Genomic DNA, 114,210 nt, shown 5'->3' with positions numbered 1-114,210 from the left:
GCTGTCGTCGCCAATGTACGTATTGCCCTGGATTTCAACAAACGGGCCGATGAACACGCCGTTGCCGAGCACGCAGTCATAAAGATTGGCGGGTTCGTAAAGGGTGACATTTTCACCGCAGGTGACGTTGCGAACCCCGGTAGGTTTACGTTCCATCGGTTACCTCCGTACATAAAACATAATTAAAAAATATAGATCCACGTCACATTTTTGCGTTATACAGGAACCTCGCCCTGGAGTAATGAGGTGCTGTATGACATCCCTGACTCGTCCGCGCGTTGAGTTTATCTCAACAGTCCTCCAGACCGTGCTGAACCTCGGTCTGCTGAGCCTTGGCCTGATACTGGTCGTCTTTTTGGGCAAAGAGACGGTGCATCTGGCGGATGTACTGTTCGCCCCCGAGCAAACCAGCAAATATGCGCTGGTGGAAGGACTGGTGGTCTACTTTCTCTACTTTGAATTTATCGCTCTGATTGTGAAGTATTTTCAGTCAGGCTTTCACTTCCCGCTACGTTATTTTGTCTACATTGGGATCACCGCGATAGTGCGGCTGATCATCGTCGATCATAAATCTCCCCTGGATGTGCTGATCTACTCCGCGGCGATCCTGCTGCTGGTGATCACCCTCTGGCTGTGTAATTCAAAGCGGCTGAAGCGAGAATAAAAAAATGGCGCTCCGGGGAGCGCCTAACAACAGTCACAAGTTGGGTCAATACAATACGTCTAAAGTTGAGGGTTGCAGTGGCATAACAAAATGAAACTTAACCTTTCACACCGCCTGCCGTCAGGCCGTTGACCAGCCAGCGCTGAGCCAGCAGGAACACCACGGTAATCGGGATGGCGGAGAGTACGGCCGCCGCGGCAAAGTCGCCCCACAGGTAGTTTTGCGGGTTGAGGTATTGCTGCATACCGACGGCCAGGGTGTAGCTATTTACATCGCGCAGCAGCAGCGACGCGACCGGCACTTCGGTGATGGCGGCGATAAACGACAGGATAAACACCACCGCCAGGATAGGCACCGACAGCGGCAGCAGAACCAGACGGAACGCCTGCCACGGGGTTGCGCCATCCAGCGCGGCCGCTTCTTCCAGCGAGCCGTCGATGGTTTCGAAATAGCCTTTAATAGTCCACACGTGCAGCGCGATACCGCCAAGGTAGGCGAAGATCACACCGCCGTGGGTGTTCAGGCCGATAAACGGCACGTACTGGCCCAGGCGGTCAAACAGGGCATACAGCGCCACCAGCGACAGCACCGCCGGGAACATCTGGAAAATCAGCATCCCTTTCAGCAGCGTCGCTTTACCCGGGAAGCGCATGCGGGCAAAGGCGTAAGCGCAGGTCGTGGAGAGCGTCACGATGCCGATCGCGGTGATGGTCGCAACCTTCACCGAGTTCCACAGCCAGAGCAGCACCGGGAACGGCGGCGGCGTGACGCGGCCATCCGCGTGCTCCACGCTGAAGCCCAGTGCGAGCTTCCAGTGCTCCCAGGAGATTTCGTCCGGGATCAGGCTCCCGGTGGCGAAGTTGCCCGAACGCAGGGAGATGGCGATAACCATCAGCAGCGGGAACATGATTGCCGCGATGAAAATCAGCAGGCCTAAGTGCGTCGCCAGGAGGCGCAGTTTCTGAGATTTGGGTTGTACCATAGCCATGATCGATGCCCTCCTTAGTCAAATTTCATACGTGTGGCTTTCAGGTTCACAATCGCCAGAGCGCCGACCAGCAGGAAGATCAGGGTGGCAATTGCCGCCGCCAGGCCGAAGTCCTGACCGCCGCCGCCTTCGAAGGCGATACGGTAGGTGTAGCTCACGAGCAGGTCGGTATAGCCTGCTGGCGTCGTGGTCCCAAGGCGGTCCGGGCCGCCGTTGGTCAACAGCTGAATCAGCACGAAGTTGTTAAAGTTAAAGGCGAAGCTGGCTATCATCAGCGGCGTCAGCGGCTTAATGAGCAGCGGCAGCGTAATCTTGAAGAAGTTCTGGAACGGACCCGCGCCGTCCATCGCCGAGGCTTCATACAGATCGTCCGGGATGGCCTTCAGCAGCCCCATGCACAGAATCATCATGTACGGATAACCGAGCCAGGTGTTCACGATGATAATCATCGAGCGGGCGGTGGTCGGGTCGCTGAACCAGGCCGGTTTGATGCCGAACAGCGCGCTCAGCATCATGTTGATTTCACCGAAGCTCTGGTTGAACAGCCCCTTGAAAATCAGAATCGAGATAAACGACGGTACGGCGTAGGGCAGGATCAGCAGCACGCGGTAAATCGCTTTGCCTTTCAGGGATTCCCACTGGACGAGGCAGGCCAGCACCATGCCCACGGCAACGGTCAGGATCACGGTCAGCACCGAGAAGACGACCGTCCAGACGAAGATGGCGAAGAACGGTTTCTGAATGCCTTCATCGGTGAACACGCGGGTAAAGTTATCCCAGCCGATGGTCACGGTGTAGCCCGGGCTGAGTTTATCATCACCCCATTTGCCGTCGGCAGTAATGGACTGATAGAAACCAATGTCGTTGTTCGGACGATATTTCACGCCGCTCTGGTTGTTGGTCAGGGTGCCGTCATCCGCCAGGGTGTAGAGCGGCTGTGTGCCGGAGAACTGGCGCAGCGAGCTCATGGTCACTTTGCTTTCGTCTGGCAGCACGGCGGTGAGCTGGGTCAGCGCCTGACGATTCTGAGTAATCACGCGCAGGTTGGCACGTTCACCTTCCGGCAGCGCTGCGGCCTCTTTTAAGGTCAGCTTCTGCTCGCCGCCAAACTTGAACGCGTCGGAGATATAGTTTTTGCCGCTCTCTCCATCAGTGAGTGCTAACTTCCACTCGTCACCCGCAGGGTACAGGCCGAAGTTGAAGGTTTTACCCGCCTGATAAGAGCGGTCCAGAAGCACCTGCGTTGCGCGTTCTTGCGCGAGCTGGTTAGTGCTGCTGTAGTTGGTGAACGCAATGGCGATGGTACAGATCAGCGGGAAGAGAACAAACAGCCCCATTCCGGCCACGCCAGGGTAGACATAGCGCCAGGCGTAGGCTTTACGGTTGGCGAAAATATACAGGCCAGCAGAGCTTAAAATCAGCGTCATGATGGCAAACAGATACTCCCCTTGTATGTACATTAAAACAACAAGGTAACCCACCAGCAGGCACAGCAGACCGATCGCTGACCACTTCAGCGCGTCGCTTTGCCACCAGTGTTTCTTTTTAATGACATCCATGGGGTTCTTCCTCTACAACGTTTGATCTTTTCTCCCTCTCCAGGGGAGAGGGCCGGGGTGAGGGCGTGCGGATAGCGACAACCCTCACCCTAACCCTCTCCCAGAGGGAGAGGGGACTACGGTATTACTTAGTAATACGGCCCTGAGCATCTTTCAGCGCAGCATCAACGGTCTGACGACCGCTTGCGGCGTTGATGACGGCGGTACGGGTGGCGTACCAGAACGCGGCCATCTGTGGGATGTTCGGCATGATTTCGCCTTTCTGGGCGTTATCCATGGTGGCCGCGATGCGTGGATCTTTCGCCAGCTGATCCTGGAAGGATTTCAGCGCAACGGCGCCCAGCGGTTTGTCCTTGTTCACTTCATCCAGACCCTGATCGGTCAGCAGGTAGTTTTCCAGGAACTCTTTCGCCAGCTCTTTGTTCGGGCTGGCGGCGTTGATGCCCGCGCTCAGCACGCCCACGAACGGTTTAGACGGCTTGCCGTTGAAGGTTGGCAGCAGCGTCACGCCGTAGTTGATTTTGCTCTTGTCGATGTTGGTCCAGGCCCACGGACCGTTGATGGTCATCGCGGTTTCGCCTTTGTTGAACGCCGCTTCCGCGATGGAGTAATCGGTATCCGCGTTCATGTGTTTGTTCTTGATGAGGTCAACCAGGAAGGTCAGGCCTGCTTTCGCACCTGCGTTGTCCACGCCCACGTCTTTCACGTCGTATTTGCCGTTTTCAAACTTGAACGCGTAACCGCCGTCGGCAGCAATCAGCGGCCAGGTGAAGTACGGCTCTTGCAGGTTGAACATCAGCGCCGATTTACCTTTCGCCTTCAGCTCTTTATCCAGTTTCGGGATCTCTTCCCAGGTCTTCGGCGGGTTTGGTACCAGGTCTTTGTTGTAAATCAGGGACAGGGCTTCAACCGCGATTGGGTAAGCAATCAGTTTGCCGTTATAGCGAACGGCATCCCAGGTGAACGGGAACAGTTTGTCCTGGAACGCTTTGTCCGGGGTGACTTCAGCCAGCAGGCCAGACTGCGCGTAACCGCCGAAACGGTCATGTGCCCAGAAGATAATATCCGGGCCGTCACCGGTTGCGGCAACCTGCGGGAATTTCTCTTCCAGCTTGTCCGGGTGCTCTACGGTAACTTTGATACCGGTGTCTTTCTCGAATTTTTTGCCCACTTCGGCCAGGCCGTTATAGCCTTTGTCGCCGTTAATCCAGATAACCAGCTTGCCTTCTTCAATTTTGGCGAGCGCCGGTGCGGAAATCATCATTGCTGCAAGGGCGGACAATGCGAAAACGCGTGCGCCAGTCTTGATATTCATATCTGCCATCCTTTTGGTGATGTCTCGTGGTATGACTTCAGTGGTTCAACGTGACTCAGTCTCCTTATTTGACATCCTCTTTCCATCCTCCCAACCCCTACGCCCCACCCCCGGTTTGTGTGATCTCCGTTGCATAAATTTAAGTTATGAGTGCTGGCGCACATAAAAACACACCCAATTTTGCAGGCCGCTTCACGAATTTCGCCTCAGCCCGCCAGCGGCGGTCGCAGAGCCTGCTCTCTCATCCTCCCGCCTCCTCCCCCATAAAAAAGCCGGGGGGTGGAGGATTCAGGAAAGTAATGGATACCCCATAGTGAACTTATCTTGAATGTTTCTGTCGGTGACAGGTTGTAACGAAGGGAGAAGGGCATGGCGAGCGTACAGCTGCGTAATGTAACGAAAGCCTGGGGTGACGTTGTGGTGTCGAAAGACATCAATCTGGACATCAACGAAGGTGAATTCGTGGTGTTTGTGGGCCCATCAGGCTGTGGTAAATCTACTCTGCTGCGTATGATTGCCGGTCTTGAAACCATCACCAGCGGCGACTTGCTGATCGGTGATACCCGAATGAACGACATCCCACCTGCCGAACGTGGCGTCGGTATGGTGTTCCAGTCTTATGCACTCTATCCCCATCTTTCCGTTGCCGAGAACATGTCCTTTGGCCTAAAGCTGGCTGGCGCGAAGAAGGATGTCATTAACCAGCGCGTCACGCAGGTGGCGGAAGTATTACAGCTGGCGCACCTGCTGGAGCGTAAACCAAAAGCGCTTTCCGGTGGACAGCGTCAGCGCGTGGCGATTGGTCGTACCCTTGTCGCCGAGCCGCGCGTATTCCTGCTCGATGAACCGCTTTCCAACCTGGATGCCGCCCTGCGCGTCCAGATGCGCATTGAAATCTCCCGTCTGCACAAACGCCTTGGCCGCACGATGATTTACGTCACCCACGATCAGGTCGAAGCGATGACCCTGGCGGACAAAATCGTGGTGCTGGATGCCGGTCGCGTGGCGCAGGTGGGTAAACCGCTGGAGCTGTATCACTACCCGGCAGACCGCTTTGTTGCGGGCTTCATTGGCTCGCCAAAGATGAACTTCCTGCCCGTCAAAGTGACCGCGACAGCCATTGAACAGGTACAGGTGGAGCTGCCAAACCGCCAGCAGGTCTGGCTGCCGGTCGACAGCGCCAACGTACAGGTCGGGGCAAACATGTCCCTGGGTATTCGTCCTGAACATTTACTCCCGAGCCACATCGCCGATGTGACCCTGGAAGGTGACGTTCAGGTCGTCGAACAGCTTGGTCACGAAACACAGATTCATATCCAGATCCCCGCCATCCGTCAGAACCTGGTCTACCGCCAGAATGACGTGGTGTTGGTAGAAGAGGGTGCCAAATTCGCTATCGGCTTGCCGCCAGAGCGTTGCCATCTGTTCCGTGAGGATGGCACCGCATGTCGTCGGTTGCACAAAGAGCCAGGCGTTTAAGCAATCCCAAAAGAAGACACGAAACCGACAGGTGAAGTGTTCAAAGAAAAGCAATGATCTCAGGAGATAGAATGATGATTACTCTGCGCAAACAAGTCCCTCTGGCAATCGCCGTTGCGGCAGGCATCCTGTCTGCCCAGGCGGGCGCCGTGGACTTTAAAGGTTATGCTCGTTCCGGCATTGGCTGGACCGGGAGTGGCGGTGAACAACAATGTTTCCAGGCAACAGGTGCTCAAAGTAAATACCGTCTGGGTAACGAATGTGAGACCTATGCTGAACTGAAACTGGGTCAGGAAGTGTGGAAAGAGGGCGATAAGAGCTTCTACTTCGACACCAACGTCGCGTATTCCGTTTCTCAGCAGAACGACTGGGAATCCACCAGCCCGGCCTTCCGCGAAGCAAACGTGCAGGGTAAAAACCTGATTGAATGGCTGCCAGGCTCCACCATTTGGGCCGGTAAGCGCTTCTATCAGCGTCATGACGTTCACATGATCGACTTCTACTACTGGGATATCTCTGGTCCTGGTGCGGGTATCGAAAACATCGATCTGGGCTTCGGTAAGCTCTCTCTGGCCGCAACCCGTTCTTCTGAGTCCGGTGGTTCTGCGACCTTCGCCGACCGTGATGCGAATGGTGACCGCGTTTATGACAACGTCGTGCCAAACGATGTCTTCGACGTCCGTTTAGCCGGTCTGGAAACTAACCCGGGCGGTACGCTGGAGCTGGGTGTTGACTACGGTCACACCAACATTCCAGACGATTACTACCTGCAGCCTGGCGCCTCTAAAGATGGCTGGCTGTTCACCGCTGAACACACCCAGAGCATGATGAAGGGCTTCAACAAGTTCGTGCTGCAGTACGGTACGGACTCTATGACTTCTAACGGCAAAGGCATCCCACAAGGGGGTAGCGTTGATAACGACGGTTCCATGTGGCGCGTGCTGGACCACGGTGCAATCACCCTGGCAGACCGTTGGGACCTGATGTATGTCGGTATGTACCAGAACATCGATCGTGACAACAACAACGGTACCGAGTGGTGGACCGTGGGTGTTCGTCCAATGTTCAAATGGACGCCGATCATGAGCACCCTGCTGGAAGTTGGCTACGACAACGTTAAATCTCAGAAAACTGACGAGAAAAACAGCCAGTACAAAATTACCCTGGCACAACAGTGGCAGGCAGGCGACAGCATCTGGTCTCGTCCGGCTATCCGTGTCTTCGCAACTTACGCGAAGTGGGATGAGAAATGGGGCTATGCGAACAACAGTGACACCGGCTACACCTCTGGCGTGGCATACAGTGACACTTCCGCGAAAACCTTCAGCCGCGGCGATGACGACGAGTGGACCTTCGGTGCCCAGATGGAAATCTGGTGGTAATTCGTTAGACCTGACGTAATGACCTAAAAGAGGGGCGCAAGCCCCTCAATCCTTAGGGTGCTGCGCGCTATTGCCTGGCCACCGCAGTGCTCACGCTATCAGAGGTAATAACAATGAAAATGAAGAAAAGTCTCGTCGCGCTGTGCCTCTCTGCGGGGCTGATGGCCTGTGTTCCGGCGGTCTCCTTTGCAGACGTGAATTTCGTACCACAAAATACCAGCGCTGCGCCGGCTATCCCGGCGGCGGCGCTCCAGCAGCTGACCTGGACGCCAGTTGATCAATCCAAAACGCAGTCGACACAGCTTTCTACGGGCGGCCAGCAGCTGAACGTGCCGGGAATCACCGGGCCGGTTGCCGCCTACAGCGTACCGGCCAACATTGGTGAACTGACCCTGACGTTAACCAGCGAAGTGGACAAGCAGACAAGCGTTTTTGCGCCGAACGTGTTGATTCTGGACCAAAACCTGACGCCTTCTGCTTTCTTCCCGAGCAGCTACTTTAGCTATCAGGAGCCTGGCGTGATGAGTGCAGACCGTCTGCAAGGCGTGATGCGCCTGACGCCTGCTCTGGGACAGCAAAAGATTTACGTGCTGGTCTTCACCACAGAGAAAGATTTGCAGCAGACCACAAAGCTGGTTGACCCGGCGAAAGCCTACGCCAAAGGCACCGGTAACTCTGTTCCGGATATTCCGGACCCGCTTGCCCGTCATACCACTGATGGCCTGGTCAAACTGAAAGTCTCCACCAACAGCGCCTCCAGCGTACTCGTTGGCCCGCTGTTTGGCTCGTCTGGCCCAGGCCCGGTGACCGTGGGGAATACCGCTGCACCGGCCTATGCCGCGCCAGCTGCCACGGCGGCCGCACCGGTAGCGACCGCAGCGCCGGCCCCGGCGAAGAAAGCTGAGCCGGTACTGAACGACACCGAAGACTACTTCAACAACGCCATTAAGCAGGCGGTGAAGCGCGGCGATGTCGATAAAGCGCTGAAACTGCTTGATGAAGCCGAACGTTTAGGTTCAACCACTGCCCGTTCCACCTTTATCAGCAGTGTAAAAGGCAAGGGGTAACCGTTTCCCCGCAGTGCTGATTTGTTAGTCGTTTGGTGCGCCTGAGTGGGCGCACTTTTTTTCGTCCCGGCCAGGTTGTTGCGCCCTTGTTGCAATAGCGATCGTTAAATAACGTTTGGCCCCCCTCAATCCGCGATTCTGCGATACAATGCCATTACGTTATGTATCGGAGAGTCTGGCATGTCACACCCCGCGCTAACGCAACTGCGTGCGCTGCGCTATTTCGACCAAATACCTGCGCTTGATCCGCAGCAGCTTGACTGGCTGTTGCTGGAAGATTCCATGACGAAACGTTTTGAGCAGCAGGGTAAAACGGTTACGGTGACCCTGATTCAGGAAGGGTTTGTCTCCGGCGATGAGATCGCCAGCGAGCTGCCGCTGCTGCCGCAGGAGCCACGCTACTGGCTGCGTGAAATTTTACTCTGTGCTGACGGTGAGCCGTGGCTTGCCGGGCGGACGGTGGTGCCCGAGTCCACCCTTTCCGGACCCGAGCTGGCGCTGCAGCGTCTGGGGAAAACGCCGCTGGGGCGTTACCTCTTCACCTCGTCTGAGCTTACCCGGGATTTTATTGAAATTGGTCGTGATGCCGAACTGTGGGGGCGTCGTTCCCGCCTTCGCCTGAGCGGTAAGCCGTTAATTCTGACGGAGCTGTTTTTACCGGCATCGCCGTTGTACTAAGAGGAAGAAAAAATGGAGTGGAGCCTGACGCAGAGTAAGCTGTTGGCTTATCACCGCTTAATGCGCACCGATAAACCTATTGGCGCGCTACTGTTGCTGTGGCCGACCCTGTGGGCGCTGTGGATCGCAACGCCGGGCGTGCCGCCGCTGTGGATCCTCGGCGTGTTCGTTGCCGGCGTCTGGCTGATGCGTGCGGCGGGCTGCGTGGTCAATGACTATGCTGACCGCAAATTTGACGGCCATGTCAAACGGACTGCCGGTCGTCCGTTGCCCAGCGGGCAGGTCACCGGGAAAGAAGCTCGCGTGCTGTTCATCGTTCTGGTGCTGCTCTCCTTCCTGCTGGTGTTAACCCTGAACACCATGACCATTCTGCTTTCCGTGGCGGCGCTGGCGCTGGCCTGGGTTTATCCGTTTATGAAGCGCTATACCCACCTGCCGCAGGTCGTGTTGGGCGCGGCGTTTGGCTGGTCGATTCCGATGGCGTTTGCCGCGGTCAGCGAGTCGTTACCGCTCAGCTGCTGGCTGATGTTCCTGGCGAACATTCTCTGGGCCGTGGCCTACGACACCCAGTACGCGATGGTTGACCGTGACGACGACCTGAAGATTGGCATCAAATCAACCGCCATCCTCTTTGGCCGTCAGGACAAGCTGATTATCGGTATTCTGCAGGTCGCTGTACTGGCCTTGATGGTCGCGATCGGTCGCCTGAACGGGCTGAACTGGGCGTTTTACTGGTCAGTGCTGGTGGCAGGGCTGCTGTTTGCCTATCAGCAGAAGCTGATCGCTAAGCGTGAACGCGACGCCTGTTTTAAAGCGTTCATGAACAATAACTACGTCGGTCTGGTACTGTTTTTAGGCCTGGCGATGGGCTATTTCTTATAAAAAAGTCGGGTGGCGGCTTCGCCTTACCCGACCTACGCGTTAGCAGAACATGTCGGCCCGGTAGGCGTTAGCGCCACCGGGCTTTTTTTACCGGCGACGCAGCAGCCGGAGCGCGTTCGCCGTGACCAGCACCGTTGCCCCGGTATCCGCCAGCACCGCCAGCCACAGCCCGGTCATGCCCAGCAGCGTGGTCACCAGGAAAATCCCCTTCAGCCCCAGCGCGATGCCGATGTTCTGCCGGATATTGGCCCGCGTCGCGCGCGCAAGCGCGATGGTCTGCGCCAGCCCCGTCAGACGGTTATGCGTCAATGCCGCGTCGGCGGTCTCCAGCGCTACGTCGGTACCGCTGCCCATCGCGATGCCAATGGTTGATGCCTTCATCGCTGGGGCATCGTTAATCCCGTCACCGACCATCGCCAGCGGGGCGTGCCTGTTCAATTCCGTCACCGCGCTGACCTTGTCCACAGGCAACAGTCCAGCTTTAAACGCGAGCCCCAGTTCGCCAGCAATGGCCGCCGCCGCGCGAGGGTTATCCCCGGTCAAAATCACACCCTGCACCCCCAGCTGATGCAGCGCCGCTACGGCGTCTTTTGCATCCTCACGCAGGGTATCGCGCAGCGCCAGAATGCCTTTCATGACGCCGTCCAGCATGACGGCAACGACCGTCTGCCCGGCCTTCTCTAACGCCTCGACCTGTGGATCGGCGGCGTGGCCCGCCGCGACGATCAGCACGTTTTTGCCTTCAACGCTGGCCTCAATTCCTGACCCTACCAGCGCTCGCTGCGCCGTCGCCGCCGGGATCGTTAACCCTCTCGCCTGCGCTTCACGCACTATCGCCTGCGCCAGCGGGTGGGTTGACCCCTGTTCGACGGCGGCGGCAAGCGTCAGCAGTTCGTTTTCACTGATATCCTGCGGATAAATGCCGGTCACCTGCGGCTTGCCGACGGTCAACGTGCCGGTTTTATCGAAGGCGATTTGCTGGACCTGGCTCAGCTGCTCCAGCGCCGCGCCGCCCTTAATCAGCGCACCGCGACGTGCCGCTGCCGCCAGCCCGGACGTAATGGCCGCCGGGGTGGAGATCACCAGCGCGCACGGGCAGCCAATCAGCAGCAGCGTCAGCCCTTTATAAATCCAGCCCTCCCACGGCGCGCCGAAGAACAGCGGTGGCACAACGGTAACCAGCAGGGCAACCAGCATAATGGCGGGCGTGTAGATCCGGCTGAAGCGGTCGATAAAGCGTTCAACCGGCGCGCGGCGCTCTTCGGCCTCTTCAATCAGCTTCAGGATGCGGTCAATGGCGCTGTCGCCCGGCTCGGACAGGACCTTAAGCTGCACCAGACGGTCGACGCTGGTAGCGCCCGCAGGCACTTTTTCGCCCACTGTGCGCTCTACCGGAATGGATTCCCCGGTGAGTGCGCTTTCGTCGAAGCTTGCCGTGGCGGTGAGCAACTCACCGTCCGCGGGCAGACGTCCCCCTGCGGATACTTCAATCACGTAGCCCGGGCGGAGCGTACTGATGGCGACCGTTTCACGCGTGCCGTTTACCACGCGCGTGGCGGTTTCCGGTTTCAGGGCCATTAACGCGCTGACCCCTTTACGCGCGCGGCTGGCAGCCCAGCCCTCGAGGCGTTCACCAATTAAGAACAGCAGCAGCACCATCGCCGCTTCTGCCGTTGCGCCAATAAACAGCGCACCGATGGCGGCTACGCTCATCAGCGTTTCGATGGCAAACCAGCTGCCGCTTTTCATCAGGCGCAGCGCCTGTCGGGCAATCGGGAACAGTCCGACCAGGGTGGTGGCGATAAACGCCAGATTGCCGAACGGGTGGTTAAACTGTTCCAGCCCCCAGCTCAGGGCCATCATAATGATGAGGGTGATAAGCGGCAGATTTTCTTGCAGGGATGACGTTTTTTCCGCGGGCGCGGTTTCGCTGCGAAGGCTGTAGCCCGCCTTGCTCACCGCGGCTTCCACCTGTTTGCTAACGTCGTTATCGGCGCTCACCAGCAGCTTTTCGGTGGCAAACAGCACCTGTACGTGACTGACGCCCGGCACCTGTTTTACCGCATTTTCAACTTTACGGGCGCACGCCGCGCAGTCCATACCGTTGACCACCCAGCTGTAGCGGCTGCCGCTTTCAGGAAGCGGTTGAGTTTGCGTTTCGCACGCGCCTTCGCAGCAGCAGTCTTCTTTAGACGGAACCGGGCTGAGCTTAAGTGCCGAGAATTGAGGAACTTTTTTGGGTGTTTCTGGAGTCGACATGGCAGTCTCCGGTTAATGATAATTTTCTCATTAACTGAAGCATACACTCTGGAGTCGACTCCAGAGTCAAGCGTTATTTAAATATACAGCGAACGCACAATCAGGAAGTGCCCGGCGAAGTAACAGGCTGCGGCGATCGCGTTATCCGCACGGAAACGGCGGCGATAGTGGCTACCCAGCCACACGATATTCCCGATGAGCAACAGCGCAGCACCGAAGAATGCGGACATTGCCGGGGCCGTTGGGCGGAAGAACCACAGTTCACCTGCCAGCCAGACCATCACCAGCGTCATGGCAATAAACGTGCAGACCGGCAACCGCATCTCTTCCAGACGTGACCAGATCACCGCAATCAGCAGGGCGCCAATCACCAGCAGCACCAGCGGCAGCGGCCAGAAGAACGAGAGCGTCATCTGGCTGGCGAAGTAGATCGTATACAGCAGATGCGACAGGAAAAATGCCCCTACGGCATACAGCAGACGCTGGCGCGGCAGCAGGGTCAGGGCATCGCCAATCAGAGATGCGCACAGCCCGGCGAGGACCAGGTAGCTTACGGCGTTAAACATCGGCGCTTGCCAGGCAAGCAGCAGGAGCAGCAACAGCGTGACGGGTTTAAACAGCCAGCGCTGCCAGGTGGGACCACGGTACGACGCATCGACGTAAAGCCATGCGGAAAAACAGACAGCGATAAATGACCAAAGCATATTAACTCCCTGTATCTGTTAAGTCTGAATAATCAGTTTCTGATCCAGTGTAGTGACGCGGGCGGGCGTTTGGCAATGGCGGGGAAGGCAAGGTATCCTGATTTCCGCATAATCTTATGGGATTTTAGAATGAGCAAGATGCCGCTGTTTTTCATTATCGTGGTGGCGATTATCGTCATTGCCGCTTCGTTCCGTTTCGTGCAGCAGCGCCGCGAGAGGGCGGATAACGATGCCGCGCCGCTGATGCAAAAGCGCGTGATAGTGAGCAATAAGCGTGAGAAAGCCCTGAACGACCGACGTTCGCGGCAACAGCAGGTCACGCCTGCGGGGACCGCTATGCGCTATGAAGCGAGCTTTAAGCCGGAAACGGGCGGCCTGGAAATGACCTTCCGCCTCGAGGCGCAGCAGTACCATCAGCTGACGGTGGGGGAGAAAGGGATGCTGAGTTACAAAGGGTCGCGGTTTGAAGGGTTCAGGGCGGAATAATGCGCGATCGATCCCCTCTCCCTGTGGGAGAGGGTTGGGGTGAGGGCATCAGGCACCTTACTTCTTCACCTGCGCCTTAAATTTCTTCATCCACACCAGCAGCTCAAACACGCCGAAAATAAAGACGCGCAGCTGCTGCCATCCGGTCATCTGCGGGCCGTCTTTCGGCAGGCCGTTTTTCAGCATCACCATCTGCAGGGCGTGCATAAACGACGTGAAAATCAGCGCGACGTTAACAAAAATATTCATCGGGCGCGGGAACGGGTGCACGAGGTTGAGAATTAAAAACGCCCAGACGCCCAGCATCAGCAAACGTCCCAGATTAATCAGTACCGGCATCGGATTCTCCTTGAGCCTGACGGTGATACAGACGATAAGCAACCTGGCCGGCGACCTTTTCGCGGTGCAGATCCCAGTGCGCGGGCACCGGCGGCAAACCGTTCTCCACTTCGCTTTCTACATAGATTAGCGCGTCATCCGCCAGCCAGCCGTTTTGCTCCAGCAGGGATAACGTCTCTTCCAGCAGCCCCTTGCGGAACGGTGGGTCGACGAACACCACGTTGTGCGGTGTGCCCTGTTGCGCGAGGAAGCTCAGCGTGTTGGTGTTGACCACTTTGGCGTTGCCCGCCTTCAGCGTCGCCAGATTTTGCTGCAGCGTCTGCGCTACGCCGCGCTCCATCTCCAGCAGGGTGGCGCTGGCGGCATAGCGCGACAGCGCTTCCAGCCCGAGCGCGCCGCTTCCGGCGAAGCAGTCGAGGCAGTGGGCATCTACCATTGACGGGGCCAGCCAGTTAAACAGCGTTTCGCGCACGCGGTCGGTAGTGGGGCGTAAACCGGGGCTGTCCGGCACCGGTAATTTCCGGCCTCGCCACTGACCGCCGATAATACGAATTTGACCGGCCGGGGCGCGGTTGGGTTTCTTCATCTCAGGAAAGCTCTGTTAACAATTGGCCTGCGATTGCGGGCGGTGATGTCAATTAAGTAAAGTGTTAGACTATTTCATCATTTTTTTAGCTTCCATGTATATAGCGCCGCGAGGAGTGTAGTCGCAGATGGCAAAACAAAAAAAACGTGGCTTCTTTTCCTGGCTGGGCTTCGGTGAAAAAGAGCAAGAAACAGAACAGAAAACCGAAGAACAACAAGCCGTTGAAGAGCCGTCGCAGCCTGAAACGCCTGTAGAAACCGCCGCGGTTGTCGACGCGGAAGAGACGGCGCACAGCAAAGAAGAGATTGAATCGTTTGCTGAAGAGGTGGTTGAGATCACTGAACAGGTTCAGGAGAGCGAGAAGCCAGAACCGGTTGTGGTTGAAGAGATCCTCGAAGCGCCGCAGGCCATTATCGAACGTGAAGAGTTGCCGCTGCCGGAAGAGGTAAAAGCCGAAGAGGTTTCTGCTGAAGAGTGGCAGGCCGAAGCGGAAACCGTTGAAATTGTTGAAGCGGTGGAAGAAGAAGCGGCACGCGAGCCAGAGCTGACCGACGAAGAGCTGGAAGCCCAGGCGCTGGCGGCGGAAGCCGCGGAAGAAGCGGTCATCGTTGTGCCGGTAGAAGAGCAAGCCGAAGAAGAGATCGTTCAGGAGCAGGAAAAACCGACCAAAGAAGGTTTCTTCGCGCGCCTGAAGCGTAGCCTGCTCAAAACCAAAGAAAACTTAGGTTCCGGATTTATCAGTCTGTTCCGCGGCAAGAAGATCGACGACGATCTCTTTGAGGAGCTGGAAGAACAGCTGCTGATTGCGGACGTCGGCGTGGAAACCACCCGTAAGATCATCGCCAACCTGACCGAAGGGGCGAGCCGCAAACAGCTGCGCGACGCCGAGGCGCTGTACGGTCTGCTGAAAGACGAGATGGGCGAAATTCTCGCAAAAGTTGACGAACCGCTTAATATTGAAGGCAAAACGCCATTTGTTATTCTGATGGTTGGCGTGAACGGCGTGGGTAAAACCACCACCATCGGCAAGCTGGCGCGTCAGTTCGAGCAGCAGGGCAAATCGGTGATGCTGGCGGCGGGCGATACCTTCCGTGCGGCGGCGGTTGAGCAGCTCCAGGTGTGGGGCCAGCGCAACAACATTCCGGTGATTGCCCAGCATACCGGCGCGGATTCCGCGTCCGTAATCTTCGACGCCATCCAGGCGGCGAAGGCGCGCAACGTGGACGTGCTGATTGCCGATACCGCAGGGCGTTTGCAGAACAAATCGCACCTGATGGAAGAGTTGAAGAAAATCGTTCGCGTCATGAAGAAGCTGGACGAAGACGCGCCGCATGAAATTATGCTGACCATTGATGCCAGCACCGGACAGAACGCCATCAGCCAGGCGAAGCTGTTCACTGAAGCGGTAGGACTGACGGGGATCGCGCTGACCAAACTGGACGGTACCGCGAAAGGCGGGGTGATCTTCTCCGTGGCCGACCAGTTCGGCATTCCTATCCGTTACATCGGTGTGGGCGAGCGTATTGAGGATTTGCGTCCGTTTAAGGCGGACGACTTTATTGAGGCATTATTTGCCCGAGAGGACTAACAATGATTCGCTTTGAACACGTCAGCAAGGCCTATCTCGGTGGGAGACAAGCGCTGCAGGGGGTAACATTTCACCTACAGCCGGGCGAGATGGCATTCCTGACCGGCCATTCCGGCGCGGGGAAAAGTACCCTGCTCAAGCTTATCTGTGGGATTGAGCGGCCAAGCGCCGGGAAAATCTTTTTCGGCGGCCATGAGATCAGCCGCCTGAAAAACCGCGAAGTGCCGTTCCTGCGTCGTCAGATAGGCATGATTTTCCAGGACCACCACCTGCTGATGGATCGCACCGTTTTCGATAACGTGGCCATTCCGCTGATAATTGCCGGCGCCAGCTACGATGATATCCGCCGCCGCGTCTCTGCGGCGCTGGATAAGGTCGGGCTGCTGGACAAAGCGAAGAACTTCCCGATCCAGCTCTCCGGCGGTGAACAGCAGCGCGTGGGCATTGCCCGTGCGGTGGTGAATAAGCCTGCGGTGCTGCTGGCGGATGAACCGACCGGTAACCTGGACGATGCCCTGTCAGAAGGGATTTTGCGTCTGTTTGAGGAGTTTAACCGCGTGGGGGTCACCGTATTGATGGCGACGCACGACATCGGGCTCATTTCCCGTCGTTCGTACCGCATGCTGACCCTGAGCGACGGTCATTTGCACGGAGGCCACGGTGAATAAGCGTGATGCAATAAACCAGATTCGGCAGTTCGGGAACCGGTTTGACCGTTTCCGTAAGCCGCAGGGCGGTGGTGACGGCAATCGTCATGCGCCGAAGCGCCAGAAGGCGGCGCCAAAGCCGGCCTCCCGCAAAACCAATGTGTTTAATGAGCAGGTGCGCTACGCATTCCATGGCGCGCTGCAGGACCTGAAAAGCAAACCGCTGGCGACGTTCCTGACGGTGATGGTGATTGCCATCTCCCTCACGCTGCCAAGCGTCTGCTATATGGTCTATAAAAACGTAAATCAGGCGGCCTCGCAGTATTATCCGTCCCCGCAGATCACGGTCTATCTGGATAAAGCGCTCGACGATAACGCCGCGGCGCAGGTGGTCGGGCAAATTCAGGCCGAGCAGGGCGTGGAGAAGGTTAATTATCTTTCACGTGAAGACGCGCTGGGCGAGTTCCGCAACTGGTCAGGCTTTGGCGGCGCGCTGGATATGCTCGAAGAGAACCCGCTGCCCGCCGTGGCGGTGGTGATCCCGAAGCTGGATTTCCAGGGGACCGATTCGCTTAACACCCTGCGCGATCGCATCACACGCATTAAAGGCATTGATGAAGTGCGCATGGATGACAGCTGGTTCGCGCGCCTTGCTGCCCTGACCGGGCTGGTCGGACGCGTCGCGGCGATGATTGGCGTGCTGATGGTGGCGGCGGTCTTCCTCGTCATCGGTAACAGCGTGCGCCTGAGCATCTTCGCCCGCCGCGATACCATCAACGTGCAGAAGCTGATTGGTGCGACGGATGGCTTCATCCTCCGACCGTTCCTCTACGGCGGTGCACTGCTCGGTTTTTCCGGCGCATTTCTTTCACTGATATTGTCAGAAATTTTGGTGATGCGGCTTTCGTCGGCCGTGACTGAAGTGGCTCAGGTTTTCGGAACGAAGTTTGATATCAGCGGCTTAGGGTTCGATGAGTGCCTGTTACTGCTGCTGGTTTGCTCGATGATTGGGTGGGTGGCAGCCTGGCTGGCAACCGTTCAACATTTACGTCACTTTACTCCCGACTAATAAAAGCGTGATATAATCTTTCCCTGCACCGAGATGTTCGCTCTGCAGGGAAAGCGTCCCTGTGTCTCTTCCCCTGTTATCATCTCCATGTCACAATTTGTGCGTAATTTATTCACCGTTGCACCTGGAACTTGTGGATAAAATCACTGTCTGATAAAAGAGTGAATGCTAATCTCGTTGCTCAAACGCTTTGGCATGGTTGTTGCCTGACGGGGACAGCCTGGACCAGAAGAAACATTGAGAGGAATGAATGACCAAAGAAATGCAAACTTTAGCTTTAGCCCCTGTTGGTAACCTGGAATCTTACATCCGGGCTGCGAACACCTGGCCGATGTTGACGGCCGAGGAAGAAAAGGAGCTTGCTGAAAAGCTGCATTACCAGGGCGATCTGGAAGCAGCTAAGACGCTGATCCTGTCTCACCTGCGCTTTGTTGTTCACGTTGCTCGCAACTACTCGGGCTACGGCCTGCCGCAGGCGGACTTGATTCAGGAAGGTAACATCGGCCTGATGAAAGCTGTGCGTCGCTTTAACCCGGAAGTGGGTGTGCGACTGGTCTCTTTCGCCGTGCACTGGATCAAAGCAGAAATTCACGAATACGTGCTGCGTAACTGGCGTATTGTGAAAGTTGCCACGACAAAAGCGCAACGCAAGCTGTTCTTCAACCTGCGTAAAACCAAGCAGCGCCTGGGCTGGTTCAATCAGGATGAAGTCGAAATGGTGGCGCGCGAGCTGGGCGTAACCAGCAAAGACGTTCGTGAGATGGAATCCCGTATGGCCGCGCAGGACATGACGTTTGACATGTCTTCCGACGACGACGCATCCGACAGCCAGCCGATGGCCCCGGTCCTGTACCTGCAGGATAAGACTTCTAACTTTGCCGACGGCATTGAAGAAGATAACTGGGAAGACCAGGCGGCGAACAAGCTGACCTTTGCGATGGAAGGCCTCGACGAGCGTAGCCAGGACATCATCCGTGCCCGCTGGCTGGACGAAGATAACAAGTCCACGCTGCAGGAGCTGGCCGACCGCTACGGCGTATCCGCGGAACGTGTCCGTCAGCTTGAAAAGAACGCCATGAAAAAACTTCGCGCCGCTATCGAAGCGTAATTTCCGCGAAGTCCCCGATAACCCTCGAATGCAAATTCGGGGGTTTTTGTTTTTTTATCTCCCGCTCTGGCGAATTCCCTCCCCCTGGCAAACACTTACAGATGCGCTAAGCAGGTGAATTTCTCAGGGGGTCAGGGTGAAAAATAACGAACTGCACGACCGGCGTTTGCAGGCGACGCCGCGCGGCATCGGCGTGATGTGTAACTTCTTTGCCGATAAAGCCGAAAACGCTACGGTGTGGGACGTCGAGGGCAACGAGTACATCGACTTCGCCGCGGGGATCGCGGTGCTGAATACCGGCCATCGCCATCCAAAAATCATTTCCGCCATCGAAAAACAACTCCACGCCTTTACCCATACGGCCTACCAGATTGTGCCGTACGAAGGCTATGTGTCGCTTGCGGAACGCCTCAACGCACGCGTGCCAATTGACGGCCCGGCGAAAACGGCGTTCTTCTCTACGGGCGCAGAAGCGGTCGAAAACGCCGTAAAAATTGCCCGCGCCTTTACCAAACGTCCAGGCCTTATCACCTTCGGCGGCGCGTTCCATGGCCGCACCTTTATGACCATGGCGCTGACCGGCAAAGTCGCGCCGTACAAGCTTGGCTTCGGCCCCTTCCCCGGCTCGGTGTATCACGCGCAGTATCCGAATGAACTGCACGGCGTCAGCACGGCGGAAGCGCTAAAGAGCCTGGAGCGCATCTTTAAGGCGGATATTTCGCCTGACCAGGTCGCGGCGATTATTCTCGAACCGATTCAGGGAGAGGGCGGGTTTAACATCGCCCCTGCTGATTTTATGCAGGCACTGCGCGCCCTGTGCGATACACACGGTATTTTGCTGATTGCCGACGAAGTGCAAAGCGGTTTCGCCCGCACCGGCAAGCTATTCTCGATGGAAAACCACTGTGTGAAGCCGGACCTTATCACCATGGCGAAAAGCCTGGCGGGTGGGATGCCGCTTTCGGCGGTCTCTGGTCGGGCGGAGGTGATGGACGCCCCCGCGCCCGGCGGGCTGGGCGGCACCTACGCGGGTAACCCGCTGGCGATTGCGGCAGCGCACGCCGTGCTGGACGTGATTGATGAAGAGGATCTCTGCACGCGCTCGGCGCACCTTGGGCATCACCTGGTGGAAGTACTGAACAAAGCGAAGGAACACTGCCCGTATATCGCTGATATTCGCGCGCAGGGCTCCATGGTGGCGGTGGAGTTTAACGACCCGCAAACGGGGCACCCTTCGCCGGAATTTACCCGCCAGGTGCAGGATCGCGCGTTGCAGGAAGGTCTGCTGCTGCTGAGCTGCGGCGTCTACGGCAACGTTATTCGTTTCCTCTATCCGCTGACTATCCCCGAAGCGCAGTTCCGTAAGGCGCTGGACATTATCTCCGCGTCGCTGACTCGTTAAAGCCACACGCCCGGCGGAAATTCCTGCCGGGCTTATCATATATTCATTTCAAATTAGCTATTCCAAAATCATAAAAATCGGGTATGTTTTAGCAGAGTATGCTGAAAAAGCGCGAACAGCACACCTATAAACGAAATAAAGCGCTGAACAACAACATCACAACAATCGTAATAACCATAATAATGGGGAATCTCAGGATGAACATGAAGGGTAAAGCGTTACTGGCAGGATGTATCGCGTTGGCATTCAGCACCATGGCACAGGCAGACATCAAAGTGGCTGTGGTTGGCGCGATGTCCGGTCCGGTAGCGCAGTACGGCGACCAGGAATTTACCGGCGCAGAACAGGCGGTTGCAGACATTAATGCTAAGGGCGGTATCAAAGGCGAAAAGCTGCAGATCGTGAAATATGATGATGCCTGTGACCCGAAACAAGCGGTCGCGGTCGCGAACAAAGTGGTGAACGACGGAATCAAATACGTTATCGGTCACCTGTGCTCTTCCTCTACTCAGCCAGCATCTGACATCTACGAAGACGAAGGTATTCTGATGATCACCCCGGCTGCAACGGCGCCGGAACTGACCTCGCGCGGTTACAAGCTGACCCTGCGCACCACCGGCCTGGACTCTGACCAGGGCCCAACCGCAGCGAAATACATCGTTGAAAAAGTGAAGCCGAAGCGCATCGCCATCGTTCACGACAAGCAGCAGTACGGGGAAGGTCTGGCGCGTTCCGTCCAGGACAACCTGAAGAAAGCCAATGCTGACGTGGTGTTCTTCGACGGTATTACCGCCGGTGAGAAAGATTTCTCCACGCTGGTGGCGCGTCTGAAGAAAGAGAATATTGATTTCGTTTACTACGGTGGCTACCACCCGGAAATGGGTCAGATTCTGCGCCAGGCGCGCGCTGCCGGTCTGAAAACCCAGTTCATGGGGCCGGAAGGCGTAGCGAACGTCTCTCTGTCTAACATCGCGGGTGAATCAGCCGAAGGCCTGCTGGTGACCAAGCCGAAGAACTACGACCAGGTCCCTGCGAACAAACCTATTGTAGATGCGATCAAGGCGAAGAAACAGGATCCAAGCGGCGCGTTCGTCTGGACCACCTACGCGGCGCTGCAGTCGCTGCAGGCGGGTCTGAACCAGTCAGCCGATCCGGCTGAGATTGCCACCTGGCTGAAAGCGAATACCGTCGAGACCGTCATGGGGCCACTCTCCTGGGACGCGAAGGGCGACCTGAAGGGCTTCGAGTTTGGCGTGTTTGACTGGCATGCCAACGGTACTGCTACTGACGCAAAATAAACGCAAATGGCAACCGTAAGGTTGCCATTTTAGTGTTTGCACCCTCTCCCCGTGGGAGAGGGCCGGGGTGAGGGCATCAGGCCGCACATATCAACTCTGGCGCTTCTCCCACCCGCTCTCCTGCGCCGTAAACCCTAACGCCTGCATAAACGCCGCCATCACGCCGCGGTCTTCCACGCCCACGTCAGCCATCCACCAGGAGGTCACGCTCGGGTTTTCGCGGATCACTTCTTCAATTAAATACTGGCCCACGCCGCGCCGACGGGTGACGTCACGCACGCGCAGCGAGTCCAGTGCACCTTCTGTACCGCTCAGGGTCACGCGAACCGCAGCCAGGAGGCGCTCGTTAAAACGTGCGGCATAAATGCGGTGGGTCTCATCGACGCGAAGCGACGAAGGGGAATATTCCGGCCAGATTTTGCCCAGGTCGATATGATCCTGGTCGCTAAAGGTCACCAGACGCACGATAGTCAGTTTCATTAGCTACTTGTCCAAATCAAATTGAGTAAGGGCAGTGTACTCAATTTATTCACTCAGCGGCTTCCTCTTTTTATCCCCATTCGCCAGGTGATTAGTTTTTTGACAACGCAATGGGCAGTTTGAAAACACACGGATCGAAAAATAAGCAGAATTTTAACCTGAATGGTAGTGATTTATTCGGCGCTTTGTACCGTTATTTTATGCTGCAAACTGCACTTTTATTTGTTTATCTCTGTCTGATTTCAGAATATTATCTTTGCTTAATAGCCTGAAAAATAGAGATTTTAGTCTGGTTTTTGACAAAAAACTGCGCTAAACCATTAAAGGCACTGGTAAAAATAGCGTTGTTCATTAAAAGTACAGAATGCTTTTTAACCATAATAAAACAAAATATAAACACGACATCACGAATGGGGATTCAGAGATGAAAAGGAACGCGAAGACGTTAATCGCGGGGATGGTCGCACTGTCGATCTCGCATGCCGCTATGGCGGAGGACATTAAAGTTGCGGTAGTGGGTGCAATGTCCGGCCCCGTTGCCCAGTGGGGTGACATGGAGTTCAACGGCGCGCGCCAGGCCATCAAAGACATCAATGCCAAAGGCGGCATCAAAGGCGATAAGCTGGTGGGCGTGGAATATGACGACGCCTGCGACCCTAAACAGGCCGTCGCGGTCGCCAACAAAATCGTTAACGATGGCATCCAGTACGTGATCGGCCACCTGTGCTCATCCTCCACCCAGCCCGCGTCTGATATCTACGAAGACGAAGGCATTCTGATGATCACTCCGGGCGCCACCAACCCGGAGCTGACCCAGCGCGGCTACCAGCACATTATGCGTACCGCCGGGCTGGACTCCTCCCAGGGGCCAACCGCGGCGAAATACATCCTCGAGACGGTTAAACCGCAGCGCATTGCTATCATTCATGACAAACAGCAGTACGGCGAAGGCCTGGCGCGCTCCGTTCAGGACGGCCTGAAAAAAGGCGGCGCGAACATCGTCTTCTTCGACGGCATTACCGCCGGTGAGAAAGACTTCTCCGCGCTGATCGCCCGTCTGCAAAAAGAGAATATCGACTTCGTTTACTACGGCGGCTACTACCCGGAAATGGGCCAGATGCTGCGCCAGGCGCGCGCGACCGGCCTGAAAACCCAGTTTATGGGGCCAGAGGGCGTGGGTAACGCCTCCCTGTCAAACATCGCCGGGGATTCTGCCGAAGGCATGCTGGTGACGATGCCAAAACGCTATGACCAGGATCCGGCCAACAAGGCTATCGTTGATGCGCTCAAGGCGCAGAAGAAAGATCCGAGCGGTCCGTACGTCTGGATCACCTACGCGGCCGTGCAGTCTCTGGCCACCGCGCTGGACCGTACCGGCAGCAAAGAACCGCTGGATCTGGTGAAAGATTTAAAAGCACACGGGGCGAACACCGTGATTGGGCCGCTGAACTGGGATGAGAAAGGCGATCTGAAGGGATTTGAGTTTGGTGTCTTTAAGTGGCACGCCGACGGTTCATCCTCGGCCGCCAAATAATTATCCCACCGCCCGGACTGACGGGCGGGTATAAAAAGGTTTGCATATGTCCGAGCAGTTTCTCTATTTCCTGCAGCAGATGTTTAACGGCGTCACGCTGGGAAGCACCTATGCGCTGATTGCCATCGGCTATACGATGGTTTATGGCATTATCGGCATGATCAACTTCGCTCACGGCGAGGTTTACATGATCGGTAGCTACGTCTCCTTTATGATCATCGCCGCGCTGATGATGATGGGCATCGACAGCAGCTGGCTGCTGGTCGCCGCCGGGTTTGTCGGCGCGATTGTGATTGCCAGCGCCTACGGCTGGAGCATCGAGCGCGTGGCCTACCGGCCGGTGCGCAGCTCCAAGCGGCTGATTGCGCTCATCTCCGCGATAGGTATGTCCATCTTCCTGCAAAACTACGTCAGCCTGACCGAAGGCTCGCGCGACGTGGCGCTGCCAAGCCTGTTTAACGGCCAGTGGATAGTGGGGGCCAGCGAAAACTTCTCTGCCTCTATCACCACCATGCAGCTGGTGATCTGGGTGGTGACCTTTATTGCGATGCTCGCCCTGACCCTGTTCATTCGCTACTCCCGCATGGGTCGTGCCTGCCGCGCGTGTGCGGAAGACCTGAAGATGGCGAGCCTGCTCGGTATTAACACCGACCGCGTGATTGCCCTGACCTTCGTGATTGGCGCCGCGATGGCGGCAGTAGCAGGCGTTCTGCTCGGCCAGTTCTACGGCGTGATCAACCCGTATATCGGCTTTATGGCCGGGATGAAAGCCTTCACCGCCGCGGTGCTGGGCGGTATCGGCAGTATTCCGGGGGCGATGATTGGCGGCCTGATCCTGGGCGTGGCGGAAGCGCTCTCTTCGGCGTACCTGAGCACGGAATATAAAGATGTGGTGTCGTTTGCCCTGCTGATTCTGGTTCTGCTGGTAATGCCTACCGGTATTCTGGGCCGTCCGGAGGTAGAGAAAGTATGAAACCGATGCATTTTGCAATGGCGCTGCTCTCTGCCGCCATGTTCTTCGTGCTGGCAGGCGTTTTTATGGGCGTCCAGTTAGGTCTGGACGGCACGAAGCTGGTGGTGGATACCGCCCCCGACATCCGCTGGCAGTGGGTGTTTATCGGCACTGCCGTGGTATTCCTGTTCCAGCTGCTGCGTCCGCTGTTCCAGAAGACGCTGAAAAACGTCTCCGGGCCGAAATTCGTCCTGCCGGCAATCGACGGTTCTACCGTGAAGCAGAAGCTGTTCCTCGTGGCGCTGCTGGTCGCCGCCGTGGCGTGGCCGTTTGTGGTCTCGCGCGGAACCGTTGATATTGCGACCCTGACCATGATCTACGTGATTCTCGGCCTCGGTCTGAACGTGGTAGTGGGGCTCTCCGGCCTGCTGGTGCTGGGCTACGGCGGCTTCTACGCCATCGGCGCCTATACCTTTGCGCTGCTGAACCACTATTACGGCCTCGGCTTCTGGACCTGCCTGCCGCTGGCGGGGCTGGTCTCTGCCGCCGCCGGTTTCCTGCTTGGCTTCCCGGTGCTGCGCCTGCGCGGTGACTACCTGGCGATTGTGACCTTAGGCTTCGGTGAAATCGTCCGTATCCTGCTGCTGAATAACACCGAAGTGACCGGCGGCCCGAACGGCATCAGCCAGATCCCGAAACCGACCTTCTTCGGCCTGGAGTTCAGCCGCACCGCCCGCGAAGGCGGCTGGGACACCTTCAGTAACTTCTTCGGCGTGAAGTATGACCCGTCCGATCGCGTGATCTGGCTCTATCTGGTGGCGCTGCTGCTGGTGGTGATTACCCTGTTCGTGATCAACCGTCTGCTGCGCATGCCGCTGGGCCGCGCGTGGGAAGCGCTGCGTGAAGATGAGATCGCCTGCCGTTCCCTGGGCCTGAACCCGACCCGCATCAAGCTGACCGCGTTCACCATCAGCGCCGCGTTTGCCGGTTTCGCCGGAACGCTGTTTGCCGCGCGTCAGGGCTTCGTCAGCCCGGAATCGTTCACCTTTGCCGAATCCGCCTTCGTGCTGGCGATTGTGGTACTCGGCGGGATGGGCTCGCAGTTCGCCGTTATCCTCGCGGCTATCCTGCTGGTGGTCTCGCGCGAGCTGATGCGCGACTTTAACGAATACAGCATGCTGATGCTGGGTGGTTTGATGGTGCTGATGATGATCTGGCGTCCGCAGGGTCTGCTGCCGATGACCCGTCCGCAGCTGAAGCTGAAGAACGGGCAAGCGAAAGGAGAGCAGGCATGAGCCAGCCATTATTATCCGTTAACGGTCTGATGATGCGTTTTGGCGGCCTGCTGGCGGTCAACAACGTGAATCTGGATCTGCACAAGAAAGAGATTGTCTCCCTGATTGGCCCGAACGGCGCGGGGAAAACCACGGTCTTCAACTGCCTGACCGGCTTCTACAAGCCGACGGGCGGCACCATCATGCTGCGCGACCAGCATCTCGAAGGTTTACCGGGCCAGCAGATTGCCCGCATGGGCGTGGTGCGTACCTTCCAGCACGTGCGTCTGTTCCGCGAGATGACGGTGATTGAGAACCTGCTGGTGGCACAGCATCAGCAGCTGAAAACCGGGCTGTTCTCCGGCCTGCTGAAAACCCCGGCCTTCCGCCGCGCGCAGGATGAAGCGCTTGACCGCGCCGCCACCTGGCTTGATCGAATTGGCCTGCTGCAGCACGCCAACCGTCAGGCGAGCAACCTGGCCTACGGCGATCAGCGTCGCCTGGAGATTGTGCGCTGCATGGTGACGCAGCCGGAGATCCTGATGCTCGATGAACCGGCGGCAGGACTCAACCCGAAAGAAACCAAAGAGCTGGACGAGCTAATTGCCGAGCTGCGTGACCATCACGACACCACCATTTTGCTGATTGAGCATGACATGAAGCTGGTGATGGGCATTTCGGACCGTATCTACGTGGTAAACCAGGGCACGCCGCTGGCGAACGGCACGCCGGAAGAGATCCGCAACAACCCGGACGTGATCCGCGCATACCTGGGTGAGGCATAAGATGGAAAAAGCGATGTTAACGTTCGACAAGGTCAATGCGCACTATGGCAAGATCCAGGCGCTGCACGACGTCAGCCTGCATATCAATCAGGGTGAAATCGTTACCCTGATCGGGGCCAACGGCGCGGGTAAAACCACGCTGCTCGGCACCCTATGCGGCGACCCGCGCGCCACCAGCGGGCGGATTGTGTTCGATGGCAAAGACATTACCGACTGGCAGACGGCCAGAATCATGCGTGAAGCGGTGGCGATTGTCCCGGAAGGGCGTCGCGTGTTTTCCCGCATGACGGTGGAAGAGAACCTGGCAATGGGCGGCTTCTTTGCTTACCGCGATGAATACCAGACCCGCATCAAGTGGGTGTACGAACTCTTCCCACGCCTGTGGGAGCGCCGCATCCAGCGTGCGGGCACCATGTCCGGCGGTGAACAGCAGATGCTGGCGATAGGCCGCGCGCTGATGAGCCAGCCGCGTCTGCTGCTGCTGGACGAACCGTCGCTCGGTCTTGCGCCGATCATCATTCAGCAGATCTTCGACACCATTGAGCAGCTGCGTAAAGAGGGGATGACCATCTTCCTCGTCGAGCAGAACGCCAACCAGGCGCTGAAGCTCGCCGACCGCGGCTACGTGCTGGAGAACGGCCGCGTGGTGCTGGAGGATACCGGCGACGCGCTGCTGGCAAACGAGGCGGTGCGGAGCGCGTATTTGGGCGGTTAATTGCATTTCCCCTCACCCTAACCCTCTCCCTCAAGGGAGAGGGAACCGATCGCTTTTCTCCCTCTCCCTGTGGGAGAGGGCCGGGGTGAGGGCACCAGACCGCACCCAATCCCCTTTCACACAACCATCATCCCCCTGACGCCTGGCTGTCACTTATCTGTAAACAAACAGTTATTTTTCTGTCATTCGAGCATGTCATGTTACCTCGCGAGCATAAAACGCGTGATATCGCGCATCCGGCACAATAAGAGAGATGACAATGACATCGTTACGACACACAGCTTTGGGTCTGGCAATCGGTCTGGCTTTTGCGACGAACGCAATGGCTGTGACCACCATTCCGTTCTGGCATTCCATGGAAGGGGAGTTGGGTAAAGAAGTTGACTCCCTGGCGCAGCGTTTCAACGACACCCATCCGGATTACAAAATTGTGCCGGTGTACAAAGGCAACTACGAGCAGAGCCTGAGCGCGGGCATTGCCGCCTTCCGTACCGGCAATGCACCAGCCTTGTTACAGGTTTATGAAGTGGGCACCGCCACCATGATGGCCTCTAAAGCCATCAAGCCGGTGTATGAAGTGTTCAAAGAGGCGGGTATCAACTTTGACGAATCACAGTTCGTGCCGACCGTTTCCGGTTATTACACCGATTCCAAAACTGGCCACCTGCTGTCTCAGCCGTTTAACAGCTCTACGCCGGTGCTGTACTACAACAAAGATGCCTTCAAAAAAGCCGGTTTAGACCCGGAGCAACCGCCAAAAACCTGGCAGGATCTGGCCGAGTACACCGCGAAGCTGAAAGCGGCGGGGATGAAGTGCGGTTACGCCAGCGGCTGGCAGGGCTGGATCCAGATTGAAAACTTCAGCGCCTGGCACGGCCTGCCGGTTGCCACCAAAAACAACGGCTTCGACGGCACCGACGCGGTGCTGGAGTTCAACAAGCCGGAGCAGGTGAAGCACATCGCGCTGCTGGAAGCACTCAACAAGAAGGGCGACTTCAGCTACTTCGGGCGTAAAGACGAATCCACCGAGAAGTTCTACAACGGCGACTGCGCCATTACCACCGCATCGTCCGGCTCGCTGGCGGATATCCGTCACTACGCCAAATTTAACTACGGCGTGGGCATGATGCCGTACGACGCCGACGTGAAGGGCGCGCCGCAGAACGCCATCATCGGCGGAGCGAGCCTGTGGGTCATGCAGGGCAAAGACAACGGCACCTACAAAGGCGTGGCCGAGTTCCTCGACTTCCTGGCGAAGCCGGAAAATGCGGCCGAATGGCACCAGAAAACCGGCTACCTGCCAATCACCAAAGCCGCGTATGACCTGACCCGCGAACAGGGCTTCTACAGCAAGAACCCAGGGGCGGATATCGCGACGCGTCAGATGCTGAACAAGCCACCGTTGCCGTTCACTAAAGGCCTGCGTCTGGGCAACATGCCACAGATCCGCACCATCGTTGATGAGGAGCTGGAAAGCGTGTGGACCGGGAAGAAAACGCCACAGCAGGCGCTGGATTCAGCGGTAGAGCGCGGGAATCAGCTGCTGCGCCGCTTTGAGCAGTCGACCAAATCGTAAAAAAATGCCCGGTGGCGCTTCGCTTACAGGGCCTACGATGTGCCCCATGTAGGCCGGGTAAGGCGTAGCCGCCACCCGGCATTGTTCAGGAACCAAATCTCCATGTCATCATCCCGTCCGGTGTTCCGTTCCCGCTGGCTGCCGTACCTGCTGGTCGCGCCGCAGCTGGTCATCACCGTTATTTTCTTTATCTGGCCTGCGGGCGAAGCGCTGTGGTACTCGGTACAAAGCGTCGATCCGTTCGGGCTTTCCAGCCAGTTTGTCGGGCTGGACAACTTCACCGCGCTGTTCCATGACAGCTACTACCTGGATTCCTTCTGGACGACGATGAAGTTCAGCGCCCTGGTGACCGTCAGCGGCCTTGTCGCCTCGCTGTTCTTCGCCGCGCTGGTGGACTACGTGGTGCGCGGCAGCCGCCTGTATCAAACGCTGATGCTGCTGCCGTACGCCGTGGCTCCCGCCGTGGCCGCCGTGCTGTGGATCTTCCTGTTTAACCCGGGCCGCGGGTTGATTACCCACTTCCTGGCCGAGCTGGGTTACGACTGGAACCACGCCCAGAACAGCGGCCAGGCGATGTTCCTGGTGGTGTTTGCCTCGGTGTGGAAGCAGATCAGCTACAACTTCCTGTTCTTCTTTGCCGCGCTGCAGTCCATCCCGCGCTCGCTGGTGGAAGCGGCGGCGATTGACGGCGCAGGGCCCATTCGTCGCTTCTTCAGATTATCGCTGCCGCTGATCGCTCCGGTGAGTTTCTTCCTGCTGGTGGTTAACCTCGTGTACGCCTTCTTCGACACCTTCCCGGTGATCGACGCGGCGACCGCAGGCGGACCAGTGCAGGCGACAACGACGCTGATCTACAAGATCTACCGCGAAGGCTTTGCGGGGTTGGATCTCTCCGCTTCTGCCGCGCAGTCGGTGGTGCTGATGTTCCTCGTCATCATCCTCACGGTGGTGCAGTTCCGCTATGTCGAAAGTAAGGTGCGCTACCAATGATTGAGAACCGTCGCGGGCTGACGATTTTCAGCCATACCATGCTGATTTTAGGGATTATCGTCATCCTGTTCCCGCTGTACGTGGCGTTTGTCGCCGCCACGCTGGACACCAAAGCGGTGTTCGACACGCCGATGACGCTGATCCCCGGCGCACATCTGTTCGAGAACATGAAAACCATCTGGACCCAGGGCGTGGGCGCCAACAGCGCGCCGTTCTGGCTGATGATGCTCAACAGCTTCATCATGGCGTTTGGCATCACCGTCGGCAAAATTACGGTGTCGATGCTCTCGGCGTTCGCCATCGTCTGGTTCCGCTTTCCGCTACGTAACCTGTTCTTCTGGATGATTTTCATCACCCTGATGCTGCCGGTGGAGGTGCGTATCTTCCCGACGGTGGAAGTGATCGCCAACCTGAAGATGCTCGACAGCTATGCGGGCTTAACCCTGCCGCTGATGGCCTCGGCGACAGCCACCTTCCTGTTCCGCCAGTTCTTTATGACCCTGCCGGACGAGCTGATTGAAGCTGCGCGCATCGACGGCGCGTCGCCGATGCGCTTTTTCCGCGACATCGTGCTGCCGCTGTCGAAAACCAACCTCGCGGCGCTGTTTGTGATCACCTTTATCTACGGCTGGAACCAGTACCTGTGGCCGCTGCTGATTATTCAGGACGTCAACCTCGGCACCGCCGTGGCGGGTATCAAAGGCATGATTGCCACCGGTGAAGGCACCACCCTCTGGAACCAGGTGATGGCGGCGATGCTGCTCACCCTTATCCCACCCGTAGTCATTGTTTTAGCCATGCAGCGTGCGTTTGTCCGTGGCCTGGTCGATAGCGAGAAATAAGATGGCAGGTTTAAAACTTCAGGCAGTAACCAAAAGCTGGGACGGTAAAACCCAGGTCATTCAGCCGCTGACGCTCGACGTGGCGGACGGGGAATTCATCGTCATGGTCGGCCCGTCCGGCTGCGGCAAATCCACCCTGCTGCGCATGGTGGCGGGGCTGGAACGCGTGACGTCCGGAGATATCTGGATTGACCGCCAGCGCGTTACCGAGATGGAGCCCAAAGACCGCGGCATCGCCATGGTATTCCAGAACTACGCGCTCTATCCGCACATGAGCGTGGAGGAGAACATGGCCTGGGGGCTGAAAATCCGCGGCATGGGCAAAGGCCATATCGAGGAGCGCGTGAAAGAGGCGGCGCGTATTCTCGAGCTGGACGGTCTGCTGAAGCGCCGCCCGCGCGAGCTCTCCGGCGGCCAGCGCCAGCGCGTGGCGATGGGGCGCGCCATCGTGCGCGATCCGGCGGTGTTCCTGTTCGACGAGCCGCTCTCTAACCTCGACGCCAAGCTGCGCGTGCAAATGCGGCTCGAGCTGCAGCAGCTACACCGTCGTCTGAAAACCACCTCCCTGTACGTGACCCACGATCAGGTCGAAGCCATGACCCTCGCCCAGCGCGTGATGGTGATGAACAAAGGCATCGCCGAGCAGATTGGCACCCCGGTAGAAGTCTATGAAAAACCGGCCACCCGCTTTGTGGCGAGCTTTATCGGCAGCCCGGCAATGAACCTGCTGGAGGGGCGCATCAGCAGTGCGGGCACGCACTTTGAGCTTGAAAGCGGGATGGCACTCCCGATCAACTGGTACTATCGTGGCTACGCCGGGCGTAAGATGACGCTCGGTATCCGCCCGGAGCATATTGGTTTAACCTCTCAGGCGGACGGCGGCGTGCCGCTGGTGATGGACACGCTGGAGATGTTGGGTGCAGATAACCTGGCGCACGGACGCTGGGGTGAGCAAAAAATAGTGGTGCGTCTGCCGCATCAGGAGCGCCCTAAAGCAGGCAGCACGCTGTGGCTGCACCTGCCGGAAAATCACCTGCACTTATTTGACGGTGAAACAGGACAACGAGTATGAGTAACTGGCCTTATCCCCACATTGTCGCCCACCGTGGCGGCGGTAAGCTGGCGCCGGAAAATACCCTGGCGGCCATCGACGCGGGCGCGCGCTACGGTCACACGATGATCGAGTTCGACGCCAAGCTGTCGAAAGACGGCGAAATTTTTCTGCTGCACGACGATAACCTGGAGCGCACCAGCAACGGCTGGGGCGTGGCGGGCGCACTCCCGTGGCGCGATCTGCTGAAAGTGGACGCCGGAAGCTGGTACAGCGGCGAATTCAAAGGCGAGCCGCTGCCGCTGCTGGCGGAAGTGGCAGATCGCTGCCGCCAGCACGGCATGATGGCCAATATCGAAATCAAACCGACCACCGGTACCGGGCCGTTAACGGGCAAGGTTATCGCGCTGGCCGCGCGTGAGCTGTGGGAAGGCATGACGCCGCCGCTGCTCTCCTCGTTTGAAATTGACGCCCTGGAAGCGGCGCAGGCGGCCGTGCCGGAACTGCCGCGCGGGCTGCTGCTGGACGAGTGGCGCGAGGACTGGCGCGAGCTGACGACACGCTTAGCGTGTGTCTCTATCCATCTCAATCACAGGCTGCTGGATGAGGCGCGGGTGAAGATGTTGAAAGCGGCGGGTCTGCATATTCTGGTGTATACCGTTAACAAACCCCAGCGCGCGGCCGAGCTGCTGCGCTGGGGCGTGGACAGCATCTGTACCGATGCGATTGACCGCATCGGCCCGAACTTTAGTTCTGCGGATTAAGCATACTGCCGTTCGACTGCGGCGGCAGCATATGCTGCTGTCCGCTGCCTGACGACGTCATGCCGCCTAACATCCCGCCGTTTTTATTGGGCAGCGGCTGTTCACGTATCTGTCCCTGCTGCACGCGCTGCGTGTTGGTATTCATCTGATTTTGCAGGCTCTGCTGCTGCATCTGGGTCTGCGTCTTCAGCTGCTGATTCAGCATCCCTTTCTGCTGTTGCTGCTGGCTCATCATCTCGGTCTGCATGCGCTGCTGGCTCGGGATAACATAACCCTGTTGGTTCGGGTTATTCATGGTGTTCAGTGGCTGTGCGAGCGCGGCAAACGGGATCAGCGCCGTAAGAATCAGTAAGCGTTTCATTGTCATTTCCTCCTTTTGAGGTCTCTCTTAAGTTTACCCTGATTTCACCATGACGATGATTTTTTAGGAGTTGTGAACCAGGCTTAAGCGGGGAATATGGATCCCTTCACCTGGAGAACAATAATGATGAAACCAACGTTTTTGCGCTGGGTAGCGATCGTTGCGCTGATGGCCGGCGGCACATTTAGCGTGGCGGCCAACCCGCCAGCGGCTCCACCTGTTTCTTACGGCGTGGAGGAGGATGTTTTTCATCCCGTGCGGGCAACCCATGGCATGGTGGCGTCGGTGGATGCGCTGGCAACCAAAGTGGGCGTCGATATTCTCAAGCAGGGCGGTAACGCGGTGGATGCAGCGGTCGCCGTCGGCTATGCACTGGCGGTGACGCACCCGCAGGCGGGGAACCTGGGCGGCGGCGGCTTTATGATGCTGCGCACCAAAGACGGCAAAACAACGGCCATCGACTTCCGCGAGATGGCGCCTGCTCAGGCGTCCCGCGATATGTTCCTTGACGATCAGGGTAACCCTGACAGCAAAAAATCCCTGACGTCGCACCTCGCCTCCGGCACGCCGGGCACCGTCGCAGGCTTCTCGCTGGCGCTGGAAAAATACGGCACCCTGCCGCTGAATAAAGTGGTGCAGCCTGCCATCAAGCTGGCGCGTGACGGCTTTGTGGTAAACGATGCGCTGGCGGACGACCTCAAAACCTATGGCAGCGAAGTCATTCCGAATCATGAAAACAGTAAAGCGATCTTCTGGAAAGACGGTGAGCCATTGAAGAAGGGCGACAGGCTGGTGCAGAAGAACCTCGCCAAAAGCCTGGAGCTGATTGCGGAGCACGGTCCGGACGCCTTCTACAAAGGGGCGATTGCTGACCAGATAGCTGAAGAGATGCAAAAGAACGGCGGGCTCATCACCAAAGCGGATCTGGCGGAATACAAGGCGGTAGAGCGCGAGCCGATTAGCGGAACCTACCGTGGCTACGAGGTGTTCTCCATGCCGCCGCCGTCTTCCGGGGGCATTCACATCGTGCAGATCCTCAACATTCTTGAAAACTTCGATATGCACAAGTTCGGTTTCGGCAGTGCGGATGCCATGCAGGTGATGGCGGAAGCGGAAAAACGCGCCTACGCGGACCGGTCAGAATATCTTGGTGACCCGGACTTCGTGAAGGTGCCGTGGCAGGCGCTGACCAACAAGGCGTATGCCAAATCCATTGCCGATCAGATTGATATCAACAAGGCGAAGCCGTCGAGCGAGATCCGCCCAGGCAAGCTGGCGCCGTACGAAAGCAACCAGACCACCCACTTCTCGGTGGTGGATAAAGACGGTAACGCGGTAGCGGTGACCTACACGCTCAACACCACGTTTGGTACCGGGATTGTGGCGGGCAACAGCGGCATTCTGCTGAACAACGAGATGGACGATTTCTCCGCCAAGCCGGGCGTGCCGAACGTCTACGGGCTAGTGGGTGGCGATGCGAACGCGGTCGGGCCGAAGAAACGCCCGCTGTCGTCCATGTCGCCCACTATCGTGGTGAAAGACGGTAAAACCTGGCTGGTGACCGGGAGTCCGGGCGGTAGCCGTATTATCACTACCGTGCTGCAGATGGTGGTGAACAGCATCGACTTTGGGATGAACGTCGCTGAAGCGACCAATGCCCCGCGTTTCCACCACCAGTGGCTGCCGGACGAGCTGCGCGTCGAGAAGGGCTTTAGCCCGGATACGATTAAACTGCTGGAGCAGCGCGGGCAGAAGGTAGCGGTGAAAGAGGCGATGGGCAGCACCCAGAGCATTATGGTGGGTCCAGACGGGGCGTTGTTTGGCGCGTCGGACCCGCGGTCGGTGGATGATTTATCGGCAGGGTATTAACGTTTCTCCTCACCCTAACCCTCTCCCCATAGGGGAGAGGGGATTGCACGGTGCGATCTTTTCTCCCTCGCCCCTATGGGGAGAGGGCCGGGGTGAGGGGAATGTGTCACTTCATTCTCGCCATATAATACGCGTCCACATACTCGCCGTTGCGCAGGGCAAATTTCCTGCCGGTCCCTTCGATTTCAAAGCCAAAATTTTTATAGAGTGCAACTGCCGCCGGATTATCGGCAAAGACCGTCAGTTCGATGCGTTCAATGCGCAGCCAGTTATCGCAGAGGTTAATCATTTCGCTCATGAGCCTGCGGCCAACGCCGCGACCCTGCATATCCGCAGCCACGCTTATGCCGAATGTGGCAACGTGGCTGCGACGCGGGTTTTCCATCACGTCCAGCGCCATATGCCCGATAACGCGCTGTTCCAGACAGGCAACAAGATGGCGTCGGCCTGGTTTTGTCGCAACGCGTTCGTGCCACATTTCCATTGAGGGATGAGGGAGCTGTAGCGTGTCGTGATACACATCAGGATGCGACATGATGTCACGCAAAGCTTCTGCATCGCTGGGTTCGATGTGGCGTATCACTATCTCGCTCATTCCTTATTCCTCAGTTAGTTAAGCGTCCCTTCCAACATCAATGACTTTAAAATTTGAGTCAACCGCTATTTTTTGCAAAAAGAAGTGGACAAGTGCGAATGAGAATGATTATTATTGCTCTGCATTCAGGGAGACCGCTACGGGAACCTGAAAGCACGACATTGCTCACATTGCTTCCAGTATTACTTTAGCCAGCTTCTCGCTGGCTTTTTTTTTGTTATGGTTAGACTCAGTAACCTTAAAAAGGACTGAGCCATGACACTACATTGCGCATTTATTGGATTTGGCAAAAGCACCACGCGTTACCACCTTCCGTATGTTCTCAACCGTAAAGATACCTGGCACGTGGCCCATATCTACCGTCGCCGCGCGAAGCCGGAAGAGCAATCCCCGCAGTATTCCCATATTCATTTCACCAGCGCTCTCGACGAGGTACTGGGCGACCCGCAGGTTAAACTGGTTATCGTCTGCACTCATGCGGACAGCCATTTTGACTATGCGAAACGCGCGCTCGAAGCGGGCAAAAACGTGCTGGTAGAAAAGCCCTTCACCCCGACTATAGCGGAAGCGAAGGAGCTGTTCGCGCTGGCGAAAAGCAAAGGCCTGACCGTCACGCCGTATCAGAACCGTCGCTTTGACAGCTGCTTCCTGACGGCGAAAAAAGCGATTGAAAGCGGCAAGCTGGGCGACATTGTGGAAATTGAAAGTCACTTCGACTATTACCGCCCGGTGGCGGAAACCCAGCCCGGGCTGCCGCAGGATGGCTCCTTCTATGGTTTGGGCGTCCATACCATGGACCAGATCATCTCCCTGTTTGGCCGCCCGGACCACGTGGCGTATGACATCCGCAGCCTGCGCAATAAAGCTAATCCGGACGATACCTTTGAAGCGCAGCTGTTCTACGGCGACCTCAAAGCCATCGTCAAGACCAGCCATCTGGTGAAAATCGACTATCCGAAATTTATCGTTCACGGCACCCGAGGCTCGTTTATTAAGTACGGCATTGACCAGCAGGAGACCAGCCTGAAGGCCAATATCATGCCCGGTGAGCCGGGTTTTGCGGCGGATGATTCGGTTGGCGTGCTGGAGTATGTGAAAGCCGATGGCACAACCGCAAAAGAAGAAATCAAACCCGAAGCGGGTGACTATGGCCGCGTGTACGATGCGCTGTTTGAGACTCTCACCAACGGCACGCCGAATTACGTCAAGGAATCTGACGTTCTGACTAACCTGGAAATCCTGGAGCGGGCCTTCGAACAGGCCTCTCCTGCCACGGTAACCCTCGCGAAATAAGCAAAAAAGGCTCCTCTGCGCTTGTTCATAATTTTTGAACAGAGGAGTCAATTTTCACCCTCTATGATCCCAGACCATTTGCGTCCACACTTACTCCATCGAAACGAACTGAGGGTGAAAACAATGATCTACTTACGCAAAGCAAACGAACGTGGTCACGCGAATCATGGCTGGCTGGACTCATGGCATTCATTCTCGTTTGCCGACTACTACGACCCGAACTTCATGGGCTTCTCCGCACTGCGCGTGATTAATGACGATGTGATTGATGCAGGCCAGGGCTTCGGTACCCACCCGCACAAAGACATGGAAATCCTGACCTATGTGCTGGAAGGCGCGGTTGAGCACCAGGACAGCATGGGCAACAAAGAGCAGGTTCCGGCGGGCGAGTTCCAGATTATGAGCGCGGGTACCGGGGTGCGTCACTCCGAGTACAACCCGAGCAAAACGGAAAAACTGCACCTGTATCAAATCTGGATCATTCCAGAAGAAACCGGCATCACGCCACGCTACGAGCAGCGCCGCTTCGACGCGAAACAGGGCAAACAGCTGGTACTGTCCCCGGACGCGCGTGAAGGCTCCCTGAAAGTGCATCAGGATATGGAGCTGTACCGCTGGGCGCTGGCGAAAGATGAACAGTCTGTGCATCAGATTGCCGCTAACCGCCGCGTCTGGATCCAGGTGGTGAAAGGTGAAGTGTCCATCAACGGCACCAAAGCGACAACCGCCGATGGACTGGCAATCTGGGACGAGCAGGCGCTCTCCGTGCATGCGGACAGCGAAAGTGAAATTCTGCTGTTTGACCTGCCGCCGGTGTAATAAATCATAAATAAATGCCCATCCTTCCCTATGACAGGGGAAGGATGGGCTTTGTCCGTGATAAACTGAGAAAATCTCTCACTTCAAGATTTCTCAGGACGATGAAAAAGAAACGCCCCGTACTTCAGGATGTCGCCGATCGCGTCGGTGTGACCAAAATGACGGTCAGCCGTTTTTTACGTAACCCGGAACAGGTTTCCGTGGCGTTGCGTGGCAAGATTGCCGCTGCCCTTGATGAACTGGGTTATATCCCCAACCGTGCACCCGATATTCTCTCCAATGCGACCAGCCGCGCGGTGGGCGTCCTTCTGCCGTCCTTAACCAACCAGGTGTTCGCTGAAGTCCTGCGCGGCATTGAAAGCGTCACCGATGCTTTTGGTTACCAGACCATGCTCGCCCACTACGGTTACAAGCCGGAACTGGAAGAAGAACGTCTGGAATCCATGCTTTCCTGGAACATTGACGGCCTGATTTTAACCGAACGTACCCACACTGCCCGCACGCTCAAAATGATTGAAGTCGCCGGCATTCCGGTGGTGGAACTGATGGACAGTCAGTCGCCGTGCCTCGACATCGCCGTGGGCTTTGATAACTTCGAAGCGGCGCGTCAGATGACGGCGGCAATTATCGCCCGCGGGCATCGTCATATTGCCTATCTGGGTGCGCGACTTGATGAACGTACTATCATCAAACAGAAGGGATACGAGCAGGCGATGCTCGACGCGAACTTAACCCCGTACAGCGTGATGGTGGAGCAGTCCTCTTCCTATACGTCGGGTATTGAGCTGATGCGTCAGGCGCGACGTGAGTATCCGCAACTGGACGGTATTTTCTGTACCAACGATGACCTTGCGGTCGGCGCGGCGTTTGAGTGTCAGCGTCTGGGGCTGAAGATCCCTGATGATATGGCGATCGCCGGTTTCCACGGCCACGACATCGGCCAGGTGATGGAGCCGCGTCTGGCGAGCGTCCTGACCCCGCGTGAACGTATGGGCCGCATTGGCGCAGAACGCCTGCTGGCGCGCATTCGTGGCGAGACGGTTACCCCAAAAATGTTAGATTTAGGTTTCACCTTGTCACCGGGTGGATCTATTTGAACTGACAAATTTGAAGTAGCTCACACTTATTCACTTCGCGCACGTTTGGATATTGCTTCTCTTTTGCCCCGGCAGGACAATGTTACCGATAACTGTTACCCGTAACAATTGACTGAGGGACACCCTTTGAGCACGACTAATCACGATCACCACGTCTACGTCCTGATGGGCGTTTCCGGTAGCGGGAAATCAGCCGTAGCCAGCGAAGTGGCGCATCAACTCCAGGCTGCATTTCTGGATGGTGACTTCCTCCATCCGCGCAGCAATATCATGAAAATGGCCTCCGGCGAGCCGCTGAACGACGACGACCGCAAACCGTGGTTGCAGGCGCTGAATGACGCCGCGTTCGCCATGCAGCGCACCAACAAAGTTTCCCTGATCGTCTGCTCCGCGCTGAAAAAAACCTACCGCGATCTGCTGCGTGACGGCAACCCGAACCTCTCTTTCATCTACCTGAAAGGGGACTTCGAGGTGATTGAAAGCCGCCTGAAGGCGCGTAAGGGTCACTTCTTCAAAACTCAAATGCTGGTGACGCAGTTCGAAGCGCTGCAGGAGCCGGGTGAAGACGAGAAAGACGTCTTAGTGGTTGATATCGATCAGTCACTGGAAGGTGTTGTTGCCAGCACCATCGAGGTCATTAATAAAAGGCAGTAAGTTTTGAGTACATTAACGCTAGTTTTGACAGCAGTGGGTTCCGTATTGCTGCTGCTGTTTTTGGTGATGAAGGCGCGTATGCACGCCTTTGTTGCTTTGATGGTGGTTTCTATTGGTGCTGGTCTCTTTTCCGGTATGCCGCTCGACAAGATTGCCGCGACGATGGAAAAAGGGATGGGCGGCACGCTGGGCTTCCTGGCGATTGTGGTCGCGCTTGGCGCGATGTTTGGCAAGATTTTGCACGAGACGGGCGCGGTCGACCAGATTGCCGTCAAAATGCTGAAATCCTTTGGCCACAGCCGCGCGCACTACGCGATAGGCCTGGCGGGTCTGATTTGCGCGCTGCCGCTGTTCTTCGAAGTCGCCGTGGTGCTGCTGATTAGCGTGGCGTTCTCCATGGCTCGCCACACCGGCACTAACCTCGTGAAGCTGGTTATTCCGCTGTTTGCGGGCGTGGCGGCGGCCGCAGCGTTTCTGCTGCCTGGACCCGCGCCGATGCTGCTCGCCTCGCAGATGCACGCTGACTTTGGCTGGATGATTCTGATTGGCCTGTGTGCGGCGATCCCGGGGATGATTATTGCCGGCCCGCTGTGGGGCAACTTCATCAGCCGTTACGTTGAGCTGCACATTCCTGACGACATCACCGAGCCGCACCTGGGCGAAGGCAAAATGCCGTCCTTCGGCTTCAGCCTGTCGCTGATTCTGCTGCCGCTGGTTCTCGTGGGTCTGAAAACCATCGCCGCGCGCTTTGTGCCGGTAGGGTCTTCCGCCTACGAGTGGTTCGAGTTTATCGGCCATCCATTTACGGCGATCCTGGTGGCCTGTCTGGTGGCGATTTACGGCCTGGCGATGCGTCAGGGGATGCCGAAAGACCGGGTGATGGAGATCTGTGGTGCTGCGCTGCAGCCTGCAGGTATTATCCTGCTGGTGATCGGTGCAGGCGGCGTGTTCAAGCAGGTGCTGGTGGATTCTGGCGTAGGCCCGGCTCTGGGTGAAGCGCTGACCGGAATGGGCCTGCCGATTGCGGTAACCTGCTTTGTGCTGGCTGCGGCGGTGCGCATCATTCAGGGTTCCGCAACCGTGGCGTGTTTAACCGCCGTCGGTCTGGTGATGCCGGTAATTGAACAGCTGAACTACTCCGGTGCGCAGATGGCCGCGCTGTCTATCTGTATCGCGGGCGGTTCGATTGTGGTCTCCCACGTTAACGACGCAGGCTTCTGGCTGTTCGGTAAGTTCACCGGTGCCACCGAAGCACAGACCCTGAAAACCTGGACGCTGATGGAAACCATCCTCGGCACGACGGGTGCGGTTGTCGGGATGATTGCCTTTACGCTGCTGAGCTAAATGCGGTGATTTAGTAAGGCCGAAAAATAAGGCCCGGTAGCGCTAGCGCTTACCGGGCCTTTTTATTATGCAGAACACCAGGCCGGGAAAGGTGAAACCACCACCCGGCTTTTTCACATCACTCGCCCTGCGTGGCGCTCTCAATCGTCAAACGCACGTCCGAGGTGATCAGCTCTGCCAGCATCTGGTACACCTTCAGGGTCTCTTCCGGCTCGGCGTCGCCCGTATCGCTGATATAGCCTTCGTCACGCAGCGTCAGCACCAGGGAACTGAAGACCGCTTTGTCGAAGAATTCAGGGGCATTAATGCCGTGCAGAACGGACAAGCGCTGTGCCAGCGTCCGGCTCTCTTTTTCCAGCGTACCGCGGTTGATAGACGGGTTCGCACTCAGCAGCCAGAAGGTAATGGCGTAGCGCTGCAGCGTTTCGCGCGCACCGGCCGCCAGCAGCTGAAGGGTACGGGAGCGTGACGGATTAATATGCAGCTCGTCATTCGTGACGGTGATCAGCCCCTGACGACGCAGTTCTTCCGTCAGTTTGTCCAGCTCGCCCGCCAGCTCATCTTTGCTCCAGCGCAGGAACAGCTCCGCTTTCAGCATCGGGTAGAGCGTATCAACGTGACGTAACAGCTCCTGACGCGAGATGCGGCGATGCTGGGTGATGATGGCCGCCATGAGCGACGGCAGCATCAGCATATGGGTGATGTTGTTGCGGTAGTACGTCATCAGCACTGCCTGCTCGCGCGGCAGAATGATGATGTCGCCGATCGTGTCTTTTTCGACTTCAAACTTGTTCATCTGCAGCGCGTGATCGATAAGCTCACTGGCGGTTGCAGAAGGCACGGTTGAATCAACCGAATACGGCACGTTGCGCATCATATCCAGATAGCAATCCAGCTGTTCCGTCAGCTGCTCACGGGTCAGCGAGCGCTGGCGCGAAGCCAGAAGCGCCGTACAGCACAGGTTCATGGCGTTAGCCGCCCCGGCGTTGTTAATGCGCACCATCAGCTCGGACGCAATGCCGTTAACCGTTGGCGTCAGCCAGGCCGGACGGATCGCTTCGATAGGATCGATGGACTCGCGCCACTCCGGAACGTGATGGTTCAGATACGTCATTAGCGGCATCGGCTCGCCAAAGTTCACGTAGCCCTGGCCCAGGTTGCGTAGCTTGCTCAGGCCGCGCAGCATCTGCGGCAGGCTCTCTTTCTCTTTGGTCGCGCCGCGCAGCTCTTTGGCGTAAGTGCCCACCTCCATCACGTGCTCATAACCAATGTAGATTGGCACCAGCGTGATGGGACGGGTTCCCCCGCGCAGCATGGCCTGAATGGTCATCGACAGCGTGCCGGTCTTAGGATCGAGCAGACGTCCGGTACGGGAACGACCGCCCTCCACGAAGTACTCCACGGAATAGCCGCGGCTGAACAGCTCGCCCAGATACTCGCGGAACACGGTGGAGTAGAGCTTGTTGCCCTTGAAGGTACGCCGGATAAAGAAGGCGCCCAGGCGGCGGAAAATCGGGCCTGCTGGCCAGAAATTCAGGTTGATGCCGGCAGCGATGTGCGGCGGTACCAGCCCCTGGTGATAGAGGACATAAGAAAGGAGCAGGTAGTCCATGTGGCTGCGGTGGCAGGGAACATAGACAATTTCATGGCCATCGTGCGCCAGCTGGCGTACGCGCTCGGCGTTATGAACGTTGATGCCCTGATAGAGGCGGTTCCAGGTAAAGCCGAGAATACGATCGGAAAGGCGGATCATCTCGTAAGAGAAGTTCGCTGCAATCTCTTCCATCAGCGCAATGGCGTTCTGCTGGGCTTTCTCATGCGAAATTTTTTTGCTGCGCGCTTCGTCTTCAACGGCGCGGGCAATCGCTTTAGAGGCCAGCAGCTTGTTGAACAAATCCTGACGCGCCGGGAGGCGTGGCCCTACGGCAGCCAGGCGCTGACGGGCGAAGTGCATACGCGCCACGCGCGCCAGTTTTTGCGCGATGATCTTGTCGGTGCCGTGCTCGTCCGCCATTCGGCGCAGCGAAACGGAAGGCGAGAAGCGCACAAAGCTGTCGCGTCCCAGCCAGGAGACCGCGAAGAACTTCTGGATGCCGTTAAGCATGCGCAGCGGTGGATTCTCTTCACCTTTTTCACGGCCCGGACGGCGACCAAACATCACCGACACCGGCACCATCTGCACATCCAGATCAGGATTGCTGCGGTGCAGGTCGAGATAGTCATGGAACAGCTTGATGGACTCTTCTTTTGGCGTGTAATAGGTAAACACGCGAGGTCCACCGTGAATGAACACGTAACGCGGCAGCAGGGTGCCGTCAACTTCCAGCGGTTCAAGCGGGTCAGGTAGGTCATGCGCCAGACACTGGGCGCGAAGCGTCAGTAAGTCTGCCTTCGAGTTATAAGGCAAAACGTACATAATAGGACGCGACGTATCGAGCCCCAATTCCAGCGCGGGTTCCGCTGGGATAGACTTGCTTTTTACCAGGATGCTTAATGGTAAATTAAGTAATTTGTAGTAAATTCGTGGCCAGCCGGACATAAACGATGTAAAGCCTCTGGTTAATAATGCAATTGCGGCGCAAGGATAACAGAAAGCGCGCAAAATTTCTGTTGTTACCCGTCATACTTCAAGCGGCAGCGAAACGCGCTACAGCTATAGTTACTGACGCTATTTCCAATAAAAGGTTCTTTTAATGGCCAATAATACCACTGGGTTAACTCGAATCATCAAAGCCGCCGGCTATTCCTGGAAAGGTTTCCGCGCCGCGTGGATCAATGAAGCCGCTTTTCGACAGGAGGGCGTCGCCGCTATCATCGCGGTGATTATCGCCTGTTTCCTTGATGTTGATGCAATAACACGCGTTCTTCTGATCGGCTCCGTGCTTCTGGTGATGATAGTGGAAATTCTTAATAGCGCTATTGAAGCTGTTGTTGACCGTATCGGATCTGATTTCCACGAACTCTCTGGCCGGGCAAAAGACATGGGCTCTGCTGCCGTGTTGCTGTCAATTATTACTGCCGTTATCACCTGGGTCACGCTGCTTTGGTCACATTTCCGATGAGCCTCGAGGAATAATTAAGTCCCTGGTTTTTTGTGCAGTTTTTGGTTCCAAAATCGCCTTTGACTGTATATACTCACAGCATAACTGTATATACACCCAGGGGGCGGAATGAAAGCGTTAACGACCAGGCAGCAAGAGGTGTTTGATCTCATCCGGGATCATATCGGCCAGACGGGTATGCCACCCACGCGTGCGGAAATCGCGCAGCGTCTGGGCTTCCGTTCGCCGAATGCTGCCGAAGAACACCTGAAAGCCCTGGCACGTAAGGGCGTGATTGAGATTGTTTCGGGCGCGTCACGTGGTATCCGCCTGCTGGTGGAAGAAGAGACGGGCATTCCGCTGGTGGGGCGCGTTGCTGCTGGTGAGCCTTTACTGGCACAGCAGCATATTGAAGGCCACTATCAGGTCGATCCAGCCATGTTCAAACCGAGCGCTGATTTCCTGCTGCGCGTAAGCGGTATGTCGATGAAAGACATCGGTATTCTTGACGGCGATCTGCTTGCGGTTCACAAAACGCAGGATGTGCGCAACGGCCAGGTCGTGGTCGCACGCATTGATGACGAAGTGACCGTTAAGCGCCTTAAAAAGCAGGGTAATACCGTCCAGCTTCTGCCTGAAAACAACGAGTTCTCCCCGATTGTGGTGGATCTCCGTGAACATAACTTCTCTATCGAAGGATTGGCGGTTGGGGTTATTCGCAACGGTGAATGGCTTTAATCTCCTCCTGGCAGGCTACGGCTCCGCTGTAGCCTGATTCATTTCCTGCTCCCGGTATTTTTCATGTCACTGCTGACGGCATCCGATAAGGCATTGTGGCGTCTTGCTCTGCCGATGATTTTCTCCAATATCACCGTGCCCTTGCTGGGTCTGGTCGATACTGCCGTTATTGGTCATCTTGATTCGCCTGTTTATCTTGGCGGCGTGGCGATTGGCGCGACGGCTACCAGCTTCCTGTTTATGCTGCTGCTCTTTTTGCGCATGAGTACCACCGGACTGACCGCACAGGCTTATGGCGCAAAAGATCCGCTGCGTCTGGCTCGCGCGCTGGTGCAGCCGCTGATACTTGCGCTTGGCGCAGGGGCGCTAATCGTTTTACTGCGCGCTCCCCTGATTGAGCTTGCGCTCAATATCGTTGGCGGCAGCGAAGCGGTACTGGAGCAGGCGCGACGTTTCCTTGAAATCCGCTGGCTCAGCGCGCCCGCCTCGCTGGCTAACCTGGTTCTGCTGGGGTGGCTCCTGGGCGTACAGTACGCCCGTGCACCGGTGATTTTGCTGGTGGTGGGTAACCTTCTCAACATTGTGCTGGACGTCTGGCTGGTGATGGGTCTGCATATGAACGTGCAGGGTGCGGCACTGGCAACCGCGATTGCAGAATACGGAACCTTTATTATTGGTTTGTGGATGGTCTGGCGCGTTCTGGCGATGCGCGGGATCTCCCTTACGCTGCTTAAAACTGCCTGGCGCGGGAATATCCGGAAGCTGCTGGCGCTCAACCGTGACATCATGCTCCGCTCGCTGCTTCTCCAGCTCTGTTTCGGCGCGCTGACGGTTTTCGGAGCCCGGCTGGGACCCGAAATCGTCGCCGTCAACGCGGTATTGATGACGCTTCTGACCTTTACCGCCTACGCGCTGGACGGTTTTGCCTATGCGGTTGAAGCGCATTCGGGGCAGGCGTACGGCGCGCGCGAAAGCGGACAGCTGCAGGATGTCTGGCGAGCAGCCTGCCGTCAGTCGGGACTGGTCGCGCTGGCGTTTGGTCTGGTTTACGCCTGTTTAGGCGAGCAGATCGTGTCGTTACTCACCTCTCTTTCTTCACTGCGCGAGCTGGCGAGCCATTACCTTATCTGGCAGGTGATTTTACCGGTGGTCGGCGTCTGGTGTTATCTCCTGGACGGCATGTTTATTGGTGCTACGCGCGGAGCCGAAATGCGTAACAGCATGGCTGTCGCGGCGGCAGGGTTTGGCGTGACGCTGCTGACGCTACCGTGGCTTGGTAACCACGGTTTATGGCTGGCCCTTGCCGTTTTCCTCTCGCTGCGGGGGCTATCGCTGGCTTTTATCTGGCGGCGCCACTGGCGGAACAATACCTGGTTTCCCTCGCGTCACGATATATCGTGACGGTTAAAGATTCCGAATATGAAAACAACAGCCGAATCCTTAACTACAATAATTATCACGTCCAGCAGAAAAGAACGTAACGGACGTTACGACCCGACGCTTAACTAAGAGGACACGATGATGAATAAAGACGAAATCGGCGGCAACTGGAAGCAGTTCAAAGGTAAAGCGAAAGAACAGTGGGGTAAGCTGACTGATGATGATATGACCGTCATTGAAGGTAAGCGCGATCAGCTTGTCGGTAAAATTCAGGAACGTTACGGCTACGCGAAAGATCAGGCGGAAAACGAAGTCAAAGACTGGGAAACCCGTAACGACTACCGCTGGTAACGCTGAAAAAACCACGAGGCGGCTCTAAGCCGCCTTTTCTTTTGTCGCTAACGCGGCTTTTTCTTCACGAGAATAGAGTGGTCGTGCTGGCACGCGTCCTGGTGACGACAGGCTTCCACCTCCACGCACGCTGAACACAGCCCGTGCGCTTCAATCACGTTATGACGCAGGGCAAAGCCCATTTTAGCGGCCAGCGAATGCATAATGTCTTCCACGCCTTCCGCGCCTTCTTCTTTCACCACCCCACAGCGGTCACAGATAAACATCGCCGATGTATGCGTTGGCTGATCGAACAGATGGCATAGCACATAGCTGTTTGTGGACTCCACCTTATGCACGAATCCTTGCTCCAGCAGGAAATCCAGCGCGCGGTAGACCGTCGGCGGTTTCGCCTGCGGCTCGCTTTCGCGGAGCAGGTCGAGCAGATCGTAGGCGCTGATGGCACCCTGCTGCAGGCTCATCAGACGTAATACTTCAAGGCGCTGCGGAGTCAGGCGCACATTGCGTTGCGCGCACAGCTTTTCGGCCTGCGCTAACAGCTCTTTTGTGGACTTATCCATGTAGCACCCCGGATGTTATAGGACGGAAAACCCTCACTTTATCATGTTCTGGTAAAAACACCGAGATCCGCCAGTCTGTGCTATACCTGACCCATCGCAAACCGGGAAATCAACAATGAAAAGACCTGACTGTATTCGGCACTGGCGCGACGTTGAAGGCGCGGATGATTCGACCTATCCAGACAGCGACGAGCTGTTTTCTATCGGCGCGCCGCTGGCCCGCAAGCTTGGCCTCGGACGCATTGGCATCCATCATGAGCGTTTGCCGCCGGGACGCAGAACATCCTATCCCCATGCGGAAAGCGACGAAGAAGAGTTCATTTACGTGCTCGAAGGCTATCCTGAAGCCTGGATTAATGGCTACTTATGGAAACTTGAACCGGGCGACAGCGTGGGGTTCCCCGCCGGAACCGGTATCTGCCATACCTTTATCAACAACACGGACGAAGAGGTTCGGCTATTGGTTGTAGGCGAGGCCAATAAGAAGCATAACCGCATCTACTACCCGCTCAACCCCGTGTATGCCGCCACGCGGGAAGATCGCTGGGTCGACCATCCTCCACAGTTTTTTGGACCGCACGATGGAAAACCTGGGAAAAAATAATTTCCTCTTCTATAAATATTGAGGGCCGTCACAAAATATAACAGGCCGTAAGGGAGTTTTACTTAGGGAAAGAAATAGCGGGTCTTTTACTCCTTATTCACAGCAATAGTTCGTTCCTGTTTGGGTGATAACAGACAGGGGTTATTTCATAACAGACTATAACGGGCATCCTGTGAAAAAAAATTTTAAATTTTCAGTGGTGAGTATCGCTGTCTCTTTGTTTATGGCAAATCAGGCGGGAGCAGCCAATACCTGGACAGAATCACGTAGCGACGCAATGGGTGGCACTGGCGTTGCCTCTGGCAGCTATGGCAGTGGGGCGTTAATCAACCCCGCGCTGCTGGCCAAGGCAAAACCGGACGATGATGTGACGGTTATCTTGCCTTCGGTCGGCGCGCAGATCACAGATAAAGACAATCTTCAGGATGAGATTGATAATATCAACGACAAAATTAACCACTATAAAGACGTGGTGGATAATCTTACGCCGATTGAAATTATCACCAATCCGCTGGGTTCTATTAACCAGTTCCAGGGCGCGGCAAAAGATCTTGCCGACGAGCTGGACTATCTCAAGGGCAAAACCGCACGCGCGACGGCAGGGGCTGGCATTGCCGTGAGTATCCCTAACGACGTGCTTTCCGTAGCCTTTATGGCGAAAGGCTACGCCCATGGTCGGGTGAGCTCGTCTATCGATCAACAAGACATTGATTATCTGCGCGGTATTCAAAAAAGCGATGCGGTAGCGGCCGGTGTCGCGCTGGATGCTGCCCTGAACGGCACGGATCAAATCACCAAAAACCTCAACTCAACGGCTTCTGGCCGGGCGGCAATTGTGTCCGACTACGGCGTTGCCGTTGCCCGTCAGTTCGATCTCGGCGGTGTCCCGGTTTCCGTGGGCGTAACGCCAAAACTGCAAAAAACCTGGGTCTATAACTACACCACCTCAATCTACGATTACGACAGTAATAAGTGGAACGACAGCCGCTACCGTACAGACGATACGGGCTTTAACGTTGATGCCGGTATTGCGGCTGATTTCGGCGAAAACTGGACGGTTGGCGTGAGCGGACAAAACCTGATGTCCCGTGATATCGACACCAAAGATATCCGTATCCGCAACGGGCGTACCGGGGAAGTGGTGAGCTATAAAGATACCTACCAGATCCGTCCGCTGGTGACCGCCGGGGCCGCATGGCACAACGATCTGGTCACGCTGACTGCCGATGGCGATCTGACGGAAACCAAAGGCTTCAAGAGCGAAGATAACTCACAGTACGTTGGCGTCGGTGCCGAGGTTACGCCGCTGAGCTGGCTGGCCGTGCGTGCGGGTTATCGTGCGGACGTGAAGGGTAACGACAGCAATGTCTTTACCGGCGGTGTCGGTTTCGCGCCGTTTAGCACCGTTCATGTTGACCTGATGGGTCTGTACGGTGAAGACGAAACCTGGGGCGCAGGGGCTCAGCTGAGCATGACGTTCTAAAGTCCACCGGAGGCGCTGCGCCTCCGGCTTTTCTTTGTGCTATAGTAGCGCCCCTTTTCCACCAGATGCTTAAAACTTCGCCATGTCGTCAGAATTACAGACTGCTTTTCCCGCACACCGTTTTTCCATTGCGCCGATGCTCGACTGGACGGACAGACACTGCCGCTACTTCCTGCGTCAGCTCTCCCGCCACACGCTGCTGTACACCGAAATGGTGACCACGGGCGCAATCATCCACGGGAAGGGAGACTACCTGGCCTATAGCGAAGAAGAGCATCCGGTTGCCCTGCAGCTGGGTGGCAGCGATCCGGCCGCGCTGGCGCAGTGTGCGAAGCTGGCAGAAGCGCGCGGCTACGACGAGATCAACCTTAACGTGGGCTGTCCGTCCGACCGCGTGCAAAACGGCATGTTTGGTGCCTGCCTGATGGGGAACGCGCAGCTGGTGGCGGACTGTATCAAGGCGATGCGCGATGTGGTCTCCATTCCGGTGACGGTCAAAACCCGCATCGGCATTGACGACCAGGACAGCTACGAATTCCTGTGCGATTTTATCAATACGGTTTCCGGCAAGGGTGAATGCGAGATGTTTATCATCCACGCGCGTAAAGCCTGGCTTTCTGGCCTGAGCCCGAAAGAGAACCGGGAAATTCCGCCGCTGGACTACCCTCGCGTGTACCAGCTTAAGCGTGATTTCCCGCATCTGACGATGTCGATTAACGGCGGCATCAAGTCGCTGGAAGAGGCCAATGCGCATCTGGCGCATATGGATGGCGTCATGGTCGGGCGCGAGGCGTACCAAAACCCGGGCATTCTGGCGACGGTCGATCGCGAAATCTTTGGTGTTGAAGGGGCAGACAGCGATCCGGTTACGGTGGTGAGAGCGATGTACCCGTACATCGAGCGCGAGTTAAGCAACGGTACGTATCTCGGCCATATCACACGCCATATGCTCGGCCTGTTCCAGGGGATCCCCGGGGCGCGCCAGTGGCGTCGCTATCTCAGCGAAAACGCACACAAGGCCGGGGCCGATATTGAGGTGCTGGAGCACGCGCTGCGTCTGGTCGCAGATAAACGATAAGTTACGCTAAAAAGTCGTCAAATTCACCACGCCCTGCGAATTCTTGCGGGGCGTTTTGCTTTAAGAACAACACGTTAGCTTTGGCATGAATCTTGTAATGCTTACTGCATTATTCGGGAACTCGTGGGAGAGCACCATGCTGGAACTACTTTTTGTGATTGGCTTTTTTGTCATGCTGCTAGCGACGGGCGTTTCGCTGCTCGGCATTCTGGCGGCTATCGTTGTGGCGACGGTGGTTATGTTTATTGGCGGATTGTTTGCCCTGACGATCAAGCTGCTGCCGTGGTTACTGCTGGCCATTGCGGTGGTGTGGGTGATTCGGGCGATAAAAGCGCCAAAAGTGTCCAGTTATCAGCGCAATAACCGCTTTCGTTACTAAGGTATTGAGGGGTTCGTCACATACTTGTAACTTTTCCGGCGGCAGGGCTTAGAACAGAATAGGATTTGCTTATCGAATCTGTCACTATGGCTGTCGTTAAAGAATTCATCGAGCTGTACCCTACATACAGCCGAACTAAAAAAAGAAAGGGCTTCCTCAGGGAAGCCCAATTTCTTTTTGGGGATCAGGGAATCAACAAGCTCGACCCCTGCGTTGCCCGGCTCTCCAGCACCTCATGCGCGCGCTGTGCATCGGTTAGCGCGTATTTCTGCGCGTCTGCCACATCCACTTTTATGACCCCGCTGGCGATCAGCGAGAACAGCTCGTTGCTGGCTTCCTCAAGTTCTTCCCGGCTGGTGATATAACCCTGCAGGGAAGGGCGCGTCACGTACAGCGAGCCTTTCTGATTCAGGATCCCGAGATTGACGCCGGTTACGGCGCCTGACGCATTCCCGAAGCTTACCATCAGCCCGCGACGCTGCAGACAGTCCAGCGACGCTTCCCAGGTGTCTTTCCCTACCGAGTCATACACGACGCGGACTTTTTTGCCGTTAGTGATCTCTTTCAGACGTTCGACAATGCTCTCTTCACGGTAGTTAATCACCTGCCAGGCGCCCGCCTGCAGCGCGCGCTGCGCTTTTTGCGCATTGCCCACGGTGCCGATCAGCTTCGCGCCCAGCGCTTTTGCCCACTGACAGGCGATAAGCCCGACGCCACCCGCCGCGGCGTGAAACAGGAACTGCTCGTCGGGTTTAATTTCATAGGTTTTGCGCAGCAGGTAGTAAACGGTCAAACCTTTCAGGAACGAGGCCGCCGCCTGCTCAAAGGAGATGGCGTTGGGCAGCAGGGCGGCCTTGTCCGCCGGGACGTTGTGGACGGAGCTGTAAGCGCCCAGCGCAGATTGCGCATACACCACGCGATCGCCTTCTTTAATATGCTTAACCGCGCTGCCCACTTTGATGACGATACCGGCCGCCTCGGTGCCCAGCCCGCTCGGCATTGACGGAGGCGGGTAGAGGCCGCCGCGAATATAGGTGTCGATGTAGTTAATGCCGATGGCTTTGTTTTCAACCTGCACTTCATTTTCGCCAGGCGCGGCAGGGGTGAACTCCACCGCTTTCAGTACGTCTGGCCCACCGTGTTTCTGGAATTCAATGCGCGTTGCCATGCTCCCTCCGTAAGAAAAATATGGTAATCTTTCGACCCACTTCTTTATCTCGGTAACTCCATTCACTATGGCAGGAAACAAACCCTTCAACAAACAGACTGAACCTCGCGAGCGTGATTTCCAGGTCGCAGGGTTAAAAGTCCCGCCGCACTCGATTGAAGCGGAACAGTCGGTGTTGGGCGGTTTAATGCTGGATAACGAACGCTGGGACGACGTCGCCGAGCGCGTCGTGGCGGAAGATTTCTACACTCGCCCGCACCGCCACATCTTTACCGAAATGGCGCGTCTGCAGGAGTCGGGCAGCCCAATCGACCTGATCACGCTCGCGGAATCGCTGGAGCGTCTTGGGCAGCTCGACAGCTGCGGCGGGTTTGCTTATCTGGCGGAGCTGTCAAAAAATACGCCTAGTGCGGCGAACATCAGCGCATACGCCGACATCGTGCGCGAACGTGCCGTCGTCCGCGAGATGATCTCCGTGGCGAACGAGATCGCCGAAGCCGGGTTCGATCCGCAGGGGCGCACCAGCGAGGACCTGCTCGATCTCGCCGAGTCTCGCGTCTTTAAAATCGCCGAAAGCCGCGCGAACAAAGACGAAGGCCCGAAAAACATCGCCGATGTCCTTGATGCCACCGTTGCCCGTATCGAACAGCTGTTCCAGCAGCCGCACGATGGTGTGACCGGGGTTAACACCGGCTATGACGATCTCAACAAGAAAACCGCTGGCCTGCAGCCGTCGGATTTGATTATCGTCGCGGCGCGTCCATCGATGGGTAAAACGACATTTGCGATGAACCTCGTTGAAAACGCGGCGATGTTGCAGGATAAGCCGGTGCTCATCTTCAGTCTCGAGATGCCCTCCGAACAGATTATGATGCGTTCTCTGGCGTCGCTGTCCCGCGTGGATCAGACCCGCATCCGTACCGGCCAGCTCGACGATGAAGACTGGGCGCGCATCTCCGGCACTATGGGCATTCTGCTGGAAAAACGTAACATCTATATTGATGACTCCTCCGGCCTGACGCCGACGGAAGTCCGTTCCCGCGCGCGTCGTATCGCCCGTGAACACGGCGGTATCGGTCTTATCATGATCGACTACCTTCAGCTGATGCGCGTACCGTCGCTTTCCGACAACCGTACGCTGGAAATTGCGGAGATTTCACGCTCGCTCAAGGCCTTAGCTAAAGAGCTGCACGTGCCGGTGGTGGCGCTGTCGCAGCTTAACCGCTCTCTGGAACAACGTGCCGACAAGCGTCCGGTCAACTCCGACCTGCGTGAATCCGGCTCTATCGAGCAGGATGCCGACTTAATCATGTTTATCTACCGTGATGAGGTTTATCACGAGAACAGCGACCTGAAAGGGATCGCCGAGATTATTATTGGTAAACAACGTAACGGCCCGATCGGGACGGTACGTCTGACCTTTAACGGACAGTGGTCGCGTTTCGACAACTATGCCGGTCCTCAATACGATGATGAGTAATTTCTAAGGAATTCAAATGCAAGCGGCAACTGTTGTTATTAACCGCCGCGCTCTGCGACACAACCTGCAACGTCTGCGTGAACTGGCGCCCGCCAGCAAGCTCGTTGCAGTCGTGAAAGCGAACGCTTACGGACACGGTCTTCTTGAGACCGCGCGAACGCTCCCCGATGCCGACGCCTTTGGCGTCGCCCGTCTTGAAGAAGCTCTTCGCCTGCGCGCGGGGGGGATTACTCAACCGATTTTGCTGCTGGAAGGCTTTTTCGAAGCCACGGATCTGCCGACCATTGCTAGCCAGCATCTTCACACGGCGGTGCATAACGAAGAACAGCTCGCCGCGCTCGAAACCGCGGAGCTGAGCGAGCCGGTCAACGTGTGGATGAAGCTTGATACGGGCATGCATCGTCTGGGCGTGCGTCCGGAAAACGCGGAGGCGTTTTATCAGCGTTTGTGCCAGTGCAAGAACGTGCGTCAGCCGGTGAATATTGTCAGCCACTTCGCCCGCGCCGACGAGCCCGAGTGCGGCGAGACCGAGCGGCAGCTGGATATCTTTACTACCTTCTGCGAAGGCAAGCCGGGGATGCGGTCTCTTGCGGCATCCGGCGGTATTTTACTGTGGCCCCAGTCGCACTTTGACTGGGTTCGCCCGGGCATCATTCTTTACGGCGTATCGCCCCTGGAGAATAAACCCTGGGGACCTGACCTGGGGTTCCAGCCGGTAATGTCCCTTGTTTCTAACCTGATTGCCGTACGTGAACACAAAGCGGGTGAGCCGGTGGGCTACGGCGGTACCTGGACCAGCGAGCGCGATACCCGTCTCGGCGTCGTGGCGATGGGCTATGGCGACGGCTATCCGCGCGCAGCGCCGTCGGGTACGCCGGTTCTGGTCAACGGCCGCGAGGTGCAGATTGTGGGCCGCGTGGCGATGGACATGATTTGCGTCGATCTGGGGCCTGAAGCCCAGGATAAACCCGGCGACAATGTTGTGCTGTGGGGCGAAGGTTTGCCTGTTGAACGCATCGCTGAAATCACGAAAGTGAGTGCTTACGAACTTATCACGCGCCTGACGTCACGGGTGGCGATGAAGTACATCGACTAACATTTCATTCCAGGGAAGGATAATGTCCCCTTCAGAAATCGCCGCCTGTCTGGCCTACGCGCTCTCCGTCTGGCTGGCCGCCAGAAATAACATCCACACGTGGTGGATTGGCATCATAGGCTGCGGGCTTTACGCGTGGGTCTTTTATTCAGTGCAGCTTTACGCTGACGTTACGCTTCAGTTCTTCTTCATTATCACGAGCATAACCGGTTGGCTGCACTGGCTGAAAGGCAATCGCGGGGACGTACTGCCCGTTCGGCGTACCAGACCGGGGCATTTTTTTATTCTCCTGGCCTGCGCCATGACCGTGGCGGCGGTGTACGGACTGATACTGCATCTCTACACCAATGCCTGGGCTCCCTGGCTGGACTCCATCATTTTAACATTCAGCGTCCTTGCTCAGTTTATGCTGATGGGACGACGTCTGGAAAACTGGTACGTCTGGATTGCCGTCAACACGCTGGCGGTACCGCTGTATGCGATGAGGGACCTGCATCTGACCGCCGGGTTGTATCTGCTGTTTTGGTTTAATGCCTGGCATGGCCTGTATCAGTGGCGTAAGGAGATCCGCGCGCAGTGAAGCGTTATGCCAGCGGCCTGGTTGTGGGCAAATTCGCACCTTTACATTTGGGGCATGAAGCGCTTATCAATGCGGCTCTTGAGCAGTGCGAGACGGTCTTTATCATCAGCTATTCGGTGCCGGAAATACGCGGTTACGAACCGGAAAAACGGCTTCACTGGCTAAAGACACGCTTCCCGCAATGCCGACTTCTTGTGCTTTCTCCGCAGGTGATGGCGTCTTACGCTATTGCGCCGCCCCCACCGAACGACGCTGACGCCGATCTGCATCGACATTACGTCGCCACGCTGTGTGAAGACGTTCTTCAATGTCAGCCACGTGCGGTATTTACCGCCGAAGACTACGGTGACGGCTTTGCCGCGGTGTTGAGCCAGCGTTTCGGGCAGCCGGTTAAACACATACGTCTACAGCGGCCACAGGGGCCGGAAGCCCCGTCGGGAACACGCATACGCTCTGATGTTCACCGCTACCGTCAGATGATGTCTCCTGAGGTTTATCGCAGCTTTGTATTTCGTATCTGCTTATTAGGCGGCGAATCGACGGGCAAAAGCACGCTTTCCCGGGCCCTCTCACAGACCTTGAGCGTTCCGTACGTTGCAGAGTTTGGCCGAGAACACTGGGAGGCGAAGCACGGCGTGCTGGAGAAGGACGATCTGCTGCATATTGCCCGGGAGCAGGTGCGCCGAGAGGAACGAGCCTGCACCGCTCCGTACCTGGTGTGTGATACCTCGCCCCTAACCACCCTGTTCTATACGCTCGACCAGTTCGGCAGCGCGCCGCAGGAACTCATGGCGTTAGCCGAACGAGACTACGCTCTGGTCGTACTCTGCGGCGATGAATTTCCTTTTGTGCAGGATGGCACCCGGCAAGGCGAGGCGTTTCGCCGTCGACAGCAGGCATGGTATGAAGCAGAGCTAACGCAGCGAAAGATCCCCTTTTTACGCGTACGGGGTTCTCTGTCTGAGCGCATCGAGCAAATTTGCCAACATATCCCGTGGTCGGGCTGATATCGCTCTCGACCTTCTCCCGCTTCCGGTTTATTGTTGAAATCCCTGCCTCATCGAATTCCGGAGAATCATCGCGTGTTTCAGAAAGTTGACGCCTATGCCGGCGACCCTATTCTCTCCTTAATGGAGCGTTTCAAAGAAGATCCTCGTAGCGACAAAGTGAACCTCAGCATTGGTCTGTATTACAACGAGGACGGCATTATTCCTCAGTTGAAAGCCGTAGCTGAAGCAGAAACGCGTCTGAACGCTGTTCCGCACGGTGCCTCTCTTTATCTGCCGATGGAAGGGCTAAATGCCTACCGCAATACCATCGCGCCGCTGCTGTTTGGTGCCGAACACGCGGTGCTGGCGCAAAAACGCGTGGCGACCATCCAGACGCTGGGCGGCTCGGGTGCGCTGAAAGTGGGGGCCGACTTCCTGAAAAAGTATTTCCCGGATTCAGGCGTATGGGTCAGTGACCCGACGTGGGAAAACCACGTCGCGATCTTCGAGGGCGCAGGCTTCAAAGTGGCGACCTATCCATGGTTCGACAGCGAAACCAACGGCGTGCGCGTTGACGCGCTGCTGGAAAAACTGAACACCCTGCCGGAGCGCAGCATTGTTCTGCTGCATCCGTGCTGCCATAACCCGACCGGGGCGGATCTCACCAATCCCCAGTGGGATGCGGTCATTGAGGTACTGAAGGCGCGCAACCTGATCCCATTCCTCGACATCGCCTATCAGGGCTTTGGCGCCGGTATGGAAGAAGATGCCTACGCGATTCGCGCCGTGGCCAGCGCCGGGCTTCCTGTACTGGTGAGTAACTCTTTCTCTAAAATCTTCTCCCTGTACGGTGAACGCGTTGGGGGCCTGTCCGTGGTGTGTGAAGACGCCGAAGCCGCCAGCCGCGTGCTGGGTCAGCTGAAGGCGACCGTGCGCCGCATCTACTCCAGCCCGCCAAACTTTGGCGCGCAGGTGGTGGCCACGGTTCTTGGGGATACACAGCTGAAAGCCAGCTGGCTTGCCGAAGTGGAATCCATGCGCAAGCGCATTCTGTCGATGCGTCAGGAACTGGTTAACGTACTGAAAGAGGCCGTGCCGGGGCATAACTTCGACTACCTGCTTAAGCAGCGCGGGATGTTCAGCTACACCGGCCTCAGTGTCGCCCAGGTCGATCGCCTGCGTGAAGAGTTCGGCGTCTACCTGATTGCCAGCGGACGTATGTGCGTGGCGGGCCTGAATGCCAGCAACGTTCATCGCGTGGCGCAGGCGTTTGCCGCAGTAATGTAAGTACTCACTTATCCACCCTCTCCCTGAGGAGAGGGCCGGGGTGAGGGCATCAGGCCGCACAAAAAGGTTGCCCGGCCTTTTGTGATCTTCTTCTTTTTATTCAGCCTCATAAGTAAAAACTCCTTCCCTTCACTTCCCGCTGGGGTTATGGTCGGAGAGTTTTTTGACCATTCGCTCAAAATAAAACGATAACAAACTGAATATTCAGGGGAAAATATGCGCAAGATCACACTGGCGCTCAGCGCCGCCTGCTTATTGTTCTCGCTTAACAGTGCTGTCGTCGCGCGTGCTTCTGCACCCACGCCGCTTTACACCGGCACCACCGCTGCGATTCTTGCCGAGCAGGCACCCATTCACTGGGTTTCCGTGGCCCAAATCGAAAACAGCCTGATGGGCCGCCCGCCAATGGCCGTGGGCTTCGACATTGACGATACCGTTCTCTTCTCCAGCCCGGGCTTCTGGCGCGGCAAAAAAATGTATTCGCCCGACAGCGAAGCGTATCTGAAGAACCCTGAGTTCTGGGAAAAAATGAACAACGGCTGGGACGAATTCAGCATCCCGAAAGAGGTGGCCCGCGCGCTTATCGCTATGCACGTGAAGCGCGGCGACAGCATTTACTTCGTTACCGGACGCAGCGAGACCAAAACCGAAACCGTCTCTAAAACGCTGCAGGATGATTTCCTGATCCCGGCGACCAGCATGAACCCGGTAATTTTTGCCGGTGACAAAGAGGGGCAAAACACCAAAACGCAGTGGCTGGAAAAGAAAAATATCAAAGTGTTCTACGGCGATTCAGATAACGACATCACCGCCGCGCATGACGTCGGTGCCAGAGGCATCAGGGTATTGCGTGCTTCTAACTCGACGTATCGACCGCTGCCGATGGCCGGAAAGTTTGGCGAAGAGGTCATTGTGAACTCTGAGTATTAAACCGCAGGCGGCGAATTTGACTCTTTTTTGAGCAAATCTCGTCGTGGCGGGTTTTACCTTTCGCCTTCTTGCTGCACACTTAGAAAGATTCATCTTTCTTTACGGAGCAGCACATGTGGTATCAACAGACCCTGACCTTAAGCGCTAAACCACGCGGATTTCACCTGGTGACGGACGAAGTCATCGGGCAGATCCGCGACCTGTCGCGGGTCAAAACGGGTTTGCTGCATCTGCTGCTTCAGCACACGTCCGCCTCTCTCACGCTTAATGAAAATTGCGATCCCACCGTCCGGTCCGACATGGAGCACCATTTTCTGAAGAGCATCCCGGACAACGCGCCTTATGAGCATGACTATGAGGGGGCTGACGACATGCCTTCGCATATTAAATCTTCTTTGCTGGGCGTATCGTTAATGCTGCCGGTTCATAATGGACGGCTGGTATTGGGAACGTGGCAGGGGATCTGGCTGGGAGAGCATCGCATTCACGGTGGTTCGCGTAAAATTATCGCCACGCTACAAGGGGAATAAAGATGACAATTTCGGAGATACTTCAGTACTGCATGAGCAAGCCGGGCGCGGAGCAAAGCGTCCACAGCGACTGGAAAGCCACGCAGATTAAGGTGGGTGATGTGCTGTATGCGATGGTGAAAGAGGTGGAAGGCCGTCCGGCGGTGTCGCTGAAAACCAGCCCGGAGCTGGCCGATTTATTGCGTCAGCAGCACGATGATGTCAGGCCAAGCAAGCATCTGAATAAAGCGCACTGGAGCACTGTGTATCTCGACGGTTCCATTCCCGGGTCGCAAATTTACTACCTGGTGGACGCGTCCTATCAGCAGGCGGTTGAGCTGCTGCCGGAAACGACCCGACAGCAACTCTCCGTGTGACGTTACAGCAACGGTTTGAGGAAGCGCGCGGTGTGCGAGGCTTCGCACTCTGCGACGGTCTCTGGCGTACCGGAGACGAGGATTTCACCGCCGCCGCTGCCGCCTTCCGGGCCGAGATCGACAATCCAGTCCGCGGTTTTAATCACGTCCAGGTTGTGTTCGATGACCACGATGGTATTGCCCTGATCGCGAAGCTGATGTAGCACCTCAAGCAGCTGCTGAATGTCGGCAAAGTGCAGACCGGTGGTCGGCTCATCCAGAATATACAGCGTCTGGCCGGTGCCGCGTTTGGATAGCTCACGCGCCAGCTTCACGCGCTGCGCTTCACCCCCTGACAGCGTGGTGGCGGACTGGCCCAGGCGAATGTAGGTCAGGCCGACGTCCATCAGCGTCTGCAGCTTACGCGCCAGCGCAGGGACGGCGTCAAAAAACTCGCGCGCCTCTTCAATGGTCATGTCCAGCACTTCGTGAATGGTCTTGCCTTTGTACTTAATCTCCAGCGTTTCACGGTTATAGCGCTTGCCTTTGCACTGGTCGCACGGCACGTAGATATCCGGCAGGAAGTGCATCTCAACCTTGATCACGCCATCGCCCTGGCACGCTTCACAGCGACCGCCGCGCACGTTGAAGCTGAAGCGTCCAGGCGTGTACCCGCGCGAACGTGATTCCGGTACGCCAGCAAAGAGTTCACGTACGGGCGTAAAGACGCCGGTATAGGTCGCCGGGTTAGAGCGCGGGGTACGGCCAATCGGGCTTTGGTCGATATCGATAACCTTGTCGAAATGCTCCAGCCCGTGGATATCGCGGTACGGTGCCGGTTCGGCGAGCGTCGCGCCGTTGAGCGCCGTCTGCGCAATCGGGAACAGGGTATCGTTGATCAGCGTCGATTTACCGGAACCGGATACGCCGGTAATGCAGGTAAACAGGCCAACCGGCAGCGTCAGGGTGACGTCTTTCAGGTTGTTGCCGCGCGCGCCGGTCAGCTTAAGCACTTTTTCCGGATCCGCTGCCACGCGCTGCTTCGGTACCTCAATTTTGCGCTTGCCGCTCATGTACTGGCCGGTGAGGGATTCTGGCACCGCCATAATGTCTTTCAGCGTACCTTCCGCAACCACCTGACCGCCGTGTACGCCTGCGCCAGGACCAATGTCGATCACGTGGTCTGCGGCGCGGATCGCGTCTTCGTCGTGCTCGACCACAATCACCGTGTTACCGAGGTTACGCAGGTGAACCAGGGTGCCGAGCAGACGCTCGTTGTCGCGCTGGTGCAGGCCGATGGACGGCTCATCCAGCACGTACATGACGCCCACCAGGCCCGCGCCAATCTGGCTTGCCAGACGGATACGCTGGGCTTCACCGCCGGAGAGCGTTTCTGCCGAGCGGGAAAGCGTCAGGTAGTTCAGGCCGACGTTCACCAGGAATTTCAGGCGATCGCCAATCTCTTTCAGCACTTTTTCGGCAATTTTCGCACGCTGGCCGGAGAGCTTCAGGTTGTTGAAGAAGTCCATCGCGTGGCCGATGCTCATGTCTGAGATGGTCGGCAGCGCCGTGTTTTCCACAAACACGTGGCGTGCTTCGCGACGCAGACGCGTGCCCTCACAGGTGGCGCAGGAGCGGTTGCTGATGAACTTCGCCAGCTCTTCGCGCACCGCGCTGGATTCGGTCTCTTTGTAGCGGCGCTCCATATTGTGCAGCACCCCTTCGAACGGGTGACGACGCACGGAGGTATCGCCGCGATCGTTCATGTACTTGAACTCGATGTTCTCTTTGCCGGAACCGAACAGAATCACTTTGTGCACGTTCGGGCTCAGGCTGGCCCACGGGGCTTCCACGTCGAACTTATAGTGCTCCGCCAGAGATTTCAGCATCTGGAAGTAGTAGAAGTTACGCTTATCCCAGCCGCGAATGGCACCGCCCGCCAGCGACAGCTCCGGGTTCTGGATCACGCGGTCCGGGTCGAAATATTGTTGAACGCCCAGGCCGTCACACGTCGGGCAGGCGCCCGCCGGGTTGTTGAACGAGAACAGGCGCGGTTCCAGCTCGCGCATGCTGTAGCCGCAAATCGGGCAGGCAAAGTTGGCGGAGAAGAGCAGCTCTTCCGCTTTCGGGTCGTCCATGTCGGAGACCACGGCCGTGCCGCCGGAGAGTTCCAGCGCCGTCTCGAAGGATTCCGCCAGACGCGTGGCGAGATCGTCACGCACCTTAAAGCGGTCAATCACCACTTCAATAGTGTGCTTCTTCTGCAGCTCCAGCTTTGGCGGATCGGAGAGGTCACACACCTCGCCGTCGATACGGGCGCGGATATAGCCCTGGCTTGCGAGGTTTTCCAGCGTTTTGGTGTGCTCGCCCTTACGCTCTTTAATGATTGGCGCCAGCAGCATCAGGCGTTTGCCTTCCGGCTGCGACAGCACGTTATCCACCATCTGGCTCACGGTCTGTGCTGCCAGCGGGACGTCGTGGTCCGGACAGCGCGGCTCGCCCACGCGGGCATACAGCAGACGCAGGTAGTCATGAATTTCGGTGATGGTACCGACCGTTGAACGCGGGTTGTGCGAGGTGGACTTCTGCTCAATAGAGATCGCAGGGGACAACCCTTCAATGTGGTCGACATCCGGTTTTTCCATCAGCGACAGGAACTGACGCGCGTACGCAGAGAGTGATTCAACGTAACGACGCTGTCCTTCGGCATACAAAGTGTCGAAAGCCAGTGAGGATTTGCCTGACCCCGAAAGCCCGGTCACGACAATGAGTTTGTCGCGAGGGATTATGAGGTTGATATTCTTGAGATTGTGGGTGCGGGCGCCCCGAACTTCGATCTTATCCATTCACCTTTCCCGGTTGGAACACGGATTGCCTGGTTTGTTTGAAGGACAAACGGCTGTCAGAAACGGCTAATTATGACACAATTTGACCTGTTTGAATATACAGTATTGGAATGCATTTTCTGATTGGCTGTGTAACAATGTCGAGTTCGCGGGAGATTTCTGAACCTGCTACGCAACTATGCAAATTGACGCGTGGAAATGGTACACTCGCGCGTTTACACTATTAAGAAACGTATTCAGGAGACACGAACATGGCCAGCAGAGGCGTAAACAAGGTGATTCTCGTCGGTAATCTGGGCCAGGACCCGGAAGTACGCTACATGCCGAGTGGTGGCGCAGTTGCCAACATTACGCTGGCTACTTCCGAATCCTGGCGTGATAAAGCGACCGGTGAGATGAAAGAGCAGACTGAATGGCACCGCGTTGTGCTGTTTGGCAAACTGGCAGAAGTGGCCGGTGAATATCTGCGTAAAGGTTCTCAGGTCTATATCGAAGGCCAGCTGCGTACCCGCAAATGGACCGATCAGTCCGGCGCTGAAAAGTACACTACGGAAGTCGTGGTTAACGTCGGTGGCACCATGCAGATGCTGGGTGGCCGTCAGGGCGGTGGCGCGGCACCAGCAGGTGGCGGCCAGCAGCAGGGCGGTTGGGGTCAGCCTCAGCAGCCGCAGGGCGGCAACCAGTTCAGCGGCGGCGCGCAGTCTCGTCCGCAGCAGCAGTCTGCGCCAGCGCCGTCTAACGAACCGCCAATGGATTTCGACGACGACATTCCGTTCTGATTTCCAGCGCGTAAAAACAAAAAACCCAGACTATGGTCTGGGTTTTTTTATGCCGGAAGGGATCAGGTAATCACCATCGGCCAGTCCGGTGGCGTATGGCTCATCGCCTCAACCATCACTACTTTAATATTTTCCCAGACGGCGGCCATATCCAGCAGGGTAATGCCGAGCAAACCCGTAGCAAACCAGCAGGCCGCCCCCAGCCCCAACAGCGTGCTGATAACAGCAAGGCCCGCGTAGTCAGATTTACGAAACTGAATGTTCAACGTGCTGGCTAAAAACATCAGTACCGCACTCAACAAAGGCCAGCGCAGAAGAACCATGCTGGTAGTAATGGTTGCCATAAAACCCATCCTCTACAAAACAGACGAACTGAATGAAACAGAATTTTTCGTTACATAGTATTTGTGAACTATATCACGATTGCTGTTTTATTCGCCAGTCCCGGGATGATGAAAACCGGCTGTTTTATCGCTACCTGTAATCAGTGCGAGCCTGAGCAAAATATATCTTTGCAGGCTAAGCTCCCTTTTCCCATGTTCTTTATAATGAATTCATTGAGATAGCAAAACTGATGCAAAAGCGGGCGTCATGTACAACGTTTACAGCAATATTCCTATGGCTTATGCTTGAGTGGACAATTAATTTTACTCGCAGCTAACCTTTCAGGTTTTTGAATTTTATTGTTTTTTTATTTATTTGTACCTATTTAATTACACACAACGTTGTTTTAATTCGCCGCGCTGAGACTCAGCCTGCCGCGTTGGTTTGTCGATTTTTCGAATCTGAAGAAAGTTGCGTCCGGTTTATCGCCTGATAATCAGCGAAAAAAAATGAAAGAAAACCGACGTGAGATTGTTAATGACAGCATGCAGGCGCTACATGCGCTGGCAAAACTGATGCCCCAGCTTCATGCTCAATGTTCTCTGGCCGATATGCTGGAAACCATCAGCCGCACGCTGGGAGCTAGTCTTGCCTGGGTAAGCGTTAACGGGGATGACGGGCTGCAGCGCGTGGTCTGCGCCGGGGAGATGACCTGCCATTCCTTCGAGGTGGCTGATTTCCTTGCGGATACTCTTCTCCAGCGGCACCATCGTTCGTGGCGAGTGGTCTACTGGAAAGAGAATATTGGCCGCGCGCTATTTCCTCCTCAGCATCCCGGCTATGCGCAACTGCAAAGCGGCGTGTTGTGCAAGCTTTCAACCCATAACTGGCACTGCAGCGGCTATTTCTTTTTAGCATTTAATGAAAGACTCTATTCTCTGCCGATTCTGAAAAATATCGTCGTAGTGCTGGTCGAAAAATTAAAAGACTATTTTGCGGAAATCATTGCCCGTGAAAAAACCGCGCAGGAAATGCAGCGCGTCGTAACGCAATATAAAACCCTCTTTGAACGCGCCCCGGTTTTAATGAACTCTTTCGACAAATTTAACCGCTGCGTGCTGTGGAATGCAGAATGTGAAAAAGTGTTCGGCTGGACGATGGCGGAGATCGCTGAACATACCGATCCGCTTTCGCTGTTTTATCCCGACCCCGAAGAGCGGCGGCGGGTAAGAGAGTCGGTCAACGTCTCACCGCTTAAGGATATGTATGAGTGGCATCCGCTACGTAAAGACGGCACCCCGTTGACGGTACTGTGGTCAAATATTCTGTTGCCGGACAACTCCATCCTTAATATTGGGCTGGATATTACCGAGCGGAAAAAAGCCGAGCAGCAGCTGGAGGTAAAAGCCACCACTGACGATCTTACCGGCTGCTTCAACCGTTCGGCGATTTTGCAGCAGCTGGAGCATGCGCTGGCGGCCAGTACCGGGCAGGAGGTTAACAGCCATTTTTGTGTCCTGATGTTTGATCTGGATTTTTTCAAACAGATCAACGATGAGTGGGGACACCCGGTGGGTGATGCGGCGCTTATTCACTTCTGTAATTCTGTCCGCGAGTTAGCTCCTTCAGACTCAGCATTAGGGCGCGTGGGAGGCGAAGAGTTTTTGCTCCTGCTGGCGCAAACTGACGGCAATGGTGCTGCGCGCCTGTCCGCCAGGCTACGCACCGTTCTGGAAAACAACCCGCTGATCGTGGGTGAGAGAAAACTGTCACTGTCGTTTAGTGCCGGGGTTGTGGAAGTCTGCGGGGAACAGCGGGATTCTTCAGCCTTACTGAGGCGTGCCGATAAAGCATTATATGAAGCCAAGCATACGGGGCGTGGAAAAACGGTAGTGGCGGCTGATTATTTATAAATCAACGAACAAAATACGCCCGAACAAATAGCGTTAAATGTCATAGTAACGCTGTGCTTTTTTCGCGCTGTCACAAGTTTGGCTTAATCAACGATCGTCTGTTGTGTTATCTTCCCACCGCCCTTGCGGGCTGGATAATTATTTTCCTTAATTGAAACGGAACGAATACTTACAGTTTCACTTACGGGAAAATATTATCGTCATAACGAAATTTAAGATTTTTAATACTAAAAGTCAGTTGCTAACTTCGCATGATTCATGCAACGTAATCACCTGTTTAACAAAGCATCCGGCCTTCATTACTACAGGCGTACAACATGCAGGGATATAGGGCGGGAAATGAATCGTAGCGCGCGGCGCAAGATGCTCAGGGTGGTAGGGATCATCATGGTAGTTATGCTGCCGGTGATGCTTGCGCTATGGTTTGCCCAGCTTAGAGCCGTATCTGAAACGAGCGCCCAGCTACGCACATTTGCTGAACTGGCTTTAGACAAGACCGAACTGGTTATTCAGCAGGTTGATCTGGCCCGCGACGAGGCTGAGAAATATCAGGGTGAGCGTTGTACGCCGGGACACCGTCAATATATGTTGAACGTTGTGCGTGGCCGGCTGTTTGTTGCCGATTTAATTTATGCAGAGGGTCAGAATTTTCTTTGTTCGACCGTTTTTACACCGGATCAACCTTACGCCATTCCCGTCGCTAATTACACGCGCAAACCTGACGTCGCTATCTATTATTATCGCGATACCCCATTTTATACTGGCTATAAAATGACATATATGCAGCGTGGAAATTATGTGGTGGTCGTCAATCCGCTTTCATACAGTGAAGTCATGTCCGCGGATCATTCTCTCTCGTGGGGAGTGTACGATACGGTAACCAATGCGTTCTTTTCCGTCAGCCCGAAAGCCAATATTTCTTTATTAAATTCGATGATTCGGGATAAGGAATCGGTATTTCAAAAAGATAACCGCTTTTATACGGTCGTAAAATCGCCCAAAAGACCTATCGCGGCTATTGTGTCGACATCCGATAAACGCTTTTATGAAACGCTTTATCATCAGGCTACGTTAACGCTGCCGCTGGGTATGATCTGCAGCATTATTATTTTGCTGGTCTGGTCTCGTACCCATCGCGAGCTTAATTCGCCGGGGCGCCTGCTGCAACGGGCGCTGAACAAGCGTCAGCTTTGCGTGCACTATCAGCCGATTATTGATATCAAGAATAATCAGTGTGTGGGCGCGGAGGCGTTGTTACGCTGGCCCGGTTTTAACGGGCAGGTGATGAGCCCAGCCGAGTTTATTCCGCTGGCGGAAAAAGAGGGCATGAGCGAGCGGATTACGGACTATGTCGTTGAGGAGGTGTTCAGCGATCTGGGCCATTTCCTGGCCGAGCATCCGCATCTCTATATTTCGATTAACCTGTCGGCCACGGATTTCCACTCCTCGCGGCTGATCGCCATGATTTCTGACAAGGCCCGCCACTACGCCGTCCGCGCGCAGCAAATCAAAATAGAAGTGACGGAACGCGGTTTTATCGATGTGCCGAAAACCACGCCGGTGATTCAGGCTTTCCGTCAGGCGGGTTATGAAGTCGCGATTGATGACTTCGGTACCGGCTACTCGAACCTGCACAACCTCTACTCGCTGAACGTGGATATTCTGAAAATCGATAAATCGTTTATCGATACCTTAACGACCAACAGTACCAGCCACCTGATCGCCGAGCATATTATCGAAATGGCCCAAAGCCTGCGGCTTAAAACCATTGCGGAAGGTGTCGAGACGGCAGAGCAGGTAAGCTGGCTGTTGAAGCGCGGCGTCCAGTATTGTCAGGGATGGCACTTCGCGAAGGCAATGCCGCCCCAGGAATTTATGACCTGGCAGCAGCAACCTTTGCACTGAGAGCGGTTAATTCAACTGGTGGCGATAATCGCTCGGCGTGCGGTCAAACTCGCGGCGAAACACGCGGGAAAAGGTCTGTTGCGATACATAGCCAAGATCCATCGCGATATCAAAAATCGGCCGCTGCGTTGAGCGTAACGCCTGCGCCGCCAGCAACAGCCTGCGCTGACGAATGTACTCCCCCAGCGTCTGATGCATAACCGTGCGGAACATTCTCTGTAAATACCATTTCGAATAGCCCGACTTTTTCGCGACCACATCAATGTTTAACGGTTGGTCGATATGCTCATCAATCCATTCAATAAGTGTCTGAATAATCTGCTGATGCGACATAAGGTTGCCCCTCTGTAGATACAACTATCTCGGTTAATTCGTCGTTTTCTCTGCGGGGGAGTATAATTCCTCAAGTTAACTTGAGGTAAAGAGGTTTTATGGAAAAGAGATTGCCGCGAATTAAAGCGCTATTAACCCCCGGTGAAGTGGCAAAGCGAAGCGGCGTTGCCGTGTCGGCGCTCCACTTCTATGAAAGCAAAGGGTTAATCAAGAGTATCCGTAACGGGGGAAACCAGCGTCGCTATACCCGCGACGTGCTCCGCTACGTAGCGATTATCAAAATTGCGCAGCGAATCGGAATTCCCCTGGCCACCATTGGTGAAGCCTTTGGCGTGCTGCCGGAAGGGCATACTCTGAGCCCGAAAGAGTGGAAGGAGCTGTCATCCCAGTGGCGTGAAGAGCTGGACAGGCGTATCCATACGCTGGTCGCCCTGCGTGACGAACTGGATGGCTGTATTGGCTGCGGCTGTTTGTCCCGTAGCGATTGTCCGCTGCGTAACCCGGGAGACCGGCTGGGCGAGCAGGGGACAGGGGCGCGGTTGCTGGAAGAGGATTGAGCGTGCGTGTAGCCAGTTCGCCGGGTAAGGCACAGCCGCCACCCGGCAAAACCCCGCATCCATACAGAACTAAAGCGCCACATAAGGGCGCTTTAGTTTTTCCCGGTCTTTGTCTTTCACTCTATCCCGCTGGTTCACGGGAGGGTTTCCCCCGACGTCAGCACCCCTCATGTCGAGCGGGTTGGGGAGGTTCCGGATTGTGCTGACACTTTAATTCTATGCAAGACCCGTTTTTTCGCCAGCCGCGCTCGCCCTTTTTTAGACGAAATTTTTTCGCGATGTTGTTCGATTTTCTATAGTTAAAAAGTATGAATAACAGGAGAAAACCATGCTCACGGTACACCACCTCAACCAGTCTCGTTCGCACCGCGTGATTTGGGCGCTGGAAGAACTCGCTCTGCCTTATGAGATCGTTCACTACCAGCGCGAAAAGAACATGCTGGCGCCTGAGTCCCTCAAAAAAGTGCATCCGTTGGGCAAATCACCGGTCATCGAAGATAACGGGCTGATCCTTGCGGAGTCAGGCGCCATTCTGGAGTACCTGCAGGAAACGTATGATGCCGAGTCACGGCTTAAGCCGTTAGATCCGGCGCACAAGGTGCAGTACCGCTTCTGGCTGCATTACGCTGAAGGATCGCTGATGCCGCTGCTGTTAATGAAGCTGGTTTTCAATAGCCTCGGCAAGCCACCCGTGCCGTTTGGTATCAGAACCCTGGGGAAAGCGCTGGCACAGGGGGTGCAAAAAGCGTATCTCAACCGCCAGCTGGAAACCCATGCGCGCTTTATTGAATCACATCTTGCTGAAAACAGCTGGTTTGCCGGGGATTCGCTCAGCATGGCCGACATTCAGATGAGCTTCCCGATTTTTGCCCTGCTGGCACGCGGCGGTGTCACTAATCTGCCGCATACTCAGGCATGGAAGACAAAGGTGGAAAATAGCCCTGGCTGGCAAAAAACGCTGCAACAGGGGGGCCCGTTATCTATCCCGGGTGAGGATTGAAATGTAAACAAATTGCGCATAGACGATAACGTTTGCGCATCCTCTGTTTATTTCTTCAGCGTCATAAGTGAATTTTAGCGAAAAACGATAAAGTTCAGTTGAAAAGGGCGGGTATTAGGCTGGATAATCGTTTGCCTTAATTTGACCACCCGTTTGTAAGTGCGGAGCTAAACGTTTGCTTTTTTTGTGACGCCCTTTCGTCGCAAACGCAACACAAGGATTTGACGTTTAGCTGGCAGTGGCGTCTCCACCTCACTTACGGACTTCCTAAAAAACTCTCAGGGGATGTTTTCTATGTCTACGCCATCTGCGCGTACCGGCGGTTCACTTGACGCCATGTTTAAAATTTCGGCTCGCGGCAGTACCGTGCGCCAGGAAATCGTTGCCGGTCTGACAACGTTTCTGGCGATGGTGTACTCCGTCATCGTTGTACCGGGCATGCTGGGCAAAGCGGGCTTCCCGCCTGCGGCTGTCTTTGTTGCCACCTGTCTCGTGGCCGGTGTTGGCTCAATCGTGATGGGCCTGTGGGCGAACCTGCCGCTGGCAATTGGTTGCGCTATCTCCCTGACCGCCTTTACCGCGTTCAGCCTGGTGCTGGGCCAGCACATCAGCGTACCGGTTGCGCTGGGCGCCGTGTTCCTGATGGGTGTGCTGTTTACCGTTATTTCAGCGACCGGCATCCGTAGCTGGATTTTGCGCAACCTGCCGCAGGGCGTGGCGCACGGTACGGGTATCGGTATCGGCCTGTTCCTGCTGCTGATCGCCGCGAACGGCGTGGGCCTGGTGATCAAGAACCCGCTGGACGGCCTGCCGGTGGCGCTGGGCCATTTCGCCAGCTTCCCGGTAATCATGTCGCTGATAGGCCTGGCGGTGATTATCGGTCTGGAAAAACTGAAAGTCCCGGGTGGCATTCTGCTGACCATTATCGGCGTTTCCATTGTTGGCCTGATCTTCGACCCGACCGTGCACTTCTCCGGTATCTTCGCCATGCCGTCCCTGAGCGATGACAAAGGCAACTCCCTGATTGGCAGCCTGGATATTGTCGGCGCGCTGAACCCGGTGATCCTGCCAAGCGTGCTGGCGCTGGTGATGACCGCCGTATTTGACGCGACCGGTACTATTCGTGCCGTCGCGGGTCAGGCAAACCTGCTGGATAAAGACGGTCAGATTATTGATGGCGGCAAAGCCCTGACCACCGACTCCCTGAGCAGCGTCTTCTCTGGCCTGGTGGGCGCGGCGCCTGCGGCAGTGTACATCGAGTCCGCAGCGGGTACGGCGGCAGGCGGTAAAACCGGCCTGACAGCGATCACCGTCGGCGTGCTGTTCATGCTGATTCTGTTCCTCTCTCCGCTCTCCTACCTGGTTCCGGCGTACGCGACCGCACCGGCGCTGATGTACGTAGGCCTGCTGATGCTGAGCAACGTGGCGAAAATCGACTTTGCGGATTTTGTGGACGCCATGTCTGGCCTGATTACCGCGGTCTTTATCGTGCTGACCTGTAACATCGTTACCGGCATTATGATCGGCTTCGCGTCGCTGGTGATCGGTCGTCTGGTCTCCGGCGAGTGGCGCAAGCTGAACGTCGGCACCGTGGTCATCGCCGTTGCGCTGGTGGCGTTCTACGCGGGCGGATGGGCAATCTAAATTGTCCTTTGATGCGAAAACGGGTGGCTCAGGCCGCCCGTTTTTATTTTCCGGACTCATCCTGTTGCCTTTTACGTTACTCTGGGGAAGATAGAATGAAAGGCACGACGCCTTCCGTAGTACATAAGCAACACAGCAAACAGGGAACGCATGGAAATCTTCTTCACAATACTCATCATGACCCTTGTGGTCTCGCTATCCGGGGTGGTTACACGCGTACTGCCCTTTCAGGTCCCCCTGCCATTAATGCAAATTGCCATCGGCGCGCTGCTGGCGTGGCCGACGTTTGGCCTGCACGTTGAGTTCGACCCGGAACTGTTCCTCGTGCTGTTTATTCCGCCGCTGCTGTTTGCCGACGGCTGGAAAACCCCCACGCGCGAGTTCCTTGAACACGGACGAGAGATCTTCGGCCTGGCGCTGGCGCTGGTGGTGGTCACCGTGGTTGGGATTGGTTTTCTCATCTACTGGGCCGTACCGGGTATCCCATTAATTCCGGCTTTTGCGCTGGCCGCCGTGCTGTCGCCAACCGATGCCGTGGCGCTTTCCGGCATTGTGGGTGAAGGCCGTATTCCGAAGAAAATTATGGGAATTTTACAGGGTGAGGCGCTGATGAATGACGCCTCCGGCCTGGTCGCCCTGAAATTTGCCGTGGCCGTTGCGATGGGCACGATGGTCTTTACCGTCGGCGGCGCGACCCTGGAGTTCTTTAAGGTGGCCATTGGCGGTATCCTGGCGGGCTTCGTGGTGAGCTGGCTGTACGGCCGCTCGCTGCGCTTCCTCAGCCGCTGGGGCGGTGATGAACCCGCTACGCAGATCGTACTGCTGTTCCTTCTGCCGTTTGCCTCCTATCTGATTGCCGAACATATAGGCGTGTCCGGTATTCTGGCAGCGGTTGCGGCAGGGATGACCATCACCCGCTCCGGCGTAATGCGCCGCGCGCCGCTGGCCATGCGCCTGCGAGCCAACAGCACCTGGGCCATGCTGGAATTTGTCTTTAACGGCATGGTGTTCCTGCTGCTGGGCCTGCAGCTGCCGGGCATTATGGAATCCTCGCTGGTGGCGGCCGAAGCCGACCCGAACGTTGAGGTCTGGATGCTGTTTACCGACGTCGTGCTGATCTACCTGGCGCTGATGCTGGTGCGTTTCGGCTGGCTGTGGACGATGAAAAACTTCAGCGTACGCTTCCTGAAGAAAAAGCCGATGGAGTTTGGCTCGTGGACAACGCGTGAGCTGCTGATTGCCTCCTTTGCCGGCGTCCGCGGGGCAATCACCCTTGCCGGTGTGCTCTCCATTCCGCTGCTGCTGCCCACGGGCGATGTCTTCCCGGCGCGCTACGAGCTGGTGTTCCTGGCGGCGGGCGTGATTCTGTTCTCCCTGTTTGTCGGCGTGATTATGCTGCCGATTTTGCTGCAGCATATCGACGCGGGTGATTCGACCCAGCAGCACAAAGAAGAGCGCATAGCGCGCGCGGCCACCGCCGAAGTGGCGATTGTCGCTATCCAGAAAATGGAAGAGCGCCTGGCCGCGGATGCGGAGGAGAATATCGATAATCAGCTGCTGACAGAGGTCAGCTCCCGCGTGATTGGTAACCTGCGTCGCCGCGCAGACGGGCGTAACGATGTGGAAAGCTCGCTGCAGGAGGAGAACCTGGAACGCCGGTTCCGTCTGGCGGCGCTGCGCTCAGAGCGTGCCGAGCTGTATCACCTGCGCGCTACGCGCCAAATCAGCAATGAGACGCTGCAAAAGCTGCTGCACGATCTGGATCTGCTGGAAGCGCTGTTGATAGAGAATCAGTAACGCGCTTTTGCCCGGTGGCGCTGCGCTTACCGGGCCTACGTGCTCGATCGGTTCCCTCTCCCTATGGGAGAGGGTTAGGGTGAGGGGAAATCCAAAACCCCTCACAGCACTGCAACCACGCCTGCGCGCTGTGCGACAAATAGACCCCTTCACGCCAGATCATCCCCAGTTGCCAGTGCAGGTCGCTCTCCAGCGGGATCCAGCGCAGCGTGTTTTTATCCAGACGCTCGCATATCGGCTGCGGCAGAATGGCAATCCCCACGCCTGCCTGCACCATCGCTGCCAGGAAATCCCACTGGCCGCTGCGCACCGCAATGCGCGGCTTCACGTTATGTTGATTAAACAGCGTCATCAGCTGGCGGCTGAGGGCGAAGTCTTCGTTGTAGATCAGCAGAGGGTGCTCGCCGAGTAGTTCAGGCTTCACCGCGTCTCTCTTCAGCCAGTCGCCGGAGCGGGGAACCAGCACGCACAGCGGGTGGCTAAAGAGCGGAAGCGTTGCCAGACCGCTCTCTTCCTCAACGGGGAGGGCGGTCATGGCGACGTCGAGTTCGCCGTTGGTAACGGCCTGCTGGACGGTTAAGCCACCAAACTCCGAAATCTTCAGCTCAACGCCGGGATAGCGCTGGCGAAAAAGGCTGATCGGCCCGGCCATCATCATCCCCACCATCGGTGGAATGCCGAGGCGAAGCACCCCTTTGGTCAGGTGGTTGATATCGCCCAGTTCCGCCTCAAGCTGGCGAAACTCCGCCAGAATCGCCAGCCCGCGTTCGAACACCACGCGTCCGGTATCGGTCAGCAACAGCTTGCGCCCGTCGCGGAGCAGCAGGGTACAGTTCAGTTCATCTTCGAGGTTTTTCAGCATCTTGCTGATGGTGGGCTGGGTAACAAACAACTTCTCCGCTGCGCGGGTAAAACTTTGCTGGCGAACCACTTCGACAAAATAGCGCAGCGTTCTTATGTCCATGATTATTCCTCGAAACTATACCTTTGATGATTTTAATTCATTTCAGTCCACACCGTGCGCTCTCTATACTGGCGCCTCGTCTCATTTTTGAGGAAAACCCCCATGGCCGTGGCGTTAAGCCGTGTTACGCCTGCCGTTGTTCAACGACTCCAGGTACCGGTTCAGGTACTGCTCTACGCGGGACTGTTTGTTTTCGCTGAATATCTTGTCGGCTGGCTCCACCTGCCGCTGCCTGCCAACCTGGTGGGGATGCTGCTGATGCTGACGCTCATTCTCTGCCGCGTTATTCCCCTTAACTGGGTACGCGCCGGAGCGCGCTGGCTGCTGGCAGAGATGCTGCTGTTCTTTGTCCCTGCCGTGGTGGCGGTGGTGAACTACGCGCAGCTGCTGATGGTCGACGGATGGCGGATCTTCGCGGTCATTGCGCTGAGTACGCTGATGGTGCTGGGGGCGACCGCCTGGGTGGTGGATAAAGTCTATCGCTTTGAAATCAGCAGGCAGAAGCATGACTAACTTTCAGATAAGCGTCCTGTGCCTGGTTGCCACGCTAATTATCTACTTCGCCAACAAGCGGCTTTATCGCCGCTTTCATGCCCTGCCGCTGATGCCGCTGGTCTTCACGCCGATCCTGCTGGTGCTGATGCTGGTCTTCGGCCATATCTCCTGGCAGAACTACATTGGTGAATCCCACTGGCTGCTGTGGCTGCTCGGCCCGGCGACCATCGCCTTTGCCGTCCCCGTTTATGACAACCTGAATATTATCAAACGCCACTGGATGTCGCTCAGCGCAGGCGTGCTTACCGCGACGGTGGTGGCGGTCTGTAGCTCGGTCTGGCTGGCGCGGCTGTTTACGCTGCCCGATGAAATTCAGCGCAGCCTGGCCGTGCGTTCGGTGACCACGCCGTTTGCGCTGGCCGCCGCGAAACCGCTTGGCGGACAGCCGGATCTGGTGGCGCTGTTTGTGGTGGTGACGGGCGTCTTTGGGATGGCGGTCGGCGATGTGCTCTTTCTGCGGCTTTCTATTCGGGAAGGGATGGCGAAAGGCGCGGGGTTTGGTGCGGCATCGCACGGCGCGGGCACGGCACGCTCGTATGAGCTGGGTCAGCAGGAGGGCGTTGTCGCGAGCCTGGTGATGATGCTCTCAGGCGTGGTGATGGTGCTGATCGCACCGCTGGTGGCGTGGGTGATGTTCTGAACTCCCCGGCCCGAAGGCCGGGGATCAAGACTCAGTGTGCGCGGCCTTGTTCTACGCCCAGGCCGGTTTGTGAGCGGATAAACTGGGCGCGGAATTTCTCACGCTCCAGGTTACCCTCCGGCGAGTTGTCGGTTGCAGAGAAGATCCAGATCCCGATAAACGCCACGGCGATTGAGAACAGCGCCGGGTATTCGTACGGGAAGATAGCGCTGGCGTGACCGAGGATCTGCACCCAGATGGTCGGACCCAGAATCATCAGGATCACCGCGGTCAGAAGCCCCAGCCAGCCGCCAATCATCGCCCCACGGGTGGTCAGTTTCGACCAGTACATGGAGAGCAGGATAATAGGGAAGTTACAGCTTGCCGCGATGGAGAAGGCCAGCCCCACCATAAAGGCGATGTTCTGCTTCTCGAACAAAATACCCAGCAGAATGGCGACCACGCCCAGCACCAGCACGGTGATTTTAGAGACTTTCAGCTCATCACGTTCGCTTGCCCCTTTACGGATCACGTTAGCATAGAGGTCGTGCGACACCGCAGAAGCGCCCGCCAGCGTCAGCCCTGCAACCACCGCGAGAATGGTGGCGAAGGCCACGGCAGAGATAAAGCCGAGGAAGAGGTTACCGCCCACCGCGTCAGCAAGGTGCACCGCCGCCATGTTATTACCGCCAATCAGCGCCCCCGCCGCGTCTTTAAACGCCGGATTCGCGCCCACCAGCATGATGGCGCCAAAGCCGATGATAAAGGTCAGAATGTAGAAGTAACCCATGAAACCGGTAGCGTAGAAGACGCTCTTGCGCGCTTCGCGCGCGTCGCTCACGGTGAAGAAGCGCATCAGAATGTGCGGTAAACCTGCGGTACCGAACATCAGTCCCAGACCGAGCGAAAGGGCCGATATCGGGTCTTTCACCAGCCCGCCCGGGCTCATGATGGCTTCCCCTTTCGGATGAACCGCCATCGCCTCGGTAAAGAGGTTATTGAAACTGAACCCGACGTGCTTCATCACCATAAAGGCCATAAAGCTGGCGCCGAACAGCAGCAACACCGCTTTGATGATCTGCACCCAGGTGGTCGCCAGCATGCCGCCGAACAGAACGTACATCACCATCAGCACGCCAACCAGCACTACCGCGATGTGGTAGTTCAGGCCGAACAGCAGTTCGATCAATTTACCCGCGCCGACCATCTGCGCAATCAGGTACAGCGCCACCACCACCAGCGAACCGCAGGCGGAGAGGGTGCGAATCGGCCCCTGCTTCAGACGATACGAGGCCACGTCTGCGAAGGTATAGCGTCCCAGATTGCGCAAGCGCTCAGCGATCAGGAACAGAATGATCGGCCAGCCGACGAGGAAGCCGAGGGAGTAAATCAGACCGTCATAACCGGAGGTGTACACCAGCGCAGAAATCCCGAGGAACGAGGCGGCGGACATAAAGTCACCCGCAATCGCCAGCCCGTTCTGGAAACCGGTAATGTTGCCGCCTGCGGTGTAGTAATCATTACGGGAGCGCACGCGCTTCGACGCCCAGTACGTGATGTACAGCGTCAGCAGGACGAAAATCAGGAACATCACAATCGCCTGCCAGTTGGTTGGCTGGCGCTGTACTTCGCCGGTAATGGCATCCGCCGCGCTGGCGGCAAACGGAAGTGTGGCGGCTAGCGCCGTCAGGACTCGCTTCATGACGCTTTTACCTCTTGCAGTACCGCTTTATTAAGACGATCGAATTCACCGTTCGCACGCCAGACGTAAACGCCGGTCAGCACAAATGAAATCACAATCACGCCAATGCCGATGGGAATACCGCGCGTCACGCTGGTACCCGCGTGCAGCGGGGTGCCCAGCCAGTGCGGAGCAAAGGCGATCAGCATAATAAAGCCGACGTAGATAATCAGCATGATGATGGAAAGTAAGAAGGCAAACCGTTGCCGTTTATCGACGAGCTCCCTGTAGTGCGCACTATTCTCTATCTGCTGACAAATATCGTTATTCATCACAGAAATCTCCAGAGGTAAGGTTGGTTTGTTTTATCCCCTCTCCCCTATGGGGAGAGGGTTAGGGTGAGGGGAGGAAGGTGCGGTCTGATGCCCTCACCCCGGCCCTCTCCCATGGGGAGAGGGAGAAAAAATCATGAAGGCATTGCGATGGCCTGCTTTTCTTCGAGCAGTTTGTCCACCACGCCAGGATCCGCGAGCGTTGAGGTATCACCGAGATTGCTGGTGTCCCCGGCCGCGATTTTGCGCAAGATGCGACGCATGATTTTGCCGGAGCGGGTTTTCGGCAGCGAGTCGGTCCAGTGCAGCACGTCCGGTGTCGCCAGCGGGCCAATCTCTTTACGCACCCAGTTGCGCACTTCGGTGTACAGCTCTGGCGACGGTTCTTCACCGTGGTTCAGGGTGACGTACGCGTAAATCGCCTGGCCTTTGATGTTGTGCGGAATGCCCACCACGGCGGCTTCGGCAATCTTCGGATGCGACACGAGGGCTGATTCAATCTCAGCCGTGCCCAGACGGTGGCCGGAGACGTTCAGTACGTCGTCCACGCGCCCGGTTATCCAGTAATAGCCATCTTCGTCACGACGCGCGCCGTCGCCGCTGAAGTACATGTTTTTAAAAGTCGAGAAGTAGGTCTGCTCGAAGCGATCGTGATCGCCGAACAGGGTCCGCGCCTGGCCCGGCCAGGAGTCGACGATTACCAGGTTGCCTTCGGTGGCCCCTTCCAGCGGGTTACCTTCATTATCCACCAGCGCAGGCTGCACGCCGAAGAACGGACGGGTTGCCGAGCCTGCTTTAAGCTGCGTGGCGCCCGGCATCGGGGTGATCATAAAGCCGCCGGTTTCGGTCTGCCACCAGGTGTCCATCACCGGGCATTTCTCGTTACCGATTTTTTTCCAGTACCACTCCCAGGCTTCCGGGTTGATCGGCTCGCCGACGGAACCGAGGATACGCAATGAAGAGCGGTCGGTGCCTTCGATGGCTTTATCGCCCTCCGCCATTAATGCGCGGATCGCCGTTGGGGCGGTGTAGAGGATGTTGACCTGATGTTTGTCGACCACCTGACACATCCGCGCTGGGGTTGGCCAGTTTGGAACGCCCTCAAACATCAGCGTTGTTGCGCCACAGGCCAGCGGGCCGTACAGCAGGTAGCTGTGCCCGGTCACCCAGCCCACGTCGGCGGTACACCAGTAGATGTCGCCCGGATGGTAGTCGAAGACGTATTTGAAGGTGGTAGCCGCATAGACCAGATAGCCGCCGGTGGTGTGCAGCACGCCTTTCGGCTTGCCGGTCGAACCGGAGGTATAAAGAATGAAAAGCGGATCTTCCGCGTTCATCTCTTCCGGCTGGTGCTGGTCGCTCGCGTTCTCGATCAGGTCGCTCCACCACAGATCGCGCCCCTCGTTCCAGTCGATTTTGCCGCCGGTACGCTTAAGGACGATAACGTTGCAGACCGTGTTGACGTTCGGGTTTTTCAGCGCTTCGTCGACGTTTTTCTTCAGTGGGATACCGCGTCCAGCGCGCACGCCTTCATCGGCAGTGATCACCAGCTTTGAACTGGAATCAACGATGCGGCCGGCAACCGCTTCGGGTGAGAAACCGCCAAAGATAACGGAGTGGATCGCGCCAATACGCGCGCAGGCCAGCATGGCCACCGCCGCTTCCGGCACCATCGGCATATAGATAGCGACCACATCGCCTTTTTTAATGCCTCTTTCCAGCAGAACGTTGGCGAAGCGGCACACGTCGCGGTGCAGTTCTTTATACGTAATGTGTTTGCTCTGCGAGGCATCATCGCCTTCCCAGATGATGGCCGTCTCATTCCCGCGCTCCGCAAGGTGACGGTCAAGGCAGTTCGCCGCCAGGTTCAGCGTGCCGTCTTCATACCATTTAATGGAGACATTACCGGGCGCAAAGGAGGTGTTCTTCACCTTCTGATAAGGTGTGATCCAGTCAAGAATATGGCCCTGCTCACCCCAAAAGGCGTCCGGGGCGGTGATAGACTGCTGATATTTCTCGTGGTACTGCTCCGGGTTGATCAGGCAACGGTCCGCAATATTTGCGGGAATGTCATGTTTGTGTATTTGGCTCATGGCTTTTTTTCTCCTTGTAAGATGTTAATAATATGTCACTAAAACGTTAATTGTAGGGGCTTTACAAGCTTTGTTTATTATTTGGGCTACAGATCACGCATTGTTTGAACAGGTTGAAAAATGAGCGAATGAAACTTTGAAGGAAAATAATTTATGCTGAGGATTATTCACATTTATGTTTAAAAAAGCTTTTTTATAACAAAAGGTTATTTATCAGAATTAGGACAAACTCCCGTCATAGACCCTTTTATGAGTGAAATGCGTTGTTCTTTAAGGCTTGCGCAACAGGCCGCGCAAATGATACTCATACGCCGCGTTAAAAAATCCCATAAACCAACGCAACACAATTCATACCCTTTCAGTATGTCCCCATATTCATGCAGTTTTGATGAATAAGGCGCTTCATTGAGGAAGTCAGTTTCTATGAAAAACGTTAAAGTGAGCCTTGCCTGGCAGATCTTAATCGCCCTTGTGCTGGGCATCCTGCTGGGCAGTTACCTCCACTATCACAGCGACAGCCGCGAATGGCTGATTGCGAACCTGCTCTCACCGGCAGGGGATATCTTTATTCATCTGATCAAGATGATCGTGGTGCCGATTGTAATCTCGACGCTGGTGGTCGGTATTGCGGGCGTCGGCGATGCGAAGCAGTTAGGACGTATTGGCGCGAAAACCATTATCTATTTCGAAGTGATCACTACGGTCGCCATTATCCTCGGTATCACGCTGGCGAACGTGTTCCAGCCAGGTTCCGGGATTGATATGTCGCAGCTGGCAACGGTGGATATTTCGAAATACCAAAGTACGACCGCTGACGTGCAGAGCCATGCACACGGCCTGATGGGCACGATCCTGTCGCTGGTACCGACCAACATCGTGGCCTCGATGGCGAAGGGCGAGATGTTACCTATCATCTTCTTCTCGGTGCTGTTCGGTCTGGGACTCTCTTCACTGCCTGCGACGCACCGTGAACCGCTGGTGACCGTGTTCCGCTCTATCTCCGAAACCATGTTTAAAGTGACCCACATGGTGATGCGTTACGCGCCGGTAGGGGTATTTGCGCTTATCGCGGTGACCGTGGCGAACTTTGGTTTTGCCTCCCTGTGGCCGCTGGCGAAGCTGGTGATCCTGGTGCACTTCGCCATCCTGTTCTTTGCGCTGGTGGTGCTGGGGATTGTGGCGCGCCTGTGCGGGCTGAGTATCTGGATCCTGATCCGTATCCTCAAGGACGAACTGATTCTGGCCTACTCCACGGCAAGCTCCGAGAGCGTGCTGCCGCGCATTATTGAGAAGATGGAGGCCTACGGTGCGCCTGCTTCTATTACCAGCTTCGTGGTACCCACCGGCTACTCCTTTAACCTCGATGGTTCGACGCTGTACCAGAGTATCGCCGCTATCTTTATTGCGCAGCTGTACGGCATTGACCTGTCGCTGTGGCAGGAGATCGTGCTGGTGCTGACCCTGATGGTGACGTCCAAAGGTATCGCAGGCGTGCCGGGCGTCTCGTTCGTGGTGCTGCTGGCGACGCTGGGCAGCGTCGGTATTCCGCTGGAAGGTCTGGCGTTTATCGCCGGTGTGGATCGTATCCTCGACATGGCGCGTACGGCGCTGAACGTGGTGGGTAATGCCCTGGCGGTGCTGGTTATCGCCAAGTGGGAACACAAATTCGATCGTAAAAAAGCGCTGGCGTATGAACGCGAGGTGCTGGGTCGTTTTGATAAGACGGCCGACCAGTAATGTAACGTATTCTTCCCTCTCCCCTTTGGGGAGAGGGTTAGGGTGAGGGGATTCTACTCCCCGCTCAACGCATCAAACTCTTCACACCCCGTATCAAACCCCTCGGTACAGCTCAGGTTCAACCAGTACAGCGCTTTCTGTTTATTAGGCGTGATAAACCCTTTCTCACCCTGCTGGAACAGCATACCTGCCCAGTATTCCGCGTAGCCGGTGCGTGACAGAGACGAGCTGCGCTTAAACCATGACGCCGCCAGCACATCATCCTGCGCCACTTCAACGCCGTTGGCATAGATCAGCCCCAGCAGCAGCTGTGCATCGACCGCAGAGTCGTTATCGATATCTTCGGTAGCCGTTTGCAGCAGCTTAATGGCCTGGGGATAGTCAGTTTTACCCGCCTGCGTGTTCACCAAAATTCGCGCCAGCATAATGGTGCCGCGCTTGCTGCCCGCGATGGTCGCCTGCTGCGCCAGCGCTTTAGCGTGGGGATAGTCGCCCTGCGTAAAGAGAATTTGTGAGAGCAGCCCCATGGCGTCGACATCACCACCTTTTGCCGCTTTTTCAGCCCACAGGGCCGCCTGCTTGCTGTCGCCAGAGCTGAAGTACGTATCGGCAAGATAATACTGGGCACGGGCATCGCCGGCTTCCGCTTGTTTCTGGTACTGGCTGCCTATCTCATCCGCGCGAGCGAACGAGGTTAAAAAAAACAACAACAGAAAAATGGGTTTCATGGATTCTTATCATCTGGGTACACGCCGCGCAGTATAATCGCGGTAGCAAAAGAAAAAAATGGGTGCATTAAGACCTCAGCATCCTACAAGCCGGGCGGAACTGTCGTTCCGCCCGCAGAGGTTAGCCTGCGTTGCAGGCTAATTTTGCCGCCACCTCCTGATGTTCACCCTTTATTGAAAACTCGCAAAGTTTCCCGCGAGTAATAAAGGTAAATATCACTATCGTCAGGCAAATAATAAAGACGATGCCTAACGCAGTTTTTAATGGCGTCATGCCTTTTACTCCTTGTCAAAAAAAGAATAAGAGGCTACTCTCAACCTGTTGGTGTTGAGGGGTAGCCTCGGGTAAATGAAAATTTCCCGGGGCTTTCCACTTTCTGTCCCTCAACAATGCTCAAGACAGAAAGTCTTAAGCACCCGCCGCACATCTTATCCCTCTGAATTAAAATGCAAAGATGTAATTCCTTTTCGTGAAAATTACATTATTTCTGCGAGCCGCTTTCCAGAATAATAATTGATATATTTAATGAATTAAGCGGAAATAAAAAGGGAGTGAATATCTCACTCCCTTTATTCAACGATGAATTAACGGCTTCAACCCATTGCGCTTTCGCGCAGTCGGGCTTTCAGCTTGTTATATTCGTCGATCACGTACTGTTCCGCCGCGTGCTGATCCGCAATCGGCTCCACGTTGACGGCGCAGTATTTATACTCCGGCGTTTTGGTTATCGGGCTTAAGTTCTCCGTCACCAGCTCGTTACAGGCACCAATCCACCACTGGTAGGTCATGTAGACCGCCCCTTTGTTGGGTCGGTTGCTGACCTGCGCGCGGGTGATGATCCGCCCTTTGCGCGAATTCACCCATACCAGCGCTTCGTCCTCAATACCAAGGCGTTCCGCGTCGGCGGTGTTGATTTGCGCATAGCCGGGTTCATCCGCCAGCGCCGCCAGCGCGGCGCAGTTGCCGGTCATCGAACGGCAGGAGTAGTGGCCCACCTCGCGTACGGTGGAGAGCACCATCGGATACTCATCGGTGAGTTTATCGATGGGGGCGACCCAGTCGCAGGTGAAGAACTGCGCCAGCCCGTTCGGGGTGTCGAATTTCTCTTTGAAAAGGTACGACGTTCCCTGGTCGGCTTCGGACTCATCGCGACACGGCCACTGGATGTAGCCCAGCTCACCCATTTTTTCATAGGTCGCCCCGGTGAAGTCCGGACACAGACTGCGCAACTCGTCCCAGATCTCCTGGGTGTTGTTGTAGTGCATCGGGTAGCCCATACGGGTGGCGATTTCGCTGATGATCTGCCAGTCGGTTTTCAGATCCCACTTCGGCTCGACCGCCTTAAAGAAGCGCTGGAAGCCGCGGTCTGCCGCCGTGTAAACACCTTCATGCTCGCCCCAGGAGGTCGACGGTAAAATCACATCCGCCGCCGCCGCGGTTTTGGTCATAAAGATATCCTGGACAATCACCAGCTCCAGATCCTCAAACCCTTTGCGTACCGCAGAGAGCTCGGCGTCGGTCTGAAGCGGGTCTTCACCCATGATGTAGGCTGCACGCACTTCGCCGTGCGCCGCACGGTGCGGCAGCTCGCTGATGCGGTACCCGGTGTGCTCAGGCAGACTTTCCACGCCCCAGGCCTTCGCGAATTTCTCGCGATTTTCCGGGAACTTGACGTACTGATAGCCCGGATAGGTATCCGGCAGCGCGCCCATATCGCAGGCACCCTGAACGTTATTCTGACCGCGTACCGGGTTCACGCCGACGTGCGCTTTACCCAGATTGCCGGTCAGCATCGCGAGACTCGTCAGAGAACGTACCGTTTCCACGCCCTGATAGAACTGAGTCACGCCCATGCCCCACAGGATGGCGGCGGTTTTCGCGGCCGCATACATCCGCGCCGCCTGACGGATCTCCTGCGCGCTGACGCCGGTTATCGCTTCGACGGACTCTGGCGTATAGCCTTCGACAATTTTCCGATACTCTTCAAAGCCTTCCGTACGGGTGGCGACGAACGCCTGGTCGTACAGGTTCTCCTCAATAATGACGTGCCCCATTGCGTTCAACAGCGCGATGTTCGAGCCGTTTTTCAATGCAATGTGCATGTCCGCAATACGCGCGGTTTCGATTTTGCGCGGATCGCAGACGATGATTTTCGCCCCGTTCTGTTTAGCGCGAATAACGTGGTTCGCGACGATAGGGTGAGAATCCGCCGGGTTATAGCCGAAAATAAACACGAGATCGGTATTATCTATCTCGTTGATGGCATTACTCATTGCGCCGTTACCGACCGACTGGTGCAGACCTGCAACCGATGGGCCGTGTCAGACGCGAGCGCAGCAGTCGACGTTATTGGTACCAATAACGGCGCGCGCGAATTTTTGCATCACATAGTTAGTTTCATTCCCCGTCCCGCGTGAAGAGCCGGTGGTCTGAATCGCATCCGGGCCATACTTGGCCTTGATGGCGCTAAGGCGCGTGGCGACGTAATCGAGCGCCTCGTTCCAGCTGACGGCTTCCAGCCTGCCGCCGCGCTCGCGGCGGATCATTGGGGTTTTCAGGCGCGGGGTGAGGATTTGGGTATCGTTAATAAAATCCCAGCCGTAGTAGCCTTTCAGGCATAGCGTGCCCTGGTTGGTTTTCCCCTGTGCGGCCTCCGCCCGGACGATTTTGCCGTTATCGACCACCAGGTGGATCTTGCAACCTGAGGCACAATAAGGGCAAACCGTGACGACTTTTTTCATCAGTCTGCTCCAGTTAATCGAATCGTTCGCACCCACTATGCAGCTTCTATGCCATGTTTTTATTGTGGGTATACGTAGACTTTACGGCCCATTTGCGGTGAAAACGCTGACCAAAAGCAGCGAATCGTCAAAATTGACGTGTCGACAGGGCAGCGGATGTGACATGGGTTGAATTTCCGTCACTGAAAAAACCATTTGACTGGAGCCGGCGGCAGAATGGTTCAGACTTAACATAATCCCCTGACGGAAGCATATGATGAAACCGGCGATTCTGGTGGTTGATGACGATACGGCAGTCTGCGAACTGCTTCAGGACGTGCTGAGCGAGCACGTCTTTAGCGTGCTTGTCTGCCATAACGGCCAGGATGCGCTGCGCCGGGTACAGCAGGAGCCACATATCGCGCTTGTCCTGCTGGATATGATGCTGCCGGATATCAACGGCCTGCAGGTTCTGCTGCAGCTGCAAAAGCAGCGTCCGGCGCTACCGGTTGTGATGCTAACCGGGCTGGGCAGTGAGTCAGACGTGGTGGTAGGGCTGGAAATGGGGGCCGACGATTACATTGGCAAACCGTTCAACCCGCGCGTGGTGGTTGCTCGCGTGAAAGCGGTACTGCGCCGTACCGGCGTGCTGGCTGCCGACCCCCCCGCGGTGCCCGTCGCGGGCATTGCCTTTAATGGGTGGACGCTTGATACCACCCGCTGCGAGCTGAGCGATCCGCAGCGGAATACCGTGCCCTTAACTCAGGGCGAGTACGGCTTGCTGCTGGCGCTTACGCAAAATGCCCGCCGGGTGCTGAGCCGCGATCGTCTGCTTGAGCTGACCCACAGCGAAAGCGCTGAGGTGTTCGATCGCACTATCGACGTGTTGATCATGCGCCTGCGCCGGAAGATCGAGGCTAACCCGCACCAGCCAGCCCTCATCAAAACCATCCGTGGGCTGGGTTACGTGTTTGCCACCGATGTTAGCCGCCCCGAACAGGCGGCGTAACGTTCACGTCAATGCCGGAACAAGAATGGCGGCAAAAATTGCACCGATGCACAGATACTTGAGGGCGTAATAGGCCTTACGATTCCTTTTTTTAAGGCTCTGTCCGCGTTCGCGGCCCGCATGAATGTATTTAAAGATGCGGTTAATGCCGCCCGTGCGGTCATTATCGTCATTTGGTGAGCTGGCGGCCGACATCAGCGTTGCGCCTATCCAGTGATTTACCGTCTGTGCCCAGCGCCATTTCATTGGTCGTTCAACGTCGCAGAAAAGAATAATTCGCGTTTGTTCCGATTTATTCTCCGCCCAATGGACGTAAGTCTCATCAAAAATAACGGCCTCGCCATCTCGCCAGCTGTGGCGCTGCCTGTCGACCTCAATAAAGCAGCGATCGTCATTCGGTGTGAATAAGCCCAGATGATAACGTACCGAGCCCGCGTATGGGTCCCGATGCTTGCCGAGCTTCGCTCCTGCCGGAAGTTCGGCAAACATGGCCGCCTTCACCGAGGGAATTTCACTCACCAGCCGGGTGGTCACTGGGCATAAAGATTGCGCGGAGGGATGAGCATCGGCATACCATTTAAGATAAAAACGTTTCCAGCCGCGTTTAAAAAAGGTGTTAAATCCGGCATCATTATTATTTTGCGACGCTTTTATATGATGCTGTAAACGCAGAGCCTCTTCGCGAATAACCAGCCAGTTTTCCGTGAGCTTATTTAATTCAGGAAAGCGTTCTGTTTCAAAGAAAGGCTGCCTGGCGGGCAGCGAAGAAAATGCCGTCATAAACATATTGATGGGTGCCATAAACGTCGAGTGGTCGAAAAGCTGACGAGAAAGCGTCTGTTTTTATTTGCCGCGTGAATGCGCATAAATGACGCTGATAATGAAAATACCGATAATGATGGCTGCGAACATTTTTCCCTTGTCCTCTTTCAATCTCATTTCGGAAAAGCGTGCGGGCAGAATGCTGCCCACGCCGAATATGCCAGATGGAGAGAGTGTAGTTCGGGAATGAAAAATTCATAGAACTGTAATGAAAAATCGCAATTATTGTTAAATTAAGCGTTCTCGCGGATAAACAGCTGCAGCTCGGCCAGCGTTTTCGCGCCGTCGATCGCATTGGCGGCCAGCAGGCTTGCCCGCGCGCAGGCGTGTGCCAGATAAATGCTCTCCGCAAGCGACAGCGATTCATGGCAGCCGTATAAAAAGCCTGCACAGAAAGCATCACCCGCGCCGACGCTGCCGATAATCTCTTCTTGCTCCAGCATCCATGACGGGATCCAGCGACCTTCTTCACCGCGTGCTTCTCCCCATGCCCCTTCCGGACAGTGGATCGCCACCCGCTGGCGAACGCCGGCAGCCAACAGCTGCGCCGCGGCTTCTGCGATATGGGCGATGTGCGGGACGTCGTTTTCGTCACGCATTGTCAGGCCGCTAAACTCCCCGGCTTCCAGCTCATTAATCACCAGATAGTCTAGATGGCGCAGGGCAGGGAGTACCAGCGGCTGATAGCGCGGGTCGCCCTTGCGGGAAACCAGGTCGAGCGAGGTTTCATACCCTTGCTCGCGCATCTGCGCCAGCAGCCGCGCGCTGCGGGTGCCAAATTCGTCATCGGGCATGTCCAGGCTATCGAGAAGCAAAAGATAGCCGAGATGGAAAATTTTCATCGACCCGTCGAGACGGTCGAAAGCGGGCAGATCCAGCAGGCGGTTGGCCCCCGGTGAGTGGAAGAAGGTGCGTTGCCCGCTGGGGTCGGTCATGACCTGCGACATGGAGGTCGGCGCAAAGGTGGTGCGCTGCACGCGCTGGCGGTTGACGTGGTACTGGTCGAGCATCGCCAGGATGTAATCTCCGTCGCCATCTTCGCCAATCAGCCCCACCGCCTGCAGCGGCAGGCCAACGTGCATTTTTGCCAGCGTCAGCAGGACGTTGAGCGGCGCGCCGCCGGTGGAGCGTTCACTATGGGTGATTTCCGCCAGCCAGCCGCGCTCCGGCCACTGCACGATCTGATGCACGTGATCCACCAGCATATTGCCTGCGGCGATAATGCCCTTTCGTTCCATTATGCCTGCCCCGCGCTGCCGAAGATGCGCATCTGTTCGGCGACCGTATCCGTAATTGCCTCTTCTATCCCCAGCAGCAGCTCGGCAAATTCATCGTACAGCGGCTGGCGGTTTGCCATGCGCTGCTCAACGGCGGCAAGCGCGGCCTGCGACATCCCTGTATAGAAGTTAATTTTGTGAATGCCCAGCTCAATCGCGCGGCGAAAATCGGCATCGCTAATGCCGGAGCCGCCGTGCAGCACCAGCGGCAGCCCCGTCTGCTGGCGAATGGCGTCCAGGCGCGGGAAATCGAGTTTCGGCTCGCCCCTGTATTTACCGTGCGCGTTGCCGATGGCAACCGCCAGCGCGTCAATGCCGGTTGAATCGACAAATTCGCGCGCCCGCTGCGGGTCGGTGAAGAAGGCTTCATCCGCATGCCCGTAAAGTGCACCGCCTTCATCGCCACCGACTGCGCCAAGCTCGGCTTCTACCGACACGCCAACGGCGTGGCACATCTTCACCACTTCCCGCGTCTGGCGAATATTTTCCTCATAGCTCAGGGTTGAGCCATCGAACATCACGGAGCTGAACCCTAAGCGCAGGGCGCGCACGACGGCGTCAAAATGCAGGCCGTGGTCGAGGTTGAGCACCACGGGAATATCGTGGCGAGCGGCCTCGAATTTAACCGCTTCGACAAGCGAATCCAGCGACACGTACTTAAAGTGCACCTCGGCGATGTTGATGATAAAAGGCGAACGTTCCTGCCTTGCGGCGGCGAACAGCGCGCGCAGGAAGTGGGAGTCGAGCACGTTAAACGCGCCCAGCGCATAGCGATGCGTCCTGGCGTGCTCAAGACCGTCGGCAAGCGAAATCAGCGGCATTATTCACCCCTTATATCCGAAACAGGTTGTACTCGTTGCACAGCACCAGCAGCGCCGGTTCGTCTTCTTCGATGTTGCTATAGCGGGCGACGGGCTGCAAAAAGTGGTTGTCGTGCTCGTCGTCATTGACCGACGACACTTCCCCAACCAGCACGTCGCCGAAGCCGCGTTCGCCCCAGAAGCTGTGGTACAGACCGGGCGTCAGGCAGATGCTTTCCCCGGGCAGCAGGCGCAACTGGCTGCCGGGCGCGTGGGTCTGACGGCAGCCGTCGACGGTGACCGTCACGTCGGTGTTTTCCGTCTCTTCATGCGTACCGGCATTCCACAATTCAACAATCAGATTCCCGCCGCCCCGGTTGATAATGTCCTCCCGTTTACGCCAGTGAAAATGCATCGGCGTAAGCTGGCCGTCCCGTACGTGCATGATTTTTTCGGCATAGCACTTTTCATACGGTATGCCGTTGGGCGAGCCGTTGCGCAGGGTAAACAGCGTCAGCCCCTCAGCGGCAAAGTTGTTGCCGCCGAAAGCCGTCACGTCCCAGCCGAGCTTGAGGTCGAACACTTCCTGCCATGCGGCCTGGTCAAGCTGCTGCCATTTCGTTGGCGCAAAGCTGGCAAACGGCGGGAGATGTATGTCGTGCATGGAGAAGAACTGTCGCGTGTGGCCGAGGATTTCATTGATGTCGGAGCGTTTCATGGGGACTCCTTGAGTTACGTGCAAAACCTTACCCCTCACCCTAACCCTCTCCCCAAAGGGGAGAGGGAACGTGAACACCCTCGCCCCTTTGAGGAGAGGGCAGGGTGAGGGGGTTACTTAACCGTCCACCCCTTGTACGTGCCGACGTTCTTTTTATCGATCATCGTCACCGGGATCAGCACGGGCGCTTTCGGCGCCGGTTTGCCCTGTAATATGTCATAGCCGATCTCCACCGCTTTTGCCGCCATCACCTGCGGATCCTGCGCCGGGGTCGCCACAAACAGGGAGTTTTCGCGCTTCAGGGCTTCCTCACCGTCCGGCGATCCATCCACGCCGACGATAAAGAACTCATTGCGCTGCGCCTGTTTCGCCGCCAGATCGGCACCGATCGCGGTCGGATCGTTAATGGCGAATACGCCGTCGATCTTCGGATTCGCCGCCAGCAGGGAGGTCATCACTTCCAGGCCACCCTCGCGGCTGCCCTTGGCGTTTTGGTTATCCGAGAGCACCTTGATATCCGGATGTTTTTTGAATTCCGTCTGGCAACCTTCCACGCGGTTCTGCACCGCAGAGACCGGCGGCCCGTTGATGATCACCACGTTGCCTTTGCCTTTCAGGCGGTCGGTAATGTACTTACAGGCCATTTCGCCCGCCTGGGTGTTATCGGAGGTGATGGTGGCATCAGCCCCTTCCGCCGCCACGTCAACCGCAACGACCACGATCCCGGCGTCCTTCGCACGCTTCACCGCCGGACCGATCCCTTTGGAATCCGCGGCGTTAAGGATGATCATGTCTACTTTTGCGGCAATAAAGTTGTCGATCTGCGCCACCTGCTGGCCCAGATCGTACCCGCTGGAGACCAGCGTCACTTTGACGTTATCGCCCGCCAGCTTGCGCGCTTCCAGCTCGGCGCCTTTGGTGATCTGCACGAAGAACGGGTTTGCCAGGTCACCCACCGTCACGCCGATGGATTTCAGATCTTTCGCCTGCGCAAACGGCGTTGCGGCAAGCAGCGCGCCAGCACAGAGCGCGGTCACTAAGGGTTTCAAACGCATAGTATTTTCCTCGAAGCTGTAGGGTGTTGTTGTTATGCACTTTGATGGTGTCGGGTACGGTATTTGTCGATCAGCACCGCAATGATGATCACCGCCCCTTTGATCACCAGTTGCCAGAAGTAGGAGACGCCCATCAGCGTCATGCCGTTGTTGAGGGTGGCGATGATCAGAGCCCCGACCAGCGTGCCGGTGATCGTGCCGATCCCGCCGACGAAGCTGGTGCCGCCGAGGATCACCGCCGCAATCGCGTCAAGCTCATAGCCCATGCCGAGGTTACCGTTGGCGCTGTAGAGGCGTGAGGCGCTCATAACGCCGCCGAGGCCCGAGAGCAGGCCGCTCATGCCGTAGACAAACAGCAGCACCAGCCAGACCTTGATGCCGGTTAAGCGCGCCGCCTGCATGTTGCCACCCACCGCGTAAATGTGAACGCCAAGCGTGGTGCGGCGCAGGATGAACCAGCACACCGCAATCACCGCGAGGGCGATGACCACCAGCCAGGGAATGGGGCCGAGGTAGTTATTGCCGATCCACTCGAAGTTGATGTTCGAGTTAATGACCGTCGTGCCGTCGGCCAGCAGATACGCCGCGCCGCGCAGCGCCGTATAGGTGCCGAGCGTAACGATAAACGGCGGCAGCCCGGCAAAGGCCACCAGCGCGCCGTTGAACAGGCCCAGCACCATGCCGAGCATCAGCGCGGCGGGAATGGAGAGCATCGCAAATTCCGGGATCAGCGACACCACCATCGCGGCTACCGCCGTGGTGCCCAGAATCGAGCCCACGGAGAGGTCAATCCCGCCGGTTAAGATAATGAAGGTCATTCCCGCCGCCAGCACGATGTTGATCGATGCCTGACGGGTAATATTGAGCAGGTTGCTCTCGGTGAAGAAGTTGGGCGCGATAAAGCCAAATACCGCCACAATCAGGATCAGAATCGGCAGAATACCGACCGTTTGCATCAGATCGCTCATCAGCATTTTTTTGGCGGAGGCGGATTTCGCCACCTGCTGCGGACTGGTTGAATGTGTCATGGTTACACCACCTGATGATGAGTGTCGTTTACGCCGGTTGCCAGCGTCATAATGTTTTCCTGTGAGATGTCGTGCCCGTGGAGTTCACCCGCAATGCTGCCTTCCCGCATCACGTAAACCCGGTCGCTCATCCCCACTACCTCCGGCAGCTCGCTGGAGATCATCAAAATGGCCACGCCCTTGCGCGCCATCTGGTTCATGATTCGGTAGATCTCGCTTTTCGCGCCGACGTCCACGCCGCGCGTCGGTTCGTCCAGAATCAGAATGCGCGGGCCGATGGCCACCCAGCGGGAGATCAGCAGTTTTTGCTGATTGCCGCCTGACAGCCCGCCCGCGCGAACCTGAGAATGCGGCACGCGGATGTTGAGCAGGGCAATGGCGTCATCGGAAATGGACTGGGCTTTTTTGCGGTTTAGCATGCCGAAGGTGGCGTCGCGCTCCAGCGTTGCCATGGTGATGTTCTCCTGCGCCGCCAGCTCCAGAAACAGCCCCTGCTCCTTGCGGTTCTCGGTGAGAAAACCGATGCCGTTTTCGATGGCCGCGCGCGGGGAGTGGATCACCACCGGCTCGCCGTCGACCTCAATCATGCCGCCCGTGGCTTTGCGCACGCCGAAGATCAGCTGTGCCAGCTCGGAGCGCCCGGCGCCAACCAGGCCCGCCAGCCCGACGATTTCGCCGGAACGCACCTGCAGGCTGCAGGGCTGAACTTTTTTACCGTCGGTGAGGTGGTGCACGTTAAGGCGCGGGCTGCCGAGGGGGATATCACGTTCTTTGTTGAACAGGTCGCTCAGGGGGCGGCCCACCATCATGCGCACCAGCTCGGAGGCGTTAAGCTTGTCGCGCGTCAGGCTGCCGACGTACTGCCCGTCGCGCAGGACGCTGACGCGGTCAGAGAGTTCATACACTTCCGCCATGCGGTGGCTGATGTAGATAATCGCCATCCCTTCGTCGCGCAGGCGCAAAATCAGTTCGAACAGGCGATGGGTTTCGCGTGAGGAGAGGGCGGCGGTGGGTTCGTCCATCACCAGAATGCGGCTGTTGCGGTGCAGCGCGCGGGCAATTTCCACCTGCTGCTGCTCGGCGATGGTCAGCTTCATCACCAGGTCGGTGGCGCTGAACTGGGCACCGAGACGGTCAATCACCGCCTGCGCCTGAGCGGCCATCTCTTTACGCTGCACCATCCCGCCGCGCGACAGCTCGCTGCCGAGAAAGATATTTTCGGCAACGGTCAGATTGGGCGCGAGCTGCATCTCCTGATAAATCAGGGTAATGCCTGCGGCCAGCGCATCTTTCGGCCCTTTAATGTGAAACGGCTGACCGTCGATCAGGATCTCGCCGCTGGTGGCGGTATAGGCTCCCGCGAGGATTTTCATCAGCGTGCTTTTTCCCGCGCCGTTTTCTCCCATCAGCGCGTGGATCTCACCGGGGAAAACCGTCAAATCCACACCCTTGAGCGCGTGGAAATTACCAAACGTCTTGGCAATATTGCGCATCTCTAAAACCGGGGTTCTGCTCATGGCGGATCTCCTGTGAATGTCGATATCTGCACTTCATCACAGGTGCGTAAATGCAAAATGTCAGAAGCTGTTCATATTTGTCATAGTTATGAATAGCTAATCGCCGTCACATTTCTCTTTTCCCTTTCCCTGTGAGAGAGGGCCAGGGTGAGGGGACACCAAATCGCAGAGGAGCCCAAATCCATGCCATCACGCCCCCCGTTTTTTGCCAGCGCCCGCGGACGCCTGCTGATTTTCAATCTGCTGGTGGTCGCCGTTACGCTGATGGTGAGCGGCGTGGCGGTACTCGGCTTTCGTCACGCCAGCCAGATCCAGGAGCAGGTGCAGCAGCAAACGCTGGATGACATGACCGGTAGCATGAACCTGGCCCGCGATACCGCTAACGTGGCGACGGCGGCGGTGCGGCTCTCCCAGGTCGTCGGGGCGCTGGAGTACAAAAGCGAAGCCGAGCGGCTGAAGCAGACCCAGATGGCGCTGCGCCACTCGCTGGAGCAGCTTGCGGAAGCACCTCTGGCGCAGCAGGAACCGGCGCTGGTGGCGCGCATTATTCAAAGAAGCAATGAATTACAGCAGAGCGTGACGGAGATGCTTGAGCGCGGGCAGCGACGCCATCTGGAGCGTAACGCGCTGCTCAGCTCGCTGTATCAAAGCCAGAGCTATCTGCGTCATCTGCAGGACATCAACCGCCGCTACAGCAGCAACGTACCGGACGCGCAGCAGCTGATGGAAATGGACAGGCTGATCGCTGCCGCCATCGACACCCCTTCGCCGCGCGCGACCGTTCAGCAGCTGGACGCGGTGACCGCAACCCTTCCCCGACGCGCCATCCAGCCTGTCGTGAACAGCGTTCTGCCTGATTTTAACGTCGAGCTGCATAAACTCGCCCCTCTGTCGAAGCAGCTGGAAGAGAGCGATCTGGCGATCAGCTGGTATATGTTCCACATCAAGGCGCTGGTGGCGATCCTCAACAGCGACATCAATCAGTACGTAGAACAGGTGGCGAACGCCTCCATGCTTCGTACCGCTCAGAGCCATCAGGAGCTGCGCTCGATCAGCGTGTTTATCAGCATTTTCGCCGTGCTGGCGCTAATCATCACCGGTTGCGCCTGCTGGTATATCTACCGCAATCTGGGCTCTAACCTGACGGCTATCTCCAGAGCGATGTCGCGCCTTGCGCACGGCGAGCAGGATGTTTCGGTGCCTGCGCTGCAGCGGCGCGATGAGCTGGGCGAGCTGGCGCGCGCGTTTAACGTTTTTGCCCGCAACACCGCCTCGCTTGAGCACACCACGCGCCTGCTGAAAGAGAAAACCACGCAGATGGAGATTGACCGCATCGAGCGTCAGGGGCTGGAAGAGGCGCTGCTGCACAGCCAGAAGATGAAGGCCGTTGGACAGCTGACGGGCGGGCTGGCGCATGATTTTAATAACCTGCTGGCGGTGATCATCGGCAGTCTTGAGCTTACCGATCCTGAATCAAAAGACGCGCCGCGCATCACCCGGGCGCTGAAGGCCGCCGAGCGTGGCGCCTTACTGACGCAGCGCCTGCTGGCGTTTTCCCGCAAGCAATCCCTGACGCCGCATGCGGTAGACATGCTGCCGCTGCTGGAGAACCTCCGGGAGCTGATGCGCCACTCTTTGCCTGCCACCCTGACTCTGGAGATTGAAGCGCAATCCCCGGCGTGGCCCGCCTGGATAGACGTCAGCCAGCTGGAAAACGCCATCATCAATCTGGTGATGAACGCCCGCGACGCGATGGAAGGACGAAGCGGGGCGATCAAAATCCGCACCTGGAACCAGCGCGTCACCCGCAGCGACGGGCGCCGGCAGGATATGGTGGCGCTGGAAGTCATCGACCGCGGCAGCGGGATGTCTCAGGAGGTGAAATCCCGCGTCTTTGAACCGTTCTTCACCACCAAACAGACCGGGAGCGGAAGCGGGCTGGGCCTGTCGATGGTCTACGGTTTTGTGCGTCAGTCCGGCGGCCGCGTGGAGATCGAAAGCGCGCCGGGGCAGGGGACGACCGTGCGGCTTCACCTCCCGCGATCGACGCTTCCCGCCACTTCCGAGGATGAAGCGCTCTCAACCACCGCTACCGTTGAGAATGAGCGGCTGGTACTGGTGCTGGAGGACGAAGCCGATGTCCGCCAGACCCTGTGCGAGCAGCTGCATCAGCTCGGCTATCTGACGCTCGAAGCGGACAACGGCGAGCAGGCGCTGAACATGCTGGCGGCGTCACCGGATATTGGCATGTTTATCAGCGACCTGATGTTGCCGGGAAGCCTGAGCGGCGCTGAGGTGATAAATCAGGTGCGCAGCCAGTATCCGCAGCTTCCGGTTCTGCTGATCAGCGGTCAGGATTTGCGACCAACGCATAATCCGCAGCTGCCCGACGTTCAGTTACTGCGTAAGCCGTTTACACGTGTGCAGCTGGCACAGGCGCTGCGGAAGGTCATGGTAATTTGAGATTCCTCCGCTACCCCGGTTCCCCGCCGTTCATTATCGTAAGGCCAGTTCACCTGCGAGTCTGACCGTATGAAACGTTACTCAACCGCTCTGTTATTTGGTCTGCTGTCACTCACCAGCCAGCTGGCTCATGCCGATATTGTTGATGATGCTATTGGCAACATTCAACAGGCGATCAACGATGCCTATAACCCCAGCAGTAGCCGCAGCAGCGATGACGATGACGATCGTTATGACCGCAGCCGTCAAATTGACAGCCGACAGTACGACGATCGTCGTCGGCAGCTCGAAGACAGACGCCGCCGTCTGGACGAGCGTCAGCGTCAGTTAGATGACGATCGCCGTCGGTTAGAAGAGGATGAGCGCAGGTTAGAAGACGATTACGATCGAGGTTAAAGCCTGGTGGCGCTTCGCTTACGCAGGCCTACAAAACCCTGGATCGTAGGCCGGGTAAGGCGCAGCCGCCACCCGGCAAAACTCAGTCGAGCACCAGCACCATCCCGTCATACCCCGCCTCAATCCCCTGCGGCAGCGGGTTATCCATCATCCACACGTCAAACTGATGGCTGATGTGGGTCAGGATCACCTGCGGGCAGCCAATCACCTCGTTTAGCGCCATCACGGTATTTAAGTCGCAATGGTTGCGCGGCGTCTCGTCGCGCGGTTCATGACTGCAGTCGATGATGATGGTCTGCGGCTGGTTGTTGAGCAGAAACTTCACCGTCTTTTCCGGCAGCCCGGCGGTGTCGGAAAGCCAGGCCACGCGGCTGTGGGCCGATTCCAGCAAATAGCCGAAGGTCAGTTTCGAATGGTTGAGCGGCAGCGGCGTGACCCGCAGGCCCTGAAGTTCAAACATCACAAACGGTTCGACCGTGTGGCTGAAATCGAGGATCCCCGGATGTTTAAACAGGTCGTCACAGCCCGCGTCATCCGGCGGGCCGTAAACCGGAATGGTCGCGCCCACGCCCCAGCGCAGGGGAAATAGCCCCTGAACGTGATCCATATGGTAGTGGGTGAGCAAAAACTGCTGGAAGCTGCCCGCAGGCCAGTCGTCCATCAGGTGCGGGATGCCGGCATCCAGCAGGGTGACGGCATCGTTGAATTTAACCACCGCGCTGCACGGGCGACGGCGATAGTTATCCTGCAGGCGCGCCCGGCGACACGCCGCGCAGTCGCAGCCAAAGACCGGCACCAGCTGGGCGCCACCGGTTCCTGTCAGCGTGATGGTCAGGCTCATAACGCACCTCTACAGCGGTTTGGTGAATCGGAAATGGCTCTGCGTATACCCTTCACGAACGTAAAAACGGTGCGCGTCGGTGCGCTTCACGCTGGTGGAAAGTTCGGTCATCTCTGCGTCGGACTCTCGTGCCACCCCTTCCGCCCAGGCCAGCAGCTGGCTGCCCACCTTTAACCCGCGCGCCTGCGGCATCACCACCAGCTCCTGGATCTCGCCGATCCAGCGCGCGTGATGGAGATGAAACTGCAGGTGCAGGCCGATCATGCCGATGGCCTGCCCGTCCATTTCGGCAAGCTGGTAGCGCATGCTATGGTCCTGCAAATTAGCAAGATAGCCCGCGTGAAACGCCTGGCGATCGAACTCGGCCTGCTTTAACTCGCAGATTAACGCGTAAACGATTTGCGCATCGTCCGCGGTGGCGGGGCGAAGCGTGCAGTCAGGCATGCTGGTTCTCCTTCTGACGGATGAGCGATAAAAAGGTATCGACTGACTGTAGCAAACTTCCGTCGTTATTGAGGATGTGACAGTCTGACGGGGTATAACGCGCCGCACGCGCAAGCCGCTGGTCTATCTCACGAGCTGACTCACGGCCCCGGCTCTGCAGGCGGCTGCGCAGGACGTCCGGCGAAACCTGCAGGCAGACCGGCAGCAGGGCCGCCCCGTAGCGGGCGCGCGCCTGAGGAAGATGCGCGCGCGAGCCGTTGACCAGCACGTCGAACCCCGCATGCAGCCACAGATCGATCTCAATGCCGATCCCGTAGTAGTAGCCGTTGGCGTGCCAGCTCAGCGCCAGCAGGTTTTGCCCGGCGCGGGTGAAAAACTCCTGCTCGCTCAGGGCGATATGGTTTTCGCTTCCGGCGTTGGCCGCGCGAGTAATATAGCGGTGCGCCACCAGGAGCTGCGGGTGTTCCCGCTGTCGTAAGGCGGACAGCAGGCTGTCCTTACCGGAGCCGGACGGCCCCATTAACCAGATGAGTCTTCCCATCAGAACACCCGTTTTCCCTGACGCCAGACGTGGTCGATATGAACGTGTTCGCCCTTGCGGTGGGCCAGCACCAGATCCGCGCGTTTACCCTCGGCTATCTCGCCGCGATCCTGCAGATTAAGCGCCGAGGCCGGGTTTTTCGTCACCAGGCGAATCGCCTGCGGCAGGGTGAAGCGGTTGCCCTCGTCGTCCGCCACCCGGAATGCAGCGTCCAGCAGGCTGGCGGGGTAGTAGTCGGACGAGAGGATATCCAGCAGGCCAAGAGAGGCGAGCGTGCTTGCCGCCACGTTGCCGGAGTGCGAGCCGCCGCGCACGATATTTGGCGCGCCCATCAGGACGTTCATGCCGTGTTTACGGGAGGCTTCAGCCGCTTCAAAGGTGGTGGGAAATTCGGCGATCGCGCTGCCAAGCTGGTGGGATTCGAGCACGTGATCGTGCGTGGCGTCGTCATGGCTTGCCAGCGCGATGTTGCGGTCCCGGCACATCGCGGCAATCGCGAGACGGTTCGGCTGCGACCACCGCGCCGCAAGCTGAAGCTGCTCCTCCTCGTAGCGCGCCATCTCCGCGTCGCTGAGAGAATATTTGCCCTGATAGTATTCGCGATACTTCTCAATATTGGCGAACTGGCGCTGGCCCGGCGAGTGGTCCATCAGGGAGACCAGCGAGACCGGCTCGCGGCCGACCAGTTTTTCAAACAGCGGCAGGGTCGTGTGGTGCGGCAGTTCGCAGCGCAGATGCAGGCGGTGCTCGGCGCGGTTGAGGCCGCGCTTTTGCGTCTCTTCCACGGCATTGATCATCTTCTCCAGGTTTTCCAGCCGATCGCCGCCGTCGCGCACATCGCCAATCGCCACCGCGTCCAGCACGGTGGTAATGCCGCTGGCGACCATCAGCGCGTCGTGGCTGCTCATCGCCGAATGGGCGGGCCAGTCCACCTTCGGGCGCGGGGTGAAGAATTTGTCCAGATTATCGGTATGCAGCTCAATCAGTCCCGGCAGCAGCCAGCCGCCTTCGCCGTCCATCGCTTCAGGGGCACGGCTCTGGGTTTCGGCAAAGGCGCGAATAACGCCGTCCTGGATCTCGATTGAGCCGCTAACCACTTCATTTTCCAGCACCAGCCTGACGTTATTGATAATCATGCGTTTGTCCCCATCGGGTGCAATCTGTCTGCGACGCGGGTGCGAACGCTTTCGTCGTGGAAGATCCCGACGATCGCCGCGCCGCGCGCTTTGGCCTGCTCGATCAGCTCTACTACGGCCGCGCTGTTTTTATCGTCGAGCGAGGCGGTGGGCTCATCAAGAAGCAATATCGGGTAGTCGACGATAAAGCCGCGGGCGATGTTGACGCGCTGCTGTTCGCCGCCGGAAAAGGTCGACGGAGCAAGGTGCCACAGGCGCTCGGGCACGTTGAGGCGCGTCAGCAGGCTGGCGGCTTTGGCGGCGCAGGCTTCACGCGGTACGCCGAGATCCAGCAGCGGCTGCATCACCACGTCCAGGGCGGAGATCCGCGGGATCACCCGCAGAAACTGGCTCACCCAGCCGATCGTCGAGCGGCGCACGTCCAGCACCTTACGCGCCGGAGCTTGTACCAGATCGACCCATTCATCATTGTGGCGAATATGGATATGGCCTTCGTCGGGCAGATAGTTGGCATACAGGGAGCGCAGCAGGGTGGATTTCCCGCTGCCGGAGTGGCCGTGCAGCACTACGCATTCGCCGCTGCTGACCTCCAGAGAGGCATTTTGCAGTACCGGCAGGCGCACGCCGTTTTGCTGGTGGAGCACGAAGGTCTTACTCACGTTTTCTACGCGGATCATGTTGGCCTCTTAGTTCTGCAATACGGACGACACCAGCAGCTGGGTGTACGGATGGTGTGGATCGTCGAGCACGCGGTCGGTTAACCCACTTTCCACCACCTGGCCCTGCTTCATCACCAGCAGACGGTCTGCCAGCAGGCGCGCAACGCCTAAATCATGGGTGACAATCACCACCGCCAGGTTCAGTTCCACCACCAGGCCGCGCAGCAGGTCGAGCAGGCGCGCCTGCACGGAGACGTCCAGCCCGCCGGTGGGTTCATCCATAAACACCAGCTTCGGGTGCGTGACCAGGTTGCGGGCGATCTGCAGGCGCTGCTGCATGCCGCCGGAAAAGGTGGTGGGTAGGTCGTCGATGCGCGACGCGGGGATTTCAACTTCCTCCAGCCAGCGCTGCGCCGTGGCACGGATGTTGCCGTAGTGGCGCGCGCCGGTGGCCATCAGCCGTTCGCCGATGTTGCCCCCCGCCGACACCTGACGGCGCAGGCCGTCCATCGGGTGCTGATGCACCACGCCCCACTCGGTGCGCAGCAGGCGGCGGCGTTCGGCCTCGCTTATGCCGTAGAGGGAGCGTCCCTGATACAGGATCTCACCGTGTTGCGGCACGAGGCGCGCGGAGATGGACTTCAGCAACGTCGTTTTGCCGGAGCCGGACTCGCCGACGATCCCCAGCACTTCCCCCGGCCAGAGTTCAAACGACACGTCGCTGAAGCCTTTGTCCGGCGCATAGAGGTGGGTCAGGTTGTTAACCGAAAGCAGCGGTTTCATTGGCCGTTCGCCTCGCTCTGTTGGCGGCAGTAATCGGTGTCGGAGCAGACAAACATCCGTTTGCCCGTATCGTCCAGCACCACTTCATCGAGATAGCTGTGCTTCGAACCGCAGATGGCGCACGGCTCGTCCCACTCCTGCACCGTAAACGGGTGATCGTCGAAATCCAGGCTTTCGACACGCGTGTAAGGCGGGACGGCGTAGATGCGTTTTTCGCGCCCGGCGCCGAACAGCTGCAGGGCAGGCATCATGTCCATCTTCGGGTTATCGAATTTCGGGATCGGCGACGGGTCCATGACGTAGCGCCCGTTGACCTTCACCGGGTAGGCGTAGGTGGTGGCGATATGGCCGAAGCGGGCGATATCCTCATACAGCTTCACCTGCATCACCCCGTACTCTTCCAGCGCGTGCATGGTGCGGGTTTCCGTTTCGCGCGGCTCGATAAAGCGCAGCGGCTCCGGGATCGGCACCTGGAAAATCAAAATCTGATCTTCGGTGAGCGGCGTTTCCGGAATGCGGTGGCGGGTCTGGATCAGCGTCGCGTCTTCGGTTTTTTCAGTGGTGTTTACGCCGGTTACGCGCTGGAAGAAGCTGCGGATTGATACGGCGTTGGTAGTGTCGTCGGCACCCTGGTCGATGACCTTCAGCACGTCAGACTCGCCGATCACGCTGGCGGTGAGCTGGATGCCGCCCGTGCCCCAGCCGTAGGGCATCGGCATTTCGCGGCCGCCGAACGGCACCTGATAGCCCGGAATGGCCACCGCTTTGAGTATGGCGCGGCGGATCATGCGTTTGGTTTGCTCGTCCAGATAGGCAAAGTTGTAGCCGCTTAAGTTAGCCATTGGCGCGCTCCCGTTGCAGGCGTTTCAGCAGTTCCAGTTCAGCCTGGAAATCGACGTAGTGCGGCAGCTTGAGGTGCGAGACGAAGCCTGCGGCCTCAACGTTATCCGCGTGGGCCAGCACGAACTCTTCGTCCTGCGCCGGGCCTGCAATGTGCTCGCCGTAGTCCGGCGCCTGCAGGGCGCGGTCGACCAGCGCCATTGCCATGGCTTTGCGCTCGCCGAGGCCGAACACCAGCCCGTAGCCGCGGGTAAAGTGAGGGTCTTCATTTTCGGGCGCGACAAAACCGTTCACCATTTCACACTCGGTCATCAGCAGTTCGCCGACGTTTACCGCAAAACCCAGCTCTTCCGGCACGATTTCGACGTCGATATAGCCGCTGCGGATCTCGGCCGCAAACGGGTGGTTGCGCCCGTAGCCGCGCTGGGTGGAGTAGGCCAGCGCCAGCAGGTAGCCTTCGTCGCCGCGCATCAGCTGCTGCAGGCGCGACGATCGCGAGCACGGGTAAACCGGCGGCGTGCGGGTGACGTCATCCGGCTGCGCGCCGGAGTCCTCTTCCGCCTTCGCCAGACCCTGTTTCACCAGCAGGCTGAAGACATGGGGAGACGGTTCTTGTTCGGCGTCAGAGGTGCTGAGCGTCGGCGTTTCGCCGTTTGCCAGCAGAGTGAAGTCCAGCAGGCGATGGGTATAGTCATAGGTAGGACCCAACCGCTGGCCGCCGGGAATATCTTTGTACACCGCTGAAATGCGGCGTTCTAAGCGCATCTCCGCCGTATTGACCGGCTCGCTTACCGCCAGTTTGGCAAGCGTGGTGCGGTAGGCGCGCAGCAGGAAGATGGCTTCGACGTTATCGCCGCTGGCCTGCTTCAGGGCCAGCGCCGCGAGCTCGCGGTCGGCGATACCGCCCTCGGTCATCACGCGGTCAACGGCGAGGTTCAGCTGCTGCTCAATCTGGGCGACGCTCAGCTCGGGAAGCCGTTCATCGCCCCGTCGTCTGTGCGCCTGCAGCGCATGGGCGGCGGCGATCGCTTTTTCGCCCCCTTTGACGGCAACGTACATCAGCACACCTCCACGTGGGTGGTCCGCGGGATCGCCAGCAGGCGCTCGCCGCAGGTCAGGATCAGGTCAATGCCCAGCGGGAACGGGTGCGGGCGTTCGGTCAGCTCGTGAATGATGCATTCTGGCAGCTGCGGCGCGACCATGCGTTCTTCGGCGATGCCCGCGCCGGTCAGGCGCAGCATGCGGCCGCCGCTCAGGCTGGAAACCTGCAGGATCAGCGTGGCGCTGCTTTCCGGGGCGACGGCGCTGCCTTCACTCAGGGCGTTAAGCTGCTCATGGCTGATTTGCTCATCGGCCACGGCAAAGATTGCCTGCCGGGGCTGATCGACCAGCGGGGCGCTGGTGTGAAAACGCAGGTTCTGGCTGGCGATATCGTTGGATAATGCGCCTGAAAGCCAAACAGGCGTGTCGTTGTCGGCCATGGTCAGCAGTACGCTGGTGGTCGCCAGGTTCAGCGGCAGCCAGCCCTGAGAGAGCTGGTGCAGCGAGACGATCGCGCCCGGCTCGCTCATCGCCTTCAGCAGGCGACGAAAACTGTGTTGGGCATCCTGGACGGCCAGGGTAAAAGCAGGTTGAAGCGTCATGCGTTGTCTCCGCGAACGAGCGTAAAGAAGTCGACCCGGCTGGTGTTCACTTCGGCCTGACGTGCGGCAATGCGCGCGGCGCGGTCGGCTTCCAGCGGGGCAATAAGGGTTTCCATTAACGTCTGGAAATGCGGCTGTTCCTGTAAAAGCGCGTCGATCACCGCGCAGCGCTCGGCGTGGGCTTTGTCGCGCCCCAGCACGTAGCTGTAGCCCAGCGTGCCGCTGTTCAGACGGATTGCTGCGCGGGTGAGGGTGGCGTCTCCGGCGAAGAAGCGCTCGCCGGTGCCGCCCATGCGCGCCTGGATTTGTACCAGGCCAATCTCCGGGGCGCGGAGGGTGTCGTAATCAGGTGCCAGGCTAAGGGCGCTCATGCGGGCAGAGAGCGCAGCGGGCTGGCTGTGGGCAAGAGCGCGCATCCAGCGCTGTCGGGTGGCGGTGTCGAAGTGCATTCAGTGCTCCATGGTGAATTCGATCATGTCGGCGCGGGTCAGGCTGACGGAGTATTCCGTTGCGTTGACTTCACCGTCACGGTGGTTGAGCGTGCGCACGCAGAGCAGCGGGGCCATATTGGGGATTTCCAGCACCTTGCTCTCTTTTGCCTGCGCCCGGCGGGCGCTGATGCGCGTCTGGGTACGCTTAAGCGCAATGCCTGTCGCATCCTGAAGAAAATCATGCAGCGAGCCGCTGGAGAAATGCTGCAGCACCGTCCAGAGGGCGAGATCCGCGAAGTAGTGGTCTATCTGACAGACCGCGACGCCGTTGACCCGGCGCAACGTGCGCAGGTGAATGACGTTATCGCCCTCCTGAATGCCCAGCGCGTCCGCCACGTGGCTGGAGGCCGGGCGCAATACCGAGAGCAGCTTTTCACTGGTCGGGTGGCTGCCCTGGTCCAGCAGGTTCTGGCTAAAGCGCGCCTGGGCGTTTAGCGGGTAGTCGAACGGGCGCATCAGCACCAGGACGCCCACGCCCTGGCGGCGCTGCACCCAGCCGCGCTCGACCAGCTGGTCAATGGCGCGGCGCAGGGTGTGGCGGTTCACTTCGTAGCGGTCGGCAAGCTGCTGCTCGGCAGGCAGGTAGTCTCCGCAGCGGTAGTGCGTGCGCAGCTCCACTTCGAGCTTTGCCGCAATCTCTTGCCAGCGGGTGGGATAACTGGTCGGATGTCTGGATAAGTGCATAGAAAACAAAGCCTCGCTTCTCAGATGAAGTGCTTACGCAAACGTTGAGAGAGGAAATCCAGCAGGCTGACGGTGACGATGATGAGCACCATCAGGGCGCAGGTTTGCTGGAACTGGAAACCGCGAATGGCTTCCCACAGGGTGACGCCAATCCCGCCCGCGCCGACCATGCCCACCACGGTGGCGGAGCGGACGTTGGACTCAAAGCGGTACAGGGAGTAGGAGATCAGCAGCGGCATTACCTGCGGCAGGACGCCGTAGAGAATCTCCTCGATTTTGTTGGCACCGGTAGCGCGTATGCCTTCCACCGGGCCGGGCTCGATGGCTTCGACCGCTTCCGAGAGCAGCTTGGAGAGCACGCCGGTGGTGTGAATGAACAGCGCCATGACGCCCGCGAACGGACCGAGGCCGACGGCCACCACGAACAGCATCGCAAAGACCATCTCGTTGATGGCGCGGCAGGCGTCCATCAGGCGGCGCATCGGCTGATAAATCCACCACGGAACGATGTTTTCCGCGCTCATCAGGCCAAACGGAATGGAGAGAATGACGGCCAGGGCGGTGCCCCAGACGGCGATTTGCAGGGTGACCGCCATTTCGCTGAGGTAGTCCTGCCACTGGCTGAAGTCCGGCGGGAAGAAGTCGGCGGCGAAGGTGGCCATGTTGCCCGCGTCTTTGAAGAGCAGCAGCGGATCCATTTCCGCGCCTTTCCACGAGATAACCAGCACCGCCAGCAGGATGGCCCAGCTTATAAGCGAGAACCAGCTGCGCTTTGGCGGCGGGAGGGTGATGGTTTGCATGTTGGCTCCTTAATCTGTTCTCCCTCTCCCTGTGGGAGAGGGCCGGGGTGAGGGCATCAGCGTGCGCATTTCCCCCTCACCCTAACCCTCTCCCTCAAGGGAGAGGGGACTTGTGTTACTGCACCGCTTTATTCACGCTGGTCATCGCGCCGAGCGCGGCGGTCAGGCGGTCAAGGTCTTCCAGCTGGGCCTGAATGGTGGCCACTTTGCTGGTCTTCTCCTCGTCCTTCAGTCCCTTGTTGTCCTTCACGCCCTGCATCTCTTTAAACAGCGCCAGCTGGCGAATCGGCACCAGCTGCAGGTCGCTGGACGGACGGAACGGTGCCCAGCCCAGACGTTCCAGAACCGCTTTCTCTTCCGGCGTTTTTCCGTAGGTCATAAAGAAGTCGTACACCTTGTCCTTGGTGCTTTCAGACAGGTTTTTACGCCACACGATCGGGTCGCCGGGGATCAGCGGGGATTTCCAGATAACCTTGATCTCTTTCAGCTTGTCCGGTGCGGAGGTCTTCAGCTTGTCGAGGTTTTCGGTGTTGTTGGTGGCGACATCCACCTGCTTGTTGGCCACGGCCAGGGCGTTGGTTTCGTGGCTGGCGTTCACCGTGCGCTTGAAGTCGCTGGCGGAGGCATTGTTTTTGGCGAAGACGTAGTAGCCAGGGACAAGGTAACCAGAGGTAGAGTTTGGATCGCCGTTGCCAAAGGTCAGCTCTTTGCGTTTGGCAAGCATGTCGCTGAGGTTGTTGATCGGGCTGTCTTTGTTCACGATCAGCACGCTCCAGTAGCCCGGGGAGCCATCTGCCGCGACGGTCTGGGCAAAGACCTGGCCGTTTGCGCGGTCCACCGCTTCCATGGCGGAGAGATTGCCGTACCAGGCGATGTCCACTTTATTAAAGCGCATCCCCTGGATGATGCCCGCGTAGTCCGGGGCGAAGAAGGCGTTCACTTTGATCCCCAGTTTGGTTTCCATATCTTTCAGGAACGGTTCCCACTGGGGTTTCAGGTTCTGCTGTGATTCCGTCGAAATAATGCCAAAGTTCAGCGCTTTTTCCTGCTCTTCCGCGTACGCCGGGCTTAACAGGGTGCTGATGCTGAACATGCTGGTAAAGGCCAGCGCGGCAACCGTTTTATAGCTCATTTCCATTCCTCGTTATGGGGACGTTAAGCAGCCTGCGCGTTCTCTTCGACGCGATTAATGCTGCGGTAGAGATGGTCAAAACGTTCGTTATCAAACTGATGGCTCGCGCCATCAAAGAACACGTGCCCCTGACGCAGGGCGACGATGCGCTCGCAGTAGCGCAGGGCGTAATCCACCTGATGCAGCGTCACCACCACGGTGATGCCGTCTTTCTGGTTAATGTCGTGCAGTGTCTCCATCACAATGCGGGCGGACTCCGGGTCCAGCGAGGCGATGGGTTCGTCAGCGAGAATGATTTGCGCTTTCTGCATCAGGGCGCGGGCAATGGCGACGCGCTGCTGTTGTCCACCGGACAGGGTGGACACGCGCTGATGGGCGAAATGCGCCATACCGACGCGGGTCAGCGCCTGTAAGGCTTCCTGCTTCTGGGAAGGAGAGAACCAGCGCAGACAGGTGCGCCAGAACGGGGTGCTGCCGAGCGCGCCTGTCAGCACGTTCTCCAGCACCGTCAGGCGGTTCACCAGGTTGAACTGCTGGAAGATGTAGCCCGTCTGGGCGCGGCTCTTGCGGATATCGTTTGCCAGACGCCCCGCGCGCTGCACCGTATTGCCCAGCAGCTCGACGTGGCTTTCCGGTGTTTTATCGCAGGTGATAAGCCCGCTCAAATGGCGCAGGAGGGTGGATTTACCTGAACCGGATGGCCCCAGCAGCGCCACCATTTCACCCTGCTGCACGGTGAGATCAACGGCATGCAGCGCCTTGTTGTGATGAAAGGTCTTGCTCAGTTTCTCGACGCGGATGACGGTTTGCATGTGCTGGGCCTCACGATAAATGTGGCCTCATGCTGGCGCATCAATGTGACATTTGGGTTAAGTGCAGGTTGCGGGAGTTTGAAGAGTTAAACGGAGTTTGATGACAGGCGGAGGCAGACTGCCCACCGCCAGAAGATTAATGCTGTTGCTTCACGACGTTAATCATCCACGGCACGCCGTATTTGTCGGTGACTTTACCGAAACCGTGTGCCCAGAAGGTCTCCTGCCAGGCCATTTCGACATTGCCTCCTGCGGCAAGGTTATCGAACCAGCGTTTGCCTTCCGCCACGTCCTGGGTGTCGAGCACCAGCGTGAAGCCGGCGTACTGCGCTTTGCTGCCCGGCGGCAGCCCGTCACTCATCATAATATCGCTGCCCGCAATGCGGACGTTGGAATGAGCGATAGCCGAATCCGGAAATTGCATACCGGACGGACAGCCTTCCTCGCTGTTATCGCTTTTTGGCATTTCGCCGAAGGTAATTTTATAGAGAAGCTCTGCGCCGACGGCTTGCTGGTAGAAAGAAGTGGCTTCTGCACAGTTGCCGGCGAAAGAGATGTAGGGACTTAACGGCATAATCTTTACCTCACGTAAGAAAAGCCCATTAAGTGTAGTTGCGGGTGGCCCGGTAAGCGAAGCGCCACCGGGCAGGTCAATCAGTTCTTTTTCACAAACTCAGATTTCAGCTTCATCGGGCCAAAGCCGTCAATTTTGCAGTCGATATTATGATCGCCTTCAACCAGACGGATATTCTTCACTTTGGTGCCGATCTTCAGCATGGAAGAGCTGCCTTTAACCTTCAGATCTTTAATGACGGTAACGCTGTCGCCGTCTGCAAGGAGATTTCCGTTCGCATCTTTTACGACGAGAGCGTCAGCATCGTGCGCTGGCTCGGCATCATTCCATTCGTGAGCGCATTCCGGGCAGATGAACATGCCATTATCTTCATAGGTGTATTCAGAATTGCATTTCGGGCAGTGTGGGAGTTGCATATCGGTATCCTCAAAAAGTGTAAACGCGCTGGAAAGTGCCAGCTAAATGACGGCAGAGTGCCGAAAAAGGCGGCAAGTATAGCGCAAATCCACACGGTTGTCGGTGATATTGTGAATTAAAAAAAATGCTAAAAACGTATTGGGAGTGACACTTCCTGTCAGTCAGTTAAGCGATGCTTACGTCATTAACACGGTGGGAAGAAATGACGCGAAATATATCGAATATTTTATTGCCGCAAATTGCTACGCTTCTCCATTTCGGATAAGGTGAAGCGACACATTGTTATTTATCTCCGGACTTCGCTGCCATACATATCTTATGGCAGGGGTGCATTACCTCTCTTTTTAGGTGGGTAAATAATGAGGATATATCCTGAAGTTTCTTAAAAATGGGCTACGCTTTTTTCTTTTGGCTATCAGGCCAGGAGAAGAGCTCTACACGCCATGCAAGGATAGTGAATTATTTCTGATTATCTTCAATCAGTTATATTTCGGCGAACATGTTTTCCACACGTGATCATATAAGCCTGAACAACATAATTAATACCAGTGGCTTAATAAAAGTAATAAATTTGCGTTAAGGAAAGGCTTTTATCATGCACACACAGACCATTTTCGAATTAAGCCAGGAAGCTGAGCGTTTGTTACAGCTTGCCCTGCACAATCTTGATACGTTGAAATCAATGCCGACGGCGATGCTGGAAAGCACAACAGCTGCCATTACGGGTGAAAAGAATAACGTTTTACCTTTGCATTTTAGCGCACGCGGTGTCGAAGCGCAGCAGGCGATGCTGAATAATGAATTACGTAAAATAACCCGGCTGGAAATGGTACTGGCTATTGTTGGCACGATGAAAGCGGGGAAATCGACCACCATTAATGCGATTGTAGGGACCGAAGTGTTGCCGAACCGCAATCGTCCGATGACGGCGCTACCGACGCTGATTCGTCATACGCCGGGCCAGAAGGATCCGGTGCTGCATTTCTCCCATGCCTCGCCCATTGATGAATTGATCCAGCTGCTGCAGAAAAAGCTTTGCGATTACGATCGCGGGATACTGGCCCAGCGGCTGGAAATCGATAAAGACATGAATACCCTGCTGGAGCGTATTGAAAAAGGGGAAGCATTTGAGAAACATCACCTGGGGGCGCAGCCCATATTTCATTGTCTGAAAAGCCTCAACGATCTGGTGAGGCTCTCCCAGGCGCTCGGCGTCGAGTTTCCATTCTCTGAATATGCGGCTATCGAACACATTCCGGTGATTGAGGTGGAGTTCGTGCATCTTGCGGGCCTGGATGCTCACCTCGGGCAGCTGACGCTGCTCGATACGCCCGGGCCCAACGAGGCCGGACAACCGCATCTGCAAAAAATGCTCAGCGAGCAGCTCTCCCGCGCGTCGGCGGTGCTGGCGGTGATGGACTATACCCAGCTTAAATCCATTTCGGATGAAGAGGTCCGCCAGGCTATTTCCGCGGCGGGAAAATCCGTCCCGCTGTATGCGCTGGTCAATAAATTCGATCAGAAAGATCGCAATAGCGACGATGAAGAACAGATTCGGGCGATGATCTCCGGCACCTTAATGAAAGGCAATATCTCGCCCGGCCAGATCTACCCCGTTTCGTCCATGTGGGCGTATCTGGCGAACCGCGCTCGCTACGAGATGAGTACGCATGGACAGCTGCCGGATCATCAGGAGCAACCGTGGGTGCAGGATTTTGCCGAGGCTGCGCTTGGGCGTCGATGGCGTACGGCGGACCTGGACGATATCGACCATGTTCGTCATTCGGCCGATCTGCTCTGGGAAGATTCGCTATTTGAACAACCGATCCGCAAGCTGATTTACGCCGCCTATGCCAATGCCTCGCTGTTCGCTCTGCGTTCGGCTTCGCATAAGCTGCTCAACTACGCACAAAATGCCCGCGAATATCTCGACTTCCGCTATCAGGGGCTGACGGTGGCCTTTGAGGCGCTGGAGCTGAACATCGCACGTCTGGAAGAGGACATGACGCTTCTGCAGACGCGCCAGAGCGTGGTGAGCGATGAGGTGAAACATGAGGTTGAGGAGGCGCTGAACGCCACCGCGGACTTTATGGTGTCCCAAAAAACGGCGCTTCACCAGGCGATTGGCGATGTGTTCAGTGCGCACCATATTCTTGATTTGGCAGGCATCGATCGGATCAAGAGTCACAATGACGAACCGCAAGTGCCGAAGCAGCTGGTTCTGGACGATGAAGGGCAGGCGCAGATCGCGCTGAGTAAAATCCGCGCCTCCTGCGAGCTTATCATGCTGGACGCGCAGACGAAGATCGCCCGCGAGCTGGCGCTACGCTTCGATCAGCTGGAGTCTACGCTGGCGCGTTCCCTGAATGAAGCCATGCGTCCCATTGAAACGCGTATCAAAGAGCATCTGAGCCATGCGGGTTTTCGTGCGCGGATCAGCTTCCCGGCCTTTCAGGCGAGCCAGCTTAACTTCAATACGCGGGCGCTGTTTAACGATGCGATTGCGGAAGATGACAGCCAGGCTGGCCAGCCCTCTGGCGGGAGCAGCATGCGTGAAACGGTCTCTCGCTGGCTCAATCATCCAGGCTGGGGGTGGGATGATTATGTGGAAACGCGCACGCGCTATGTTATCGACATTGCGCAGCTACATGACAAATTTAAGCAACATATTGAGCAGTTTTGTGAACAAATACGTAAAGCTTTGTCCGCGCAGGTCGATGTCTCTGTTACGGCAGGGATGGCAACGTTCTTTGCAGAATTTTCGCTGTGCCTGACCGGTTTACAGGAAAGCTTGCGTGATAGCCTCGCAGTCCGTCAACAGAATGAGCATTCAACCCGAGCGCTCAGCCAGCTGTTGAAGCAAAGTATCACGACTGCGACGTGGATACAGGAAGATACCCGACTGTTACGCGATGATATTCAAACTCTATTCGCGGCAGAGCAACCATGACAACACAACTACTGGACGGCCCCGGGCGAACGCTGGAGTGTATTAATCCAAAATTTATGGTCGATCTGGTGCAGGGGGTAGACGCGGCGCGTCATTCCCACCTGGGACCACAACAGCTGCAGTTTCGTGAGCGTCTGACTCAGGAAATCATGACCCATACCCGTCTGCGCCCCTGGGCGATGGCGGGGATGCTCAATGAAAATACGGCGCTGCGCCTGGGGCTGGCGGAAAAACTGGCCGGTATGCTTGACCCGGGTCATCTCTCGCTGACGCTGATGGCGGAGAAGCTGATTGCGCTGCGCCAGCAGACCCACCCGCGCGCCCAGCAGCCTCCGGGTCTGATGCAGCAGTACGCTGAACTCGCTTCTCATTTTACCCAACGCGCAGCTTATAAAGAAAAAGCGCTAACCCAGCGCGGGCTAACGGTGCAGGCGGGTGAGCACAGCGAACAGATTTTTACCCGCTGGCGGGCCGGTCATTACGATGGCTGGTCGCTTGCCGGGCGCTGTTTTATCGTCCTGGAAGAGCTGCGCTGGGGGCCATTTGGCGATGCCTGCCGTCTCGCGAATGATGATGTGGCGGCCATGCTCAAGGATAACCTGCGCAGCATGGCGGCAAACTATCTGGCACAGGGCATCAATGCATCACCCACGACCCGCCATTTCTATCATCAGTGGCTGACAACCCCGGCATCTCCGGGGTTGATCGATCATAAAGACATGCTGGGCTGGCTGGGGGACTGGTGTCAGGCGGATAAACATCCGGTGAGCTGGTCAGTGACGCAAAACTGGCAGACCGTCGCACTGGGGATGCCGAGGCTCTGCTCGGCAAAACGGCTGGTGGACGGGATGGTGGAAGAGATTTTTGGATAATCCCTTACCCCTCACCCTAACCCTCTCCCCACAGGGGAGAGGGGATGGCCTGGCTAATGATTCATTTCTATTGGTTTCGGTTCTGGCAGGGTCTCTTGCCTATTCCCGTAGCGTTTCGCATACAGCGCGGTGATGATGGGCACCAGAATCGCGGTGACAATCACGCTGGCGGCAACGAGTGCCGTCGCTGAAGCCGCTACAGGTTCGAAGGCCGGGTTAATCTGGGCAATAATGACCGGGTTGGCGACGGCAGCGCCCGCGGCTGAAGAGGCGGCGACGCCCGCCGTACCGTTTCCTCCCCCGATTACGCGGTCGGCGATAATCAGCGGAATACCGGTGATAATGATAACGGCGATACCCAGCATAATACCCAGCAGGCCGGTATCAAGAATGACCTTCAGGTTTATGGTGTTCCCCAGCGCGAAACCGAAGAACGGGATCAGCACCGGCGTGGCTTTGCTGAAGAAATCACGCAGGTCGTGATCCAGATTGCCCAGGGCGAAACCGACCAGGAAGGGCAGGATCGCGCCGACAAAGTGGTGTGGTTCAAAAGATGCCAGCCCGGCAGATCCCAGGATCAGCATCGTCATCAGCGGGCCGGACTCCAGAGACATCAGCACAAATGCGCCGGACTCTTCCTTCGTCCCGTACTGGTTCATCAGGCTGGCGTACAACCCGCCGTTGGTCATATCCATCGCCGAGACAATCGCCAGCACCGATAAACCTGCGAAGAACCCGGTCTGAATTCCATTCTCCGGAATGAACATTGCGCATATCATCGCTACAGCCCAGGCAACCGCTATTTTGGTTATCACCAGCGTTCCGGATTTCCGTAATACGGTACCCGTTGCCCGCAAATTAATGGATGCTCCAATACAAAAAAACCAGACGGCCAGAATGGGAACCGTGCCCGTTATCATTCCTTTTGTGAAACCACCAAAATAAGCCCCGGTATCGGGAGCAAGGGTATTAAGGATGGCGCCCAGTACCAGCGGTACCAGCATCATACCACCGGGTATGCGTTCTATCGTGGCTTTAATCTTCATAGACAAACCTCACATCGGATCCCGCAGGACGGGTGATAGGTGTTAAAAATTAATCAATAAATTCAATGAATTGCTTTTATTGGCTGCGGTTTTTTTTCGCTGGCCCTGCAACCAAATTAAATGTGTGCTCTCGATTAACCTCATTCGAAAAAACCGAAAATGCTGTATTCGGATTTATGATGCGATCATTGGAATAACGATTCAATGAAAATAAAACACCGTTTTAGTTATCTTTGTCACATATTCACTGTAAAACTTTGGGCCGGTTCCTGATGATGAAAATTTATGTAAATCTGATGTGAAGTAACGTGGTTTGTTTTTCTGTTAAGTAGGAAATAATGACGCGTGTGAGGATGTTCTTTAGGTGGGGTAAGGAAGTACTTATTGGTGCGCGTTGACAAAAACTGAACTGAGTTGACCCGCCACAAAAATATGTGTGAAGTTGATCACAAATATAAACGCTGGTAGGGTAAAAAGGTCATTAACTGCCCAGACAGGCGTCAACAGGTTCGGTTGTATCGACGTAAAACGTCAATGTAAGTAAACCTGCTACGCTTGAATAAGGTGATTCGCATGGAGCGGATCCCATGGTTCACAGAACGCTAACTGGACTGTGAAACAGACAGGGCCGAGTCAACGAGGATAGCTATGCTAAGAAGGAAAAAGATTAAACCCATTACGCTTCGCGACGTCACCATTATTGATGACGCAAAACTGCGTAAAGCGATTACCGCAGCCTCGCTCGGTAATGCGATGGAATGGTTCGATTTTGGTGTCTACGGCTTTGTAGCCTATGCGTTAGGTAAAGTATTTTTCCCCGGGGCCGATCCCAGCCTGCAGATGATTGCCGCACTGGGTACGTTCTCCGTTCCCTTCCTGATTCGTCCGCTGGGCGGTCTGTTTTTCGGTATGCTCGGCGATAAATATGGTCGCCAGAAGATACTCGCCATCACCATCGTCATTATGTCGATCAGTACATTCTGTATCGGCCTTATACCTTCTTACGCCACCATCGGCATTTGGGCACCGATTCTGCTGCTGATTTGTAAGATGGCTCAGGGCTTCTCGGTGGGGGGGGAATATACCGGTGCCTCGATCTTCGTTGCAGAGTATTCCCCGGACCGTAAGCGCGGGTTTATGGGAAGCTGGCTCGACTTCGGCTCGATTGCCGGGTTTGTCATGGGCGCGGGCGTGGTGGTACTGATTTCAACCGTGGTGGGTGAAGATAACTTCCTCGACTGGGGCTGGCGTATTCCGTTCTTCCTCGCCCTGCCGCTGGGCATTATTGGCCTGTACCTGCGGCATGCGCTTGAAGAGACGCCTGCGTTCCAGCAGCACGTTGATAAACTGGAACAGGGTGACCGCGAAGGGCTGCAGGATGGTCCGAAGGTATCGTTCAAAGAGATTGCCACTAAGCACTGGCGCAGCCTGCTGACCTGTATTGGTCTGGTGATTTCGACTAACGTTACCTACTACATGCTGTTGACCTATATGCCGAGCTATCTGTCGCATAACCTGCACTACTCGGAAGATCACGGTGTGCTGATTATTATCGCCATCATGGTGGGTATGCTGTTTGTGCAGCCGATTATGGGCCTGTTGAGTGACCGTTTTGGTCGTCGACCGTTCATTATCCTGGGAAGCGTTGCGCTGTTTGCTCTGGCAATCCCGGCATTTATTCTGATTAACAGTAACGTGCTGGGGCTGATTTTTGCCGGTCTGCTGCTGCTGGCGGTGATCCTTAACTGTTTTATCGGGGTAATGGCCTCAACGTTGCCCGCGATGTTCCCGACGCACATTCGCTACAGCGCGCTGGCCGCGGCCTTTAACATCTCGGTGCTGATTGCCGGTCTGACCCCGACGCTTGCCGCTTCGCTGGTGGAGAGCACGCAGAACCTGATGATGCCGGCTTATTACCTGATGGTGATTGCGGTGATTGGTTTGATTACGGGTATTACCATGAAGGAGACGGCGAACCGTCCTCTGAAAGGTGCGACGCCTGCGGCGTCTGACATCCAGGAAGCGAAAGAGATCCTGCGCGAGCACTACGATAACGTAGAGCAGAAGATTGAGGATATCGACGCAGAGATTGAAGAGCTGCAGAAAAAACGCTCCCGACTGGTGGACCAGCATCCACGCATCAACGAGTGATAAAAAAACCCGCCGCTGGCGGGTTTTCTTTTATTAGCATCCGGCAGCGATGTAGTCGCCATTGGCGCTGATGGGTATCACCGTCAGGAAAAGGACTGTCGCGAACAGGATCAGGACTATCCCTCCGGCTATTTTGACTGCCGGCACCAGCCATCTTAATGAGGCGCTTTCTCCGAACCAGGTCACCGTGCGCTCGCGGGCATAACGCACTGCCAGCGAAAGTCCCACAATAGAAAGCGCGGTTCCCAAAGACATGGTCATGACCGCGGCCACTCCCCAGGTGACAATGCCCAGCGCATTGGAGAACATCAGAATCATGATCGCCCCGCTGCACGGACGTGCGCCGATCGCCAGAATGACGCCCAGACGCGTTTTCCAGTCTCCCTGCGTCAGGTCTGCCCCCACGCCGTGTCGGCCGCAGCCACAATGTTCGTCATGCTGATGAAGGGGCCTGATGGCGGAGATAGCCATCTTGCGCGGACGCAGGCTCTTCAGTGCCTGATAAATGATAAAAGCGCCGAATGCGCCAATAAGCACTGCGCTTATCTTCTCCACGTACCAGCGGCTGGTGCTGATATCTCCTGAGGCGAGGTTAAACCCCACCGCCAGAATAAAGACAAACAGAATGGCGCTGACGCCCTGCATCAGACTACCCAGGAAAGGGACGACCCGGGCAGCCAGCTCGCTTTCCTTATTTGTAGTCAGGTAGGTCGTCACGATGAACTTTCCGTGCCCGGGACCAATGGCGTGGAGAACGCCATAAAGGAAAGCGCCCGTTAACAGCCATAATCCGCCGCTGTACTGGTGGTTATTAAGCTGCAGCAAATACATCACCAGATAGCGGTGCAGAGTAATTTGTGTGGCAAGACACCACTGGATAAAGGCATTCCAGTGCGTATGCAGGGTAAAACCGGCAAAGAGGATTGCCAGCAGCATCACCCCTGCTGTAGGGAGACGCCAATCGCGGGCGAGGCGTTGTGTGGTCATGAGGGTGGGCCTGCACAGAGGAGAGTATTTGCCGCTAGTATAGTTGATCTTCCTGCTCAATTCGTAGGATCGCGCCGGGATCCGTTTATGATTGTGGATAACTTTGTGCATAAGAGGGTATAAGGCGGGGTTTTGCTGGGGAATGCAGCAGTCAGTCATTTTTTTGCAACTTTTAGGTTGCGGCCGCTCGGGAACTCCCTATAATGCGCCTCCATCGACACGGCGGATGTGAATCACTTCACACAACAAGCGGTTCGGTTGAAGAGAAAAAATCCTGAAATAACGGGTTG

General features: G+C 56.9%; 109 protein-coding genes and 1 pseudogene (1 of these 110 only partly in view). 61 read left to right on the top strand and 49 right to left on the bottom strand.

The genetic code is table 11. The features are described 5' to 3' along the window. A protein-coding gene (locus M2433_RS21610) for an acyltransferase (protein WP_429057546.1) crosses the window boundary here: on the bottom strand, positions 1–156 show its 5' portion. The gene continues 297 nt to the left of window position 1, outside the view; 156 of the gene's 453 nt are visible here — the first part of the coding sequence; the start codon lies at positions 154–156; the stop codon falls past the left edge of the window. 97 nt (positions 157–253) lie between these two features. On the opposite strand from M2433_RS21610, the gene psiE reads away from it, so the two are divergent. Further along, a complete protein-coding gene (psiE, locus tag M2433_RS21605; RefSeq protein WP_021242727.1) occupies positions 254–664 on the top strand; it encodes a phosphate-starvation-inducible protein PsiE in 411 nt (136 codons plus the stop codon). A gap of 97 nt (positions 665–761) precedes the next feature. On the opposite strand, the gene malG is transcribed toward psiE, so the two are convergent. The 3 genes from malG to malE form a co-directional block, all read right to left on the bottom strand. Further along, positions 762–1,652, bottom strand: a complete 891-nt coding sequence (gene malG, locus M2433_RS21600) for a maltose ABC transporter permease MalG (RefSeq protein WP_003860332.1) — start codon at positions 1,650–1,652, stop codon at positions 762–764. 14 nt (positions 1,653–1,666) lie between these two features. Then, a complete protein-coding gene (gene malF, locus M2433_RS21595; protein ID WP_429057542.1) occupies positions 1,667–3,211 on the bottom strand; it encodes a maltose ABC transporter permease MalF in 1,545 nt (514 codons plus the stop codon). Between the two features lie 124 nt (positions 3,212–3,335). Beyond that, positions 3,336–4,526 (bottom strand): maltose/maltodextrin ABC transporter substrate-binding protein MalE, encoded by a 1,191-nt coding sequence (gene malE / locus M2433_RS21590; protein ID WP_047345626.1) that lies wholly within the window; start codon positions 4,524–4,526, stop codon positions 3,336–3,338. 369 nt (positions 4,527–4,895) lie between these two features. Here malE and malK point away from each other — a divergent pair, with 369 nt between their 5' ends. The 5 genes from malK to ubiA all read left to right on the top strand — a co-directional run bounded on the left by malK (position 4,896) and on the right by ubiA (position 10,014). Further along, positions 4,896–6,005: a maltose/maltodextrin ABC transporter ATP-binding protein MalK gene (gene malK, locus M2433_RS21585; RefSeq protein WP_218309064.1), complete on the top strand. Its 1,110-nt coding sequence runs from the start codon at positions 4,896–4,898 to the stop codon at positions 6,003–6,005. Positions 6,006–6,076: 71 nt separating this feature from the next. Continuing rightward, positions 6,077–7,387 carry a maltoporin gene (locus M2433_RS21580; RefSeq protein WP_047345624.1) on the top strand — a complete coding sequence of 437 codons (1,311 nt, stop codon included), beginning with the start codon at positions 6,077–6,079 and terminating at the stop codon, positions 7,385–7,387. A 113-nt stretch (positions 7,388–7,500) separates the two neighbouring features. Further along, entirely contained in the window at positions 7,501–8,454 is a 954-nt protein-coding gene (gene malM / locus M2433_RS21575) for a maltose operon protein MalM (RefSeq protein WP_429057538.1), read from the top strand. 180 nt (positions 8,455–8,634) lie between these two features. Further along, positions 8,635–9,132 (top strand): chorismate lyase, encoded by a 498-nt coding sequence (gene ubiC / locus M2433_RS21570; RefSeq protein WP_023334136.1) that lies wholly within the window; start codon positions 8,635–8,637, stop codon positions 9,130–9,132. A 12-nt stretch (positions 9,133–9,144) separates the two neighbouring features. Then, on the top strand, positions 9,145–10,014 hold the full coding sequence (gene ubiA / locus M2433_RS21565; RefSeq protein WP_429057536.1) for a 4-hydroxybenzoate octaprenyltransferase: 870 nt from the start codon (positions 9,145–9,147) through the stop codon (positions 10,012–10,014). Positions 10,015–10,101: 87 nt separating this feature from the next. Here the strand turns inward: ubiA and zntA are convergent, their stop codons facing one another. After that, positions 10,102–12,273 (bottom strand): Zn(II)/Cd(II)/Pb(II) translocating P-type ATPase ZntA, encoded by a 2,172-nt coding sequence (gene zntA, locus M2433_RS21560; RefSeq protein WP_429057533.1) that lies wholly within the window; start codon positions 12,271–12,273, stop codon positions 10,102–10,104. A 77-nt stretch (positions 12,274–12,350) separates the two neighbouring features. Continuing rightward, positions 12,351–12,977, bottom strand: coding sequence for a lysoplasmalogenase (locus M2433_RS21555; protein ID WP_045909154.1), 627 nt, complete (start codon positions 12,975–12,977; stop codon positions 12,351–12,353). 129 nt (positions 12,978–13,106) lie between these two features. Here M2433_RS21555 and M2433_RS21550 point away from each other — a divergent pair, with 129 nt between their 5' ends. Continuing rightward, positions 13,107–13,463, top strand: a complete 357-nt coding sequence (locus M2433_RS21550) for a DUF2500 domain-containing protein (RefSeq protein ID WP_429057532.1) — start codon at positions 13,107–13,109, stop codon at positions 13,461–13,463. A gap of 57 nt (positions 13,464–13,520) precedes the next feature. On the opposite strand, the gene M2433_RS21545 is transcribed toward M2433_RS21550, so the two are convergent. Continuing rightward, positions 13,521–13,802, bottom strand: coding sequence for a DUF1145 family protein (locus M2433_RS21545; protein WP_010436509.1), 282 nt, complete (start codon positions 13,800–13,802; stop codon positions 13,521–13,523). Next, positions 13,786–14,388: a 16S rRNA (guanine(966)-N(2))-methyltransferase gene (gene rsmD / locus M2433_RS21540; RefSeq protein ID WP_429057530.1), complete on the bottom strand. Its 603-nt coding sequence runs from the start codon at positions 14,386–14,388 to the stop codon at positions 13,786–13,788. Before rsmD ends, M2433_RS21545 begins: the two co-directional genes overlap by 17 nt. Before the next feature lie 127 nt (positions 14,389–14,515). On the opposite strand from rsmD, the gene ftsY reads away from it, so the two are divergent. From ftsY to livJ, 6 genes are all read left to right on the top strand, one after another. Then, positions 14,516–15,976, top strand: coding sequence for a signal recognition particle-docking protein FtsY (gene ftsY / locus M2433_RS21535; RefSeq protein WP_429057529.1), 1,461 nt, complete (start codon positions 14,516–14,518; stop codon positions 15,974–15,976). Positions 15,977–15,978: 2 nt separating this feature from the next. Next, positions 15,979–16,644, top strand: coding sequence for a cell division ATP-binding protein FtsE (gene ftsE / locus M2433_RS21530; RefSeq protein ID WP_025758973.1), 666 nt, complete (start codon positions 15,979–15,981; stop codon positions 16,642–16,644). Then, positions 16,637–17,692 (top strand): permease-like cell division protein FtsX, encoded by a 1,056-nt coding sequence (ftsX, locus tag M2433_RS21525; RefSeq protein ID WP_429057527.1) that lies wholly within the window; start codon positions 16,637–16,639, stop codon positions 17,690–17,692. The genes ftsE and ftsX overlap by 8 nt, the downstream gene beginning before the upstream one ends. Positions 17,693–17,942: 250 nt before the next feature. After that, a complete protein-coding gene (rpoH, locus tag M2433_RS21520) occupies positions 17,943–18,800 on the top strand; it encodes an RNA polymerase sigma factor RpoH (protein ID WP_334405503.1) in 858 nt (285 codons plus the stop codon). Positions 18,801–18,936: 136 nt separating this feature from the next. Further along, positions 18,937–20,202 (top strand): 4-aminobutyrate--2-oxoglutarate transaminase, encoded by a 1,266-nt coding sequence (locus M2433_RS21515; RefSeq protein ID WP_429057525.1) that lies wholly within the window; start codon positions 18,937–18,939, stop codon positions 20,200–20,202. A 197-nt stretch (positions 20,203–20,399) separates the two neighbouring features. Then, positions 20,400–21,500: a branched chain amino acid ABC transporter substrate-binding protein LivJ gene (gene livJ / locus M2433_RS21510; protein ID WP_147279804.1), complete on the top strand. Its 1,101-nt coding sequence runs from the start codon at positions 20,400–20,402 to the stop codon at positions 21,498–21,500. A 90-nt stretch (positions 21,501–21,590) separates the two neighbouring features. Here livJ and panM read toward each other — a convergent pair whose 3' ends face one another. Then, on the bottom strand, positions 21,591–21,980 hold the full coding sequence (gene panM, locus M2433_RS21505; RefSeq protein WP_047345615.1) for an aspartate 1-decarboxylase autocleavage activator PanM: 390 nt from the start codon (positions 21,978–21,980) through the stop codon (positions 21,591–21,593). A gap of 424 nt (positions 21,981–22,404) precedes the next feature. On the opposite strand from panM, the gene livK reads away from it, so the two are divergent. The 10 genes from livK to ugpQ all read left to right on the top strand — a co-directional run bounded on the left by livK (position 22,405) and on the right by ugpQ (position 32,463). Next, positions 22,405–23,514: a high-affinity branched-chain amino acid ABC transporter substrate-binding protein LivK gene (livK, locus tag M2433_RS21500; RefSeq protein WP_008500098.1), complete on the top strand. Its 1,110-nt coding sequence runs from the start codon at positions 22,405–22,407 to the stop codon at positions 23,512–23,514. Between the two features lie 46 nt (positions 23,515–23,560). After that, the gene (gene livH, locus M2433_RS21495; RefSeq protein ID WP_013099131.1) at positions 23,561–24,487 is read left to right on the top strand and encodes a high-affinity branched-chain amino acid ABC transporter permease LivH; all 927 of its coding nucleotides are present in this window, start codon (positions 23,561–23,563) and stop codon (positions 24,485–24,487) included. Continuing rightward, positions 24,484–25,761 carry a branched chain amino acid ABC transporter permease LivM gene (gene livM / locus M2433_RS21490; RefSeq protein ID WP_047345614.1) on the top strand — a complete coding sequence of 426 codons (1,278 nt, stop codon included), beginning with the start codon at positions 24,484–24,486 and terminating at the stop codon, positions 25,759–25,761. The genes livH and livM overlap by 4 nt, the downstream gene beginning before the upstream one ends. Then, on the top strand, positions 25,758–26,525 hold the full coding sequence (livG, locus tag M2433_RS21485; RefSeq protein WP_008500101.1) for a high-affinity branched-chain amino acid ABC transporter ATP-binding protein LivG: 768 nt from the start codon (positions 25,758–25,760) through the stop codon (positions 26,523–26,525). Before livM ends, livG begins: the two co-directional genes overlap by 4 nt. A 1-nt stretch (position 26,526) precedes the next feature. Then, on the top strand, positions 26,527–27,240 hold the full coding sequence (gene livF, locus M2433_RS21480; protein ID WP_429057520.1) for a high-affinity branched-chain amino acid ABC transporter ATP-binding protein LivF: 714 nt from the start codon (positions 26,527–26,529) through the stop codon (positions 27,238–27,240). A gap of 259 nt (positions 27,241–27,499) precedes the next feature. Then, complete coding sequence (gene ugpB / locus M2433_RS21475; protein ID WP_429057517.1) at positions 27,500–28,816, top strand: sn-glycerol-3-phosphate ABC transporter substrate-binding protein UgpB; 1,317 nt, start codon at positions 27,500–27,502, stop codon at positions 28,814–28,816. Positions 28,817–28,918: 102 nt separating this feature from the next. Then, positions 28,919–29,806: a sn-glycerol-3-phosphate ABC transporter permease UgpA gene (gene ugpA / locus M2433_RS21470; protein ID WP_014833586.1), complete on the top strand. Its 888-nt coding sequence runs from the start codon at positions 28,919–28,921 to the stop codon at positions 29,804–29,806. Continuing rightward, positions 29,803–30,648, top strand: coding sequence for a sn-glycerol-3-phosphate ABC transporter permease UgpE (gene ugpE / locus M2433_RS21465; protein WP_429057513.1), 846 nt, complete (start codon positions 29,803–29,805; stop codon positions 30,646–30,648). Before ugpA ends, ugpE begins: the two co-directional genes overlap by 4 nt. A gap of 1 nt (position 30,649) precedes the next feature. Next, the gene (locus M2433_RS21460; RefSeq protein ID WP_047345609.1) at positions 30,650–31,720 is read left to right on the top strand and encodes a sn-glycerol-3-phosphate import ATP-binding protein UgpC; all 1,071 of its coding nucleotides are present in this window, start codon (positions 30,650–30,652) and stop codon (positions 31,718–31,720) included. After that, positions 31,717–32,463, top strand: coding sequence for a glycerophosphodiester phosphodiesterase (ugpQ, locus tag M2433_RS21455; protein WP_429057510.1), 747 nt, complete (start codon positions 31,717–31,719; stop codon positions 32,461–32,463). The genes M2433_RS21460 and ugpQ overlap by 4 nt, the downstream gene beginning before the upstream one ends. Here ugpQ and M2433_RS21450 read toward each other — a convergent pair. Continuing rightward, a complete protein-coding gene (locus tag M2433_RS21450; RefSeq protein ID WP_429057507.1) occupies positions 32,447–32,824 on the bottom strand; it encodes a DUF2756 family protein in 378 nt (125 codons plus the stop codon). The two genes, ugpQ and M2433_RS21450, sit on opposite strands and share 17 nt — an antisense overlap. A 123-nt stretch (positions 32,825–32,947) precedes the next feature. Here M2433_RS21450 and ggt point away from each other — a divergent pair, with 123 nt between their 5' ends. Beyond that, complete coding sequence (gene ggt, locus M2433_RS21445) at positions 32,948–34,693, top strand: gamma-glutamyltransferase (RefSeq protein WP_429057505.1); 1,746 nt, start codon at positions 32,948–32,950, stop codon at positions 34,691–34,693. Positions 34,694–34,799: 106 nt separating this feature from the next. Here ggt and yhhY read toward each other — a convergent pair whose 3' ends face one another. Next, a complete protein-coding gene (gene yhhY, locus M2433_RS21440; protein WP_047345606.1) occupies positions 34,800–35,288 on the bottom strand; it encodes an N-acetyltransferase in 489 nt (162 codons plus the stop codon). Positions 35,289–35,543: 255 nt separating this feature from the next. Between yhhY and M2433_RS21435 the strand changes: the two genes are divergently transcribed. From M2433_RS21435 to gntU, 5 genes are all read left to right on the top strand, one after another. Then, positions 35,544–36,581, top strand: coding sequence for an oxidoreductase (locus M2433_RS21435; protein ID WP_429057502.1), 1,038 nt, complete (start codon positions 35,544–35,546; stop codon positions 36,579–36,581). 123 nt (positions 36,582–36,704) lie between these two features. Beyond that, positions 36,705–37,400: a pirin family protein gene (locus tag M2433_RS21430; protein ID WP_000639796.1), complete on the top strand. Its 696-nt coding sequence runs from the start codon at positions 36,705–36,707 to the stop codon at positions 37,398–37,400. 101 nt (positions 37,401–37,501) lie between these two features. Then, on the top strand, positions 37,502–38,497 hold the full coding sequence (gene gntR, locus M2433_RS21425; protein ID WP_021242747.1) for a gluconate operon transcriptional repressor GntR: 996 nt from the start codon (positions 37,502–37,504) through the stop codon (positions 38,495–38,497). A gap of 126 nt (positions 38,498–38,623) precedes the next feature. Further along, positions 38,624–39,151, top strand: coding sequence for a gluconokinase (gene gntK, locus M2433_RS21420; RefSeq protein WP_008503362.1), 528 nt, complete (start codon positions 38,624–38,626; stop codon positions 39,149–39,151). Between the two features lie 3 nt (positions 39,152–39,154). Beyond that, a complete protein-coding gene (gene gntU / locus M2433_RS21415; protein WP_407821127.1) occupies positions 39,155–40,495 on the top strand; it encodes a gluconate transporter in 1,341 nt (446 codons plus the stop codon). A gap of 118 nt (positions 40,496–40,613) precedes the next feature. Here gntU and plsB read toward each other — a convergent pair whose 3' ends face one another. Next, positions 40,614–43,034, bottom strand: a complete 2,421-nt coding sequence (gene plsB / locus M2433_RS21410; RefSeq protein ID WP_429057498.1) for a glycerol-3-phosphate 1-O-acyltransferase PlsB — start codon at positions 43,032–43,034, stop codon at positions 40,614–40,616. Between the two features lie 154 nt (positions 43,035–43,188). Here plsB and M2433_RS21405 point away from each other — a divergent pair, with 154 nt between their 5' ends. From M2433_RS21405 to M2433_RS21390, 4 genes are all read left to right on the top strand, one after another. Then, complete coding sequence (locus tag M2433_RS21405; protein WP_429057497.1) at positions 43,189–43,557, top strand: diacylglycerol kinase; 369 nt, start codon at positions 43,189–43,191, stop codon at positions 43,555–43,557. Between the two features lie 108 nt (positions 43,558–43,665). Continuing rightward, on the top strand, positions 43,666–44,274 hold the full coding sequence (gene lexA / locus M2433_RS21400; protein WP_024906710.1) for a transcriptional repressor LexA: 609 nt from the start codon (positions 43,666–43,668) through the stop codon (positions 44,272–44,274). A gap of 63 nt (positions 44,275–44,337) precedes the next feature. Next, on the top strand, positions 44,338–45,675 hold the full coding sequence (dinF, locus tag M2433_RS21395; protein ID WP_429057495.1) for an MATE family efflux transporter DinF: 1,338 nt from the start codon (positions 44,338–44,340) through the stop codon (positions 45,673–45,675). A 120-nt stretch (positions 45,676–45,795) separates the two neighbouring features. Further along, the gene (locus tag M2433_RS21390) at positions 45,796–46,005 is read left to right on the top strand and encodes a CsbD family protein (RefSeq protein ID WP_014882139.1); all 210 of its coding nucleotides are present in this window, start codon (positions 45,796–45,798) and stop codon (positions 46,003–46,005) included. A 47-nt stretch (positions 46,006–46,052) separates the two neighbouring features. Here the strand turns inward: M2433_RS21390 and zur are convergent, their stop codons facing one another. Then, positions 46,053–46,565, bottom strand: a complete 513-nt coding sequence (gene zur / locus M2433_RS21385; protein WP_047345602.1) for a zinc uptake transcriptional repressor Zur — start codon at positions 46,563–46,565, stop codon at positions 46,053–46,055. A 115-nt stretch (positions 46,566–46,680) separates the two neighbouring features. On the opposite strand from zur, the gene M2433_RS21380 reads away from it, so the two are divergent. The 4 genes from M2433_RS21380 (at position 46,681) to pspG (ending at position 50,109) form a co-directional block, all read left to right on the top strand. Then, positions 46,681–47,169 carry a cupin domain-containing protein gene (locus M2433_RS21380; protein ID WP_047345601.1) on the top strand — a complete coding sequence of 163 codons (489 nt, stop codon included), beginning with the start codon at positions 46,681–46,683 and terminating at the stop codon, positions 47,167–47,169. A 172-nt stretch (positions 47,170–47,341) separates the two neighbouring features. After that, positions 47,342–48,652 carry a conjugal transfer protein TraF gene (traF, locus tag M2433_RS21375; RefSeq protein WP_047345600.1) on the top strand — a complete coding sequence of 437 codons (1,311 nt, stop codon included), beginning with the start codon at positions 47,342–47,344 and terminating at the stop codon, positions 48,650–48,652. A gap of 82 nt (positions 48,653–48,734) precedes the next feature. Continuing rightward, a complete protein-coding gene (gene dusA / locus M2433_RS21370) occupies positions 48,735–49,730 on the top strand; it encodes a tRNA dihydrouridine(20/20a) synthase DusA (protein WP_429057491.1) in 996 nt (331 codons plus the stop codon). A 136-nt stretch (positions 49,731–49,866) separates the two neighbouring features. Then, positions 49,867–50,109 carry an envelope stress response protein PspG gene (gene pspG / locus M2433_RS21365; protein ID WP_213822945.1) on the top strand — a complete coding sequence of 81 codons (243 nt, stop codon included), beginning with the start codon at positions 49,867–49,869 and terminating at the stop codon, positions 50,107–50,109. 184 nt (positions 50,110–50,293) lie between these two features. On the opposite strand, the gene M2433_RS21360 is transcribed toward pspG, so the two are convergent. Beyond that, positions 50,294–51,277, bottom strand: a complete 984-nt coding sequence (locus M2433_RS21360; RefSeq protein ID WP_047345598.1) for a quinone oxidoreductase — start codon at positions 51,275–51,277, stop codon at positions 50,294–50,296. A gap of 67 nt (positions 51,278–51,344) precedes the next feature. Here M2433_RS21360 and dnaB point away from each other — a divergent pair, with 67 nt between their 5' ends. From dnaB to M2433_RS21320, 8 genes are all read left to right on the top strand, one after another. Further along, a complete protein-coding gene (gene dnaB / locus M2433_RS21355; RefSeq protein ID WP_023310046.1) occupies positions 51,345–52,757 on the top strand; it encodes a replicative DNA helicase in 1,413 nt (470 codons plus the stop codon). A 16-nt stretch (positions 52,758–52,773) separates the two neighbouring features. Next, complete coding sequence (gene alr / locus M2433_RS21350; protein ID WP_429057488.1) at positions 52,774–53,853, top strand: alanine racemase; 1,080 nt, start codon at positions 52,774–52,776, stop codon at positions 53,851–53,853. 22 nt (positions 53,854–53,875) lie between these two features. After that, on the top strand, positions 53,876–54,433 hold the full coding sequence (gene pnuC / locus M2433_RS21345) for a nicotinamide riboside transporter PnuC (protein WP_429057485.1): 558 nt from the start codon (positions 53,876–53,878) through the stop codon (positions 54,431–54,433). Beyond that, entirely contained in the window at positions 54,430–55,440 is a 1,011-nt protein-coding gene (locus M2433_RS21340; protein WP_429057483.1) for an AAA family ATPase, read from the top strand. Before pnuC ends, M2433_RS21340 begins: the two co-directional genes overlap by 4 nt. Before the next feature lie 75 nt (positions 55,441–55,515). Continuing rightward, positions 55,516–56,709 (top strand): aromatic amino acid transaminase, encoded by a 1,194-nt coding sequence (gene tyrB / locus M2433_RS21335; protein WP_429057480.1) that lies wholly within the window; start codon positions 55,516–55,518, stop codon positions 56,707–56,709. A 216-nt stretch (positions 56,710–56,925) separates the two neighbouring features. Then, positions 56,926–57,639 (top strand): acid phosphatase AphA, encoded by a 714-nt coding sequence (aphA, locus tag M2433_RS21330; RefSeq protein ID WP_429057478.1) that lies wholly within the window; start codon positions 56,926–56,928, stop codon positions 57,637–57,639. A gap of 113 nt (positions 57,640–57,752) precedes the next feature. Next, positions 57,753–58,169 (top strand): secondary thiamine-phosphate synthase enzyme YjbQ, encoded by a 417-nt coding sequence (locus M2433_RS21325; RefSeq protein WP_429057475.1) that lies wholly within the window; start codon positions 57,753–57,755, stop codon positions 58,167–58,169. Positions 58,170–58,171: 2 nt separating this feature from the next. Beyond that, complete coding sequence (locus tag M2433_RS21320) at positions 58,172–58,525, top strand: MmcQ/YjbR family DNA-binding protein (RefSeq protein ID WP_237845334.1); 354 nt, start codon at positions 58,172–58,174, stop codon at positions 58,523–58,525. Between the two features lie 2 nt (positions 58,526–58,527). Here M2433_RS21320 and uvrA read toward each other — a convergent pair whose 3' ends face one another. Then, positions 58,528–61,350, bottom strand: a complete 2,823-nt coding sequence (uvrA, locus tag M2433_RS21315) for an excinuclease ABC subunit UvrA (RefSeq protein WP_429057472.1) — start codon at positions 61,348–61,350, stop codon at positions 58,528–58,530. Between the two features lie 251 nt (positions 61,351–61,601). Here uvrA and ssb1 point away from each other — a divergent pair, with 251 nt between their 5' ends. After that, positions 61,602–62,129 carry a single-stranded DNA-binding protein SSB1 gene (gene ssb1, locus M2433_RS21310; RefSeq protein ID WP_047345589.1) on the top strand — a complete coding sequence of 176 codons (528 nt, stop codon included), beginning with the start codon at positions 61,602–61,604 and terminating at the stop codon, positions 62,127–62,129. 62 nt (positions 62,130–62,191) lie between these two features. Here ssb1 and M2433_RS21305 read toward each other — a convergent pair whose 3' ends face one another. Beyond that, positions 62,192–62,473: a YjcB family protein gene (locus M2433_RS21305; RefSeq protein ID WP_045261050.1), complete on the bottom strand. Its 282-nt coding sequence runs from the start codon at positions 62,471–62,473 to the stop codon at positions 62,192–62,194. A gap of 489 nt (positions 62,474–62,962) precedes the next feature. On the opposite strand from M2433_RS21305, the gene M2433_RS21300 reads away from it, so the two are divergent. Together M2433_RS21300 and M2433_RS21295 are read left to right on the top strand one after the other, a co-directional pair. Next, positions 62,963–64,366: a GGDEF domain-containing protein gene (locus M2433_RS21300; RefSeq protein WP_429057468.1), complete on the top strand. Its 1,404-nt coding sequence runs from the start codon at positions 62,963–62,965 to the stop codon at positions 64,364–64,366. A 339-nt stretch (positions 64,367–64,705) separates the two neighbouring features. Further along, complete coding sequence (locus M2433_RS21295; protein ID WP_429057583.1) at positions 64,706–66,271, top strand: EAL domain-containing protein; 1,566 nt, start codon at positions 64,706–64,708, stop codon at positions 66,269–66,271. Positions 66,272–66,277: 6 nt separating this feature from the next. Here M2433_RS21295 and soxS read toward each other — a convergent pair whose 3' ends face one another. Continuing rightward, positions 66,278–66,604, bottom strand: a complete 327-nt coding sequence (gene soxS, locus M2433_RS21290; RefSeq protein WP_013095071.1) for a superoxide response transcriptional regulator SoxS — start codon at positions 66,602–66,604, stop codon at positions 66,278–66,280. Between the two features lie 98 nt (positions 66,605–66,702). Here soxS and soxR point away from each other — a divergent pair, with 98 nt between their 5' ends. The 4 genes from soxR (at position 66,703) to M2433_RS21270 (ending at position 71,602) form a co-directional block, all read left to right on the top strand. Further along, positions 66,703–67,161, top strand: a complete 459-nt coding sequence (soxR, locus tag M2433_RS21285) for a redox-sensitive transcriptional activator SoxR (protein ID WP_023331806.1) — start codon at positions 66,703–66,705, stop codon at positions 67,159–67,161. A 328-nt stretch (positions 67,162–67,489) separates the two neighbouring features. Then, complete coding sequence (locus tag M2433_RS21280) at positions 67,490–68,161, top strand: glutathione S-transferase family protein (RefSeq protein WP_429057465.1); 672 nt, start codon at positions 67,490–67,492, stop codon at positions 68,159–68,161. A gap of 294 nt (positions 68,162–68,455) precedes the next feature. Beyond that, positions 68,456–69,805, top strand: a complete 1,350-nt coding sequence (gene ghxP, locus M2433_RS21275) for a guanine/hypoxanthine transporter GhxP (RefSeq protein ID WP_029740208.1) — start codon at positions 68,456–68,458, stop codon at positions 69,803–69,805. 150 nt (positions 69,806–69,955) lie between these two features. After that, entirely contained in the window at positions 69,956–71,602 is a 1,647-nt protein-coding gene (locus M2433_RS21270) for a Na+/H+ antiporter (protein ID WP_023334184.1), read from the top strand. A gap of 61 nt (positions 71,603–71,663) precedes the next feature. On the opposite strand, the gene M2433_RS21265 is transcribed toward M2433_RS21270, so the two are convergent. Then, complete coding sequence (locus M2433_RS21265; protein ID WP_429057463.1) at positions 71,664–72,566, bottom strand: LysR family transcriptional regulator; 903 nt, start codon at positions 72,564–72,566, stop codon at positions 71,664–71,666. A 102-nt stretch (positions 72,567–72,668) separates the two neighbouring features. Between M2433_RS21265 and M2433_RS21260 the strand changes: the two genes are divergently transcribed. Both M2433_RS21260 and M2433_RS21255 read left to right on the top strand, forming a co-directional pair. Further along, positions 72,669–73,079, top strand: a complete 411-nt coding sequence (locus M2433_RS21260) for a CidA/LrgA family protein (protein WP_059312929.1) — start codon at positions 72,669–72,671, stop codon at positions 73,077–73,079. Then, entirely contained in the window at positions 73,072–73,761 is a 690-nt protein-coding gene (locus tag M2433_RS21255; protein WP_429057460.1) for an LrgB family protein, read from the top strand. Before M2433_RS21260 ends, M2433_RS21255 begins: the two co-directional genes overlap by 8 nt. Positions 73,762–73,792: 31 nt before the next feature. Here the strand turns inward: M2433_RS21255 and actP are convergent, their stop codons facing one another. The 3 genes from actP to acs all read right to left on the bottom strand — a co-directional run bounded on the left by actP (position 73,793) and on the right by acs (position 77,846). Then, positions 73,793–75,442 (bottom strand): cation/acetate symporter ActP, encoded by a 1,650-nt coding sequence (actP, locus tag M2433_RS21250; protein ID WP_429057458.1) that lies wholly within the window; start codon positions 75,440–75,442, stop codon positions 73,793–73,795. Next, the gene (locus M2433_RS21245; protein ID WP_047345579.1) at positions 75,439–75,753 is read right to left on the bottom strand and encodes a DUF485 domain-containing protein; all 315 of its coding nucleotides are present in this window, start codon (positions 75,751–75,753) and stop codon (positions 75,439–75,441) included. Before M2433_RS21245 ends, actP begins: the two co-directional genes overlap by 4 nt. A gap of 134 nt (positions 75,754–75,887) precedes the next feature. Then, on the bottom strand, positions 75,888–77,846 hold the full coding sequence (gene acs, locus M2433_RS21240; RefSeq protein WP_429057457.1) for an acetate--CoA ligase: 1,959 nt from the start codon (positions 77,844–77,846) through the stop codon (positions 75,888–75,890). 423 nt (positions 77,847–78,269) lie between these two features. Here acs and gltP point away from each other — a divergent pair, with 423 nt between their 5' ends. Then, positions 78,270–79,583 carry a glutamate/aspartate:proton symporter GltP gene (gene gltP, locus M2433_RS21235; RefSeq protein ID WP_024906735.1) on the top strand — a complete coding sequence of 438 codons (1,314 nt, stop codon included), beginning with the start codon at positions 78,270–78,272 and terminating at the stop codon, positions 79,581–79,583. A gap of 53 nt (positions 79,584–79,636) precedes the next feature. On the opposite strand, the gene M2433_RS21230 is transcribed toward gltP, so the two are convergent. From M2433_RS21230 to fdhF, 3 genes are all read right to left on the bottom strand, one after another. Next, entirely contained in the window at positions 79,637–80,311 is a 675-nt protein-coding gene (locus tag M2433_RS21230; protein WP_429057455.1) for a tetratricopeptide repeat protein, read from the bottom strand. A 121-nt stretch (positions 80,312–80,432) separates the two neighbouring features. Then, positions 80,433–80,585, bottom strand: coding sequence for a Hok/Gef family protein (locus M2433_RS21225; protein ID WP_032644722.1), 153 nt, complete (start codon positions 80,583–80,585; stop codon positions 80,433–80,435). Between the two features lie 320 nt (positions 80,586–80,905). Next, positions 80,906–83,053: a formate dehydrogenase subunit alpha gene (gene fdhF / locus M2433_RS21220; protein ID WP_429057452.1), complete on the bottom strand. Its 2,148-nt coding sequence runs from the start codon at positions 83,051–83,053 to the stop codon at positions 80,906–80,908. A gap of 256 nt (positions 83,054–83,309) precedes the next feature. On the opposite strand from fdhF, the gene M2433_RS21215 reads away from it, so the two are divergent. Next, positions 83,310–84,041: a response regulator gene (locus tag M2433_RS21215; protein WP_429057581.1), complete on the top strand. Its 732-nt coding sequence runs from the start codon at positions 83,310–83,312 to the stop codon at positions 84,039–84,041. A gap of 3 nt (positions 84,042–84,044) precedes the next feature. Here the strand turns inward: M2433_RS21215 and lpxO are convergent. The 7 genes and pseudogenes from lpxO to M2433_RS21180 form a co-directional block, all read right to left on the bottom strand. After that, a pseudogene (lpxO, locus tag M2433_RS21210) lies at positions 84,045–84,953 on the bottom strand (lipid A hydroxylase LpxO). 143 nt (positions 84,954–85,096) lie between these two features. Continuing rightward, complete coding sequence (locus M2433_RS21205) at positions 85,097–86,101, bottom strand: carbohydrate kinase family protein (RefSeq protein ID WP_429057449.1); 1,005 nt, start codon at positions 86,099–86,101, stop codon at positions 85,097–85,099. Then, positions 86,101–86,961 (bottom strand): ketose 1,6-bisphosphate aldolase, encoded by an 861-nt coding sequence (locus tag M2433_RS21200; RefSeq protein ID WP_429057447.1) that lies wholly within the window; start codon positions 86,959–86,961, stop codon positions 86,101–86,103. Before M2433_RS21200 ends, M2433_RS21205 begins: the two co-directional genes overlap by 1 nt. A gap of 10 nt (positions 86,962–86,971) precedes the next feature. Then, a complete protein-coding gene (locus M2433_RS21195; protein ID WP_429057446.1) occupies positions 86,972–87,658 on the bottom strand; it encodes a D-lyxose/D-mannose family sugar isomerase in 687 nt (228 codons plus the stop codon). Positions 87,659–87,771: 113 nt separating this feature from the next. Continuing rightward, positions 87,772–88,713: an ABC transporter substrate-binding protein gene (locus M2433_RS21190; RefSeq protein ID WP_021242935.1), complete on the bottom strand. Its 942-nt coding sequence runs from the start codon at positions 88,711–88,713 to the stop codon at positions 87,772–87,774. Between the two features lie 32 nt (positions 88,714–88,745). Further along, the gene (locus M2433_RS21185; RefSeq protein WP_429057443.1) at positions 88,746–89,741 is read right to left on the bottom strand and encodes an ABC transporter permease subunit; all 996 of its coding nucleotides are present in this window, start codon (positions 89,739–89,741) and stop codon (positions 88,746–88,748) included. Positions 89,742–89,743: 2 nt separating this feature from the next. Then, positions 89,744–91,258 (bottom strand): sugar ABC transporter ATP-binding protein, encoded by a 1,515-nt coding sequence (locus M2433_RS21180; RefSeq protein ID WP_429057441.1) that lies wholly within the window; start codon positions 91,256–91,258, stop codon positions 89,744–89,746. Between the two features lie 183 nt (positions 91,259–91,441). Here M2433_RS21180 and M2433_RS21175 point away from each other — a divergent pair, with 183 nt between their 5' ends. Both M2433_RS21175 and yjdP read left to right on the top strand, forming a co-directional pair. Then, a complete protein-coding gene (locus M2433_RS21175; protein ID WP_429057439.1) occupies positions 91,442–93,721 on the top strand; it encodes an ATP-binding protein in 2,280 nt (759 codons plus the stop codon). Positions 93,722–93,790: 69 nt separating this feature from the next. After that, positions 93,791–94,117 carry a DDRRRQL repeat protein YjdP gene (gene yjdP, locus M2433_RS21170; protein ID WP_047345567.1) on the top strand — a complete coding sequence of 109 codons (327 nt, stop codon included), beginning with the start codon at positions 93,791–93,793 and terminating at the stop codon, positions 94,115–94,117. An 82-nt stretch (positions 94,118–94,199) separates the two neighbouring features. On the opposite strand, the gene phnP is transcribed toward yjdP, so the two are convergent. From phnP to M2433_RS21090, 16 genes are all read right to left on the bottom strand, one after another. Further along, positions 94,200–94,958: a phosphonate metabolism protein PhnP gene (phnP, locus tag M2433_RS21165; RefSeq protein ID WP_429057435.1), complete on the bottom strand. Its 759-nt coding sequence runs from the start codon at positions 94,956–94,958 to the stop codon at positions 94,200–94,202. Between the two features lie 9 nt (positions 94,959–94,967). Beyond that, on the bottom strand, positions 94,968–95,402 hold the full coding sequence (gene phnO, locus M2433_RS21160; protein WP_429057432.1) for an aminoalkylphosphonate N-acetyltransferase: 435 nt from the start codon (positions 95,400–95,402) through the stop codon (positions 94,968–94,970). Next, entirely contained in the window at positions 95,395–95,946 is a 552-nt protein-coding gene (phnN, locus tag M2433_RS21155) for a ribose 1,5-bisphosphokinase (protein ID WP_429057579.1), read from the bottom strand. Before phnN ends, phnO begins: the two co-directional genes overlap by 8 nt. After that, entirely contained in the window at positions 95,943–97,079 is a 1,137-nt protein-coding gene (gene phnM / locus M2433_RS21150; protein WP_429057429.1) for an alpha-D-ribose 1-methylphosphonate 5-triphosphate diphosphatase, read from the bottom strand. Before phnM ends, phnN begins: the two co-directional genes overlap by 4 nt. Continuing rightward, positions 97,076–97,756 (bottom strand): phosphonate C-P lyase system protein PhnL, encoded by a 681-nt coding sequence (gene phnL, locus M2433_RS21145; protein WP_429057428.1) that lies wholly within the window; start codon positions 97,754–97,756, stop codon positions 97,076–97,078. The genes phnM and phnL overlap by 4 nt, the downstream gene beginning before the upstream one ends. Positions 97,757–97,765: 9 nt before the next feature. After that, positions 97,766–98,521 (bottom strand): phosphonate C-P lyase system protein PhnK, encoded by a 756-nt coding sequence (phnK, locus tag M2433_RS21140; RefSeq protein WP_429057425.1) that lies wholly within the window; start codon positions 98,519–98,521, stop codon positions 97,766–97,768. Next, positions 98,518–99,363, bottom strand: coding sequence for an alpha-D-ribose 1-methylphosphonate 5-phosphate C-P-lyase PhnJ (gene phnJ / locus M2433_RS21135; protein WP_429057424.1), 846 nt, complete (start codon positions 99,361–99,363; stop codon positions 98,518–98,520). The genes phnK and phnJ overlap by 4 nt, the downstream gene beginning before the upstream one ends. After that, positions 99,356–100,420 (bottom strand): carbon-phosphorus lyase complex subunit PhnI, encoded by a 1,065-nt coding sequence (locus tag M2433_RS21130; protein WP_429057422.1) that lies wholly within the window; start codon positions 100,418–100,420, stop codon positions 99,356–99,358. Before M2433_RS21130 ends, phnJ begins: the two co-directional genes overlap by 8 nt. After that, complete coding sequence (gene phnH / locus M2433_RS21125) at positions 100,420–101,004, bottom strand: phosphonate C-P lyase system protein PhnH (RefSeq protein WP_429057419.1); 585 nt, start codon at positions 101,002–101,004, stop codon at positions 100,420–100,422. The genes M2433_RS21130 and phnH overlap by 1 nt, the downstream gene beginning before the upstream one ends. Then, positions 101,001–101,453: a phosphonate C-P lyase system protein PhnG gene (gene phnG, locus M2433_RS21120; RefSeq protein WP_429057416.1), complete on the bottom strand. Its 453-nt coding sequence runs from the start codon at positions 101,451–101,453 to the stop codon at positions 101,001–101,003. Before phnG ends, phnH begins: the two co-directional genes overlap by 4 nt. Then, positions 101,454–102,179, bottom strand: a complete 726-nt coding sequence (phnF, locus tag M2433_RS21115) for a phosphonate metabolism transcriptional regulator PhnF (RefSeq protein WP_429057414.1) — start codon at positions 102,177–102,179, stop codon at positions 101,454–101,456. 20 nt (positions 102,180–102,199) lie between these two features. Further along, positions 102,200–102,979: a phosphonate ABC transporter, permease protein PhnE gene (gene phnE / locus M2433_RS21110; RefSeq protein ID WP_021242916.1), complete on the bottom strand. Its 780-nt coding sequence runs from the start codon at positions 102,977–102,979 to the stop codon at positions 102,200–102,202. 115 nt (positions 102,980–103,094) lie between these two features. Further along, entirely contained in the window at positions 103,095–104,111 is a 1,017-nt protein-coding gene (gene phnD, locus M2433_RS21105) for a phosphonate ABC transporter substrate-binding protein (RefSeq protein WP_429057411.1), read from the bottom strand. A gap of 23 nt (positions 104,112–104,134) precedes the next feature. Further along, positions 104,135–104,923 (bottom strand): phosphonate ABC transporter ATP-binding protein, encoded by a 789-nt coding sequence (gene phnC / locus M2433_RS21100; RefSeq protein WP_429057409.1) that lies wholly within the window; start codon positions 104,921–104,923, stop codon positions 104,135–104,137. A gap of 136 nt (positions 104,924–105,059) precedes the next feature. Continuing rightward, the gene (yjdN, locus tag M2433_RS21095) at positions 105,060–105,497 is read right to left on the bottom strand and encodes a VOC family metalloprotein YjdN (protein WP_059312906.1); all 438 of its coding nucleotides are present in this window, start codon (positions 105,495–105,497) and stop codon (positions 105,060–105,062) included. An 80-nt stretch (positions 105,498–105,577) separates the two neighbouring features. Next, complete coding sequence (locus M2433_RS21090; RefSeq protein ID WP_047345551.1) at positions 105,578–105,913, bottom strand: zinc ribbon domain-containing protein YjdM; 336 nt, start codon at positions 105,911–105,913, stop codon at positions 105,578–105,580. 596 nt (positions 105,914–106,509) lie between these two features. Between M2433_RS21090 and crfC the strand changes: the two genes are divergently transcribed. After that, positions 106,510–108,864 (top strand): clamp-binding protein CrfC, encoded by a 2,355-nt coding sequence (gene crfC / locus M2433_RS21085; RefSeq protein ID WP_429057405.1) that lies wholly within the window; start codon positions 106,510–106,512, stop codon positions 108,862–108,864. Then, on the top strand, positions 108,861–109,736 hold the full coding sequence (locus M2433_RS21080; protein WP_429057403.1) for a diguanylate cyclase regulator RdcB family protein: 876 nt from the start codon (positions 108,861–108,863) through the stop codon (positions 109,734–109,736). The genes crfC and M2433_RS21080 overlap by 4 nt, the downstream gene beginning before the upstream one ends. A gap of 53 nt (positions 109,737–109,789) precedes the next feature. Here the strand turns inward: M2433_RS21080 and kdgT are convergent, their stop codons facing one another. Next, the gene (gene kdgT / locus M2433_RS21075) at positions 109,790–110,782 is read right to left on the bottom strand and encodes a 2-keto-3-deoxygluconate transporter (RefSeq protein ID WP_429057400.1); all 993 of its coding nucleotides are present in this window, start codon (positions 110,780–110,782) and stop codon (positions 109,790–109,792) included. 648 nt (positions 110,783–111,430) lie between these two features. On the opposite strand from kdgT, the gene proP reads away from it, so the two are divergent. Beyond that, a complete protein-coding gene (proP, locus tag M2433_RS21070; RefSeq protein ID WP_429057398.1) occupies positions 111,431–112,933 on the top strand; it encodes a glycine betaine/L-proline transporter ProP in 1,503 nt (500 codons plus the stop codon). 33 nt (positions 112,934–112,966) lie between these two features. On the opposite strand, the gene M2433_RS21065 is transcribed toward proP, so the two are convergent. Then, positions 112,967–113,920: a nickel/cobalt transporter gene (locus tag M2433_RS21065; RefSeq protein ID WP_429057397.1), complete on the bottom strand. Its 954-nt coding sequence runs from the start codon at positions 113,918–113,920 to the stop codon at positions 112,967–112,969. Between the last annotated feature and the right edge of the window lie 290 nt (positions 113,921–114,210).

Origin of the sequence: Enterobacter sp. AC1 (assembly GCF_050434705.1) — a bacterium.
Lineage (GTDB): Bacteria > Pseudomonadota > Gammaproteobacteria > Enterobacterales > Enterobacteriaceae > Enterobacter > Enterobacter cloacae_L.
The sequence above is the reverse complement of the archived record's forward strand: the minus strand, read 5'-3'. Positions and strand labels throughout refer to the sequence as shown.

Excerpts from the sequence above, each read along its gene's own strand:
- phnL (WP_429057428.1), bottom strand. The coding sequence starts at position 97,756 with ATGATCCGCGTAGAAAACGTGAGTAAGACCTTCGTGCTCCACCAGCAA.
- M2433_RS21460 (WP_047345609.1), top strand. The coding sequence starts at position 30,650 with ATGGCAGGTTTAAAACTTCAGGCAGTAACCAAAAGCTGGGACGGTAAA.
- phnJ (WP_429057424.1), bottom strand. The coding sequence starts at position 99,363 with ATGGCTAACTTAAGCGGCTACAACTTTGCCTATCTGGACGAGCAAACC.
- M2433_RS21180 (WP_429057441.1), bottom strand. The coding sequence starts at position 91,258 with ATGAGCAGAACCCCGGTTTTAGAGATGCGCAATATTGCCAAGACGTTT.
- phnK (WP_429057425.1), bottom strand. The coding sequence starts at position 98,521 with ATGAAACCGCTGCTTTCGGTTAACAACCTGACCCACCTCTATGCGCCG.
- pspG (WP_213822945.1), top strand. The coding sequence starts at position 49,867 with ATGCTGGAACTACTTTTTGTGATTGGCTTTTTTGTCATGCTGCTAGCG.
- M2433_RS21300 (WP_429057468.1), top strand. The coding sequence starts at position 62,963 with ATGAAAGAAAACCGACGTGAGATTGTTAATGACAGCATGCAGGCGCTA.
- ugpB (WP_429057517.1), top strand. The coding sequence starts at position 27,500 with ATGACATCGTTACGACACACAGCTTTGGGTCTGGCAATCGGTCTGGCT.
- M2433_RS21200 (WP_429057447.1), bottom strand. The coding sequence starts at position 86,961 with ATGCCGCTGATTTCGCTTGCCGACGGTCTTGAGCACGCCAGGACGCAT.
- phnE (WP_021242916.1), bottom strand. The coding sequence starts at position 102,979 with ATGCAAACCATCACCCTCCCGCCGCCAAAGCGCAGCTGGTTCTCGCTT.
- livJ (WP_147279804.1), top strand. The coding sequence starts at position 20,400 with ATGAACATGAAGGGTAAAGCGTTACTGGCAGGATGTATCGCGTTGGCA.
- lexA (WP_024906710.1), top strand. The coding sequence starts at position 43,666 with ATGAAAGCGTTAACGACCAGGCAGCAAGAGGTGTTTGATCTCATCCGG.
- soxS (WP_013095071.1), bottom strand. The coding sequence starts at position 66,604 with ATGTCGCATCAGCAGATTATTCAGACACTTATTGAATGGATTGATGAG.
- ugpE (WP_429057513.1), top strand. The coding sequence starts at position 29,803 with ATGATTGAGAACCGTCGCGGGCTGACGATTTTCAGCCATACCATGCTG.
- M2433_RS21130 (WP_429057422.1), bottom strand. The coding sequence starts at position 100,420 with ATGTACGTTGCCGTCAAAGGGGGCGAAAAAGCGATCGCCGCCGCCCAT.
- yjdN (WP_059312906.1), bottom strand. The coding sequence starts at position 105,497 with ATGCCGTTAAGTCCCTACATCTCTTTCGCCGGCAACTGTGCAGAAGCC.
- phnM (WP_429057429.1), bottom strand. The coding sequence starts at position 97,079 with ATGATTATCAATAACGTCAGGCTGGTGCTGGAAAATGAAGTGGTTAGC.
- M2433_RS21270 (WP_023334184.1), top strand. The coding sequence starts at position 69,956 with ATGGAAATCTTCTTCACAATACTCATCATGACCCTTGTGGTCTCGCTA.
- soxR (WP_023331806.1), top strand. The coding sequence starts at position 66,703 with ATGGAAAAGAGATTGCCGCGAATTAAAGCGCTATTAACCCCCGGTGAA.
- livH (WP_013099131.1), top strand. The coding sequence starts at position 23,561 with ATGTCCGAGCAGTTTCTCTATTTCCTGCAGCAGATGTTTAACGGCGTC.
- alr (WP_429057488.1), top strand. The coding sequence starts at position 52,774 with ATGCAAGCGGCAACTGTTGTTATTAACCGCCGCGCTCTGCGACACAAC.
- ftsY (WP_429057529.1), top strand. The coding sequence starts at position 14,516 with ATGGCAAAACAAAAAAAACGTGGCTTCTTTTCCTGGCTGGGCTTCGGT.
- plsB (WP_429057498.1), bottom strand. The coding sequence starts at position 43,034 with ATGTCCGGCTGGCCACGAATTTACTACAAATTACTTAATTTACCATTA.
- gltP (WP_024906735.1), top strand. The coding sequence starts at position 78,270 with ATGAAAAACGTTAAAGTGAGCCTTGCCTGGCAGATCTTAATCGCCCTT.
- ubiA (WP_429057536.1), top strand. The coding sequence starts at position 9,145 with ATGGAGTGGAGCCTGACGCAGAGTAAGCTGTTGGCTTATCACCGCTTA.
- M2433_RS21320 (WP_237845334.1), top strand. The coding sequence starts at position 58,172 with ATGACAATTTCGGAGATACTTCAGTACTGCATGAGCAAGCCGGGCGCG.
- phnC (WP_429057409.1), bottom strand. The coding sequence starts at position 104,923 with ATGCAAACCGTCATCCGCGTCGAGAAACTGAGCAAGACCTTTCATCAC.
- zntA (WP_429057533.1), bottom strand. The coding sequence starts at position 12,273 with ATGTCGACTCCAGAAACACCCAAAAAAGTTCCTCAATTCTCGGCACTT.
- M2433_RS21390 (WP_014882139.1), top strand. The coding sequence starts at position 45,796 with ATGAATAAAGACGAAATCGGCGGCAACTGGAAGCAGTTCAAAGGTAAA.
- malG (WP_003860332.1), bottom strand. The coding sequence starts at position 1,652 with ATGGCTATGGTACAACCCAAATCTCAGAAACTGCGCCTCCTGGCGACG.
- M2433_RS21580 (WP_047345624.1), top strand. The coding sequence starts at position 6,077 with ATGATGATTACTCTGCGCAAACAAGTCCCTCTGGCAATCGCCGTTGCG.
- proP (WP_429057398.1), top strand. The coding sequence starts at position 111,431 with ATGCTAAGAAGGAAAAAGATTAAACCCATTACGCTTCGCGACGTCACC.
- ggt (WP_429057505.1), top strand. The coding sequence starts at position 32,948 with ATGATGAAACCAACGTTTTTGCGCTGGGTAGCGATCGTTGCGCTGATG.
- rsmD (WP_429057530.1), bottom strand. The coding sequence starts at position 14,388 with ATGAAGAAACCCAACCGCGCCCCGGCCGGTCAAATTCGTATTATCGGC.
- M2433_RS21195 (WP_429057446.1), bottom strand. The coding sequence starts at position 87,658 with ATGAAACGCTCCGACATCAATGAAATCCTCGGCCACACGCGACAGTTC.
- M2433_RS21225 (WP_032644722.1), bottom strand. The coding sequence starts at position 80,585 with ATGACGCCATTAAAAACTGCGTTAGGCATCGTCTTTATTATTTGCCTG.
- ftsE (WP_025758973.1), top strand. The coding sequence starts at position 15,979 with ATGATTCGCTTTGAACACGTCAGCAAGGCCTATCTCGGTGGGAGACAA.
- livK (WP_008500098.1), top strand. The coding sequence starts at position 22,405 with ATGAAAAGGAACGCGAAGACGTTAATCGCGGGGATGGTCGCACTGTCG.
- ghxP (WP_029740208.1), top strand. The coding sequence starts at position 68,456 with ATGTCTACGCCATCTGCGCGTACCGGCGGTTCACTTGACGCCATGTTT.
- phnH (WP_429057419.1), bottom strand. The coding sequence starts at position 101,004 with ATGACGCTTCAACCTGCTTTTACCCTGGCCGTCCAGGATGCCCAACAC.
- M2433_RS21080 (WP_429057403.1), top strand. The coding sequence starts at position 108,861 with ATGACAACACAACTACTGGACGGCCCCGGGCGAACGCTGGAGTGTATT.
- M2433_RS21545 (WP_010436509.1), bottom strand. The coding sequence starts at position 13,802 with ATGCCGGTACTGATTAATCTGGGACGTTTGCTGATGCTGGGCGTCTGG.
- M2433_RS21435 (WP_429057502.1), top strand. The coding sequence starts at position 35,544 with ATGACACTACATTGCGCATTTATTGGATTTGGCAAAAGCACCACGCGT.
- M2433_RS21190 (WP_021242935.1), bottom strand. The coding sequence starts at position 88,713 with ATGCGTTTGAAACCCTTAGTGACCGCGCTCTGTGCTGGCGCGCTGCTT.
- malM (WP_429057538.1), top strand. The coding sequence starts at position 7,501 with ATGAAAATGAAGAAAAGTCTCGTCGCGCTGTGCCTCTCTGCGGGGCTG.
- ugpA (WP_014833586.1), top strand. The coding sequence starts at position 28,919 with ATGTCATCATCCCGTCCGGTGTTCCGTTCCCGCTGGCTGCCGTACCTG.
- yjdP (WP_047345567.1), top strand. The coding sequence starts at position 93,791 with ATGAAACGTTACTCAACCGCTCTGTTATTTGGTCTGCTGTCACTCACC.
- M2433_RS21555 (WP_045909154.1), bottom strand. The coding sequence starts at position 12,977 with ATGCTTTGGTCATTTATCGCTGTCTGTTTTTCCGCATGGCTTTACGTC.
- M2433_RS21215 (WP_429057581.1), top strand. The coding sequence starts at position 83,310 with ATGAAACCGGCGATTCTGGTGGTTGATGACGATACGGCAGTCTGCGAA.
- malE (WP_047345626.1), bottom strand. The coding sequence starts at position 4,526 with ATGAATATCAAGACTGGCGCACGCGTTTTCGCATTGTCCGCCCTTGCA.
- livG (WP_008500101.1), top strand. The coding sequence starts at position 25,758 with ATGAGCCAGCCATTATTATCCGTTAACGGTCTGATGATGCGTTTTGGC.
- M2433_RS21065 (WP_429057397.1), bottom strand. The coding sequence starts at position 113,920 with ATGACCACACAACGCCTCGCCCGCGATTGGCGTCTCCCTACAGCAGGG.
- ssb1 (WP_047345589.1), top strand. The coding sequence starts at position 61,602 with ATGGCCAGCAGAGGCGTAAACAAGGTGATTCTCGTCGGTAATCTGGGC.
- M2433_RS21230 (WP_429057455.1), bottom strand. The coding sequence starts at position 80,311 with ATGAAACCCATTTTTCTGTTGTTGTTTTTTTTAACCTCGTTCGCTCGC.
- dusA (WP_429057491.1), top strand. The coding sequence starts at position 48,735 with ATGTCGTCAGAATTACAGACTGCTTTTCCCGCACACCGTTTTTCCATT.
- dinF (WP_429057495.1), top strand. The coding sequence starts at position 44,338 with ATGTCACTGCTGACGGCATCCGATAAGGCATTGTGGCGTCTTGCTCTG.
- aphA (WP_429057478.1), top strand. The coding sequence starts at position 56,926 with ATGCGCAAGATCACACTGGCGCTCAGCGCCGCCTGCTTATTGTTCTCG.
- phnD (WP_429057411.1), bottom strand. The coding sequence starts at position 104,111 with ATGAGCTATAAAACGGTTGCCGCGCTGGCCTTTACCAGCATGTTCAGC.
- M2433_RS21360 (WP_047345598.1), bottom strand. The coding sequence starts at position 51,277 with ATGGCAACGCGCATTGAATTCCAGAAACACGGTGGGCCAGACGTACTG.
- M2433_RS21325 (WP_429057475.1), top strand. The coding sequence starts at position 57,753 with ATGTGGTATCAACAGACCCTGACCTTAAGCGCTAAACCACGCGGATTT.
- yhhY (WP_047345606.1), bottom strand. The coding sequence starts at position 35,288 with ATGAGCGAGATAGTGATACGCCACATCGAACCCAGCGATGCAGAAGCT.
- M2433_RS21260 (WP_059312929.1), top strand. The coding sequence starts at position 72,669 with ATGGCCGTGGCGTTAAGCCGTGTTACGCCTGCCGTTGTTCAACGACTC.
- malK (WP_218309064.1), top strand. The coding sequence starts at position 4,896 with ATGGCGAGCGTACAGCTGCGTAATGTAACGAAAGCCTGGGGTGACGTT.
- uvrA (WP_429057472.1), bottom strand. The coding sequence starts at position 61,350 with ATGGATAAGATCGAAGTTCGGGGCGCCCGCACCCACAATCTCAAGAAT.
- M2433_RS21255 (WP_429057460.1), top strand. The coding sequence starts at position 73,072 with ATGACTAACTTTCAGATAAGCGTCCTGTGCCTGGTTGCCACGCTAATT.
- M2433_RS21280 (WP_429057465.1), top strand. The coding sequence starts at position 67,490 with ATGCTCACGGTACACCACCTCAACCAGTCTCGTTCGCACCGCGTGATT.
- M2433_RS21430 (WP_000639796.1), top strand. The coding sequence starts at position 36,705 with ATGATCTACTTACGCAAAGCAAACGAACGTGGTCACGCGAATCATGGC.
- M2433_RS21450 (WP_429057507.1), bottom strand. The coding sequence starts at position 32,824 with ATGAAACGCTTACTGATTCTTACGGCGCTGATCCCGTTTGCCGCGCTC.
- M2433_RS21205 (WP_429057449.1), bottom strand. The coding sequence starts at position 86,101 with ATGGAACGAAAGGGCATTATCGCCGCAGGCAATATGCTGGTGGATCAC.
- livF (WP_429057520.1), top strand. The coding sequence starts at position 26,527 with ATGGAAAAAGCGATGTTAACGTTCGACAAGGTCAATGCGCACTATGGC.
- phnF (WP_429057414.1), bottom strand. The coding sequence starts at position 102,179 with ATGCACTTATCCAGACATCCGACCAGTTATCCCACCCGCTGGCAAGAG.
- malF (WP_429057542.1), bottom strand. The coding sequence starts at position 3,211 with ATGGATGTCATTAAAAAGAAACACTGGTGGCAAAGCGACGCGCTGAAG.
- actP (WP_429057458.1), bottom strand. The coding sequence starts at position 75,442 with ATGAAGCGAGTCCTGACGGCGCTAGCCGCCACACTTCCGTTTGCCGCC.
- pnuC (WP_429057485.1), top strand. The coding sequence starts at position 53,876 with ATGTCCCCTTCAGAAATCGCCGCCTGTCTGGCCTACGCGCTCTCCGTC.
- M2433_RS21265 (WP_429057463.1), bottom strand. The coding sequence starts at position 72,566 with ATGGACATAAGAACGCTGCGCTATTTTGTCGAAGTGGTTCGCCAGCAA.
- phnO (WP_429057432.1), bottom strand. The coding sequence starts at position 95,402 with ATGCCTGACTGCACGCTTCGCCCCGCCACCGCGGACGATGCGCAAATC.
- M2433_RS21550 (WP_429057532.1), top strand. The coding sequence starts at position 13,107 with ATGAGCAAGATGCCGCTGTTTTTCATTATCGTGGTGGCGATTATCGTC.
- gntR (WP_021242747.1), top strand. The coding sequence starts at position 37,502 with ATGAAAAAGAAACGCCCCGTACTTCAGGATGTCGCCGATCGCGTCGGT.
- M2433_RS21305 (WP_045261050.1), bottom strand. The coding sequence starts at position 62,473 with ATGGCAACCATTACTACCAGCATGGTTCTTCTGCGCTGGCCTTTGTTG.
- psiE (WP_021242727.1), top strand. The coding sequence starts at position 254 with ATGACATCCCTGACTCGTCCGCGCGTTGAGTTTATCTCAACAGTCCTC.
- panM (WP_047345615.1), bottom strand. The coding sequence starts at position 21,980 with ATGAAACTGACTATCGTGCGTCTGGTGACCTTTAGCGACCAGGATCAT.
- M2433_RS21295 (WP_429057583.1), top strand. The coding sequence starts at position 64,706 with ATGAATCGTAGCGCGCGGCGCAAGATGCTCAGGGTGGTAGGGATCATC.
- M2433_RS21380 (WP_047345601.1), top strand. The coding sequence starts at position 46,681 with ATGAAAAGACCTGACTGTATTCGGCACTGGCGCGACGTTGAAGGCGCG.
- M2433_RS21185 (WP_429057443.1), bottom strand. The coding sequence starts at position 89,741 with ATGACACATTCAACCAGTCCGCAGCAGGTGGCGAAATCCGCCTCCGCC.
- livM (WP_047345614.1), top strand. The coding sequence starts at position 24,484 with ATGAAACCGATGCATTTTGCAATGGCGCTGCTCTCTGCCGCCATGTTC.
- M2433_RS21090 (WP_047345551.1), bottom strand. The coding sequence starts at position 105,913 with ATGCAACTCCCACACTGCCCGAAATGCAATTCTGAATACACCTATGAA.
- ubiC (WP_023334136.1), top strand. The coding sequence starts at position 8,635 with ATGTCACACCCCGCGCTAACGCAACTGCGTGCGCTGCGCTATTTCGAC.
- phnP (WP_429057435.1), bottom strand. The coding sequence starts at position 94,958 with ATGAGCCTGACCATCACGCTGACAGGAACCGGTGGCGCCCAGCTGGTG.
- rpoH (WP_334405503.1), top strand. The coding sequence starts at position 17,943 with ATGACCAAAGAAATGCAAACTTTAGCTTTAGCCCCTGTTGGTAACCTG.
- phnG (WP_429057416.1), bottom strand. The coding sequence starts at position 101,453 with ATGCACTTCGACACCGCCACCCGACAGCGCTGGATGCGCGCTCTTGCC.
- zur (WP_047345602.1), bottom strand. The coding sequence starts at position 46,565 with ATGGATAAGTCCACAAAAGAGCTGTTAGCGCAGGCCGAAAAGCTGTGC.
- kdgT (WP_429057400.1), bottom strand. The coding sequence starts at position 110,782 with ATGAAGATTAAAGCCACGATAGAACGCATACCCGGTGGTATGATGCTG.
- crfC (WP_429057405.1), top strand. The coding sequence starts at position 106,510 with ATGCACACACAGACCATTTTCGAATTAAGCCAGGAAGCTGAGCGTTTG.
- dnaB (WP_023310046.1), top strand. The coding sequence starts at position 51,345 with ATGGCAGGAAACAAACCCTTCAACAAACAGACTGAACCTCGCGAGCGT.
- ugpQ (WP_429057510.1), top strand. The coding sequence starts at position 31,717 with ATGAGTAACTGGCCTTATCCCCACATTGTCGCCCACCGTGGCGGCGGT.
- M2433_RS21405 (WP_429057497.1), top strand. The coding sequence starts at position 43,189 with ATGGCCAATAATACCACTGGGTTAACTCGAATCATCAAAGCCGCCGGC.
- acs (WP_429057457.1), bottom strand. The coding sequence starts at position 77,846 with ATGAGCCAAATACACAAACATGACATTCCCGCAAATATTGCGGACCGT.
- M2433_RS21175 (WP_429057439.1), top strand. The coding sequence starts at position 91,442 with ATGCCATCACGCCCCCCGTTTTTTGCCAGCGCCCGCGGACGCCTGCTG.
- M2433_RS21245 (WP_047345579.1), bottom strand. The coding sequence starts at position 75,753 with ATGAATAACGATATTTGTCAGCAGATAGAGAATAGTGCGCACTACAGG.